Source organism: Flectobacillus rivi (assembly GCF_030056655.1).
Lineage (GTDB): Bacteria > Bacteroidota > Bacteroidia > Cytophagales > Spirosomataceae > Flectobacillus > Flectobacillus rivi.
This window is the reverse complement of the sequence record NZ_JASHIE010000004.1, coordinates 115,344-230,686: the sequence shown is the minus strand read 5'-3', so window position 1 is coordinate 230,686 and position 115,343 is coordinate 115,344. Positions and strand designations below refer to the sequence as shown.

At 37.0% G+C, this 115,343-nt stretch carries 73 protein-coding genes and 1 CRISPR repeat array (2 of these 74 cut by a window edge); of the genes, 47 read left to right on the top strand and 26 right to left on the bottom strand.

Annotated elements, in window-relative coordinates:
* A protein-coding gene (locus QM481_RS07015) for a class I SAM-dependent methyltransferase (protein WP_283381212.1) crosses the window boundary here: on the bottom strand, nt 1-330 show its start. The gene continues 438 nt to the left of window position 1, outside the view; 330 of the gene's 768 nt are visible here — the first part of the coding sequence; its start codon is at nt 328-330; the stop codon falls past the left edge of the window.
* A 285-nt stretch (nt 331-615) separates the two neighbouring features.
* Between QM481_RS07015 and QM481_RS07010 the strand changes: the two genes are divergently transcribed.
* The 3 genes from QM481_RS07010 (at nt 616) to QM481_RS07000 (ending at nt 3,034) form a co-directional block, all read left to right on the top strand.
* Entirely contained in the window at nt 616-1,386 is a 771-nt protein-coding gene (locus tag QM481_RS07010) for a hypothetical protein (protein WP_283381211.1), read from the top strand.
* A gap of 121 nt (nt 1,387-1,507) precedes the next feature.
* Nucleotides 1,508-2,179, top strand: a complete 672-nt coding sequence (locus QM481_RS07005; RefSeq protein ID WP_283381210.1) for a hypothetical protein — start codon at nt 1,508-1,510, stop codon at nt 2,177-2,179.
* Nucleotides 2,180-2,257: 78 nt separating this feature from the next.
* Nucleotides 2,258-3,034, top strand: a complete 777-nt coding sequence (locus QM481_RS07000) for a hypothetical protein (RefSeq protein WP_283381209.1) — start codon at nt 2,258-2,260, stop codon at nt 3,032-3,034.
* A gap of 110 nt (nt 3,035-3,144) precedes the next feature.
* Here QM481_RS07000 and QM481_RS06995 read toward each other — a convergent pair whose 3' ends face one another.
* The gene (locus QM481_RS06995; RefSeq protein ID WP_283381208.1) at nt 3,145-4,125 is read right to left on the bottom strand and encodes a ketoacyl-ACP synthase III; all 981 of its coding nucleotides are present in this window, start codon (nt 4,123-4,125) and stop codon (nt 3,145-3,147) included.
* Between the two features lie 63 nt (nt 4,126-4,188).
* Nucleotides 4,189-4,776, bottom strand: coding sequence for a TetR/AcrR family transcriptional regulator (locus QM481_RS06990; protein ID WP_095162864.1), 588 nt, complete (start codon nt 4,774-4,776; stop codon nt 4,189-4,191).
* A gap of 297 nt (nt 4,777-5,073) precedes the next feature.
* On the opposite strand from QM481_RS06990, the gene QM481_RS06985 reads away from it, so the two are divergent.
* On the top strand, nt 5,074-5,331 hold the full coding sequence (locus tag QM481_RS06985; protein WP_283381207.1) for a hypothetical protein: 258 nt from the start codon (nt 5,074-5,076) through the stop codon (nt 5,329-5,331).
* A gap of 229 nt (nt 5,332-5,560) precedes the next feature.
* Here QM481_RS06985 and QM481_RS06980 read toward each other — a convergent pair whose 3' ends face one another.
* Nucleotides 5,561-7,789: a transferrin receptor-like dimerization domain-containing protein gene (locus QM481_RS06980; RefSeq protein WP_283381206.1), complete on the bottom strand. Its 2,229-nt coding sequence runs from the start codon at nt 7,787-7,789 to the stop codon at nt 5,561-5,563.
* Nucleotides 7,790-8,183: 394 nt separating this feature from the next.
* Here QM481_RS06980 and QM481_RS06975 point away from each other — a divergent pair, with 394 nt between their 5' ends.
* From QM481_RS06975 to QM481_RS06965, 3 genes are all read left to right on the top strand, one after another.
* On the top strand, nt 8,184-8,426 hold the full coding sequence (locus tag QM481_RS06975) for a hypothetical protein (protein ID WP_283381205.1): 243 nt from the start codon (nt 8,184-8,186) through the stop codon (nt 8,424-8,426).
* A gap of 2 nt (nt 8,427-8,428) precedes the next feature.
* Nucleotides 8,429-8,962 carry a hypothetical protein gene (locus tag QM481_RS06970; RefSeq protein ID WP_283381204.1) on the top strand — a complete coding sequence of 178 codons (534 nt, stop codon included), beginning with the start codon at nt 8,429-8,431 and terminating at the stop codon, nt 8,960-8,962.
* Nucleotides 8,963-9,184: 222 nt separating this feature from the next.
* Entirely contained in the window at nt 9,185-9,928 is a 744-nt protein-coding gene (locus QM481_RS06965; RefSeq protein ID WP_283381203.1) for a hypothetical protein, read from the top strand.
* Nucleotides 9,929-9,988: 60 nt separating this feature from the next.
* On the opposite strand, the gene QM481_RS06960 is transcribed toward QM481_RS06965, so the two are convergent.
* The gene (locus QM481_RS06960) at nt 9,989-10,750 is read right to left on the bottom strand and encodes a 3-keto-disaccharide hydrolase (protein WP_283381202.1); all 762 of its coding nucleotides are present in this window, start codon (nt 10,748-10,750) and stop codon (nt 9,989-9,991) included.
* Between the two features lie 177 nt (nt 10,751-10,927).
* Here QM481_RS06960 and QM481_RS06955 point away from each other — a divergent pair, with 177 nt between their 5' ends.
* Both QM481_RS06955 and QM481_RS06950 read left to right on the top strand, forming a co-directional pair.
* Complete coding sequence (locus QM481_RS06955; RefSeq protein ID WP_166552406.1) at nt 10,928-11,458, top strand: hypothetical protein; 531 nt, start codon at nt 10,928-10,930, stop codon at nt 11,456-11,458.
* A gap of 121 nt (nt 11,459-11,579) precedes the next feature.
* On the top strand, nt 11,580-12,056 hold the full coding sequence (locus QM481_RS06950) for a hypothetical protein (protein WP_166552405.1): 477 nt from the start codon (nt 11,580-11,582) through the stop codon (nt 12,054-12,056).
* A gap of 24 nt (nt 12,057-12,080) precedes the next feature.
* Here QM481_RS06950 and QM481_RS06945 read toward each other — a convergent pair whose 3' ends face one another.
* Nucleotides 12,081-12,236 carry a hypothetical protein gene (locus QM481_RS06945; protein ID WP_166552404.1) on the bottom strand — a complete coding sequence of 52 codons (156 nt, stop codon included), beginning with the start codon at nt 12,234-12,236 and terminating at the stop codon, nt 12,081-12,083.
* 308 nt (nt 12,237-12,544) lie between these two features.
* Between QM481_RS06945 and hisS the strand changes: the two genes are divergently transcribed.
* Nucleotides 12,545-13,909: a histidine--tRNA ligase gene (gene hisS, locus QM481_RS06940; RefSeq protein ID WP_283381201.1), complete on the top strand. Its 1,365-nt coding sequence runs from the start codon at nt 12,545-12,547 to the stop codon at nt 13,907-13,909.
* Nucleotides 13,910-13,983: 74 nt separating this feature from the next.
* Here hisS and QM481_RS06935 read toward each other — a convergent pair whose 3' ends face one another.
* Both QM481_RS06935 and QM481_RS06930 read right to left on the bottom strand, forming a co-directional pair.
* Nucleotides 13,984-14,787 carry a glycoside hydrolase family 25 protein gene (locus QM481_RS06935; protein ID WP_283381200.1) on the bottom strand — a complete coding sequence of 268 codons (804 nt, stop codon included), beginning with the start codon at nt 14,785-14,787 and terminating at the stop codon, nt 13,984-13,986.
* Between the two features lie 292 nt (nt 14,788-15,079).
* On the bottom strand, nt 15,080-15,715 hold the full coding sequence (locus QM481_RS06930; protein ID WP_166552402.1) for a peroxiredoxin: 636 nt from the start codon (nt 15,713-15,715) through the stop codon (nt 15,080-15,082).
* A gap of 231 nt (nt 15,716-15,946) precedes the next feature.
* Here QM481_RS06930 and QM481_RS06925 point away from each other — a divergent pair, with 231 nt between their 5' ends.
* Nucleotides 15,947-16,411 carry a DinB family protein gene (locus QM481_RS06925; protein WP_283369125.1) on the top strand — a complete coding sequence of 155 codons (465 nt, stop codon included), beginning with the start codon at nt 15,947-15,949 and terminating at the stop codon, nt 16,409-16,411.
* A 114-nt stretch (nt 16,412-16,525) separates the two neighbouring features.
* Here the strand turns inward: QM481_RS06925 and hslV are convergent, their stop codons facing one another.
* Both hslV and QM481_RS06915 read right to left on the bottom strand, forming a co-directional pair.
* Nucleotides 16,526-17,068 carry an ATP-dependent protease subunit HslV gene (gene hslV, locus QM481_RS06920; protein WP_095162887.1) on the bottom strand — a complete coding sequence of 181 codons (543 nt, stop codon included), beginning with the start codon at nt 17,066-17,068 and terminating at the stop codon, nt 16,526-16,528.
* A 137-nt stretch (nt 17,069-17,205) separates the two neighbouring features.
* The gene (locus QM481_RS06915; protein WP_283381199.1) at nt 17,206-18,882 is read right to left on the bottom strand and encodes a dihydrolipoyl dehydrogenase family protein; all 1,677 of its coding nucleotides are present in this window, start codon (nt 18,880-18,882) and stop codon (nt 17,206-17,208) included.
* A 554-nt stretch (nt 18,883-19,436) separates the two neighbouring features.
* Between QM481_RS06915 and QM481_RS06910 the strand changes: the two genes are divergently transcribed.
* A complete protein-coding gene (locus tag QM481_RS06910) occupies nt 19,437-20,678 on the top strand; it encodes a hypothetical protein (RefSeq protein ID WP_283381198.1) in 1,242 nt (413 codons plus the stop codon).
* Between the two features lie 141 nt (nt 20,679-20,819).
* Here the strand turns inward: QM481_RS06910 and QM481_RS06905 are convergent, their stop codons facing one another.
* Complete coding sequence (locus QM481_RS06905) at nt 20,820-24,122, bottom strand: UvrD-helicase domain-containing protein (protein WP_283381197.1); 3,303 nt, start codon at nt 24,120-24,122, stop codon at nt 20,820-20,822.
* 261 nt (nt 24,123-24,383) lie between these two features.
* Between QM481_RS06905 and QM481_RS06900 the strand changes: the two genes are divergently transcribed.
* The gene (locus QM481_RS06900; protein WP_283381196.1) at nt 24,384-26,264 is read left to right on the top strand and encodes an SPFH domain-containing protein; all 1,881 of its coding nucleotides are present in this window, start codon (nt 24,384-24,386) and stop codon (nt 26,262-26,264) included.
* Between the two features lie 338 nt (nt 26,265-26,602).
* Nucleotides 26,603-27,841: a DUF819 family protein gene (locus tag QM481_RS06895; RefSeq protein WP_283381195.1), complete on the top strand. Its 1,239-nt coding sequence runs from the start codon at nt 26,603-26,605 to the stop codon at nt 27,839-27,841.
* A gap of 485 nt (nt 27,842-28,326) precedes the next feature.
* Here QM481_RS06895 and QM481_RS06890 read toward each other — a convergent pair whose 3' ends face one another.
* Nucleotides 28,327-28,524, bottom strand: coding sequence for an MbtH family NRPS accessory protein (locus tag QM481_RS06890; protein WP_166552395.1), 198 nt, complete (start codon nt 28,522-28,524; stop codon nt 28,327-28,329).
* A gap of 399 nt (nt 28,525-28,923) precedes the next feature.
* Here QM481_RS06890 and pgi point away from each other — a divergent pair, with 399 nt between their 5' ends.
* The 3 genes from pgi (at nt 28,924) to QM481_RS06875 (ending at nt 32,538) form a co-directional block, all read left to right on the top strand.
* A complete protein-coding gene (gene pgi / locus QM481_RS06885; RefSeq protein WP_166552394.1) occupies nt 28,924-30,570 on the top strand; it encodes a glucose-6-phosphate isomerase in 1,647 nt (548 codons plus the stop codon).
* A 295-nt stretch (nt 30,571-30,865) separates the two neighbouring features.
* Complete coding sequence (locus QM481_RS06880) at nt 30,866-31,645, top strand: carboxylesterase family protein (protein ID WP_283381194.1); 780 nt, start codon at nt 30,866-30,868, stop codon at nt 31,643-31,645.
* 62 nt (nt 31,646-31,707) lie between these two features.
* Nucleotides 31,708-32,538, top strand: coding sequence for a phosphatase PAP2 family protein (locus QM481_RS06875; RefSeq protein WP_283381193.1), 831 nt, complete (start codon nt 31,708-31,710; stop codon nt 32,536-32,538).
* Nucleotides 32,539-32,952: 414 nt separating this feature from the next.
* On the opposite strand, the gene QM481_RS06870 is transcribed toward QM481_RS06875, so the two are convergent.
* Nucleotides 32,953-34,287, bottom strand: coding sequence for a rhamnogalacturonan acetylesterase (locus QM481_RS06870; protein WP_283381192.1), 1,335 nt, complete (start codon nt 34,285-34,287; stop codon nt 32,953-32,955).
* A gap of 566 nt (nt 34,288-34,853) precedes the next feature.
* Nucleotides 34,854-36,179, bottom strand: coding sequence for a sugar porter family MFS transporter (locus tag QM481_RS06865; RefSeq protein ID WP_283381191.1), 1,326 nt, complete (start codon nt 36,177-36,179; stop codon nt 34,854-34,856).
* Nucleotides 36,180-36,243: 64 nt separating this feature from the next.
* Between QM481_RS06865 and QM481_RS06860 the strand changes: the two genes are divergently transcribed.
* Nucleotides 36,244-37,140, top strand: coding sequence for an AraC family transcriptional regulator (locus QM481_RS06860; RefSeq protein ID WP_283381190.1), 897 nt, complete (start codon nt 36,244-36,246; stop codon nt 37,138-37,140).
* On the opposite strand, the gene QM481_RS06855 is transcribed toward QM481_RS06860, so the two are convergent.
* Both QM481_RS06855 and QM481_RS06850 read right to left on the bottom strand, forming a co-directional pair.
* Nucleotides 37,135-40,461: a DUF5107 domain-containing protein gene (locus QM481_RS06855; RefSeq protein ID WP_283381189.1), complete on the bottom strand. Its 3,327-nt coding sequence runs from the start codon at nt 40,459-40,461 to the stop codon at nt 37,135-37,137. The genes QM481_RS06860 and QM481_RS06855 overlap by 6 nt on opposite strands.
* 187 nt (nt 40,462-40,648) lie before the next feature.
* Entirely contained in the window at nt 40,649-43,471 is a 2,823-nt protein-coding gene (locus QM481_RS06850) for a glycoside hydrolase family 2 protein (protein ID WP_283381188.1), read from the bottom strand.
* Nucleotides 43,472-43,795: 324 nt separating this feature from the next.
* Here QM481_RS06850 and QM481_RS06845 point away from each other — a divergent pair, with 324 nt between their 5' ends.
* From QM481_RS06845 to QM481_RS06820, 6 genes are all read left to right on the top strand, one after another.
* Entirely contained in the window at nt 43,796-44,383 is a 588-nt protein-coding gene (locus tag QM481_RS06845; protein WP_283381187.1) for a Crp/Fnr family transcriptional regulator, read from the top strand.
* A gap of 129 nt (nt 44,384-44,512) precedes the next feature.
* Nucleotides 44,513-44,959 (top strand): carboxymuconolactone decarboxylase family protein, encoded by a 447-nt coding sequence (locus tag QM481_RS06840; RefSeq protein ID WP_166552390.1) that lies wholly within the window; start codon nt 44,513-44,515, stop codon nt 44,957-44,959.
* A 252-nt stretch (nt 44,960-45,211) separates the two neighbouring features.
* Nucleotides 45,212-45,958 (top strand): hypothetical protein, encoded by a 747-nt coding sequence (locus tag QM481_RS06835; protein WP_283381186.1) that lies wholly within the window; start codon nt 45,212-45,214, stop codon nt 45,956-45,958.
* A gap of 1,062 nt (nt 45,959-47,020) precedes the next feature.
* A complete protein-coding gene (locus tag QM481_RS06830) occupies nt 47,021-47,536 on the top strand; it encodes a hypothetical protein (RefSeq protein WP_283381185.1) in 516 nt (171 codons plus the stop codon).
* A gap of 270 nt (nt 47,537-47,806) precedes the next feature.
* Entirely contained in the window at nt 47,807-49,186 is a 1,380-nt protein-coding gene (locus QM481_RS06825; RefSeq protein ID WP_283327338.1) for an AAA family ATPase, read from the top strand.
* Between the two features lie 3 nt (nt 49,187-49,189).
* Complete coding sequence (locus QM481_RS06820; RefSeq protein ID WP_283381184.1) at nt 49,190-49,843, top strand: RloB family protein; 654 nt, start codon at nt 49,190-49,192, stop codon at nt 49,841-49,843.
* Between the two features lie 72 nt (nt 49,844-49,915).
* On the opposite strand, the gene QM481_RS06815 is transcribed toward QM481_RS06820, so the two are convergent.
* Nucleotides 49,916-50,467 (bottom strand): DNA-3-methyladenine glycosylase I, encoded by a 552-nt coding sequence (locus tag QM481_RS06815; protein WP_283381183.1) that lies wholly within the window; start codon nt 50,465-50,467, stop codon nt 49,916-49,918.
* Between the two features lie 88 nt (nt 50,468-50,555).
* On the opposite strand from QM481_RS06815, the gene QM481_RS06810 reads away from it, so the two are divergent.
* Nucleotides 50,556-51,428 (top strand): helix-turn-helix domain-containing protein, encoded by an 873-nt coding sequence (locus QM481_RS06810; RefSeq protein WP_283381182.1) that lies wholly within the window; start codon nt 50,556-50,558, stop codon nt 51,426-51,428.
* An 87-nt stretch (nt 51,429-51,515) separates the two neighbouring features.
* On the top strand, nt 51,516-52,598 hold the full coding sequence (locus QM481_RS06805) for an alpha/beta hydrolase (RefSeq protein ID WP_283381181.1): 1,083 nt from the start codon (nt 51,516-51,518) through the stop codon (nt 52,596-52,598).
* 221 nt (nt 52,599-52,819) lie between these two features.
* Here the strand turns inward: QM481_RS06805 and QM481_RS06800 are convergent, their stop codons facing one another.
* From QM481_RS06800 to QM481_RS06790, 3 genes are all read right to left on the bottom strand, one after another.
* Nucleotides 52,820-53,839 (bottom strand): aldo/keto reductase, encoded by a 1,020-nt coding sequence (locus tag QM481_RS06800; RefSeq protein WP_166552383.1) that lies wholly within the window; start codon nt 53,837-53,839, stop codon nt 52,820-52,822.
* 118 nt (nt 53,840-53,957) lie between these two features.
* The gene (locus tag QM481_RS06795; protein ID WP_166552382.1) at nt 53,958-54,857 is read right to left on the bottom strand and encodes a helix-turn-helix domain-containing protein; all 900 of its coding nucleotides are present in this window, start codon (nt 54,855-54,857) and stop codon (nt 53,958-53,960) included.
* Nucleotides 54,858-54,912: 55 nt separating this feature from the next.
* On the bottom strand, nt 54,913-55,794 hold the full coding sequence (locus QM481_RS06790) for a LysR family transcriptional regulator (RefSeq protein WP_283381180.1): 882 nt from the start codon (nt 55,792-55,794) through the stop codon (nt 54,913-54,915).
* A gap of 444 nt (nt 55,795-56,238) precedes the next feature.
* On the opposite strand from QM481_RS06790, the gene QM481_RS06785 reads away from it, so the two are divergent.
* From QM481_RS06785 to QM481_RS06715, 15 genes are all read left to right on the top strand, one after another.
* On the top strand, nt 56,239-57,441 hold the full coding sequence (locus QM481_RS06785; RefSeq protein WP_283381179.1) for an MFS transporter: 1,203 nt from the start codon (nt 56,239-56,241) through the stop codon (nt 57,439-57,441).
* Nucleotides 57,442-57,462: 21 nt separating this feature from the next.
* Nucleotides 57,463-58,179 (top strand): MBL fold metallo-hydrolase, encoded by a 717-nt coding sequence (locus tag QM481_RS06780; RefSeq protein ID WP_283381178.1) that lies wholly within the window; start codon nt 57,463-57,465, stop codon nt 58,177-58,179.
* A 177-nt stretch (nt 58,180-58,356) separates the two neighbouring features.
* A complete protein-coding gene (gene cas6 / locus QM481_RS06775) occupies nt 58,357-59,187 on the top strand; it encodes a CRISPR-associated endoribonuclease Cas6 (RefSeq protein WP_283381177.1) in 831 nt (276 codons plus the stop codon).
* A 32-nt stretch (nt 59,188-59,219) separates the two neighbouring features.
* Nucleotides 59,220-60,146, top strand: a complete 927-nt coding sequence (locus tag QM481_RS06770) for a helix-turn-helix transcriptional regulator (RefSeq protein ID WP_283381176.1) — start codon at nt 59,220-59,222, stop codon at nt 60,144-60,146.
* 463 nt (nt 60,147-60,609) lie between these two features.
* Complete coding sequence (gene cas6, locus QM481_RS06765) at nt 60,610-61,275, top strand: CRISPR-associated endoribonuclease Cas6 (RefSeq protein WP_283381175.1); 666 nt, start codon at nt 60,610-60,612, stop codon at nt 61,273-61,275.
* 6 nt (nt 61,276-61,281) lie between these two features.
* Nucleotides 61,282-61,863 (top strand): hypothetical protein, encoded by a 582-nt coding sequence (locus QM481_RS06760; RefSeq protein ID WP_283381174.1) that lies wholly within the window; start codon nt 61,282-61,284, stop codon nt 61,861-61,863.
* 2 nt (nt 61,864-61,865) lie between these two features.
* Nucleotides 61,866-64,034: a CRISPR-associated helicase Cas3' gene (cas3, locus tag QM481_RS06755; protein ID WP_283381173.1), complete on the top strand. Its 2,169-nt coding sequence runs from the start codon at nt 61,866-61,868 to the stop codon at nt 64,032-64,034.
* Nucleotides 64,035-64,036: 2 nt separating this feature from the next.
* A complete protein-coding gene (locus QM481_RS06750; protein ID WP_283381172.1) occupies nt 64,037-65,362 on the top strand; it encodes a hypothetical protein in 1,326 nt (441 codons plus the stop codon).
* 22 nt (nt 65,363-65,384) lie between these two features.
* Nucleotides 65,385-66,443 carry a CRISPR-associated protein Cas7 gene (locus tag QM481_RS06745; protein WP_283381171.1) on the top strand — a complete coding sequence of 353 codons (1,059 nt, stop codon included), beginning with the start codon at nt 65,385-65,387 and terminating at the stop codon, nt 66,441-66,443.
* Nucleotides 66,444-67,106: 663 nt separating this feature from the next.
* Nucleotides 67,107-67,655 (top strand): transposase, encoded by a 549-nt coding sequence (locus QM481_RS06740; protein WP_283381170.1) that lies wholly within the window; start codon nt 67,107-67,109, stop codon nt 67,653-67,655.
* Nucleotides 67,652-68,191: a CRISPR-associated protein Cas4 gene (gene cas4, locus QM481_RS06735; protein WP_283381169.1), complete on the top strand. Its 540-nt coding sequence runs from the start codon at nt 67,652-67,654 to the stop codon at nt 68,189-68,191. Before QM481_RS06740 ends, cas4 begins: the two co-directional genes overlap by 4 nt.
* Before the next feature lie 37 nt (nt 68,192-68,228).
* On the top strand, nt 68,229-69,233 hold the full coding sequence (gene cas1b, locus QM481_RS06730; RefSeq protein WP_283381168.1) for a type I-B CRISPR-associated endonuclease Cas1b: 1,005 nt from the start codon (nt 68,229-68,231) through the stop codon (nt 69,231-69,233).
* 68 nt (nt 69,234-69,301) lie between these two features.
* Entirely contained in the window at nt 69,302-69,565 is a 264-nt protein-coding gene (gene cas2, locus QM481_RS06725) for a CRISPR-associated endonuclease Cas2 (RefSeq protein ID WP_166577561.1), read from the top strand.
* 215 nt (nt 69,566-69,780) lie between these two features.
* Nucleotides 69,781-102,526: direct repeats of the CRISPR family, unit length 30 nt; unit sequence CCTTTAATCGTACCATGCAGGAATTGAAAC.
* Nucleotides 102,527-102,771: 245 nt separating this feature from the next.
* A complete protein-coding gene (locus QM481_RS06720) occupies nt 102,772-102,927 on the top strand; it encodes a hypothetical protein (RefSeq protein ID WP_283381166.1) in 156 nt (51 codons plus the stop codon).
* A gap of 1 nt (nt 102,928) precedes the next feature.
* Entirely contained in the window at nt 102,929-103,222 is a 294-nt protein-coding gene (locus QM481_RS06715) for a hypothetical protein (RefSeq protein ID WP_283381165.1), read from the top strand.
* A 211-nt stretch (nt 103,223-103,433) separates the two neighbouring features.
* On the opposite strand, the gene QM481_RS06710 is transcribed toward QM481_RS06715, so the two are convergent.
* A complete protein-coding gene (locus QM481_RS06710) occupies nt 103,434-104,798 on the bottom strand; it encodes a glycoside hydrolase family 28 protein (RefSeq protein WP_283381164.1) in 1,365 nt (454 codons plus the stop codon).
* A 182-nt stretch (nt 104,799-104,980) separates the two neighbouring features.
* On the opposite strand from QM481_RS06710, the gene QM481_RS06705 reads away from it, so the two are divergent.
* The 3 genes from QM481_RS06705 (at nt 104,981) to QM481_RS06695 (ending at nt 108,218) form a co-directional block, all read left to right on the top strand.
* Nucleotides 104,981-105,799 carry an oxidoreductase gene (locus QM481_RS06705; RefSeq protein ID WP_283381163.1) on the top strand — a complete coding sequence of 273 codons (819 nt, stop codon included), beginning with the start codon at nt 104,981-104,983 and terminating at the stop codon, nt 105,797-105,799.
* 428 nt (nt 105,800-106,227) lie between these two features.
* Entirely contained in the window at nt 106,228-107,241 is a 1,014-nt protein-coding gene (locus QM481_RS06700; protein ID WP_283381162.1) for a zinc-binding alcohol dehydrogenase family protein, read from the top strand.
* Between the two features lie 86 nt (nt 107,242-107,327).
* Nucleotides 107,328-108,218, top strand: coding sequence for a helix-turn-helix domain-containing protein (locus QM481_RS06695; RefSeq protein WP_166551537.1), 891 nt, complete (start codon nt 107,328-107,330; stop codon nt 108,216-108,218).
* Between the two features lie 369 nt (nt 108,219-108,587).
* Here QM481_RS06695 and QM481_RS06690 read toward each other — a convergent pair whose 3' ends face one another.
* The gene (locus QM481_RS06690) at nt 108,588-109,502 is read right to left on the bottom strand and encodes a ClpXP adapter SpxH family protein (protein ID WP_283381161.1); all 915 of its coding nucleotides are present in this window, start codon (nt 109,500-109,502) and stop codon (nt 108,588-108,590) included.
* 362 nt (nt 109,503-109,864) lie between these two features.
* On the opposite strand from QM481_RS06690, the gene QM481_RS06685 reads away from it, so the two are divergent.
* The 3 genes from QM481_RS06685 to QM481_RS06675 all read left to right on the top strand — a co-directional run bounded on the left by QM481_RS06685 (nt 109,865) and on the right by QM481_RS06675 (nt 111,639).
* On the top strand, nt 109,865-110,173 hold the full coding sequence (locus tag QM481_RS06685) for a winged helix-turn-helix transcriptional regulator (RefSeq protein ID WP_166551535.1): 309 nt from the start codon (nt 109,865-109,867) through the stop codon (nt 110,171-110,173).
* A 157-nt stretch (nt 110,174-110,330) separates the two neighbouring features.
* Nucleotides 110,331-110,558 (top strand): hypothetical protein, encoded by a 228-nt coding sequence (locus QM481_RS06680; RefSeq protein ID WP_166551534.1) that lies wholly within the window; start codon nt 110,331-110,333, stop codon nt 110,556-110,558.
* 148 nt (nt 110,559-110,706) lie between these two features.
* Nucleotides 110,707-111,639: an arginase family protein gene (locus QM481_RS06675; protein WP_283381160.1), complete on the top strand. Its 933-nt coding sequence runs from the start codon at nt 110,707-110,709 to the stop codon at nt 111,637-111,639.
* A 63-nt stretch (nt 111,640-111,702) separates the two neighbouring features.
* Here the strand turns inward: QM481_RS06675 and QM481_RS06670 are convergent, their stop codons facing one another.
* The 4 genes from QM481_RS06670 to QM481_RS06655 all read right to left on the bottom strand — a co-directional run.
* Nucleotides 111,703-112,308 (bottom strand): YiiX family permuted papain-like enzyme, encoded by a 606-nt coding sequence (locus QM481_RS06670; RefSeq protein ID WP_283381159.1) that lies wholly within the window; start codon nt 112,306-112,308, stop codon nt 111,703-111,705.
* A 143-nt stretch (nt 112,309-112,451) separates the two neighbouring features.
* A complete protein-coding gene (locus QM481_RS06665) occupies nt 112,452-113,351 on the bottom strand; it encodes a glycosyltransferase family 2 protein (RefSeq protein WP_283381158.1) in 900 nt (299 codons plus the stop codon).
* 140 nt (nt 113,352-113,491) lie between these two features.
* Complete coding sequence (locus QM481_RS06660; protein ID WP_166551531.1) at nt 113,492-114,241, bottom strand: LytR/AlgR family response regulator transcription factor; 750 nt, start codon at nt 114,239-114,241, stop codon at nt 113,492-113,494.
* A gap of 183 nt (nt 114,242-114,424) precedes the next feature.
* Nucleotides 114,425-115,343 carry the 3' portion of a sensor histidine kinase gene (locus tag QM481_RS06655; RefSeq protein ID WP_283381157.1) on the bottom strand. The gene runs 170 nt beyond the window's last position, so only the last 919 of its 1,089 coding nucleotides appear in the window; its start codon lies off the right edge, out of view — the gene reads right to left on this strand; its stop codon occupies nt 114,425-114,427.

Genomic DNA, 115,343 nt, shown 5'->3' with positions numbered 1-115,343 from the left:
GTTTTTCATTTTTTCGAAACGGTGGATAAAACAATACTCAGGCGCCACGTGCAAAACTTTAAGGTCAGATTTGAAGAAATTAGTCTTTTGTTGAAGGTATAAATACATCAAACGGTGACGTTCGAGCGCAAGGCAGTTTGGACAAAGAGCGTTATCACGAGGCTCGAGACGACCATAAGGAACGAATTTCGAAAATGTAGAGCCACAAACTGTACATTCCACCTTATTACCTCGCAAAAAGAACGCATATAGGTTCATGGCAAAGTGACTAACTAATTGCAAATACTTACGAGGAATGTTTCGGAGTGTCCAGCTAATAATTTTTTTCATGGAAATGATGGTCAAATATATTTTTTGCAAAGGTAAAAAATGATTCCGAAATAAAATAGGAGGGATTACTTACTTGACAGAATAGACTCATTAAATAGCTTTGATTAAAAATGCTAGCTTTATGAGTACTTTGTTATACAAAATGTATCTAAATTTATAGAAATGATGTCATTGTGAATCTATAATTTATTTAAAAAGTGTATTTGAATATGTAATTTATTTTGCTAGTTTGTCATTTCATTAAACCCAAATACTTTACTCAAAAGTTTTAAATCCTCTACAATTATGAATATTAACATTAAAGAACAAGAGCTAGCTTCTCTATTTCGAGCTGATATACCTGTCGAAAATCAAAATGAAACTGTTAAGGTGTGGTATTTTACAGGCCGAGATGTGAGAGATATAAATGCAGGTGTAAGTATTTACTTTTACAATGAATCAAGAACAAGTTTTATCATTCCAACTTTTAAGGAATCAAAGCACTATACTTCAGGAATGAAAGAGGTATTAATTCACAAAGCTAATCATGGAGAACCATACAGTGATGTATTGATAACCTTGTTTACAGATGGAAGCTATGAATTCAAATATTGGTATGATGAAGAGCGAATTTATAAGCAAGAATACGAAAGTGCCCTTCGTAGTTCAAAAGATTTTCCACATGCAATGGCAAAGGCATTAGTTTTTTACGACCTTGCAGAGGTTAATTTCAAAAAGAAGTATGAAAGTATAATCATGACATTTGAAATTAAAGAGGGCGAACCTTTTGTGGATTATTATTTTATAAATGAAAAGGGACAACATAAGCCTGTTTATGATTCTAACAAAGTTGCCAAGTATGAAGAAACTATCACAAGAAATACTACCAATGTAAAGACATGGTTAAAAGAGCATTATGAGAGGACAAATTTTGGTATCTTAAAAGATGTCTGGAAACCATGGAATAAAATCGTAGTCAGCGTACCTCCAAGTGGCTATTTGAATGAACTTGAGGATATTCATTATTATCTGGATGATGTAGAGCTAGAAAAGGATTTTTTTCTGAAGGGCTATTAATCTAGTTTATGCACTCGTTGGAATGTTCTCCAGCAAAGGCGAAAATAACTAATCAGTTCTATTAAAATCACCACAAAGAATAATGACAAGGAAATACTTTTTAACGGAATTGAATAAGCTAATGGGTTCTTATTTAGCTGAACATGGCTTTAAAATCAGACAGGATTGTACCATTTGTAAATCGGAAAAAGATTTAGTTTGGACTGTACGACTTACTTTTAATACCTACGATACAATACATTTGAAATCAATAAGTTGTAGAATTAAAGAAGTAAGCCTTGAAAAAGCATCTATTGATGTCTTGTATGGTCACCTCTCAAAAGAACAAATAAACGATAGCCTTAAACAGGCTGTAACTTTGTATGGTCCATTCAAAGTTGTAGGTGTTGATATTTATCATGATGAGCAAATACACTTGTTTGCGATCGCATTTAAAGACTTTTTTGAGAAAGAAATGCTTCCTTTTTTTTACAAATATTCAGAAATACAGTCACTTAATATAAAGTATCAAGAATATGATTTAGAGTACAAAGAAGGTGTTGGTTATATAGGTAGTTTTCATGAGTTTGCAATGAGTAGAAATTTTTTAGGGTTCTTTTTTCAGGATGATTCGGTAAGCAGAAGAGCTTTGACTATGAAGTTCAGTCATGACCCTAAAGTGAATGATTTTATCAAATGGTACCAATCATGTATTGAGTCTGGACAAGTTGGCTTGGAGTCAAGTAAAGATTATTACTTAGAAGTAGTTCAAAAATTAATTAATTGGGAAGTTCCAGAAAAATACCTTAAATAGTACTAATTCCTTAAATATTCTCATTGGCGAGAACATCACTAACGGCGAAAAAATCAAAACATAAACACCTTCATATCTATGAACATCACCGAGCAAGAAAAGCATATTGTATCCCTATTTCGAAAACTTCCATCTGAGGAGAGCCAGACTGAGATTATTAAAGCTTGGTGCCAAACAGGCAGAGATATTACAAACCCTCAAACATATCTAAGTATATATTTTTATGAAGAGTCTTTAAATACTATTATTGACAGAGTGGGTGAGTTAAAGCTACTGGAAGAATCATACACTGCATTAAAAGAGCTACTAATCTACAAATTTAATAATGGTAATATCTACAGCGATATCATAGTTACTTTGTATCCTGATGGGAATTATGAGTATAAATATTGGTATGATGAAGAGCGAGTATATAAGGTTGAGTTTGACTATGCAAAGCTTGGTTCAAAGGGTTTTCCACATGCAATGGCAAAAGCATTAGTCTTTTACCATTTGGAAGATATTAAGTTTAATAGGAAATACAACAGAATTATAATGACTTTTGAAATAAAGGACGGAGAACCCTTTGTTGATTTATATCTCATTAATGGTAGAAAACAAACACTTCCTGTTTATGATTCAGAAAAAATTGAGAAGTATGGAGATATCATTTCGGAGAATACTTCTAATGTTGAAACATGGTTAAAAGAGCACTATGAAAATACTAATCATGGTATGTTAAAAGATGTCTGGAAACCGTGGAATAAAATCGTAGTGAGCGTACCTCCAAGTGGGTATTTGAATGAACTTGAGGATATTCATTATTATCTGGATGAGGTAGAATTGGAAAAAGATTTTTTTCTGGAGGGCTATTAATCTAGTTTATATCCTCGTTGGAATTTTCTCCAACAAAGGCATAAAATCACAAAAGCGGTCGAAAAACTCATTTCGACCGCTTTTGTTTTAACTTGAAAATCAAGAATATATTAAGCTTTCTGAATACGATTAGTCAAATAAATACCTGCTAACGTAAGTCCACTGCCAAAACCTGCTAACATTAATTTGTCATCAAGTTGTACTTTCCCATTTTGGATACCATTGTACCAAGCAATTGGGATAGAGGCTGCTGAGGTATTTCCGTAGTTGACAACGCTCTCCAAGCATTTTTCAATAGGGAAATCCATTTGTGAGCAAGCGGCTTCCAAAATACGAATATTTGCACTGTGAGGAATCATCCAATCGATTTGATCTGTGGTGATACCATTTTTTTCTGCCAATTTGATAATATTAGCAGGGAGGTTCGATACAGCCCACTTGAATACGGTACGTCCATTTTGGTGGATTTTTCCGTTGTAATCTATCTGCTCAAAATTGATGGGAGCTGGTTGATTCGATAAATACAAATCTTTTCCTAAGTCGCCGTTGGTTGTCGAAATAGATTTATGTAGATATTGCGTTTCTGAACTTTCTACTAATACTGCTCCAGCGCCATCACCAAATAACACACAACTGGTACGGTCAGTAAAATCTGAAATTTTTGAAAGCGTTTCGCCACCGATAACCAATACCTTTTGGTAGTCACCTGTTGCGATAAGACCTTTTGCCAAAATCAAACCGTAAGCAAAACCTGCACAACCAGCAGATACGTCCATACAGCCTGCATTTGGAATACCCAAACGGCTCTGCACTTGACTTGCCATACTTGGAAATGCTTGGTCAGGAGTACTAGTGGCTACAATTACAAAGTCAACGTCTGCAAGATTCTTTTGATAATTAGCAGCAAGATTTAGAGCCGCTTTTACGCACAAATCACTGGTATATTCGGTTTCTGAGCTGTAATAGCGGGTATTAATCCCTGTTCTGCTCACTATCCATTCGTCGGTGGTTTCCAAAAATTGTTCGAAATAATGGTTGTCGATTTTCTTTTCAGGAAGATACACCCCGATAGAATCAATAATTGCATTCATATTAACTTGTTTTTGAATTGTTTGAATACACATACCGAATGGTATGTGGTACTACAAATTTTTTTAGAGGCGGATTTGTTCAATAATAGCCGACTCAATATGATTAGCGATATTTACTATGTAATTTTTATTTTGGGTAATCAAAGACATGAATATTCCCCCTTCAATCATAGAGTAAATATTGGTAGCTAAAGTATGTGCATCAGTAGCTTCTTTGATTTCTTTGTGCTTAATGCCATGGGTGATAATAGTGGCAGTATTTTGGATAAGTCTATCACAAATTTTACGAGCCTCCTCAAACAAAATTGGATTGTTGAAACGAGCATCAACTCCCAAATTAAGAAGCGGACAACCTCCTCTTTCAGAAGCTAATTCATAATAGTATTCTTTGAAATAAAAGGTCATGCCATAAAGCTTATTGATTGCGCCTTTACGTTCAATGACTACATTATTAAGGGGTTTGACCAATTTTTTTACATTCAAATGAAAAGCTTGAAATGCTAAATCTTCTTTGTTTCTGAAGTAAAAATATACTGCTCCTTTGGTGAGATTGGTAGCCTTGGTAATCTCAGAAAGCGACGTGCCATTGTAGCCTTTTTTGTTAAAAAGAGGAGCTACTTTTTCGAGTATGTATTCTTGCGTCGTTTCCATGGATTGTAAATATAGGAAAAAAAATAATTCACATACCAATCGGTATGTGAATTATTTTTTTTGGTTAAAGAAAAGTAACATGGTCTAACATAAAACTTTAAAGAGAGAGCTATTAAAGAAGACCTCTCACAAAATTTTACCCACATATAAGATACTAGAGAATCAAGAACCTATTTTTCTGATAAAAAATAATCTTAAATAGGTCTACAAATCACATTTTGTTGCAATAAAAGTGTCTCTTTTTTTGTTCTAGTAAAGTAGTAAAACTTAATCCTCAACAACTTATACATATATTTTATGAAAGATACCGTCTTTGCTAACTGGACCTTATCTAAACTTTTGAGCAAAAAACAATCTCTAAAGTTTTATGTTAACACTTTTTTTGTATTCCAAATTACATTGGTACTTACATCAGTATATCTTATCTCTTCTGTCAACAAACCGGGTTGGATTGCTCCCTTAATTTTGTTGAACGTAGGGGTACAGCTATATCGCAACAAACATAGACTGCAATTGAAAATGGTAGAGGAGGAGATTTATTCAAGAAGAAAGTAATTGTATAATACTTCGTTATTTTCCCCAAAAAAAGGCGGTTGAAAAATTAATTTCAACCGCCTTTTTTGATACTAAATTTCAAAATGATACCTCTCTAGACGCAAAGCATTGCGTCTCTACTAGTCAAATTCATATTAATTACTAAATCACTCAATCCCAATTCACTCAATGAAGAAAGATTCATGTATTTTGGAAAAATGGAGCCTTAGTGATGACTAAATTTTTACCTTTATTCTCCAAGCAAAGCAACTGCTTTGTCTATTTGATCGCAGTATTTATTAAGCACCGATGACACAATCTCAATGCCTTTTTCTGCATCTTTCCATTTTCTTTGCTCGATAGACTCACGTACTGAAGGGATTGTTTTTACACCATATCCCGTAAAAAATCCAGGAGCATAAATTTGGTGTTTGTACCACGGACGATTCGGTAAACCTTCTGGCAGGGTCAAGGTTCTTTCAATCGTATAGAGAAGTTGGTTCAATGCCTCAAGCTTCGCTGGCGCTAATTTATTGCTGTTTTTTACCACAGAAGCGTAAGCATTAGCACTTTTGTTGAGACGATTCAAACTATTTTCGAGCGGCGCAAAATTGATATAAGGAACCTCCTCATAAGTTTTCACAACAATCGGTTCGTTCGGGTCAGCGGCTGCCGCAAAATGTCCTTCTTTTACCAGACGATTATTTTCTTCAGTTTTGCTACGAATATTTTCTAGTAAAGCTTTTACCTCTGTGCCGTAGTTTTGAAGCGTATTTGAAAAGTTTTGGAACTCAAAAGGTAATACATCAGCATTTGCCAAACGCAAAACTGTTCTTCCCATAGTTTTTGCCAACGTTACACCATAAGCAAAGTCTGGGTCTTTGAAACGAGTGTAATGGTCAAAAGAATCATAAATAGAATGGTATTCGCCTCCTTCATCTTCGCCACCATACCCCACATTCATAGCAGATACACCCAAATGTTGTAAAAATGGAGTAAAATCAGAACCAGAACCCAAGGCACCAATACGAATATCTCCACGACTTAAAGCTTCTTTTTTGCTTTCGCCAGAGCCATTGACCAAAATATACGAACGTAAACGGTCATAAACACTGATGTTTTTTTGTGGGTCGATAACATCTCGGCTTACTTGGTTAAAGAATTTTTCTAATGTGTGCGAACCGCCAGCAGACAGAAAACCACGTCCATTACCGTCAGAGTTAAGATATGCTACCGCTTTTTTCTGCAATTCTGTGCGGTTGGCCTCAGCCCATTCGGTTGAGCCTAACAAACCTGGCTCTTCACCGTCCCAAGCACAAAATACTAAGGTTCTTTTTGGTTTCCAGCCTGTTTTTGCCAATTCTCCAATGGCACGAGCTTCTTCCATTACGGCAACCATACCACTCAAAGGATCGGCTGCGCCAAATACCCAAGCATCATGGTGATTACCTCTGAGAATCCACTGATCAGGAAATTCCGAACCTTTCATTACAGCAATAACATTGAACAAAGGTTCTACTTTAAAATCAAATTGGAGCTTTAAATGCACTTTGGCAGCTCCCGGACCTACATGATAGGCAATAGGTAAGCCTCCTCTCCACGATTCTGGTGCTATTCTTCCATCTAATGCTTTGAGTAGGGGCAAGGCATCGCCATAAGAAATAGGCAATACGGGAATTGTCATAATCGTTGTCGCATCTTTTACTTCCAATCTTTTGGCATCTTTGGTATCTCCGTAACCTGGCGTTAGTGGGTCACCTGGCGCAACAGGCAGGTCTAACACCGAGCCACGTTGAGCGCCAGCTTCTGGTCTGAAGGGACCTTTTGGATATACATCGCCCTGACCATAACCATCGTCTTTGGGGTCGGAGTAAATGATACATCCCACAGCGCCTTTTTCGGCAGCTAATTTAGGTTTTAAGCCACGCCAAGAACCGCCATATCGCACAATCACGATTTTTCCCTTAACACTAACCCCTATTTTTTCGAGTACTTCATAGTCATCAGGACGACCAAAGTTTACATAAACTAATTCAGCTGTTACATCACCATCTGCTGAAAAGCAATTGTAAGTCGGCAAATGATCTTTGAGCTGGTTGGAAGTACCATCTTCTTTAAGCATAGGTTCGACCAAACTGGCTTTGAAAATCGTAGGACTTACCAAACTAACTTCACGAACTTTGGGCGTTGGGAAAAGCGTGTACAAGGTATCAATTCGAGCCTCAAATCCCCACGATTTAAACAAATCGCGCATATACACAGCATTCGCACGGTTGTGTGGTGAGCCTACGTAATGAGGTTTTGAGCTCATAAACTTCATCCAAGTACGCAGGTTTTGGGCGTTGAGTTGAGCATCAAATTTGGCTTCTAATTCTTTTTCGGAAGCAGTACCTTTTTCAGAGAATCCGAGGAGGTTTTGAGCCGACGAGGTAAGTTGTCCTAGGCACAAAAATCCTAGGAGTGTAATCAGTTTTTTCATAATAAGTTATGATGAAGAAAAGTGAACATAATCGCCGAATAAATAAATTAGTAGGCAAAACAAAATTAATTTTATCCGCTTTAGGCATTAGACCATAAGCTGTAGATAAAAAATATTTCTTACGAAATTATTAATTCATTTAGACTAAAACCTACAGCTTATTGCTTAAAGCGTATTGATGCAATTTTATTTTGCATTAATACTTTAGTCAAATTCGGTATTAGTAAAGATAAGAAGTTTATCGATTGGAGAAAGGATTAAGTACTTTAAAGTTCGGGACGAAGAGAAATTACTATATAGTTTTACCGATAATCATTTTTTCAATGTACTAGCAACCATATTTTTTATAACTTGAAGGTCACTAAATCACGACTAAACTCAATCACCTCTCTATATGAAAGATGAAACCTATTCAAAATTGACCCTCGAAGAGCTAAAAGCCAAAGAAAAAACGTACAAAGTTGCATTTGGAGTATCGTTGGGCTTACAAATCCTATTAGCAGTTGTAGCGATTTATTTGATGGTTACTCAAAAGCAATTTACCTACCTTGTTATTTTAGGGGGCTTGATACCAAGCTTGATTCTTACCCAAAAAAGCCTCAAAAAAGTTCAAGAAGAAATTAAAAACCGTATTTAATAATGCTGAAAAATTTAGGATTTCAGGAGTACCTATCTATTGGGTATCTTTATTTGCTGATATTAGGCGTCGTTAGCGAGTCTATTTTTTACAAAATGTTGGGTATCAATATCCTTTATTTTGCCTCTTTGTCAGATATTCTAACCGCTCCATTAACCTTACTCATGAGCCATTGGCTGATTCCTGTTACCATTTTAGGAATGGTTTTACTACTGGTGCTAGTGAATAAATTGAGCGAAAAGTTTAACGCAAAACATGACAAAGAGCAAGCGATGAATTTACTTATCCTCTGTACTGGACTTATCTTTTTTGGTTTTTTTATTGGTATCGAACTAGGAAGAGGCACCAAGCAAAAGAGTCTTATTGCCGAAGGTAAAACTAAGCCTAATTACCAAATTACTTTTGATGATGGACAAATCCAGAAAGTGACCATTATAGGGCAAAATTCCACCTATCTGTTTTATGTTCCAGAAAAGGGCAAAAAGCTCATCATTGCACTGATTGATAGTAATGTGAAAAGGATGGAGGTTTTGTAGCGAGAATCTTCTTCAGAACCTGATAAATTGTTATTGGTTAATATGGTCAGCTATTTGTATATCTTCATAGCTCATAGCTATTATAACATTTTTTAACATATAAACACTAAAATAAAGCACTTATCCTGTCGTTGCATAGAATAGCTAGATTTGTATTTTATGAATCTAGCTATTGTTTTTTAGTTTCAACCTAAATTTTAATTGCTCGTGAAGAAAAATTTTATGTTCGTCTCCTGTTTGTTCATTTTCTGTACCTCACCTTTGATTGCCCAAGATACCATCGATAACGATGCTCAACCAATCCAAACTTCGGCAACTGAACTCAAAAGTCATACAGCATACATTCTTGATAACGCTGATTATTCTGAAACAGATAGACTGATAGGTAATCATTCAAACTATAACATTTCTGCTGAAAGAAAGCGAATACAAATGGTTGTAAAAGCAGAGTATAATACGTATGGATACAATACTTACAGAATTGCGGATAATGAGAGGTTGTTTCACAAATCAGCGTTGTCGAACATGTCTTTGGGTGCTGGTTTGATATGGGAACCGAAAGGATTTAATCGAAAGCTAGGGATAGAGGTTGATGCAGCTTTTGCGAGCTACCAAGAACTTGCACAAATGAATGCTGGATTTTTACCTGCAAGAAACGTAACAGCCCTAAGTTTTGCACTTTTACCTCAATATGTATTTTACCAAAATGAGGCAGAAACGGTCGCTTTATTTATACAAGCTGGTCCAACTTATGAAAAAGTAATAAGTGACAGTACTCCTATGAACACATTTGTTCACTATGATGATATAATTGGATACAAAGTGGGTTTAGGAACCAGATTTGGCAGATTATTCACCAGTATAAACTTTTCTCAAAACGATTCAGGAAGAACATCATGGAGTAATTTTATAAAAGCTAGCATCACAAAAGTTGGTCTGTCCTTGGGATATAATTTGAGTAAGTAATAAAAACAAAAAAGCGAGCGTTTCGAAAAACACTCGCTTTTTTGTTGAATCTATAAAATCTTACAATTCTCTAATCCAAACATTTCTGAAGCTTACTGCATTTCCGTGGTCTTGCAATGAGATTGGTCCTTTTGGTCCATGTACAGGATTGGTAGGCTGACCGATATAGTTGGTTACACCCTGAATTTTAGTATGATTTTGTACGATAATACCGTTGTGGATTACTGTAACATAACCAGGCGTTTCGATACCGCCATTAACTGTAAAACGTGGGGCTGTATAGATAATATCGTAAGTATTCCAATCACCTTGTTTCGCGGTTGCATTTACCATTGGAGGTGTTTGCTTGTAAACCGAACCCGCTTGACCATTACGATACGTTCTGTTTTTGTATGAATTTAATACTTGTACTTCGTAAATTCCGTGGAAGAAAACACCGCTATTGCCACGTCCTTGACTTTTTACATTCTCTGGCTCTTCAGGAGAACGCCATTCGATATGTAATTGGCAATCACCAAAATGCTTTTTAGTAGAGATATTTCCAGTACCTTTAACTACTGTAAATACGCCATCTTTCACCTCCCATTTAGCAGCACTACCGTCTTTGATAGACTCCCACTGATCAAGATTTTTGCCATCAAATAGCACGATAGCATCTGAAGGAATAGCTCCTGGGGTTACAACGCGAACTTCTGGGTCCCAATATTCAGTAGCGTCTGGCTTTTCAGGATTTTTTTCTACAAATCGGAAATCCTGTGCTTGAACTTTTAAGCCCAAAAGACAAACTGCGGCACTTAAAATTACCTTCTTCTTGATTTTCATTGGAAAAATTGTTTAAGTTTAAATTTTAATCTACAGTAAAACAATTCGACTGCTTTGAGTGTATCCAAATAAGACGTTTTGTCGTACTGTAATTCGGGAATAGTTATTGATTATAAAAATAGTTTTAAGTTTACCGAAATAAACTGTCTGTAAATTTAACAGCAAACTTGAATAAATATGAAAAATGCCCAAATTAATTGGATTAAATTCTATATCCTATCAGGGTTTATACTTATCTCTCATACTTTTTTTGGACAAAATACAGCTTTTCGCTATCTTGATGTAAATACCTTATGTAAAGACAAACGTGTATTGGCACTCCGAAACGAGCTGCCACAAGGTTGGAGATTTAAGACGAATGGATCAAATTTTTATATCGAACGTGTCGATGATGTATATTTGCCAAAAGAGGCGCTAAAAAGTGTAGAAATGGAGGCTCAGCCTGTTGAAAAATATGTAAACGGGAAAAAAATGCTACTTTTCAAAACCAAAGCATACTTTTTGATGAGTGTTGAGAAAAAATTGCCAACCAAACTCAATACCAAACAAAAGTCTATCATGAAAGCTATTTATGAGTCTGACTATTATACTTTTTTCCTCTGGCAAAAACATGGTTATTCGTATTCAAAAGCCATTTTGCCACAAAGTTTGTACGACGAATTTAGAGAGGTAGAAAAACTGTTGGCCGACTATTGGCTTTCCAGATAAGTTTTATCAGTATTTTGCTGATAAGCGATAACAATCATCGTTATTTTGGCTGCTGGTCTACCGCCAAAAGCCCAAGCTAAACTAACACATCTTTTTAACCCTAATACATTTACAATACGACATGAGACCAAAAATTGCAAAAAAAGCACCAGGAGAAAGATTAGTAAAGCGTATGCCATTGCGTACCAAATGGATTTTGTGCGCCGCTGCTGGTATTTTATTATTTGGATTTGGACTTTCTGTAGTAGCTACCGCTGCATTCAAAAAAGGCATGAATGAAGCCTTTTATATATGGTTCTTGCTAGGCTTGTATGGATTAATCTTGACAAGTTTGGGATTGGTATGCCTTGGGCAGGCTGTTCGTTTTAGATTGTTGATGGATATTAACAAGAAAATGAATAAGCAAGAAAAGGAGCTAGCAAAGCAAATTAAGAAATTGAACCACTTGGGTGAGGTACTTAGAAATAAGGAAGATAAAAAGGTGGAAAAGAAAGAGGATAAAAAGGATGATAGAAAAGGGAAACCCAATCAGAGAAAAGTAAACGAAAAACCAAAGGTAGAAAAACAAGAAAACCCCGCCACTACCGACGAGGTTTAAATCTCTTAGAAGAAATTTCGAAAATTACTTCGCAGCCTTCGCAGCAAATTCAGCTTTGATAGCTTCGATATCAATCAACTTGATTTCTGGCTTCAAACGCAAACGCTTAATTGCTTCGACTTTGTTTGTAGCTATAGCCTTATTTCTTCTGTCTTTTCTTTTTAGTCTTGTAACGGCCATTGTAAACAGATTTTTTGTTTGAGGTGCAAAATTACAGAATTAAACATTCTTATCCAACACAATATTGGATATTCCTTTGAGAAATACCCTGAAATATAGAGATTTTCGGATATTAAAACCCTTTAGGCTTCCAAAAACCTAAAGGGTTTGTTATTTTTGCAGACATTTTAAATAAAGAGTAGGAAATCCATAAATCAAGTTTGAATCTCAAAAATGCTTAAATATGTTGCGATTCAGCGATTTTATATTCGTTTTGCCCTCAAAAGCACCTACTTTTTAAGAGTTAATCAAATTACTAATTCAGAATCATGAGTAGCAAACCATCATTAGCAAGAGGAACTAGAGATTTTGGCCCAGAGAAAATGGTCAAAAGAAATTATATTTTTGACACAATCAAGGCCGTTTTTCAAAGATTTGGCTTCCAACCATTGGAAACTCCATCGATGGAAAATCTCTCGGTTTTGATGGGAAAGTATGGAGATGAAGGTGACCAACTTTTGTTTAAAATCTTGAATTCTGGAAACTTTTCTGAGAAAATCTCACAGACAGATTTGGATGAAGGGTATAAAAAACTAACGACCAAAATTTCAGAAAAAGGCTTGCGCTACGACTTGACTGTACCATTTGCAAGGTATGTAGTGATGAATCGTAACGAATTGCCTCTTCCTTTCAAAAGATACCAAATCCAACCAGTTTGGCGTGCGGATCGTCCTCAAAAAGGGCGTTATCGTGAATTTTATCAATGCGACGCCGACGTAGTAGGCACGGATTCTTTGATTTGTGAAGCCGAAATCGTGATGATGATTCAGGAAGTAATGCAAAGTTTGAATATCAACTTTAACCTCAAAATCAATAATCGTAAAATCCTTTCTGGTTTGTCCGAAGCTATTGGTGCTGCTGGACAAGAAGCTGCTTTAGCTGTAGCGATTGATAAATTAGATAAAATTGGTCAGGAAAAAGTAATGGAAGAGTTGGCGGAAAGAGGTTTCTCAGAGGAGGCTTTGGCTAATTTGACGCCTGTTTTCTCTATCACAGGTTCTAACCAAGAAAAGTTTACGAAGTTGGAGGAATTACTTCAAACTTCGGAAGTTGGTAAAAAAGGTATTGAAGAGCTTCGTGAAATGTGGAATTACATGACAGCCTTTGGCGTGACCGACGAAAATATTGAATTGGACATTACGCTTGCACGTGGTTTGTCGTACTACACTGGCGCTATTTTCGAGGTAAAAGCACTGGATGTTCAAATTGGCTCTATCACAGGAGGTGGTCGTTATGACAACCTAACAGGAACTTTTGGAGTACCAGGTTTGTCGGGAGTGGGTATTTCATTTGGAGTTGATCGTATTTATGATGTTTTGGAAGAATTGAATTTATTCCCTAATAACCAAGCGGTAACGACCAAATTATTATTCTGTCACTTTGGAAAAGAGGAGCAAAACTATACCTTGCCATTGCTTCGTGCTGCTCGTGAAAGAGGTATTAATGCAGAGGTTTTTCCAGACAATGCCAAAATCAAAAAACAATTGGATTACGCAGACCGTAAAAAGATTCCTTTTGTGGTAATTGTTGGTTCCGATGAGTTACAATCAGGTTTGTTGACTCTGAAAGACATGACTTCTGGGGAGCAGTTCAAACTTTCAATTGACGATATTTTTGCAAAAATTAACGAATAACTGATTACATCAATATAAATAAATAACCCCACCGACGAAAGTTAGTGGGGCTTTTTTATGGGTAATTCCCAAAGTTATTTGATGTATAGATTACCTAAATCAGCTTTGCTTCCTAAAAAAACATTAAAATCTACAGTTCCTTTGATACCCTCAACCCAGCCATTTTTGTTATGTTGCCAAAACCAAAGATTAGATCCATATCCCTTGAGTGTCTCGTTAGAATAATCCGCAATCCATAGTGGGTAATCGTCATAATTACCTTTGATAAACTTCTTATAAAAATTAGGATTGGTATAAATAATTGGCTTAGTGCCATAATGGTTTTCGACCATATTGAGCCACACGCCAATTTCTCTAATAATTTGCTCGTCAGATTTCAAGGAGTTTTGTTCGATATCCAAAACAGGAGCAAAGTCTCCTTTCTCGAGTTTTACTGAATTGATAAAGTTTTTTGCTTGCCCTACTGGTTCGCGCCAAGCAATGTAAAAGTGATAGGCACCACGTCGCATACCAAATTTGCGTGCATGCTCCCAGTTACGATCAAACTGACGGTCGGCGTGTGTAATACCTTCGGTAGCTTTCAAAAAGGCAAACTCTATTTTTCTATTATCTTCAAAACGCATCTTTTCGACTTTCTTCCAGTTAATTTCACCATTGTGGTGAGATACATCAATACCATGTACTTCGTATCGTAAAGGCATTGAAATTCCTACTTTCGAGACATTTTCCCAACCATTAGGATTAGGTCTGAAAAGCATCACAATGGCATAGATTCCCCAAATGATTAAGGAAACAATAGATAGGAAAATCGTGAGAAGTATGGCAATTTTTGTATTGCGTGGTAAAGCGAAATATCTTTTCAGTAATAGTTGAATCATATTGCAAAAATATAAAATTCGTAGTAAACTATTTCTGAACTACTTGCGCTTTTGGTAGAAGATTTTGACAGAAAATACAAACATGAGTCTTCTCTGATTTTGGAATAGGGGTTATTCTCTAACTATTTATCAAAAAAGCGTTCGAAAATTGTTTTTCGAACGCTTTTTGTTATGCCAGATGACTCGTTACTGGACACAAAGCATTGCGTCTCTACAGCTTAAAATAATCACTCATTCCCTCAATCTCAATTCACTCGATTAGAATTCGAAGTAAAACATAACATAAGACAACCTATTTGTTAGGCTGTGGTGTTGTACGCAAATATGGTTTAACTACTGTGAATCCTTTAGGGAATTTCTCAGCAGCATCTTCTGTTTTTACCGCAGGCGTAATAATTACATCCTCACCGTCTTTCCAGTCTGCTGGAGTCGCTACTTGATAGTTGGCAGTCAACTGCAAAGAATCAATCACACGAAGCAATTCTTGGAAGTTACGACCAGTAGAAGCTGGGTAAGTAAGCGTCAATTTGATTTTTTTATCTGGACCGATAATAAACACCGAGCGAACTGTAGCTTTTTCAGAAGCATTTGGGTGAATCATATCGTACAAAGTAGCAACGTTACGGCTTTCGTCAGCAATGATAGGAAAATTAACTGACACACCATTTACCTCTTCAATATCTGGAATCCAACGTTGGTGAGAGTCCAAATCATCTACCGAAACAGCAATAACTTTTACGCCTTTTTTCTCAAATTCACCTTTCAAAAGCGCTGTTTTACCTAACTCTGTAGTACAAACAGGAGTAAAATCAGCTGGGTGACTGAACAATAAAGCCCATGAATCGCCAATCCACTCGTGGAAATTGATTGTACCTTGCGTTGTTTCTGCCGTAAAGTCTGGGGCAATGTCTCCTAATCTTAATGACATAATAATATTTGTTTTAGGTTTATACTATGGGTACTCTAATTAGTCTATAAACTTACAAGATTATATTTGTTTTAGTTCCAGTTTTGAAGAAAACTTTATGAATCTTGATAAAAATCAACTTTTTTCGAAAAGATTTAGCCGAATATACAAAGATTAGGTCTATTTTTTATTATTTTAATGATAAATGTCCACTTTGATACCTTTAAATATCATCCAAAAAACACTCTTACTATGAAGTATCATTTTGCTAAATTAATGAATTATGAAGTTTGGGCAAACGAACAAGTTATCCAAGCCTTACAATCACTTGATAGACCAGATACACGCTCACTAGAACTATTATCACATATTTTGGCAGCTCATTTGACATGGTATAATCGTGCTAGAGAAGTTCGAGCGTATATTCCTTTATGGGAAACTAAGGATTTTTCGGAATGTGTAATTATGTTGAGAAATATTACTCAGAGATGGCAAGAACTCATAGATCAGAGTGAAGAATTGACCTTTGGGAGGACTGTATCCTATACTAATAGCAAGGACGAAACACATTTTTCTAGTTTATATGAAATACTTACACATTTGATGCTTCATTCGGGCTATCACCGTGGGCAATTGGTGAGTCATTTGAAGGGCAAAATGCAGGAACTACCTGTCACCGATTTTATTGTTTTTGCCAGAGAAGAAGTAAGAAAGTAAGGTAGCGAATGATGCGCATAAAAAAAGCTCCGTAGCGACGATAGAAAACAAATTTAGTATAATTCTATCGTCGCTACGGAGTTTTTGACTTAGCTCATAATTTCGCATTTATACCTAAACAGCAGGTTTTTCGATAACGAAGTTATGATTAGTATAAATACAAATATCTGCCGCAATGGTTAATCCTTCTCTAACCATTTCTTCAGCTGTTAGATGAGGAGCATGTTTTTTCAATGCCAAAGCTGCTGAAAGGGCATAGTTACTTCCTGAACCAATTGCAGCAATACCATTTTCTGGTTCTAGTACATCTCCTGTACCTGAAATAATCAAAGCCTCCTCTTTATCAGCTACAATCATCATGGCTTCTAATCTGCGCAAATAGCGGTCGGTACGCCAGTCTTTTGCTAATTCAATACTAGCACGCTTCATATTACCTCCAAAAGCATTGAGTTTTTCTTCAAATCTTTCCAAAAGGGTAAATGCATCGGCAGTAGAACCAGCGAAACCTGTCACAATTTTACCATTCAACAGTTTTCGGATTTTACGAACATGGTTTTTGGCTACGGTGCTTCCCATGGTTGCTTGTCCATCTGCTCCGATGGCTACCTCGCCATTGTGCACAATCGCCAAGACGGTGGTTGATCTAATTTTTTCCATCTATTTTCAAGAATAAAATGTTTGTCGGTAAAGAAACGAAAGACGTTAAGTCCTCTATAAAACACAAAAGATGAAAGACGCTTCCCATCTTTTGGATAAGAAGTATCTTTCATCTTTTGATGGTTCAAATACTTGGATTACACCAATAATTTGATTGGGTCTTCAAGTAATTGCTTGAATGTTTGCAAGAATGCAGCACCAGTTGCGCCATCCACAGTACGGTGGTCACAAGTTAATGTTACTTTCATTACGTTAGTAGCATAGAACTGTCCGTTTTTCACACCAACTGTTTCTTTGATACCACCTACAGCCAAGATACAAGATTCTGGTTGGTTGATGATAGAAGTAAACTCATCGATACCGAACATACCTAAGTTACTTACTGTAAATGTATTGCCTTCCCAATCTTTTGGTTGCAATTGTTTATTTTTAGCCTTACCACCCAAATCCTTCGCTTCAGCAGAGATTTGTGATAATGACTTCGTGTTAGCAAAACGAATTACTGGAACCAACAAACCGTCTTCAACTGCTACCGCCATACCAATGTGTACGTGGTGGTTGATACGAATTTTGTCGCCCAACCAGTAAGAGTTTACTTTCGGGTGTTTAGTCAATGCAGCAGCTACAGCTTTGATTACCATGTCATTGAACGAGATTTTCACAGGAGAGAATTCGTTCATTGAAGTACGAGCAGCCATAGCTTTGTCCATATTGATTTCCATCGTTAGATAGAATTCAGGAGCAGAGAATTTAGACTCAGACAAACGACGTGCGATAGTTTTACGCATTTGGTTTACTGAGAACTCTTCATAGCTTTCTTGACCCAAGATAGTTGCAGGTGCTGCCGCTGGTTTAGCCGCTGGAGCAGCCTTAGGAGCAGGTACATAATTGTCGATATCAGTTTTTACGATACGACCGTTTTCTCCTGAACCTTTTACCTCGTTCAAGTTGATACCTTTATCTTTCGCCAAAGCTTTCGCTAAAGGAGAAGCTTTCACACGGCCATCAGCAGAAGTTACAGTTGCTTCAGCTACAGGCGCTGCTGCTGGTGCAGGAGCTGCCGCAGGAGTAGCAGTTGCCACTGGCGCAGGCGCTGGTGTTGCTGCTGGTGCAGGAGCTGCTGGAGCAGAACCCGCTGATAACAATGCTTGATAGTTGGCACCAGGCTCACCAATCACAGCGATAACGTCATCTACTGCAACTGTTTTACCTTCTTCGATACCAATGTACAACAAGGTACAAGGAGAATATTTAGAAATATCAATGAAGTTATCAAGGTCAAACTCCATTGTAGCTTTGTCAGTTTCAACTTCTGCCAAAAGAGCTTCGCCAGGTTTGATTACATCCCCAACTTTACGAAGCCATGTTACAAGTGTACCTTCTGTCATGGTATCACTCATTTTTGGCATACCAATGATTTCTGCTTTGATACCTGACGTATCAACCGCAGGAGCTGCTGGAGCAGCAGGAGCCGCCGCAGGAGCTTCAGCAACAGGTGCAGGAGCTGCCGCAGCAGGAGCACCACTCAAGAGATGCTCGTATGCTTCGCCATTTTCACCGATGATAGCTATGATGCTATCGATAGGTACAGCTTTACCTTTTTCTAAGCCAATGTATAAAAGTCTACAATCTTTAAAATTGCTCAAGTCCATTCTCTCATCCAAATCAAGCTCCATTGTCGCTTTATCTGTTTCGATTTCAGCCAAAAGACCGTCGCCTGGCTTGAGGACGTCGCCAACTTTCTTGAGCCACTCTGCCACAACACCTTCAGTCATGGTGTCGCTCATTTTGGGCATCGTAATAATTTCTGCCATGATTCTTAGTTATAGGAAATTTATGGTCGAAGCAACTTGCGTTGCATCAATCTTTAATTAAAGGGATTGAAAATACCGTTTTAAAGTAATTCACAAATATAAAACAAGCATTAAAGCTAGACAACACATTTGTATTAGTCAATAACCACTAATCAAATCTTTTTTCTGGCGGTACCCTGTTTCATTTCAGACGCCAAAAATAAGAGTAAAGGATTTGTTTCAAAAGTTATCTTTGAAAAATATAATTTTGTCCTCTATTAATCCTGATAGTTTTTACTCAAACTTTCTATAATTAAATTTAGAAAAGTTAATTTTGCAATCCCAACGGGAAGTATCATTGTTAAAAGAAGTTTCCTTTGTTTTTTTACCCTGTTTTTGTAACGATTCTAATCACAATTTGTTTGGATTACTCCGTGATTTCTCTTGCTAGTTACATCAATCATGGTGTTTATCTTATAATACAGACTATCGGTAAAAGTGGTTCCGTAACTTAGCTCAGAATATTCTATCATGGTGTTAGCATTTCTGAGGAAGTATCCACCAACAATCTCTTTATGTACGAAGTTATTTACAACAAAACATATATTTCTTTAAGCCTCTGTTTGATTGCATGGCTGGCATTTAGGTTCAGACCGCAAATCGAATCATTTTTTGACCGTATAGGCAAAACTGTTTCTTTTTCCTTGTTAGCTATTGTATTTAGGATACTTCCGTTTTTGGTCGTATATCTATATTTCAGTTTTGATGCGCAGTCTGATGTGCAAATTTTTTGGCATTCAGCACAAAAGGCAAAAGAATTAGGTATTGTTTACCGTGACTTCCCTTCATTGTACTCGCCACTGTTTGCTTATATTACAGCTATTCCATTGGTATTTTGGGATACAGCAAAAGCTGTAACACTACTGATGATTATTTTCGAGCTGTTGATACTGCTGCTGACGATGCGTACTTACCGCAATGGGCTTTCGAATGGGCAAGTTTTATTCAAAACCTTGATTTATTTGTGTTTTCCTGCGCCTTTTATCTTCTGTGTAATAGGAGGTCAAGAGGATATTTGGATGTGGGGATTTGCTTGTTTGATGGTTTGGGTATGGTTAAAAGGCAAATCAGACTTTGTGTTGGGTGTGATTGTGGCGTTAGGATTAATCGTTACAAAAGCATTTTTTGTGCTTTTTGTACCTCCCATTTTTCTAAAACTGAGTAATCGCTGGAATTTTATTTTGGGAATGGCGGCATTAGGAATCCCTACATTAGCTTTCTTGTATTTGCATGGAGGCACTGCTTTTTTGATGCCAATTCAACTCGCACAAGAGCCAATGTGTCCTAATGTTTGGTCGATAACTTATCCGATATTCGGCGAATTAATCGCCAAATTTAATATTAGAATTTTAAACTGGATTGGACTTTTCGTGATTGTCGGGGTTTCGTCTTGGCAGGCAGTCAAATTCAAAAATCTTGAATTAAAACAATTTGTACCTTTTGTTTGGCTCGGTATTTTTGGCGTAATGATGATATTTCAAATAGGAGCGTACTCAAATTATATTTTTATCTATGCTATGCCAATGCTTTTTGGATTGGTCAATTTTGAAGATAAAAAGTTTTTTGTCTATTCTTTTATCATTCAAACGGCAGCCGTTTTACAACCTTCTCTTTGGTTTAGAATTGGAAAGCCTTTTTATAGCTGGTTATATTTCCTACAAATCAAGTTCGTTATTGAATATGCTTTTCAATTAATCATTTTCTTTGGGGTACTTTATTGGATGAAATCTGCGTACAAAGAGATGAAAAAATTGTAGGGTTCACAACAAACAAAAGCGCCATAAATACCATTTCATCGTGGTATTTATGGCGCTTTTGTTATTAAAACATAGCTTAAGCTAGGCAATCAGCTATGGACATTCGGCTAAAATGTGTCCATTCTGTCATTAGAAACCTACTTAAACTTTTACTATTTCCATCGTTTCGAGATATACTAGATATCCTTCTACTTCGGTATATCCCATGGCTTGATAGATTTTCTGGTAGTCTTTGACTTGGTATTTGTGGCTATTACTTTTTGACCCTGTTTTATAGTCCAGAATTACGATTTTTGAGCCCATTTTGATTACTCTATCTGGGCGTAATGGCGACTGATTGGGTCTTAGAATTTCTCTTTCATTTCTGATAAAGCGTTCTGGCACTTCAAAAAATGGACTGATTTCTGGCAAATCAATAATTTTTTGAATGGTTACTTTTAACTCTTCTTGCTCATTTTCAACTATTAATCCTTCACGCTGTAAATCTGCCAAAGCGCTGTCTATATCCTTCTTAGTTTTTATTTTGGCAAAAGCTGCGTGGACTTTATTTCCGTAATCTTTACTTTTTTCAAAAGTCTCTAAGTCGAATAGCCTTTCCGCTGATTGTTTGAGCTGAATCGTCTGACTACGTTCTGAAGTAACGATTTCTTGAATAATCATCGTAGGAGCAATCTTCTCTTTTTCGGGTTTTAAGACCTTTGGTAACCCTTCGTATAGTACCTTCGTAAAGGGTTCTTCAGGAGGTATTCCTTCGCCATCTACAAAGCGTAGCAATAAGCCACCGACAGTCTTATTGAGGTTTCTACTATCTCTTTTGATCACCATGTATAGCCTATCTTTAGGACGAGTAAGCGCCACGTAGAGCATATTTAGGCTTTCAAGAAAAGTTTCTTCTTTCTCTGCACGATATTCTTCTACTAAATGCGTATTTTCTAACTCCTTGACCATTTTGAGCGGTGCTGTCGTTAATGCTTTGGTAATATTCTCTTCGGCTTGTTCGACGATTAATTCTTCAAAAAGTCCTTCGTCTTCTAATCCAAACCAACGAGAAGAATTAAGTCCTGTGTCAATCGACCAATGACAATAAGGAATAATGACCACAGGAAACTCCAAACCTTTAGATTTATGTACACTCGTTACCGTAACGGCATTTTGCCCCGCTGGAGACATGATCGAAAGGCTTTCTTTTTTGTTTTCCCAATAATTGATAAAGTCAGTTAAGTGAGTACTTTTCATGTGCTGAAACTCAATGACAACATCCAAAAATCGGAAAATAAAGTCAAGTTCTTTGTCATGTTTGAAAAGTTCAAAAGTCTGTAATAACTTTTCGGCAATTTCGTACAAACTCATTTGCTGTAAGGCAGTGGGAACAAGGCTTTTATCAATTAAATCAAAAAACTTCAATATGTCACGACTCTCGATGGTTTCTTTGATAATCTTGTTTTCTTGGGTATTAGGGACTTTGTGTAAAACCACTCGATAGTACAAATACACGGCTTCATATTTGGCAAGGGCATTATCTGGATTTTGTACTACTTTCATAATCGCCATGATTAAATTGACGGCGTCTGAAGCGGCTAAACTCAAAGAATCAGAAGAAATTACATCGATATTTCGTTCCTTCAGTGCATTAGCGATGATCTTAGAATCCTTATTTCTACGACACAAAACGGCTACATCTTTGAGCTTGTAACCAATGGCAAGTACTTCTTCCAGAATTTGCTCAACTTTTTCAATCATCAAGCGGTCTGTTTCTTTTCCTATGATAAAATCAACCTGTACATGACCGCCCTCCAAAGGTTTTGCAGGTACTTTTTGCGCAAAATATTCATCATAAACCCTCGGCAAACTTGGTGCTATTGCCAAATACTCAGGGTCAACTTTGATGGCTTCAAATAAAGCGTTGTTAAAGCTGATGACTTCTGCCGAGCTTCGATAATTGGTATTCAAGTTTTCTGGCTTGATATAGGGGCGAATACTCTCATAGCGTTCTACCAAAAAGGTATCGTCGGCAATAGGTTTGGTCAAATCATCGATTTGCTTTTTGTGCAGGTTGACAATCAAACCCATTTCACCACCCCTGAATCGATAAATAGATTGTTTGGCGTCACCCACAGCCAAGTTGAAGTGCCCGCTGGCAAGGGCGTTTTCTATCAAAGGTAAAAAGTTATGCCATTGTAGGGTAGAAGTATCCTGAAATTCATCTATCAAAATATGATTATATCGTTCGCCCAAACGCTCATAAATAAAAGGAATAGGCTCATTTACGACAATTTCAAGGATTTTACGATTAAATTCTGAAATATGGATTTGTCCCGATTCGTCCTGAATAGCAGCGATTTCTTTTTTCAACTGACTCAACAAAGCGAGCTTTTTGATTTGCTTTAAGATTTCTCGATAAAGCAAAAATCTTGGTTTTAAACGCTTTTGCGCTTCTAATAGAAAGTTGCCTGTATCGGTTAGCGTATCGGCAATACCCATGATAGTGGCAGCGATAGGCTTGGTTGTACTTTTAGCATGCCAAGTATTGTCGGACAAAGCATTCAAAAATCTTGCGCCAGGTTCTTTAAAAATATCAGCACCGTTTGCCAATTGAATAAAATATCCAAACGGACCAGACTTTTTGAATGGAAAATCATCTACCGTCAAATCATTTTCGTTGGCAGTTTCAAGCGCAATAGCCACGATTTCTTTGATATGTTTTTCGACACCTTGATTAAAATCCTTGAGTTGCTGTTCAATTTTTAGAAAATCCAGAGGCTCCAGTGCACCTAATTTTTCAATATGTTCTTGAAATTGGTCATTCAATAAATCTCGACCAAAATTGGCAATCTCATCATTGATACCATTCCATGAGCGCCCATCGGTAGCTTTGTCTAAAGCAAAACTTTTGATGGCCTCTGTAATTTGCTCGTAGGTTTCGGTATTAGTTTTTTGTAATAATTGTTCAACGGCCGCATCCAATAGCACTTCAGAATCAAGGTTTACCTCAAAATTGAACGGAAAACCTAATTCTTCAGTAAAGGCACTTACCACTCGCTGAACAAACGAGTCGATCGTCGAAACTGAGAAGTTCGCGTATTCGTGTATGATATGCTTGAAAGTAGCGGAGGCACGGGCACGTAAGGTAACGTCGTCTATCTCGATACCTTCTTGCTGTAATTCTTCTAAAATCTGATTAAAAAGTCCTTGTTCAGTCGCTTGCTCTTGCGGATCGTTACTTGAAAAAATACGGAGATATTTCAAGATACGCTCTTTCATTTCGCCCGCTGCTTTGTTGGTAAATGTTACTGCCAAGATATGGTTGAAATACCAAGGAGATTTGGAACGAAGCGCTAGTTTGATGTATTCCTTTGCTAAAGTGTAGGTTTTCCCCGAACCCGCCGAGGAAGAATATATTTTAAAATATGTTTCGTGCTGTGATGCACTCAAAAAATCCGTCATAAGTTTTCCTGTTAAAGCTGAGGAGGTACATTTTGGAGATACAAATTTAGAGAAATATTTAGGCTATTTTTCTAAAACGAAAACTGAAAAAATATTCAGATTTTAAAGGTATTTTTAGGATAAAATCAAAAAGCTCCTTTTATCCTAACCGCCTACCATTCTTCACAAAAGCAGTATAACGAGTCTGACTTCCCTCCAAATTTAGCATGTGAACCACTGCTAATCAGCGGTTTGATACTTTCACATAACATATATACTTCAATGTTAGCATCCTATTCTACGTATGTGGTGATTTTTATACCCATACTTTGCCTCATTTTTTACAAATTCATTTTCCGTTTATTGGGTATTATCATTGTTCCAGAAGACCGTATTGGTCTAGTAACCAAGAAGTTTGTCTTATTTGGCGATAAAAAATCTTTGCCCGAAGGCAGGATTTTTGCCACCGAAGGAGAGGCTGGCTTTCAAGCAAAACCATTAGCGCCAGGGATTTATTTTTGGCTTTGGATTTGGCAGTACGATGTCGTATTACAACCCCTTACCGTAGTGCCAACAGGTAAAATTGGTTTGGTTTTGGCACGTGATGGTAAAGAATTAGAAACAGGCAGTATTTTAGCTCGCAAGGTCGAATGCGATGGTTTTCAAGATGCTGAAGCATTTTTGAAAATTGGTGGTCGAAAAGGTCGACAAACTGCCGTAATCACAGCGGGTTCTTACCGCATAAACACGCTTTTATTTGAAATAGAAATTACAGACATCACCGAAATTCAGGAGAATATGGTGGGAATTATCACCACAATGGATGGTGCGTCGATTCCTGTCGGACAAATTTCGGGTAAGCCTATCGATGGGCATAATAACTTTCAAGACGCCGACCAGTTTTTGAATGCTGGAGGTAATAAAGGTTTGCAACAGCAAGTAATCCTAGCGGGTTCGTATAACCTTAATCCGTGGTTTGCCCGCGTAGAAGAAATCCACATGACCGAGATTCCGATAGGACACGTTGGGGTTGTGATTTCGTATGTAGGTGAAGACGGCGTAGATATAAGCGGAACCGAGTTTAAGCATGGCAATATTGTGGAAAAAGGTTTTAAAGGAGTCTGGAACGAACCTCTTGGACCAGGTAAATATCCTTTAAATACCTATGTGCAAAAAATTGAATTGGTGCCAACGACCAACTTGGTATTAAACTGGGCGAGTGCTCGTTCTGAATCCCATCAGTTGGATAAAAACCTTTCGACGATTACAGTGCGTTCTAAAGATGGTTTCCCGTTTAATTTGGATGTTTCGCAAATCATTCATATTCCTAATTATGAAGCACCTAAAGTAATTGCTCGTTTTGGTAATATGAACAACTTGGTTAGTCAGGTGCTAGAACCAACGATTGGTAACTATTTCAGAAATTCGGCACAGGATTCAGATGTAATTTCGTTCTTGGGCTCTCGTGCCGAACGCCAAGACACCGCACGAAAGTATATTGCCGAAGTACTCAATCAATACAATGTAAATGCTGTAGATACGCTGATAGGGGATATCGTTCCGCCAGAATCTTTGATGAAAACATTGACCGATCGTAAGTTAGCTGAAGAACAAAAAGTAACTTATGATACCCAAAAAATGGCGCAAGAAACCCGTCAGGCATTAGAGAAAGAAACAGCGATTGCGGATATTCAGAAAGATATTGTAAAAGCCGACCAAGGTGTAGTAATTGCCGAAAGGGTTGCAGATGCTGCTGTGAAAAAGGCACAAGGGGAAGCTCAAAGTTTGAAACTACAAGCTGGCGCAGAGGCTGAAAGAGTAAAACTTCAAGCTAGTGCCGAGTCGGAGAGAGTTAAATTGTTGGCAACTGCTGAAGCTGAAAAAATTAGCAAAACTGGTAGTGCTGAGGCTGAGAAAATTCTGGCTATTGGTAAAGCCGAAGCAGAGTCGTATCAGTTGCAAGTATCAGCTATGGGTGGCGATAATTTCACACAATTAAAAATCACTGAAAGTATCGGTAAAGAAAAAATTAAAGTTATGCCTGATATTTTGATAACAGGTGGAAACAACGAACAAGGTGGTCCTTTAAGTGGACTTTTAGGGTTGAAATTGATGGAAGAGATGACTAAAAAACAAAAGAATGAAGAAAATCCTGCTGAATAATTTTCAGAAATAAAAACTATGAAACTAAAAACACCGACTGGCAATTTTGCGGTCGGTGTTTCATACACACAACATAAGTGGTATTTTGTTGTCTCTAATTGATATAGCATTACATTTGAATGCTAAACCAAATTTATTCTGCTTTCAGATTGATTACAATACTAATTATTAGGTATATTTCAAAAAACTAGCATGAAACGTTTGTTTGATACATTTTCCTTTTTTTTAATTGGAAAAAATAAAGAAGGAAGCTGCTGAAAGAAATCTGGATACTTGTCTGTTTCGCAATAATCTCCTAATTTGCTCTTTAACAGAATACCTACTTACCTCCATTTTCTATGCAGACACTCATTACAAACGATGCCATTGTTTTTGGTTTACTTATTGGAATTATTGCTTTTACCTTTTATACCTCAAGTATTAAGTCTCCTTTTTGGCAAAAGTTTTATCAAATTATTCCCAGTATTTTGGTTTGCTATTTTGTGCCAGGCTTACTCAATTCGTTTCATATTATCTCTGGAGAAGAATCTAAATTATATGCTGTAGCTTCGAAATTTCTGTTGCCAGCCTGTTTAGTCTATTTTACCATAAGTATCGATTTTCAAGCACTTAAAAAACTAGGTACTAAAGCTTTGATTGTGTTTTTGGCGGGTTCCTTGGGCGTGATGGTTGGTGGTCCTGTTTCAATTTGGATAGTCAAAACGATATGGCCAGAAGTACTAGCAGGAGACGTATGGCGAGGATTAGCCACCATTGCAGGTAGCTGGATAGGAGGAAGTGCCAATCAGACAGCATTGAAGGAAGTTTTTCAACCTAGTCCAGAGGTCTTTTCTCAGGCAATTGCCGTTGATGTGATTACTGCTGAATTGTGGCTAGCAGTATTGCTATTTGGGGTAGCTCGTAGTACCAAATTAGACAAATGGCTTGGCGCAGATACGTCAGCAGTGGAGGAAGTAAAGCAAAAAATGGAGGCAGAGGCAGCCAATCAACAACAAAGTTTGAGCGTGAAAGACTTGATGATGGTTTTGTTTGTGGGCTTTGGAACTACAGCAGTTGCACATGCCTGTGCTGACATGATTGTACCCTTTATCGAAACGCATTATCCTGATTTAAAGAAATTTAGTCTAACTTCATCATCGTTTTGGGTGATTTCTTTGGTTACGCTGTTTGGACTGGGATTATCACAAACTAAAGCTCGTCAGATAGAACGTATGGGAGCCTCACAATTTGGGTCGCTTTTTTTGTATATCCTCATTGCCACTATCGGTATGCAGATGAACGTTATTTCGGCGTTAGACAAACCTCAGCTATTTCTGATTGGAATTATCTGGATGTTTTTTCATGCAAGCTTTACTTTATTGGCGGCTTATCTGGTCAAAGCTCCCTTCTTTTTCACGGCTGTGGGTTCTCAGGCTAACGTAGGTGGTGCAGCTTCGGCGTCGGTAGTAGCGGCGGCTTTTCATCCTTCTTTGGCTTCGGTAGGTGTTTTGCTGGCAATATTAGGTTATGCCTTGGGCACGTATTGTGGTTACTTGACAGGTTTGATGATGCAATGGGTGAATAATTTAGTGATTTAGTGATTTTTGAATGGTGAATTAGTGAATTGTGAATTAGAAGTGTTCGAAGGATTTTATTTTGTTCACAAGTATTTTTATCGTTAGCATTTTTGTAGTAGTGGCAACCCTTGTGGTTGCCATGTTGAGTTGGGCAATCGGAAAAGTTGCCAACTGCAATTTTATTTAAAAAACAAAATTTAAACCTTCGTACTGTACTAATAGTGCGTTAATAATTGATTGTCTTGGACTTAAGTTTAAGTTTTGTTGATAAAATTGTGTGATGAAGCGTGCTTATTCGTAGACTATAGAGACCTATTGCCGTCCGCCTATAGCCGACTGCTGAAAGCCTAATAATATCTAAAAGAAAAGGGTTCTAGCCGAAGCTGGAACCCTTTGTTATTTGGAAAAAATCGTAAAAAATCTTGAAATGTTGAGGAGTGAAACATGGATTCGTAAAAAGCTTTTGAAAATACTCTCTCTTATACGACCACAAACCACTCTTTACTCTAGTAGGTACAATTACCTCTGTTCCTCAAATAAGAAACGATCGAATTCCTCATTACCTCGTCGATATATTCTAGGCACAAATCCTTTGTACCCATACGACCTGTTGTTTTCCAACCTGCTGGAACATCGTTTTCCGCAGGAATGATGGTATGAATATGACCATCACAAATCACCTGATAGATTGTTTCTTGTTTCATTGCAGCACTTATTTACGTAAAGTGATTAGAATGCGAATTATAAATATAACAAAAAAATCAAGAAAAAATTACATAAGTAGCAAAAAAACTATTAAATAATTATCAATAAATGGTTAAAATATATTTTGTAGATAGGTATTGAAGTGAAGAGCTTTGATTTTTGTATATAATTGAGAAAATTATTCCATAAACATTTGACAGTCAATGCTAACAGAAGAGGTGTAATATGTATGTATCATTCCAGAATTTTGACGATTTGACCATGGTTTTGGACAATTCTGTTCTTATTTTACACCTAATAAAAATTACCAAAGCTAAAAAGCTATTTTTTTCGGTATCTTATAACTGGTTTTCGTACTTTTGTCCAACAATTCCTTTTTATAAATTTAAAGACTAATCATGCTTAAATCTGTCCCGTTCAACCAAACTGTCGCCTTTCAACATTTAACAAAATTAAAAGCTGAAGTCGAACAAACACCTCTTAAAGAACTTTTCACAGCCGATTCAGAGCGTTTCGAGAAATACTCAATCCGTTTTGAAGACATTTTAGTTGATTATTCTAAAAACCTTATCAACGAAAAAACAAAAGCAGCTTTGATTGCTTTGGCGAACGAATGTGAATTGGATGATGCCATCGAACGTATGTTCACAGGCGATTTGATTAACAAAACAGAAAACCGTGCTGTATTGCACGTAGCGCTACGCAATCGCTCAAATACGCCTATCGCAGTTGGTGGCGAAGATGTGATGCCAGCGGTAAATGCTGTTTTGGATAAAATGAAAGACTTTTCTGAAAAAGTTATTTCAGGTGCTTGGAAAGGTTATTCAGATCAAGCTATTACCGACGTTGTAAATATCGGTATCGGTGGTTCGGATTTAGGCCCTGTAATGGTAACAGAGGCGTTGAAACCATACAAAAATCACCTTAATTTACACTTTGTATCTAACGTAGATGGTACTCATATTGCCGAAGTTTTGAAGAAAGTTAATCCAGAAACTACCTTGTTTTTGATTGCTTCTAAAACTTTCACAACGCAAGAAACCATGGCCAATGCACACTCAGCACGTGATTGGTTTGTAGCAAATGGTGGTTCGCTAGAGGCTGTTGCCAAGCATTTCGTAGCCATTTCAACTAATGAAAAAGAAGTAGTTAAATTCGGTATCGACTCTGCCAATATGTTTGGGTTCTGGGACTGGGTTGGTGGTCGCTACTCTTTGTGGTCGGCTATTGGTTTATCGATTGTCCTTTCTATTGGTTTCGAAAACTTTATTGAATTGTTAGAAGGTGCTCACGCCATGGATAAGCACTTCAGAACTACAGATTTCAACGAAAATATCCCCGTGATTTTGGCATTAGTAGGTATTTGGTATAATAATTTCTTCGATGCTGATTCTCATGCTTTGTTGCCTTATGACCAATATATGCACCGTTTTGCGGCCTATTTCCAACAAGGAGATATGGAGTCAAATGGTAAATATGTAGGTCGTGACGGAAAAGCCGTAGACTACCAAACAGGTCCAATTATCTGGGGCGAGCCAGGAACAAACGGTCAGCACGCCTTCTATCAATTGATTCACCAAGGTACAAAATTGATTCCTTGTGATTTCTTGGCGCCTGCACAATCTCAAAATGTGATTGGCAATCACCATCAATTATTGTTGTCGAACTTCTTTGCTCAAACTGAAGCATTGATGAACGGCAAAACGTATGAAGAAGTAGTAGCAGAATTTGAGAAAGCAGGTAAATCTGCTGAGGAAATTGCTGAACTAGCACCATTCAAAGTTTTCCAAGGAAACAGACCAACTAACTCTATCTTGTTCAAAAAATTGACTCCACGCACTTTGGGTAGCTTGGTAGCAATGTACGAGCACAAAATCTTTGTACAAGGAGTTATTTGGAATATCTTCAGCTACGACCAATGGGGTGTAGAATTAGGTAAGCAGTTGGCGAACAAGATTTTGCCAGAATTAGCTTCTGAAGATAGCATTACCTCGCACGACTCTTCAACTAATGGTTTGATTAACGCATACAAAGCTTGGAGATAGTGATTGAGCGAGTTGTGATTTAGTGATTGATTTTTATGAGTAGAGACGCAATGTTTGCGTCTAAAGATATATCAACTGGAATTATAGCTTCAAAAAGGGCGGTCGAAATTTGTTTTTGACCGCCTTTTTTGATTGATTATTGTTAAAACTAAATTTTAGTAATTGAAGAGTGATAGTCCAAGATAAATTCTCGAATAGGTTATTTGTAACTTGCAAATGCTAGGGCACAGCATAGTGTCTATTCGTTTTGTTCTATTAACAGATAACTTCCTTTCACTCAAACCCCAAAACAATTATGAAATATCTTCTCAACTTATTTTTATTATTATTATCAATAAAGGGTTTTTCTCAAGCTGAAACTTTTGAGAAAAGAACCTTTACTGATAAAGAAGGGCATATATTGCCATACAGAATTTTATTTCCAGAGAATTACGATGCCTCAAAAAAATATCCTATCGTATTAGTTCTACATGGTGCAGGCGAGCGTGGCAACGATAATGAAAAGCAGTTGACACATGGTTCTAAATTATTTTTGAGTCCAGAAAATCGCCAGAAATTTCCTGCTATTGTTATTTTTCCACAATGTCCTACTGATAGTTATTGGGCTTCTGTTAAAATTGATAGAAGTAAGTCTCCATTAGATATTGATTTTACTTATAACGAACAACCTAACTGGCCTTTAGTTGCCGCAGTTGATTTGGTAAAACAAATCAGTAAAACTGAAAAAGTAGACAAAAATCGTATCTATATCATGGGTTTGTCGATGGGAGGCATGGGGACATTTGAGGCCATTGCTCGCAATCCAAAATTATTTGCCGCAGCCGTGCCAATTTGTGGAGGAGCCAATCTGACTTGGGCCAAAAAATATGCTCAAACTGTTCCTGTATGGATTTTTCATGGCGATGCTGATGGTGTTGTAAAAGTTGGCTATTCAAGAGATATGTATGCGGCTTTGCGTGCTTTGGAAGCCAAAGAAGTGAAATATACCGAATACCCTAATGTTAATCATAATAGTTGGGATAACGCTTTTGCTGAACCAAATCTATTATCTTGGTTGTTTGAGCATAAGAAATAATTAGCTTGTCTGAAATGCTCAATACGACAAGGCTTATGTTGTATGATTTTAATTCACTTATTATGAGAATAATTTTTTCGATTCTATTCCTTGTATCGTTAGTTGCACCATCCTTTGGACAAAATGACACACTGGTGCATCAAAAAATCTATTTTGTAAAACCCAAAATTGAATTAACCACAGGCATTGGGTTGACAGTGGCTTCTTTTTTCGGTTTTCGACAATTAGATAAGGTAGCGCATTTATCAAAAGAGGATATTCTAAAACTAAATCCCAACGATTTGAATAGTTTTGATAGACCTATTGCGTTTAAGAATCCTGCCAATTTTGCCTCTGCCGAGAAGAATTCTGACTTGTTCTTGAATCTTTCGCTGGTAAGTCCAGCACTATTGATGCTTGATAAAAATATTCGAAAAGATTGGGTTGATTTACTGAGTATGTACATGATGAGCCATGCGGTAGATAATGCTCTGTATTTCGGTGCGGCGTATTCTATTCGTCGACCACGTCCCTTGACTTATAATCCCAATTTGACTGCGGAGGAAAAAATGGGAGATGGAAGAAGTAACTCGTTTTTTAGTGGACACGTTTCATTTAGCTCAACAGCGACTTTTTTCTTAGCAAAAGTTTATACTGATTATCATCAAATAAAAGGTTTGAAAAGAGTAGGACTGTTCACACTTGCTGCCATTCCGCCAGCCTTGGTGGGCTATTACCGAACAGAAGCGGGTAAGCATTTTAAATCAGATGTGATTACAGGTTTTGTATCAGGGGCTATTTGCGGTATTCTCGTTCCTGAATTTCATAAACGATTACAACAAAAGAAAAACTTGACTTTTCAACCTATCTATTCTCCTCAATTTGGTGGCGTTGCTGCTACGTTGGCGTTTTAGTGGTGAGTTGTGAACGGTGAAATAGGTTGCCTTATCTTCAATAAATTTTCAACATTATTCAATTCTCTTGAAGAGAAAATTGTAAGGAAAACTACAGGCATTTACCTTAGCTCCGTAGGAGCGACAGTTTGGTAGTAGGGTATATTCTTTAACCAAGAAAAAGAGCGCCGTAGGTGCGAAAGACTTCACGATAGTTGGTGTTCTTTCGCACCTACGGCGCTCTAAAGGGACTTTTATTTCTATATATTCTACCAAACTGTCGCTCCTACGGAGCTTTTCCCTGCAATAACAATACTATTCAATTGCCAACCTAATAAGGCTTTGTATTCAAGGTCATAACACATATTTGCCAAACCTTTTTACGCTAAATTTCAAAGGCGACCTATTTTAGGCAAGGACAACTCATCACTTCATTCAGTTTCCATCAGGTTTGATTACTGAGACCAAAGGACTTACTGGAAAATTCCATGTGTTCAAATCATCAGGTTGAGCTGGATTATAGGCTTTAACGTCTTTGTTGAGATACTTTTCTATCCCTAAATGATTGGATTTGATTCCTTCTACGATACATTTTGCCAACTGGTATGCCCCATAATTGCTGAAGTGCGTATCGTCATGAATCGCTTTTTCTTGATTCGGAAAACTATTAGCCTCATAATGGACAAAAGCCTTTTTTGAATTTTCTACGCCGAGTGTTTCCCAAAGCGTTTTACTCATATTATTCAAATCAATTAAGGCTACATTTTCGTCTTTGGCTACCTGACGCATAGCTTCAGGGAAGTCTTCAAGCGTATTAATGATTTTACCATTTTCATCAAATCTACGGCGATGCATCGAGGTAACTAGTACAGGAGTAGCCCCTTTTTCACGCGTTTTTTTGATGAAACTACTCAAATACTCTTTGTAGGTGGTTTGAGATTTGAGTCCAGAGCCTGTTTTTTGATCATTGTGTGCAAATTCAATAAAGAAATAATCTCCCTTTTTGATTTGACTCATGACTTTTTCAAAACGTTTTTCAGAAGTAAAACTTTTAATGGTTTCGCCAGATTCGGCATGGTTGGCAAATACGACTTTTCCTGCTTGGAAAAAACTTGGAATCATTTGCCCCCAAGCGGCAAAAGGTTCAATGGCTTGGTCTACAACGGTGGAGTTCCCTGCCAAAAATACAGTTGGAATTTTACTCGAGGCAGGCGTAATTTCTACGGCACACACTTTGGGGGATTTTCCCGTAAATTCGAGCGTCAGTTGGTGATCCCAGTGCAGATATTCCTTTTCTCGAGGTTTGAGTTTTACGCTAGAAGAATCAGAAATTTCGGGATAGCGAACATTTACAGTAAAATTTTTAGTGACAAATTTTCCCTTCTCGGTCTCTACTTTTTCTAGCATCAATCGACGACATTCGGCTTTGACACTTGTGGAAGAAGTCTCTTCGGCATCGCCCAAGATTACTTTGACATCATAATTTCCCTCAGGAATATCAACCGTAAAGAAAAAGGAAGTATTACTGGTGCAGAAATCGGAAGTAAGTGCATCTTTAGAAGCTCGATTTTCGGATGAGATTTTAGCGTTGGGCATAAACCCAAAACCTTTAGCCTTGGAATAATAGTCGCTTGGACTTACAGCTTGATAACCTTTGGCAACAGCACCTGTGCCAAAATCAAACTTAAATGAATTTTTTACTTGTGAAAAAGCAGTCAAGTTTACTGCTGTTAACAGGCAGAGTGATAAAACGGATTTTTGTGAAAACATTTGTTTTGTTGTTAGTTAATTGTCTCGGAATAAACACTTTGTTTTCAACAGTTGATTGCAATAATATCGATTTTATAGGGGGATTTTTTGTAAAAAACTTAATACATTTTACATATAGATAAAGCAAGAACTAGCAATAATTTACTGATTTTTTCAAATCAAGTGCTGATTTCATTACTCCTTCAGGACAACAGTTAGCCCAAATTTAATGAGTGAACGTTTTTGAATATACATTTTACCCATAGAAACGCAATGCGTTGCGTCTAAAGATGTGTCATGAAAAGAGGCGATTGAAAATTGATTTTCAACTGCCTTATTAATCGCTAATAAATACCTTTCTTCTGAGTGAAATATGACTTGATATTCCCAAAGAATTACAATAAACTCAAAATTGAACGATCATGAATATGCCAAATTAAGGCTGTACGAAGGATTTTGAACTATTGCAGATATTTCAGAGAAAAAGTGAAATACCTTATAAATAAAAAAGTAGGTTACACTTCCGAAATCCAACATCCGATATCCGAAATAAATGATTCTTACAACCCTTCGTACACTACTAATCCCTAGTGTCCTGTGAAAACTTCCTCCATTTGTTCGAGCGTTTTGCCTTTGGTTTCTTTTACTTGAGTTTTGACAAAAACAAAACCTATCGTACATATTAGCGCGTACAAAGCAAAAGGGCCGTAAGTGCCTAGTTTTTCTGCCAAAATAGGGAAGGTGAATACCAAAACAAAATAAGCAGCCCACAAACATAAGATTGAAAAAGAAGTGGCATTTCCTCGAATTGTATTGGGGAATATTTCAGAAATTAATACCCATGTTACAGGAGCAAGCGTTGTAGCGTAAATACTGATAGAAAGCAGAACTACAATGGATAGATACAGCGCTGGAGCTTGTGTTTTTAGCAAAATCGCAATCAAAATATAGGCGATTGCTAATCCCAACGAACCAACTTGCATCAATGGTTTGCGACCAATTTTATCTACTAAAAACATGGCGAGTATCGTAAAAATGACATTGACAACACCAATAGAAACCGTCTCAAAAAGCTGTCTATTGAGATCTGCACCCACCGATTCAAAAATAGTAGAGGTGTAATTGAATACCACATTGATACCACACAACTGCTGAAATACGGCTAATCCAATGCCCACAAATAGAAGTGGAAGATATTGTGGGGTAAAAATCGAAACTTGTGCGGTTGTTTTTTTGACACTCGATTCAACCTGATTGAGCGTATTAAGCGCAAAATCTTCTCCACCAATTTTATGCAAAATAGCTAAACCTTCAGTCTTTTTTCCTTGTAAAATCAACCAACGTGGACTTTCGGGCAACCAAAATAAACCCGCCAGAAAAGCCAAAGCAGGAACTGCTCCCAAGCCAAACATCCAACGCCAAGCATTTGCGCCTGTATCGGCTATGGCATAATTGACAAGGTTGGTGATGAGAATCCCAAATACAATGGTAAGTTGATTTATGGATACATTGCGACCTCGAATTTCGGCTGGTGAAACTTCCGCGATATACATTGGACTGAGCATCGACGCCATACCTACGCCCACACCCGCTATCAAGCGCATAACAAGAAAAAGAGTTAGGCTAGAAGAAAAGGCCATTCCTAAAGATGATAAAGCAAATGTGATGGCGGCAATCATCAAGGAAGGACGACGACCAAATTTTTCAGCGATTTTTCCTGCCAAATAGCAGCCAATCATACAGCCAATCGCTAAAGTGCCTGTCAGAAAGCCTTCCCACCAAGCATTGAGCTCGAAAATAGTTTTGAGAAAGGGTAATGCACCAGCAATCACCGCGAAGTCAAAGCCAAAGAGATAGCCACCCAACGCCGAAATTGCTGAAATGAGTAGAGTATAGTTGGAATTATGTTTCATAATCAAATAGATTTGTAAAAGCCTTTAGGGTTTTGAAAAAATAGATTAAGCACTTCAAATAGATATGCTCAAAAAAAGCGAAGGGTTTATTGGACAAAGGTCCTTTGTATTACCCGATTACCTCATAGTGTCTAACCAACAACATCCTTTATCCAAAGGATTGTATATTACTGATATTGGATATTATCCCAGAGCATCGTTTCACAATCGTGAGCGTGCCAGCGGTTGTGAGCAATATATTTTGATTTATTGTGTCGATGGTGAAGGCTGGTATTCTGTCAACGATGTTCGTACGGCGATAAAACCGCACCAGTTTTTTGTAATTCCTGCCCAAACTCCTCATCAATATGGCGCTGATGTTTCAAATCCTTGGAGTATTTATTGGATACATTTTACAGGTCAAAATGCCAAAGAATACCTTCAATATCTTTTTCCTAATCAGAGTGTTTGGGTGCAGGATATTCCTGAAAACAAAGAACGAAATGCTTTATTTAACGATATTTTGGCTCATATCGAAATGTCATATCATCAAGAACATGTGGTATATGCCAACCTTGCATTGGGACAGTATTTGAATTCCTTCAAAATCACCCATTTTACTACTGTTGCCACTTCTGCTGAGCAAGACGATCCTATTTCAAATGTGATTCATTACATGAAAGAGCATTTGTCTGAAATCAAAACACTGGAAGATTTTGCTCAAATAGCAGGTATGTCAGCCTCGCATTTTTCGGCAGTATTTCGTCAAAAATTACAAAGTACGCCTGTTCACTTTTTTACCTTTTTGAAAATGCAACGAGCCTGTTATCTTTTGGAGTTTACCACCTTAAGAGTCAAGGAAGTTGCCTTTCAAATGGGTTACCACGACCCTTATCATTTCTCAAGGGTATTTACCAACATCATGGGAAAATCGCCCCGTGATTTTCGAAATGATAAGGTACAGGGAGTTGATTATTTATAAAACCAACATTTTCTGATGTATCAATGCACCTTGGTGATTGATGTTTTTGGCTAATACTGCATCAAAGAATTGTTTGGCTTCTTGGTTTTTACCCAAACCTAAACAGCCCAAGCCTTGCAAATATTGACAATGAATGTTATTTCTTTCGTCCAAATCAACATCAAAAACCAACAAGTCGGGAAGAGATACCGCAAAATAATCGATTTTTATAGCGTCATATTGGTGCTTTTCGCCAAATTGAATCAATCGCTCAAAAATCTCTTGCGCCTTCTGAACTTTGCCTAATTTCTGCCAAGCTAAACCTTGATAGAAAATTTTATCAGGTTGTGGGTCATTATAAAAAATCGCTTGTACGGGCTCTGAAATGCCTGAGGAGGCTTTTTGAAAATAACTTAGTGCCAATTCATTATTGCCTAAAGCTTCATAGATAAGCCCTTTCCAATAATGAATATCGTTTTCTTGTGTTCCTAGCAACTTGCCTTCTCCTAAATTGACAGGATATGTTTCGGCTTGCTCTAATAAAGCTAAGGCTTGAGAAAAGTTCTTTTGTGCAAAAGCTATTTTGGCAAGTTCGATATGCGTAAAAAGATATTGTCCAACTACTTTTCCTTCGCCACCTTCCCAAGGGTGGAAGTTGCGCGTTGACAGTAAGACTTTAGCCTTCTCAAACTGCTTTGTTTGATTATGCAAAGCAATATACTCTAAATATAAATCATCCCTTTGAAGCGAAATGTCTTGACGTTCTTGCAAAAATGCCAAGCGAGTTGCTGGGGCGACGTTGAGTTTTTTGTACAATTGGTCTAATTCCATCAAAACCCTAGCATCCGTTGGGTCAAGAAAATAGGCTTTTTCTAAAGCTTTTAACGCCTTTTCTGGTTCATTTTGCTTATTGTGATATGCCAAGGACAAGTTACGATAGGAGGTAGGAAATTCAGGTTTTAAGCTGGTCGATTTTTCCCATGCACTAATTGCTTCAGGATACTGTCGGTGGGCATACCAAAAATTTCCTAAGAAATAAAATACATTGCCGTCATTTGTACTTTCTTGAGATACCCAAAGCAAAGTGTTTAGTTCAAATAACCTATTAGGAAAAACTTTATCTGGCGATGCTAGTTGCGCTTGTTGCAAATACCCTGCTTTTTGAGCCGATAAATGTAGCTTATCTGCCAAAAATGCTAAGGTGTATAAGGCTATGGGATAAGTTTTGGATTTGTCTTTTTCCGATAAATACAATTCTAGTAAATAGGTTTCCAACAACTGATATGCTTCCGAATATAGCCCTGCTTGGATATAATCGTTGGCATATTCGAGATAGTTGTGGACATACCCACGCATCAATTTTTTGAACTTGCTCAAGCTTTCAAGACCTTCTGGCTGGTCTTTTTGAAGCAGATATTTCTCAAAATAGCAAAGCATGTTAAACTGATCAAATGCTAAACTATCTGAAATCAGTTGTAAGGCTTCCTCTTTTTTGCCCAAAATTCTCAATAAGGAAACCTTCAATTGTCGAGCGCTATGCCCTTTCCAATTACGATATAAAGAGTCTGTGGCTTGATTTAGTGCTTCTTCATAATTATGCTGAATACACGCAATTCGTGCCAATTCTAAGAAAGAAGCATCTTGCCATGCTGCCGACCAAGAGGCTTTGAAAAAAGCGGTATAGGCAGGCGTTAATTCGTTGAGTTGCTTGAGACAAAGTCCCAAATTATAGTAAGGCTCGCTATCGTAAGGGTTTGGATTGCGAGCAGTAAGCGTTTGAATGGCTTTTTCAAAACAAGGTTTTGCCTTGGCAAATTGCCCTTTTTTGTAGTACCATAACCCCATAGCATTGTTGCAACGAAAATCTTGTGGATCACGACGAAGTGCCTCTTCATAATAATCCATCGCCGAGTAGGTGGCATGACGATACTGCTCAATATGTTGTGCCGTTAAGAACAACTGCTCGATATGCTCAATTGCTGAAGGTGCTTGCGCAGCAATGGCTGGTTCTGGCAATTCGGGAGTTTGATAAACGTCTGGGGTGTAACTCACTAACATTTTTCCTTCTTGAGAAATCACCTCAAGGGTATAGGCTTCGGGTGTATCGATTGTCCAATCAATGGATTGGATGAATGGTTTTTCAGGAGATAAATCTGTTTTAGCTTCAAAAATTATCTGGTTATTTTTACGAAAAATAATACTGACCGCATGATATGGGGCAGTGTCATAAGCCATTATTTGTACTTCGGAGGCAGTCCAAAGTAAGTTTACAGCCGCTTCTTTCGTAGCATTTTTGACCATGCCGATTTCACTATAAGGCATGAAATATTGTGTAAATCGACGTTCTTCATTAGGCATTATCCATGAAAAATCAGGCTGATTGTCAGTAAAGACCCCCGTCATGAGTTCGATATAGGGTCCATCTTCGTCGGTAAGGTTTCTATCCCAAGCATAACCAAATTCACCATTTCCCCATGTCCACTGTTTTTTGCCGGGGGATATATGGTGATTAGCTACGTGTAAAAGACCTCCCTTGGTATCATTTTCGTACCCGCCCATAAAGTCATATTTGGACTGAATTGCCATGTAGGAGGTAGGTACTGGAATATTTTTATAACCTGATATATCTGTTCCTGGCGAATAGTCAATTTTGTAATATGTCCCTGTGGCAATAGGGAAGGAGGATACATCTCTTTTGCCATGGTCAAAAACGGCATATACATCGGGCGGAAATACCGATTGATAATGGTCATTGACTTTTACGGCTGGGTTGGCCCACCACAAAAAAGTCTGTGGTAAGGCGGTACGATTGTACAAAACGCCTTTGATTTCGAGATAGGCTTTGTCAGGATATAGTGTAAAACCTGCCATGCCTTTGGTCGAAAACATTCTTTCCACTTCACTTACCCAAACGGTTTTTGAGCCATCGGGATTGGATTCTATCGTAAAATCAACGGGTTCGAAAGTGCTTGGGCGGTGATGTTGTGGCCAGTTGAATTCGATTCCTCCCGAAATCCACGGACCTGTGAGTCCTACCAAAGCGGGTTTGATGACTTGATTGTAATAGATAAAATGTCGTTGTTTTACTTTGTCGAAAGCCATTTGGATTCTGCCACCGAGTTCAGGCAAAATCATGATTTTGAGGTATTGATTTTCTAGAAAAACAGCTTGATAGGTTTGGTCATGCTTTGTATCTTCGATTTTCTCGATTACGGCATGAGGATACACCACACCACTTGAGCCTTGGTAGACTCTTTTTTCGAGAAACATAGGATTTTTTTCTGATTCACCGACGCCATAGGTGGGAATGATGATGGCTTCTTCCCAAACTTTTACTTCCATTTTGATATAGTGTTGTATAAAAAGGTGGGTTCAAAGGTAAATCCTTGAACCACTGGATTTACCTTTGAACTGTTGTGTTTTAAGTAATAAGAAAGGTTAGAGTAATAGTATATCTGAGGTGTGATATGGTTATAACAATGCTTTCATAAAACCCATATACTATTAACTAATAACGTCTTCCTACTTATTAGAAAAGCGCTTGTATTGCTTTTATCTCTAGGTTTTGTGTTGGGTTAAAGTCTTTGCTATTGAGGTATTTGAGCAAACTATATTTGAATTGTCGTGCAGACGGTCGATTTTCTAAATCTTTCACTAAATCTATACTACACACCATGAGCTTGCCTTTTCCAACTTTTGCTTCAAAAGCTAGCGACAGACGACGATTTTCAAACCATGTATCGATAGGCTGGATTGTAGCTTTGAGCGTTTTCGGAAAATCATTGAGTAACATCACTTGGCTATGAGATAGCATGTCTTGCCATTGGTAATTGCTAAATTTTTCGGTTGGAAAATCTTTGAAAATAGGATGCTGTGTGTTGTTCAATAACCCCATTGTATGCGGCGCTTGTCCACTTGTCCATGCAGTATTCCAGAAGATACTCGAAAAGCCAATAGCTACTTCAGCGCCTTTGCCTTTTTTGATTTTACCATGGGTCAAAAGCAATACATTTCTGCCTTTTTCCAATGCATTCATTACTTCAGGACTTAGTTCTTCTGCGATAAGGGCATTGCCTTGTGCCGATTTCAAATCTACTTGCGATGGATATACCCAAAACTCCCACGAATTATGAATAGTAGTGCCCGCTATAGTTGTCCAAAGAATGAACTTTTGTGCTTTTTTGATGTTTTTGAGCGAAACAGAAATATTGCCAATCGTTTGATTATTAGAAATTTGTATTTCTGGTTTTACAAACGAACCTTTTTGGTAAATCTTCCCCGATTCGTCTTGAATACGCCACTGAATCGTTTGATTCAGAAGCTTTTCTGCACCAAAATGCGCTATTTCTAAAGCAGCTTCAAAGTTTTCTTGATTTGTTAAAATAAGCTTTGGAATACGTGCCAACAGCACCGTTGAGTTACAAAACTTACGATATTCCTCTCCAGAAGTATAACCTTTAGATTCCCAAAAAGCATCGAGCGCACCCACAAGTGCTGTGCCTTGTCCCGAGAAATCGTGTAGTCCTAAAAGTTGAAACCCTCCAAAATTAGGTGTTCTCAATGCCGCTTCTATGTCAGCTTTGTAACATAAAGTTTGCAATCGTCCAGAAGCGTATAAGAAGTCCTTCGCTTGGTCGCCCAACCCATTTTCTTCTAAGGTTTCTTTAAAAATCTCAAAATTGGTTGCTCTTAATACCCCTTTGTATTTGGCGATTTCGTCGAGGTTGGGATAGGCGCACCACTGTCCAATTTCATGACTGATATAAGGCTTGTCTATTTTACCAATGATTCCCGACCAGTCGTAAGTGGTCGATGGAGCTTTGGCATTGATGATACTATTAACGCCCTCGCCCCAACGCTGTATGCGAGCATCTGAATGAATATGAAAATCACTTTCTGGAATCATGGGCCAACCAGCACCAGACGTATAGAGGTGACGGGTATCGAGAGCTTGGAAGTGTTTGACAAAACGAGCAAAAAACTCATTTTGCTTACTACCAGCAGGCTCGTTGCCATAAGACATCATGATAAATGAAGGGTGATTGCCATAAGTTTGTACCACTCGCTCAGATTCTTGGAAAATAAACTGGTCTATTAACCCGTCGGTACCTACAGCACTCCCTTGATTCGCCCAAAGTGGTCCTTCTACATAAAGATATATCCCCAAACTATCTGCCACTTGAAACGCTATTTCTGGTGGGCACCACGAGTGAAAACGCAAATGGTTAAGACCGTAATTTTTGATGGTTGTACCTATTTTTTCCCAATAAGAACGCTCCATAGAAGGATATCCTGTGAGAGGAAAACCCGCACAATCGACGTCGCCACGGAGGAAAATAGGGCGGTCGTTCAGATGAATCCTTTTGTTTTTAACACTGATTTCTCGCATACCAAACTGAAGCTTGTGCGCGTCAAGTGTTTGATTTTCTTTGGTTAAATTTACTACTAGCGTATAGAGATTAGGAGTAAACTCATTCCAGAATTTAGGATTGTCAATTTTGATGGTTTTCGTAATCCATTGAGCATGAGAAGTGACTGCAATGTTTTCTGAAAACGATTGATTATCAGCATTTTTTAAACTGATGTTGAAAGCTAATTTACCAGAAAAATCTTCTTTGGACTTTTTCTCCACTAACACTTTTACCTCAACTTCAGAAGTATTGATATGAGGATAAACTTTGACATCGGCAATGTGCACAGGTTCTTGCGCTTGCAGACTAATGTCGCCAATCACACCGTTCCAGTTGGTTTGAGTGTGGTCAGTAATACTCGAAGAATTGGGACCGATATAGAGTCGAACACTATTATCAACCCTGATGGAAATACTATTGCCTTTTGCTTTTAGGTAATCCGTAATGTCGTAATCGTGTGGAGCTACTAGACTATTTTGAGTACCGCAAAAATTGCCATTGACAAAAACAGAACTTTCCCAATGACAACGTTCAAGATGGAGAATAATACGTTTTTTTGACCAATTTTGAGGCTTATCAAATGAACGTTTGTACCATGCCACGCCTACAAAGCTTTTTTTAGGCTTAAGCCAAAAGGGAATTTTGAGGTCTCCCGAACGATACTTGGCATATTTGGGTGAAAAAAAATAAGAACTATCAATCACATCGCCGACCCAAGGCGTTTGAAGAGTAATATCATTTCCTAAATTGTTTTCGGCTAATGAACCAGGGAGATTTGCTTTTTCTGAAAACGCAGAAAACCACCAATGCTCCTTTAAGCCTACATTTTCAGGGTCAAGCTTTACTTGCCATTGTCCTGATAAATTGAGACTGTTTTGTGAAAAAATAGAAAAAGTATTTAACAATAAAAGTGCAATGAGGTAATGTTTAATTTTATCCATCTTTATGAGCTGAAAAAGGGTGAGTTGACGTAGCATCAACATTTAAAATCCATAAATCAATATACAATAGTGGTTAGGTTTGTGGATGCGAAGCCTTAAGCTATTTCTCTGTTGAAATAGTTTAAAAACTTATACAAAATTCACTATTTATACTTTGAGGCAAAATGGATAGAATCTCGAAAAAGATGGATAAAATTATGGTTTTGTTTCTAGGTTTCTGACTCTCTTTTCTAATTTGATTATGAATATCCGACAGACGAAATTATGTTTGCTGAACCAAATGAAAAATACAAAAATAACAAGCCAATTTAAACCCTCCAAACCATGTTTCAGCACCCGTTAATTGCACATATATCCGAACAAATCAATTTGACAAATACCGAAATAGCTTGTATTTTGAGTTATTTTCAAAAACAAGAATATCAAAAAAAAGAACATTTGTTACAAGAGGGTAATATCTGCAAGAACTTATTTTTTGTGTCGAAAGGCTGTTTGAGATTGTATTTTATGAATGAAAGAGGACAGGAGCAAACCATTCAATTCGCCATCGAAACGTGGTGGATGACCGACCTGATGGCATTCGAAAAATCTGGAGAATCGGGTTTTAGCATACAAGCACTCGAAAAAGTGGAGGTGATGGTAATTACTCATGAAAGTTTGGAAAAACTCTTGTGTGAAGTACCCAAATTGGAACGGTATTTTAGAAAAGTCTATCAGCGGGCGTATTCGGCGTCCTTGCTTCGGGTCAAATTCCTTTATACGATGTCGAAAGATGTTTTTTATGAACATTTTGCCTCACATTACCCCGAATTTGTTCAGCGGATTCCGCAGAAAGTATTGGCATCATTTCTGGGTTTTTCACCCGAGTATTTGAGTGAACTTCGTAAGAAAAAAACCTTAGAAAAAAAGTAACATTTGATCGTTCTTAAACTGGTTTAAGTTTTTTCTGTAGTCAAAAAGTGAACTTTGTCATGTAGTCCAGCGACGAAAATAATAATAAAATTCGATGGATATTTTTAAACGACAAATTGACATCATACCATGACAACTAGAGTAAAAATTCACGCATCACAGCCAGCGGCTTGGAAAGCCATGTACGGATTAGAACAATATTTGGCAACTACCTCAGTAAGTAAAACTCACAAAGAGTTTATCAAGTTGCGTGCCTCACAAATCAACCATTGTGCTTTTTGTATCGATATGCATAGCAAAGACGCCCTAAAAAATGGTGAAACAACGCAGCGCCTTCTATTACTAGATGCTTGGCGAGAAACGGACCTATTTACAGAGGAGGAAAAAGTAGTATTAGCCATAACAGAAGAAATTACGCTCATCAGTGAAAAAGGTTTGACAGAAGAAACTTACCAAAATGCACTGAAATACTTCAGTGAAGATTACATCGCCCAAGTCATTATGATTGTAGTGGCAATCAATGCATGGAATCGTATTTCGGTAAGCACACACATTACCGTAGGAGAGAAGTTTTAGCTTAACCAGAAACGCGAATAGTGCCACAAACCCTGATGGAAATGGATATTTCTGTCAGGGTTTTATTAGTATATTGACGTTGGGTAAGAAAGTTGGATGAGGGGAATATTGCTGCGTTAAATTGTAGTATATTTAGAGGTATTATTAATAGTAAATGACGTTAAAAACTGAAAATTCAACAATCTAGCATGTTCTATTGGTTATATGTCATTGATAAACTAATGAGTACCTCTATTACAAACTACAAAAATTATGGAAAGAAATTTTGCCAAAGATTTTATTGAGATTGCAAGTGAATTCAAAAGGGCTAAACCCTCAAAAGATAGTATCATAAAAATGTATGATTTGCTTTATGATCTAGAGTCCGCAACAAGAACTAAAAACGATGACATAACACTTGCTAATGTATATAGCATGTTGGGTTGTCATCTTTCAGCCTATAAAGTTTTGAAATCGGTGGCTGATTTAAGTGATAAAAAAGTGGTCGCCAAATTGTATGTAATGGAGGAAAAATCTCAATCTCACGGGAATAGATATATCATAAAAGATTTTAGAAAAAAACAGCAAGAAAAAATACTGTCGAAACTATTACCTACAGATTTTGTAGCTTCAGAAACAGAGGAGAATCACTACCATATAACAAGCAAGGAGATTTATATTTTTGATAAAATTATTGAAAAGGATACTACAAGTATTTCGCTTTGCGGAGGGAGTCAGTTTGATACTTATGCAGAAAAAATAATTGACTTTATCTTTTGGCTAGGAACCTGTAAAAAAGAGCTTATAAAATTTTATAATAAAAATATGAGCGATTTTTCAGGTGATGAAGCAAATGGAGAGTGGTATCACACTTTAGACATATATAACGTTAATATCGGTGTGGCAGAAAATGGAAAGCTTGGAGCAGAGATTTCGGTTGGAGATATTTTTGTATCAGATCATACTTTAGAAATAGAAATTGTTGAAAGAAAAGTAATAAATATGAATTATGATGGATAGGAAATATAATCCATCTTTCACACCAATTGATTTTCAACATGAACAAAAGATTACCTTATTTTAATGATATTTTGTATGTAGTCATCATCATATCATTTAGCGTGTTCGTAATTTTTATTGGCTATAAATTAGTACCGAGTGAATACAAAATATATTCATTCGGTATTTTAGCCCTTTTTTTAGGATTACTGTTTGAAAGTTTAAGAATATCTGATAGCTGGGTAAGGGTTGGCTACATTTTTATTGCAGCTTTTATCTGCAGTATTATTATGTTGCTACCTCCTTTCTATAATATTCGACAACATCTATCTTCTTTTCCTTATATATTTTGGATCGTCTTTTCTTTTATATCTGCTATTTTCCATGATGAGAAAGCAACGCTTAAGCTAACAGAAGGAGTAACGTTGCTATACTCAATTTCTATAATCTATTGGGTTATCGATTATGGATTTATGAGAATTGAAAACTGGCTGGTAAAATCTCTACTTATCCTTGGGTTATTGTTATCATTATTTTCCATATTCAATGCTCTGACACCTTTCATACTTTCTAGAACTACGAGGTTGGTATTGAGTCTTTGGAGTTCTATTATCGTATTGTTGATGAGTATTGATGTGATATATCGAGTGTACCAAAATCATAATATTACATCTATTCAATCTCTTGAAGATGGAGCGTATTTCGTACTTCAGTATTTTTTTCTAGGCGTTTCGAGCATATACATTGTGCAAAATGCACTTATGTTATTGTTTTTTTTACCTAGTAGAGGTTCATTTTTTAATTCAAGATACTTTAGTGAACTCCAAGAGTTTAAAAATAATCACATCATGAGATACTCTAACCACCAAACTGACTTTAAACATTCGTGCGTTATTATTGTACTCACGGTAGGGCTTTACTGGTTAAATTATCGATTTGATTTCCTCCCAAGACATATTATTATTTGGATTGTATTTATGTTGTCACCCTTGGTTACGAAGTTGACAAGCCGCTGATTAGACGAGAAAATTTCTTCAAATTATAGAATTGGCAAAGCGCTCTTAAACCCTAAAAAACAAAGATATGTTCTCACTTCTTCACCAAACTAACCAAATTAAGATATCAGACGATTCTGGATTTTTAGCAATTGTAAATTCAGAATCATATCAATCTTTTGTTGACGAAGACTGGCAACTTACTCAGCTAATAGAACATTTTGTCAATGAGATGAATAACAAAAGTTTAGTTATTTGGTCTACAGGCTTACCAAGTATTTGGGTTGTTTCTTTTGTTGATAGACCTATCCACAAAAATCCTTTTCGTGAATTTACCACTACGATTACAGTCACTGAGGGAAAGCTATTTTTAACTAATTTTGAAGATTTATCCATGTCTGCTCAATTCGAGGAGGTAAAAATTCCTGCTCCACATCATGCTGACTTGGCAATAACGCTTGAAAATGGATTATATAATTTAACAGTTCGACAGTTGTTTGATCCTCAAGACTATACTTTTGACGCTGACGGAGAAGTAAGCTTTGAAATTGTTGTGCAGAAAACGTTAAAAGAAACAGAAAAAAAAGAAGGGATATTTTGGTAGACTTTGTAGAGTAATTGCTTGAAAATTTACTTCTCTAACTTTCTCTAAACCCATTTAGAGGAGGTTTTTTTTTGCTCAAATCTTAGCTTAAGTAGATGTTTTTGAAGCTTAAGTTTAACGTTATTAAAATCTTAGCTTGATAAAAGTAGCTTATGCTAATATGTACGCCCATATTTTTTTCAGAATGCCTTTATACCTATTGTTAAAACCTATTAAAAATGCACTACTTGTGAAAAAATCACTAAATTTGTACAGATAAAACTAAAATGTATGTTAATTAAGTTTTCTGTAGAGAATTTTTCGTCATTTAATGGTAGGCAGAATTTCTCATTATTACCAGGCAAAGGAACGCTAAAGGGAGAACATAAGACAAAAAAAATTAAAGGAATCTCTGTCCTTAAAACTTCTGTGTTATTTGGTGCCAATGCTTCTGGAAAATCAAACCTTATCAAAGCAATCGAATTTGGGAAAAGATTAGTATTACGAGGAACAAATCCTGAATCTATTATTGACTATCAAAAATTCAGATTAGATAAAAATTGTACTAATAAAGATTCTAGAATCGAATATGTTATCCAACATAATGGCAAAAATTATGCTTATGGATTTGTTTTTGATTCCACTGCCATAAAGGAAGAATGGCTATTTGAGGTGAGCTTGAAGAGCGAAGTGAAAATATTTGAAAGAAACATCAATAATAGCCAAATATATGATTTGGATAATATTGTGAAAAACATCAAATCTGACGAAGAAAAGCAATTTTTGAAATTTATAGCAAAAGGAACACCGAATAATCAGTTGTTTTTAAATGAAATCAGAACTCGAAAAGTCAAAGAAAATGTTTCAAAAATTGAAGATATACTGAATGTGATAGATTGGTTTCAAAACTCTTTAAAAGTTATTTTTCCTGATGACAAATACAATGAGGGTTTGAAGTTTGAATTGAATCAAGATGAAGAGTTACTAACAACATTTGAGCAGTTTTTAAAATATTTTGATACTGGTATAAATGGTGTATGCCTTGAAAAAGTTGATTTTGATAGCGTTGATGTACCTAAATCAATTTTAAGTAAAATAAAAGAAGATCTATTAAGTAAGAAGTCAGAAAATGTAAGAGCTTCAATTCTGTCAAATAGAAATACCACCTATTTTCTTTCTATTAAAGATACAGATTTAGTTGTAGAGAAATTTATGACTAAGCATTCTGTTAAAGGACAGGACGAATTAGAAAAGTTTGATACAAGTGATGAGTCTGACGGAACCAATAGAATAATGGATTTTATACCACTTTTAATGGACTTGTTAAAAGGAGATAATGTATTTATTATTGACGAAATGGAAAGGAGTCTGCACCCTAATCTGATGTACGATTTAATCGATTTGTTTATTTCAAAAGCTACAAATATTAATAGCCAACTTATTTTGGCTAGTCACGAATCATCTGTATTAACTCAAAAATTGTTACGAAAAGACGAAGTTTGGTTTGTGGTAAAAGATAATTTTGGAGCCAGTAAACTTCATTCTCTCGAAGATTACAATGTACGATTCGACAAAGAAATTAGAAAAGATTATTTATTAGGAAGATTTAAGGCAGTACCTCGCATAGGCAATAGAAATAAGCTTACAATTTTAAATCATCATTTATTGTAAATTATGCCAAGAGAAAGAGAGGATTTATTTAGAGAAAGCAATTCTTTAGAAAAAGAAAAAATAATAGTTTTAGCCTTTGAAGGTAACGATACTGAAGAAATCTATTTTGAGGAATTTAAGAACTCAGAGATTTTCAATGATGCCTTGATATTTTTACACCTCCTAAAACGACCTAAAAAAGACACCAATAGTGCTCCAAATCACGTCTTTAGAAAACTGAAAAAGGAAGCAAAAGATGAGTATAATTTTAAGGATACCGATGAGCTTTGGATGATAATTGATACAGATAGATGGAAAAACATTCCAGATATAATTTCAGAATGTAAAAAGCAGTCAAATATGTTTGTCGCTGTGAGTAATCCTTGCTTTGAGTTTTGGTTACTTTTACACATTAAAGATATCGCAGAATACAGTGAAGAAGAGCTTGATTTAATGCTGAAAAATGGGAAAGTAAGTAACAAGAAAAATTACGTAGATGCTAAAATAGTGGAAATTTTAGGTGCGTATAATAAAAGTAATCCTAAGCCAGAGTTATTTCTTCCAACCATTGATTTTGCTATCGAACAAGCAAAGCAATTAGATGAAAAAGATGAAGAATATCCTAAAAATTTAGGCTCTCACGTTTATAAAGTTGCCATGAAGCTAAAAAAAACATGAGTCGCTATTTCGTATCCCAGTTGCCCCTCCTCTAAACCCATTTAAAGGAGGGAAACCAGAATAAATTCACCATTAAACCTCCGCCCATTTAGGGTTTTGGACAAGTACTTTTTGTTGTGTCGGACAATCGTCGTCGTGTGAGCCTTTGAGATAGCCAATGCTCATCAAAAATTCGCCTACGATTTCGCCTCCTGTAAATTTGAAAGTCTTCTTGAAAAGTTTTACCCATTCTTCCTTGGTTTTAGGATGGTGTGCTTCTAGCCATTTTTCGAAAGAGCCATATTCCTTTTGCAAAACCTGAATTTTTTTGGCGTTTTCTATCGCTGCATTGATTTTTAAGCGATTGCGAATAATGCCAGCATCTGATAAAAGCCTTTCTCTATCCTCCTCAGTATAAGATGCTACTTTGTCGATATCGTAATGGCTGTAGGCTTCCTTGAAGGCCTCTTCTTTTCTAAGAATCGTTTCCCAGCTCAAACCCGCTTGATTGATTTCTAAAATCAATCTTCCAAATAGTGCATTATCGTCGTGAATCGGGAAGCCGTAGTGATGGTCATGATAGTTGGCATGTAAGGCCTTGCGGTCGGCAGCTTGCATATTTTGAATAGCTTTGCAATAAGACATAGGTCGGGTTATAGATTTGTTAAACTCAATCAACGTAAGTAATTTCGAAATAGTTCTTTCAAAAAAGGAATCCTTAACTCTCGCTAACATGACTCAGCAAACGCCTTCTATTTTCGAATCACATTATAAAAAATTAGGTTTACTACCACTTTCAACGGATACTTTGGCATCAGCTAATAGTGATATGTACAAACCATTTATTAAGGTCTTGTACTTGCCCAAAGGATACCAATTGAAAGTAGATTTTCAAGAATACCAAACAGTAGAACCGAGTTTGTTTTTTGTGAACTCCAATCAGTTTTTACAGATAGACCAAGTGGGGGAGCAGTTAGGATATATAATGTATTACAACCGTGATTTTTATTGTATTCAAATTCATGATGCCGAGGTGGCTTGCGATGGTTTATTGTTTAACAATTTGCAAAATATGCCGATGGTGGAACTTCCAACAAGCGAACAGGGATGGGCAAATCAGCTTTGGGCACAAATAGAGGAAGAGCTGACCATGAACGAATCAGGGCAGGAAGAAATGTTACGAGTATATTTGAAACAGTTAATCATTCGTGCGACTCGCATCTGGAAAAAGCAAGAACTACACCAAGTGCAAGATGGAACTAATAGTGACATGGAGTTTTATCGAGATTTTAGTCGATTGGTAGAAATCCATTATAAAGAAAAACATAGCGTTGCTGACTACGCGGACTTATTGGGGTTTGCCCCCAAAACCTTGACACATAAATTTAAAAGACTGCATTTGTCGCAGCCTAATGAAGTAATCAAAGACCGTATTATTTTGGAGGCAAAACGCCTTCTGACCTACACACAAATGAGCGCTAAAGAAATTGGGTATCACTTGGGGTATGACGACCCTGCCTATTTTAATCGCCTTTTTGCTCAAAAAGTTGGTGATACGACGACTAATTTTAGAAATAAATACCTTCAAGGGAAAAAAGTACAATAGTTGTATGCTTTTGTGCCTTTATCTGGGTGGTTCGTTGGAGTAATTTTGTACTATCAATTTGAAACAACAACTAAACAAATCAAAAACATGAAAGCTCAAGCACTAACTATTTCGTATAGCAACACATCATATTTGACTTTCCTTAAGTCATTTTTAGTACTCTTTTTAGCCTTAGTAGCGCATATCACATTTGGTCAATTACGCCCTTATGCTGGTCAGGACGACCCACAAGTTTTTACCGAAATAAGACCATTTTTGAAAGCACTCAACACAAGTAATGGTAAACCGCTCGAACAACTCAGTCCAGCCGATGCACGTCAAGTTTTGGTCGGAGCTCAAAAATCGGTTCAGGTAGATTATTCTGGAATTCAAGAGAGCGAAAAAGTGATCTCTCAAAATGGTTATAAAGTAAAAGTACATATCACCAAGCCTATAGGTGTAAAACCAAACGCACCTGTTTTTATCTTCGTGCACGGAGGAGGTTGGGTGTTAGGAGACTATCCAACACATAGAAGATTAGTCCGTGACCTAGTGGTAAATAGTGGCGCCGTGGCTGTTTTTCCTGATTATACACCATCACCAGAAGCAAAGTATCCAGTAGCAATCAATGAAATTTATGCTGCTTCACAATGGGTAGCCGAACATGGTAAAGAGATAGGTGTAAATGGTAAAAACTTAGCAGTAGTAGGTAATAGCGTAGGAGGGAACATGTCAGCGGTAGTTGCGCTTATGGCAAAAAATAACCACGGACCAGCGATAAAACTTCAAGTACTTTTGTGGCCCGTTACCGACGCCAACTTCGAGACTGGTTCATATAACGAATTTGCAGAAGGTCGCTTTTTGACTAAAAATATGATGAAATGGTTTTGGGACAACTATTTACCAGAGGTGGAAAAACGTAAAGAAGTCTATGCTTCACCTTTGCAAGCTACGGTAGAGCAATTAAAAGGTTTGCCAGAGGCATTGGTACAAACAGCAGAAAATGATGTGTTACGTGACGAAGGTGAGGCTTATGCGAGAAAGCTCAATGAAGCAGGTGTTAAAGTTACTTTGGCAAGATATAACGGATTGATTCATGACTACGGTATGTTGAACCCTATTTCAGGGGTTACGGCCTCTAAAGTTGCCGTCTTGCAAGCAGCGTTATCAATCAAAGAAGCGTTGAAATAACTAAAAAAGAGACATTCTCTAGATTGAGTGATTTGTGATTGAGAGAATGAGTGATTATTTTTAAATGTATTAGCATCCAAAAAGGCGTTCGAAAAACTCATTTCGAACGCCTTTTTGGATGCTATATTCCCTTTGACACATTCTTAGACGCAATCATTGCGTCTCTACAAGTTAAATTCACGAAGAATAATCACTCAACCACTAAATCACAATTCACTCAATTATTTTCTATAATCTCCTTGACGTTTTACCATCCAGCCTGGGTATTGCATGGGAAGTGGACTCACTGCATCAATTTTCTGCAAATCCTCAGCCGAAAGCTGTATTTGTGTCGAAGCAATATTGTCTTGTAACTGAGTAATTGTTTTAGCTCCGATAATCGTACTGGTAACACCTGGTTGATGGCGAACCCATGCCAAAGCTACTTGTGCCACGGTAGTTTGATGAGCTGTTGCAATTTCCTGCATAACATCTACCAAATCATAAGCTTTTTCTTTATCGATTGGAGGAAAATCAAAATTCTCTCTTCTCGAACCTGCTACAACTTGCTGACGGGTATATTTGCCACTTAAGAAGCCCCCAGCCAATGGACTCCAAGGGAAAATTGCTAATTTGTGATGCTGTGCCATTGGAACTAGTTCATGCTCAATATCACGAGAAACAGCCGAGTAATAGTACTGTAAACCAATGAAATGATGCCAGTTGTGGCTTTTGGCAATTTCTTGCGCCGTAGCCACCATCCATGCTGGCCAGTTACAAATGGCAATGTAGCGGGCTTTTCCTGCATTTACTACATCATTTAAGCTATGTACAATTTGCTCAACTGAAGTACGAGGGTCAACGCCGTGAACATACAAAATGTCTACATAATCCATTTGAAGGCGTTTCAAACTTGCGTCTACCGAGTTAAAAATATGATAGCGTGACAAGCCTGCACTGTTAGGTGATTCGTCCATTCGTCCTAAAACCTTGGTTGCAATCACCACCTGATCACGACGGATACCGAGGTCAATAAGTGACTGTCCGAGTAGTTGTTCAGACTGACCAAATGAATAAATGTTGGCCGTATCGATAAAGTTAATTCCTGCATCAATCGCTGCTTTGATTAATTGGTTTACTTCCTCCTGTTGAAGTTGACCAATATTTCCCCATATACCAGCGTCTTGTCCGCCAAAAGTCATAGTTCCGAGGCATAATTCTGATACCAAAAGACCAGTTTCGCCTACATAATTGTATTTCATAGGTTTTGTTTTATTAGTTTTTGAAAAAGTTTTTACTAAAAATCGGATGCAAATTTCTTACAAAACTCTTGTGTACAGTTATCCCAAACGAAACAGAAACTATAAAAAATCAAACAATTTATATTTCTCGGAATAACTTTGGGGTGGTTTGCAACGAACGACGGAAAAAGGAAGTAAAATGCGAAGGGTCATCAAACCCAACGGCGTATCCTATCTCAGCAATATTCCAATCAGTATGTTTGAGGAGGGTTTGCGACTCTTGCAACACCCTTTCTTGAATCAACTGAGAGGTAGTTTTACCTGTAACTGTTTTCAAGGCACGATTGAGATGATTGATATGGATGGAAAGATGCCCAGCAAAATCGGCAGGAATGCGTAGTTTCATTCTTTGTAAAGGCGATTCAATCGGAAATTGTCTTTCTAGTAATTCCACAAATAAAGAGGTAATGCGGTTATTGGCCGAATGTGGATGTTTTTGGATATTATCATTTGGCGACAAACGCATGGCTTTATGAATAACCTGTTGTACTAATGCTCTCAAAAAATCGTATTTGAAGGCATAATCGACATTTATTTCAGCTGACATCTGTTCAAAAATAAGTCGAAATTCCTCAATTTGCTCCTCATCGAGATTATAGATGGGAAAACTGCCAGGCTTAAAAATAGGATATTCTTTGATATTAGGAATTTGATTCAAAAAAGCTTCTGTGAACACACAAAAATATCCTCGCTGTGATTCCCCGATTCGCTCGATTTTGTAAGGAATCATAGGATTAGCAAATGAGATTCCCGCAGACTTTACTTCAATCGATTTGTCAGCGTAGTGATAAATATTGTTGCCAATAATCAACGAAATTTTGTAATAGTCCTTACGACTATAAGGCACAGATTTTGTCGGTTTACCAATATAATCCTCCATCTTGAATACATTGAAATGCCCTACGTCTTTACGGAGGTTTTCGGGTAAACAATCTGCGCTATTCAGATAAAAATCTTCTAAAGTATGAACCTTTTCCATGAAGTAAAGTTATAAAAAATCAAACGAACCTGTAAAAGACAACAAGAAAACTACCTTACAAGTTAATTTCCTCATGCAGAATTCGATAAAATTCTTTGACAGCCTTTTTCTGATAAACTTCTTTCGTTGAAATAATCATAGCCGTTCGGTCCATATTTTCACCCAACAGCGGAATCGTTGCCAATCCGTCTTTCTGACTAACCGAAGTTTTTGCCAAAATCGTATGCCAATTTCCTGTTTTGACCAATTCCAATAAAGTTGGAATATCATTGATTTCAATCGCAATATTGGGCGACAGGGCATGGCGCTCAAATAAATCATGAACAAATTTGCTGGTCATATATCCTTTGGCAGGAAGAACCAATGGATATTGAGTAATCTGTTCCAAAGTTATCATCTCTTTTTGCGCTAATGCTGAATTTGGAGCTGTCACAACTGTCATAGGCGAGCAAAATAGATTTTGATAATCAAAATGTTTTTCAACAGCTATATCCCCAAAAAAACTTAAGGCAAAATCAAGCTCCAAATGATTTAATTTATCAATCAATTCTTCGGAAGTGCCAAATACGACTTTTATCTTAATTTGTGGGTATTGCGTTGCAAAACGAATCAGCGCTGGAGTCAATACATAACGCAGTCCATAAGTAACCCCTATCGTAATTTTTCCAGTTTGAAAATTGTGCAAGTCCCTCAGCATCAGCAATCCATCTTGTGCCTTATTGATACTTTGAAAAGCAAAATCTGCAAATAATGCACCCGCTTCGGTTAGAGTAACACGTTTGCCAATACGATTGAATAACGGTATATCAAGCTCATCCTCTAGTTGCTTAATCTGCTGAGAAAGAGTGCTCTGACTAATATTGAGTTGCTCTGCGGCCTCTGTAAAATTGAGTAATTCTTTAGCCCTGAGAAAATATTTTAATTGACGAAGTTCCATGGGGATTGAGTGAATTAGTGAATTGTGAATTAGTGAATTTTGAATTACAACTGTACGAAGGATTCTAAAACTGTTTATTTCGGATATCGGATGTTGGATTTCGGAAATGTAATCATTTACATTTCTTAAAAAATAAAGATAACTAACCTAATTTCCGAAATCCGCAATCCCAAATCTGAAATAGTTTGGAATCCTTCGTACAGCCGTAATTGTGAATTGTTTTAGGGTATTCCCTATTTTGGATTTATTATAAATCCGAAATCAAATATCCAAAATCCGAAATTGAGGAGGTTTTTCTAAATCGAAAATACCGATTGATGTGATAGAAAAAAAGCGTTTTACGAATTTAAAACTTCTCTACAACTTTGTAGTGTAATCATGAAGCATTTCTAGAGTGTGGATGATATTGAGAAGAATGTTGCATAACGTAAAACATCCCAATTCATGAATATCGAATATAAGGCGGTTTCATTACCGAAAAATTTTATCCTAGGGTTTACCCAAATATTACTTTGGGGTGGCTCATTTTTCTTGTTGGCTATTTTGGCTAAACCAATTATTGCAGAAACAGGATGGTCGCACCAATTGGTGTATGGCGCCTTGTCTTTGGCGATGTTGGTATCAGGAATGTTGGCATCGAAAGTAGGAAAAATGATTGAGACAATCGCTAAAAATTACAATTTATTATATGCAGGATTTGTGATGGGAGCGGGGCTTATCATCATAGGTTTATCTCATCATTTTTTGCTATTTTTATTAGGCTGGTGTGTGGTTGGCGTAGCTATGGCGATGGGTTTGTATGATGCACTTTTTGCTACTTTAGGTAAAAAATATGGTAAAATAGCCCGTAAATCTATTGTACAAGTTACCCTAATTTCAGGGTTTACTACAACGGTTGTTTGGCCTTTACTTTCGTTTTTATTAAATCATTATGGTTGGCGCAATGCTTGTTTTGTGTATGCAGGAATTCTTATCGTTTGGGTTTTTCCAGTTCATAAATTTTTGATTCCAGAAAAAGTACAAATGATAGAGGAGGAAAATACCTCAACGAATATTCAACAAGAACTCCCAACAGGCTTGGAAAATACCAGCGTGTTTACGATACTTTTAGTAAATTTCACCATTGGATCTATCTTGATGACTGGGATTTCTGTACATTTAGTAGAAATCTTAAATGACAATGGACTTCCCTTGACTATGGCGATTAGTGTTGGTGCTATGTTAGGTCCCAGTCAAGTAGGAATACGATTTTTGGATGCCATTTTACCTAAAAAAACACCTTTAAATTCAGCTTTGGTATCGTCAGTAACCATTTTTGTAGGACTGGTGTTATTTTTAATGAGTCAGCAAATAGCCTTTTTAGCTGTCATTTGTTTTGGTTTGGGCAATGGAATGCGTTCAATTTTGCGAGGCACATTACCTTTGTGGATATTTGGTGCCGACTCGTATGCAACGATCATGGGCAGATTGGCGGGTTTACCAATGGTCGCACAAGCGCTGACACCTCTATTGAGTGGCTATATGATTGCTCATTTTAGTGTCAAAAAATTTGTGAGTTTATTGGTAGTTTTGGCATTTGTCAATATCATTACCATGGTTATTTTAAGAAATAAAATATTGAATAAGAGCCGTGTACTGAGTGTATAGGCTCATACTCCACTTGAGAATATGAAAATTATCCCCTTACAAGAAGGCAACTATTTTGTTGATAAAAATCGAGCGTTTATCCCATTGACTTCTGCCATAAACGAGCAAGGTTTAAAACTTGCAGTGCAACCATTTCTAGTAATTACCAATACGGATTATATCCTTATCGAAACTGGTTCGGGGCACGAAGAATTAGGACGTCCAATTATCCTTGATTTGTTAGCCAAAGACGGAATTCGTCCCGAACAAATAACTAAGGTATTTCTGACGCATTTTCATAAAGATCATATTGATGGTTTGGGAGTTATCAAGGATGGGAAATACCAAATAAATTTTCCCAATGCCCAAGTTTATGGACAACAGAGAGAATATGAATATGCACTTTTGCAAACGCAAAGTACCTCCTATAATCTCTCAAAACTGACTCCGTTGCAACATCTAACCAATATGGTTTGGATGCATGAAGATAGCGGAATACTCACACCTGAAATCTCCTATCAAGTAGTAGGAGGGCACTCATCATATTTACAAGTATTTTGGATTAGAGACGGTGCTGAAACCTATTTCTTCGGCTCAGATAATCTTCCACAGGAAAGTTACTGGCAACATAGCATTGCCTACAAATCGGATTATGACGGTAAAAAAGCCAGAGATCTAAGAACTCAATGGAAACATCAAGCCCAAGAAGAAAATTGGAAAATCTTACTTTATCATGATATGGAAAAAACGATGATATAGATTGTTTTCCGATTTTATGACATTTTGCTCAGGTGTAAAATAGGATTTCGAATTCCTATGCAGGTCATAATTTCACATAACTAAGATTTCTTGTTTTCATTTTTATTAAACAAGAAATCTTTCTACATTTATACCATCTTTAGAACCCATTATTAAACTAAACTTTTACGCCAAAAAATGAGATTCAGGCTACATCTTAAACCGACCGAAGATAGACAAAAGCTACTTTTTAATTATCAGTATCCGTTACAAGCTTGGTTATATAAAATCTTGTATCAGGCGGACCAGTCGTATGCTTCCTTTTTGCATAATCAAGGTTATGCAGTACCCAATAGCCATAAAAGTTTTAAGCACTTTACATTTTCCTCATTACAACTCGGAAAGACCAAACCTATCAAATCTGGCGACACGTATATACAACTCAGTTCGGACAGTATTTCGTTAGTTGTATCGTTCTATATCGACAAAGCTGCCGAAGGATTTATCGTAGGATTATTTCAGAATCAGGAGGTAAGTTTATTCAATCGCGACTACCGCGCCAACTTTATCGTAACCAACGTCGAAGCATTGCCTAATCCATTCGATACGTTTACGGGTAATCAAGTCGTAACGATGTCTTTCAGAACCATTTCACCTATGGTGGTAGCGAGAAAAGAAGAAGGATTAGACCAATATTTAAGTCCAACAGACGAACGTTACAGCGAGTTTTTTGCCATCAACTTGGTTGACCGATACCGCACCATAGAAGGTACCGACAGTCTGCAAGTAGATAGCACCATTGCCCAAAGTTTAGTGAAGTTCAAGCTTATATCAGACCCTACGAAAGTGAAGAAACGAGGTTTCTTCGTAAAAGAAGGAAAGCTTAAGGATGAAACCAAAGTTATTGGTTATCATAACTTTACCTTCGAAATAACCGCCCCGGCCAGACTTTTGGAAATAGGATTTTTGGGAGGACTAGGAAAATACTGTGCCGTTGGATGTGGTTGCGTGGAGGTTTGGGAGAGGTAGTTAATAGTACAACACTATTTTTGACAATAACTATGAATAAGTTTAATGATAATAGTCCAAAATATCGCTTATTGGCGATTCTCAAGCTGTTGATTGAGAGTCCGAATCAATATACCAAAGTCATGTTGGAAACGAAGTTCAACATTGGTAAAGATGCAATTACTAGCGACTTTGAAGAGTTAAAAGACGCAGGATTCGATGTTCAATATGATAAAAAATATCGATATGCTATTGTTCCGAACAAGCCCATGGAACATCTGGAAGATATGTTATTTTTCACAGAGGCAGAGAAGGAAATCTTGTTAGATGCTCTTGCTAATAATGCCAAAGCTTCGGAGAAAAGAACCAAGCGTATGCAAGAAAAACTCAATACGATATATGATGTCTCGAAATTGGGAAGTAGCTTATTTTCAAGGACTTTTCTCTCAAAAGCCAACTTGTTAGAGCAAGCCAAGCAAGAAAAAAAGATTGTCAAACTCATTAACTATCGCTCAACCAATAGCAGTGAAGTAACCGACCGCTTGGTAGAACCGTTTCAGGTAAGCGTAAAAGAAGATATTCTTCACGCTTTTGAAGTAGAGAAGAAGGCAATTCGCCATTTCCGTATTTCCAGAATAGAGCGAGTAGAATTGCAGGGTATGGCTTGGCAACACGAAAGCCAACATTATGTAACTGCCACTGATCCGTTTCGAATTGTAAATGATCATAAAGTACGGGTACATATCCGTCTGAAAGTGGGCGGTTATAACGAATTGATAGAACGTTTTCCATTAACTCAAGCCTATTTACAACCCTCAGCCGACGAGTTGGGCGTTTATGATTTTGAATGCAATGTCAACGAAAAATTCTTTGGACTAACCAATTTTATTTTGGGCTATCACGAGCATATTGTAGAAATCATCGAACCCGAAAGCCTCATAGAACATATCCGAAGGCATATTGGGAAAATAAATTTTTAGAAAATTGATGGGTGTGGGGAATAATGAGGTAGGTCGGGATGTAGGTTTGGGAAAAGAAAATAACATTGCAATATATTAAAATAAATAAGGTTTTTACCCATTGGATACGATTGATAGCTTTGATTTACGAGCCAATGCTTTACTTGTATATTTCAATTCCCTCAAGGTAAAAACCGATACGAAATTAGTTTCAGAAGATGACAATTGAAAATAAAATAGACAATGATATGATTTAGGGAAAATAATTTTAATGTTTTACTTGTATAGGAGTTTTTATTTTTATTACATTTGTTGTGTAATGAAAACATACTCAATATGAGCAACATTGACATTCTAATCAATCGCCCGAAAACAATTTGTACAAATTGTGGGCTTTGTTTTTGGACTGACCTGCAAGGAAATTGCGGTATATGTCTTGGAAAGCATTTTTCGAAAATTGAAAACACATAAAGAGATATACTATATGAGATTGCACATTAATCTTTCAAAAAATACAACTATCGTTCCTTTTAATTATCAGGAACAGCAGGTCAGTAAATTACATTATTGGCTTGGCAAAAATGAGATACACGACAAGTTATCTCTATACTCCTTTTCATGGCTAAAAAATGGTCGCCAAGAAGGAAGCAGAGGTTTGAATTTTAGGACTGGAAGTCAGTTTTTTATTAGTTGTTATGATAGTTCACTCATAAAGCAGCTAATAAAAAGCATTCAGCAAGACAATGACTTTGGTTGGGGAATGAAAATCAAGGCTTTAACTCTTGAAAAAGAACCTGAATTAGAATACCAGCACCGCTTTTTGGTTGGAAGTCCTGTTTTTATCAAGCGTTCACAAGTTGAAGAGAAAGGGTCGAAATTCTTCTATTACAATGATAAAGAAGCAAACCAATTTTTGACCGAGAGCTTACAGCATAAACTGAACGATGCAGGATTGTCGTATGAAGATGTTTCTGTTCAGTTTGATGAATCTTATCAAAATCCAATTACTAAAGGAGTTACTTACAAAGGTATATTCAACAAAGGTTCGATTTGTCCCGTAATTATCAAAGGAGCACCTGAACAACTGGCATTTGCTTGGAATGTCGGAGTAGGAAATTCAACGGGTATAGGCTTTGGCTCATTAATCTAAGATACAATGGAAAAATATTACGTAGTGAAATACAGCGGACAATTCGGTTTTATAAAGCCGTGGACTGCGGTAAGAGATAGTGAAACATTTTCGCAGCAGTTTCTTACTCCCTCAATCGTGGAAGGGATTGAGAAGAAGCTTTTTCCTGAGTTGTTGGGGGAAGAGAATAATGGTAAAATACTAAAAATAAAAAGATACCGCTTGAATTATCAAGGATTAGATATACAACAAGAAAGAACTTGGTCAAAAGGCGGAATTAATATTTACAAAGATAAAGGACAGTATAAAACTAATTTAGGTATTTTGAATAGGGGCGTTATGCTTAATCCTAATTTGTATTTAGCTTTTGAAAATGAAGAAGATGCTTCTAAAGCATTTACACAAACCATTTGTCTTTGTAGAAATGAAGATTTGGTATTTCCTATTGAATTATTAGAAATGAACATCTTAGAATTTGACAATATTGATGGTTTTGAACTCATTTTTACTGACATTGAAAATGGCTTCAAAGTTGGACACAATCGTTTTGATAATGCTTCAGAGATGTTTGGCGAATTAAAGGTATTTGGAAGCCCTATAAGAAACTAAAAATGTTACCTCTTGATCAAATATTAGCAAAAAGTGTAAACTACGGTAGTTTGACACTTTTAGAACATACACAGCAGGTAACGCAAGCAATAGAGTTATTTGCTCAAAAATATGCTTTTGATTTTGATGTTCAAATTGCAAGGAAAGGAGCAATTATTCATGATTTAGGTAAAGCACATCCACATTTTCAAAGAAAAATAAAGAAAGTTAATGGCGAAAGTTTGGAAGAAAGTAGAGAGTGGGATTTTATTCATCGCCATGAGATTTCTTCATTAGCGTTTCTACCGTGTTTTCCACAAAATGAATGGGATTCTTTGATTGATTTAGTTGTGGGTCATCATAAGTCTATTCTAAATGACCCATCGGAAAGAGGAATATTAGATTTGATGGAAAGTCAAGGCGATGAGATGATTGAAAATCATCTTAAAGACTGGGAGAATTGGCATACGTATGGAATACAAATCTTACAGATTTTCAATTTGCCCACAACCGAAATCTCAAAAATAAATGCCGAAAAAGCGATTTTGTATGCCGTTAAATATTGTAAAAAGAAAGGTTTTGGCTTTTCTCCTGCACGTGGTTTGTTAAAATCAGCAGACCATTTTGCCTCTGCTTTTACACACGCAACCGAACAGAAACTAAAACCTTTGTTTGAAGTTCCGAATTTGAGTTTTTATGATGATGAAAAGAGGAAAAATGAAATTTACCCACTTTCCCAAGTATCAACAGATGATAATCGTAAACATACTTTAGTAGTTGCTTCAACAGGTGCAGGTAAGACAGATTTTCTTTTAAGGAGATGCAAAGGTCGTGTTTTTTATACATTACCTTTTCAAGCAAGTATAAATGCTATGTGGGAACGGATTTGTAAAACTGTTCCAAATGAAGATATTCGTTTACTGCATGCTACTTCTAAAATTGTTACTAAAGGTAAAATTGATGAGCAAATATTACAACCTTTAGCAGGTTCGGCAATTAAAGTGCTTACACCGCATCAATTAGCTGCCATTATATTTGGCACATCAGGTTTTGAAACAATGATTTTAGATTTAGAGGGTACTGATATAATCTTAGATGAAATACATACATACTCAGATTATTCGAGAAGTATGGTTTTAGAAATTGTAAAGACTCTGCTAAGACTTAATTGTCGAATTCATATTGGTACTGCTACAATGCCAAGTGTCTTATACAATGAACTCAAAAAAATATTAGGTGGAGAAAACCATGTTTATGAAGTAAAACTATCTGATGAAATTTTAGATACATTTAATAGGCATCAAGTTTCAAAAATTGAAGCTGAGGAAATTATTCTCGATATTTTGAAAAAAGCTTTTGAACAAAAAGAAAAAGTATTGATGGTATATAATACTATTAATAAGGCGCAAAATGCTTACTTGTTTTTAAAAGAAATGTTTCCTGAAATTCCTGTAATGCTGATTCACAGTAGATTTAAAAGAGGAGACAGAGTTGTATTAGAAACTCGACTAAAGACCGAATTTAACGGGGATGAAAGCGAAAAATTTGGTAATGGCTTGATGCCATGTTTGGTTATATCTACTCAAGTTGTAGAGGTGAGTCTTGATATAAGCTTTGATAGAATGATAACACAAGCTGCACCTTTAGATGGACTTATTCAAAGGTTTGGTCGTGTCAACAGGAAACGTAATAAAGATACTATTGGAAAGTATAAGCCTGTACATGTTATAAAACCTCAAGGAAATGTTTTGCCTTACAAAATGGATATACTTCGAGCAAGCTATGAGCAGTTACCAGACAATTTTGAAGTGCTTGAGGAGAGAACTTTACAAGAAAAAATAGATAACGTTTTCCCTTCATTGGAAACAAAGGATATTGATATTTATCTCATTTACAACGATGGAGCATATTCAATAAAGGAACTAACAAATTGTAAGAAAGCAGTAATAGTAGAAGCGTTAGAAATAGAAAGTGCAACCTGTATTCTTGAATGCGATAGAGCTAAGTATTTAACTGCTACTTGGGAAGAACGTATCATGTTGGAAATACCAGTCAACTATAAAACTATTACAAAGCAAAAACAAGAGTATGAACAGTTGCAAGTAGGGGCATTTCCTTTTGTAGTTCCTCAATCAGAAGAAGATTATAAATTACTTGGGTTACAATTAGTTGAACACGATAACTTTATTTAAATATGTACACAAGCTATATAGGAAAAAAATTTCTCCTACTATACAAAGAAAAAGAAAAAAAGCCTCAAGATTATTCCGCAAAACAGTTTTTTGACGAAGTGTTTTTTCCATTGTTCTTTGACAGTGAAAAACACTTGATGCACGTTGGAAATTCACCATTTTTTCAAAAACCAACTGAGGATGCAATTAAGTTAAATGGAAGTAAATCGAAAGCTCAGTTATTTAATCTTAGAAAAAAAATTGAAAGTGGTATTCCAAGCGGTTCAATTTATGTAGGTTATGGAGCTGAGGAAATTCAGGCAACATCTTCAGGGCAACTTTCAAGTATTAATATTGAAATTAATGAAGAGGAAATATACACTTCATGGATTGGACAAGGTTTAGGAATTGGAGTAAGTGGTGGTTTTGTAATGTTGTTACAAGAAGATGAAATACTCTTATCTCTATTTGAAGGTTGGAAATATTATAGACAATACTTAGTACAAACACCAAAAGTCAAGGATAAGCAAATTGAAACTTGGAATGGTCAATGGCTTTGCCATTTCTTGAGCGATGATTTTAATATCAATAGACCTTTTGATGGATTTTCTATTGAAACAACTGAGGTTCAGGGAAATATAGCCATTCCGACAAAGGCTTGGTCGATGGTAATATTTGCATTGACAAAGCAATTTCATGGAAAAATTACAGCTTATGCTTATAACTTATCGCAAACTAATACCACATTAGGCTTTATTAATATTTATTTGCCCGAAATAGAATATCTATATGAACTTAAAGATAAGTTATTTATTGAAAGAGCAGAAGTGATTTTAAATCGGAAGCAAATAAGTGAGTTGGAAACATTTTTCAATTTCAGGAGTGCTTGTAAAATTGGAACAATCGGTTTAAAAGCATTAGAACCAAGAGGATTACGAGAGTTTATGCCTAAAGGTTCTGTTGATTTCGCTCAAGGGAAAGAATTTAAGTTTTCAAACGAAAATTCATATCAACTATTTCAATTATACCAAATTTGGATCACGGCAATGCTAAACAAAACAGAATTACTAAACTTAGCTTCAAATGTAGCTAAAACTCTGATTGATTTAGAATCAAATCAATCAGATAGAGAAAAAACAAAAAATACTCAGCTCCGAACTTCAAAAGAAGTAATGGAAGCTAAAACGACAAAAGACTTCATAGACGGATTAGTAGAAATTATTAGTAAAGAGAATGCTGACACTTTCAAGAATGTTGTAGAGCAAGTTTTGAAAATGCCTTCGGATAACTTCCCTTTATTTAATACTTTAATCAGATTCGAATATTCATATCAAAAATCAAAGAATTAAAACTTTTTAACATAATATAAACATGAAACCATTTATTTATTTAAGAGGATTACGTCATGCAGAACATACAGTATTTGCAGTAAACGAAGGGCAAAAGTTTTATATTGACCCACAATTTGGAAGGAGAATGGCTTATTCAAGTGGTCAGCAGGTAAAAAGGTCTGTAATTGAGGCTTTAGAGCTACCTTTTGCAGCAATGACTTTCAATTGGGAGATAGATAAAAAAGAGAATAAAGCGAGTCAAAAAGAGCCTCATTCTCCTTGTGATCCAACTTTTGCGGACCAACTGCTTGGAGGTTATATGAAAGCTGAGAGTGGAAGTTTTACTGTTAAAAGACGTAGCCCATTATCTATTTCAGCAATGCGTCCACTTCATCCTTTACTTGGAGGAATTGAATATCCAACTGAAAATTTAACATTTGATAGAACTTCACATCCTGAACATCACAAGGTAGAAGTTTATTGGTTAGAAAATAAAAAAAGAGGCACTAAGCTATCAGACGAAGAACTTGAAAGCTGGCTTACAACAAACCATAGGTCATTACCTAATAGAGCATTTATTCAAGACCAAACACGAGCTACTGGACTGTTTAGTTACGACATTGCAATTGATTTGCGAACACTATTTTGCGTGTCAACCAATAAATTAGAACCAGAGCTTTTTCCTGAAATTGAAGCTAAACTAAGAGAAGAAGGTTGGGTTGAAGGGAAAAATATTTTTGGAAAATGCTTAATATGCCCCAAAAGTAAAAGAGATGAAATTATACCTAAATTAGCTAATGCTTTGATTAATTGGAGAATTACATCTAATCAATCTCGTACTTTTAGTTTAATGGAAACAGTAGCATTAGCCGTCAGTGACAATGCTAATCAAATTGCCTATGCAATTAGGGGCGAATTAAGAGATGACAGAGAAAAGCCAACGGCTGTTCCTAAAATTGATGAAACGACAAAAGCATCAATTTTTGTTACTCCAATTGCATCAAGCTATATAGCAGGCTCAATTGGAAGTGCTGACGCCCTTGAAAAAGCAGAAGCCCATCTTATCCAACTTCTCTCTGATTTTGATTACGAAAATTAATAATGAGCGGAATGAAACGTAGAGACGTTGCATGCAACGTCTTCATGCCAAATGAGAATTATGGATGTAAGTTATATCTCTAGGTATCGACATTCTTTAGACGTTACCTGTAACGTCTCTACGTTAGATTTTTCGAGGTTTTCGTATAGATAGATTATTACTTGGTGGTGACGTTTTTGAATTATAGAAGAGGACGTTTTCATATCTCAAGGTATCCGACATTCTTTAGACGTTACCTGTAACGTCTCTACGTTAGATTTTGCGTAATTTTCGTATAGATAGGTTATTAATTGGTGGTGACGTTTTTGAATTATTGCAGAGGACGTTTTCATATCTCAAGGTATCGACATTCTTTAGACGTTACCTGTAACGTCTCTACGTTAGATTTTGCGTAATTTTCGTATAGATAGGTTATTAATTGGTGGTGACGTTTTTGAATTATGGCAGAGGACGTTTTCATATTTCTAGGTATCGAGATTCTTTAGACGTTGCATGTAACATCTCTACGTTATATTTTGCGTAATTTTCGTATAGATAGGTTATTAATTGGTGGTGACGTTTTGGAATTATAGCAGAGGACGTTTTCATATCTCAAGGTATCGACATTCTTTAGACGTTACCTGTAACGTCTCTACGAGTTTTACATTTATAAATTTGGAAAATATGGCGTTATTCAAAAACAAATATCGGATAGAATCTACACGGCTAACTTCTTGGGATTACAATGGAGAAGGAATGTATTTTGTTACTATTTGTACAAAAAATCGGGAGCATTTCTTTGGAGAATGTAAGGATAAAAAAATGAAATTATCTAGTATAGGAGCCTTGGTACAAGGATTTTGGTATCAAATTCCTAAGCATTTTCCTCATATAACTTTAGGTGAATTTATAGTAATGCCTAATCATATTCATGGGATAATTGATATTGGTACACTGAGAGAACCTAAGGAAACGGCTGTCAATAATGTTAAAAAACAGACCAAGTATTATCAATCTATTTCTCCTAAAGCAAGTGGTATTCCGGTAGTTATTCGTTCTTTCAAATCAGTATGCACCAAGCATATTAATGAAGTATTTCCTTCTTTGGGTTTTGCATGGCAAGAACGCTATTGGGAGCATATTATTAAGGGTACTGATAGTTTTCAAAAAATCTCTAACTATATTTATTCCAACCCTGAAAGTTGGGAAGATGACAAATTCTTTCTACCATGAACATCAACGCTACGCTTATCAATTACTTTCATCTTTGTCATCGAAAACTTTGGCTTCATGCCAACGGTATTACGATGGAGCATACCTCTGATGTGGTTTATGAAGGTAAACTTATTGGAGAAGAGAGCTACCCGCAGCGTGCTGAGAAAAATCAAGAATTAGAGATTTTAGCAGAGTTGGATGGTGGCATTCGAGCTTCGGCAAAGATAGATTTTTTTGATGCTCAAAAGGGCATTGTTCATGAGACCAAGAAGTCGGATGCGAAGGAAAGAGCTCATGTGGCTCAGGTGAAATTTTATCTCTTTTTATTGAGAAAAAATGGTATTCCAGCACATTATGGCATTATTGAATACCCAAAACTACGAACAACCGAACGGGTTGAATTACCTGATGATGAAATGTCAGAGATTGAAAATTGGATAAAAGATGTTTCCGAGATTATTCACCGAGAAGTCTGTCCACCCAAATTATCTATATCCAAATGCCGTTCATGTAGCTATTTTGATTTTTGTTGGTCTGGTGAAATAGAAGAGTAACATCGTTTGAACACCATAATATAAACCTTTTGACAACATGAAAAAATCCTATTACCTATTTAACCCTGGGCGTATGAGTCGTAAGGATAATACGCTGTACTTTACACCTGTAGATGAGCATGGGAATGAAGGTCAAGTTCGCCCAATACCTGTTGAATCGGTAGATAATTTATACTGTTTTGGAAGTTTGGATGCCAATAGCGCTTTGTTTAATTTTATGGGTAAAAACCATATATCGGTACATTTTTTTGACTATTATGAGCACTACACTGGCTCGTTTATGTCTAAAGATTACCTGTTGGCAGGCAAAATGCAAGTAGAGCAAACCAAGCACTATATTTCGGATAAAAAACGAATGGTTATTGCCCAGACCTTGATTAATGGAGCGGCGTTTAATATGAGTCGTAACTTGAAATATTACCAGAGTAGAGGTAAAGATGTTACCAGTTCGTTGGAACGTATAGAAAATTACGTTTCTTTGATTGAAAGGGCCAAAAAGGTCGATGAATTAATGGGGATAGAAGGCAATATTCGTCAGGCATATTATGATGCTTTTGATACGATAATCAATGATTTTGAGATGGGAAATCGCAGTAAAAAACCTCCCAAAAACGAAGTAAATGCCTTGATTTCATTTGGCAATATGATGTGTTATACGATGTGTTTGGATCAAATTTATCATACTCAATTGAACCCTACGATTAGTTTTTTGCATGAGCCGGGTGTGCGACGATATTCATTGGCCTTGGATATTTCGGAGATATTTAAGCCATTGTTGGTAGATAGGACAATTTTTAGTGTTTTGAACAAAAAGCAAATACAAGCAAACGATTTTCGGCAGGATACCAACAGATGTGTATTGAAAGACAGCGCTAAGAAGGTATTTGTACAAGCATTTGACGAACGATTAAAAGAGACATTCAAACATCGAACATTAGGACGCAACGTTAGTTACAAGCACCTAGTAAAATTGGAGTGTTATAAACTCAGCAAGCATATTTTGGGAATAGAGACTTACAAACCTTTTAAAATGATGTGGTAAAGCCAATTAGTGAGTTGTGAATGAGTAATTTAGTGAATAAAGCTGATGGAATTAAAACTTTGATTGATATGTATGTAATTTTGGTGTATGATATGGGAGAAAAGCGAGTAAGCAAAATGATGAAACATTGCCGAAAGTATTTAAACTGGATTCAAAATTCGGTATTTGAGGGGGAAATTACGGAGGTAAAGTTGAAGGAGTTAGAGATAGGTGCACGAAAAATCATGAATGAAAATGAAGATAGTTTGATTATCTTTAAGAGCAGGAATGAGCGTTGGCTTGACAAGCAAGTGATAGGAGTAGAGCGTATGAGTACGGATAATTTTTTATGACGTATAATGATATACGCAAGTCGTCGAGTCTTATAAAGTTCATTGAAATACTGAAATTTTATCAATCAAAGAGATAGGTTTTTGAGTTAAGTTTCTGATAATCAATAGTCGTCGATGTACGGGGTAAATCTTATCATTACACATCGACGATTTTTTTCTAGTTTTTTCGAGGGAAAAAGTGTTATTTTATCAAATCAAGGCCACTTTTCCAACGGCCTTTAATCGTACCATGCAGGAATTGAAACACTACCAATTTAACATTCCAACCTTTTGATACTTTCACCTTTAATCGTACCATGCAGGAATTGAAACTTTTCAGTACAGAAAAACCCAAAACAGCCTTAGAGATTCCTTTAATCGTACCATGCAGGAATTGAAACTTAATTAGCTTACTTTAATTTTTAAAAGAATTTGACCACCTTTAATCGTACCATGCAGGAATTGAAACATTTGAGTAAATCGTCTATGATAGACTACTTTGCCCCTTTAATCGTACCATGCAGGAATTGAAACTTTTGTTGGTTGCCACTCTGGGCGGTGGCGTGCCGCCTTTAATCGTACCATGCAGGAATTGAAACAACTCAGGTAATGGGTTTGGGCAAAGATTCAAAATCCCTTTAATCGTACCATGCAGGAATTGAAACTTCAGTACCGTTAATTCGGGGGTTATTGCTCCTTTCACCTTTAATCGTACCATGCAGGAATTGAAACTTTCTGGAAGGTTGTCAATCTTCTTCTTAAAGTAATTCCTTTAATCGTACCATGCAGGAATTGAAACCACCGATAAGCCTGTATTAATACTAACACCTTTGGCCTTTAATCGTACCATGCAGGAATTGAAACTCAAAGAAAAATTTGCTATTAATTGAGAATTGTATCCTTTAATCGTACCATGCAGGAATTGAAACTCGAATACATTCTGCCTAATATTCTGGTACTCTGCCCTTTAATCGTACCATGCAGGAATTGAAACACTTGCAAGAACAACTTTTGCAATACAATATCATTCCCTTTAATCGTACCATGCAGGAATTGAAACAAATTAATCACTCTCACAATTATTTTTGGTCTATTATCCTTTAATCGTACCATGCAGGAATTGAAACTTCAGTACCGTTAATTCGGGGGTTATTGCTCCTTCCTTTAATCGTACCATGCAGGAATTGAAACTGCAAAGCAAGACGTATCCCGCAGGGAATAACCAAATTCCTTTAATCGTACCATGCAGGAATTGAAACTTGTGATAATAAGGATAATTACTGTAATCATAGTTTCTCCTTTAATCGTACCATGCAGGAATTGAAACTGTAAGCATCTAGCACTTCTTTAGGGTCTTTGGTGCCTTTAATCGTACCATGCAGGAATTGAAACGCTCAAAGCAGCTCGGAGCCGCTCGAAAAATTTGAGCCTTTAATCGTACCATGCAGGAATTGAAACTACTCAAGTACTTCCAGTTCGGCAAGTTCATCTTTCCCTTTAATCGTACCATGCAGGAATTGAAACGAAGATGTGGCATCGATGGAGGTCGAAAAGGCAGACCTTTAATCGTACCATGCAGGAATTGAAACTTACTTGGAAGTTTTGAAGAAAAAATGCCCTAATTTTCCTTTAATCGTACCATGCAGGAATTGAAACAGAGTTCATCGAGCGCATCGAGATTAGGTTCATCAGGACCTTTAATCGTACCATGCAGGAATTGAAACAGGTTTGCAGAATAATATTTTTATAAGCAAAAACTACATCCTTTAATCGTACCATGCAGGAATTGAAACAAGTAACAGCCCCAACCGCCAAAAGCCCCTCGATAGGCCTTTAATCGTACCATGCAGGAATTGAAACTAGTACCATACAAAGGGTTAATAGCCTTTTTGCTCCCTTTAATCGTACCATGCAGGAATTGAAACAGCCAACCCTTGGATGGGGCTCGAATATGGCAGCATCTGCGGCCTTTAATCGTACCATGCAGGAATTGAAACGCGGTACAGCTTGAGGCAGGTTGAGCCGTAAGTGTTACCTTTAATCGTACCATGCAGGAATTGAAACTTTTTCTCTACTTGCATTGTCTCCTTTGGCATGAGTCCTTTAATCGTACCATGCAGGAATTGAAACAGCGAAGGTCGCCCCTTAGCTTGCCGTTGTAAGTACGGCCTTTAATCGTACCATGCAGGAATTGAAACTGAATAATTTTCATCGCAGCAATTCTTCTATTTCCTTCCTTTAATCGTACCATGCAGGAATTGAAACTCCTTAAATACCACTTGGTTACCTGCCGTAATTGGCACCTTTAATCGTACCATGCAGGAATTGAAACTTTCTGAGCGGTGGTTGATGGTTATTTTAATACATCCCCTTTAATCGTACCATGCAGGAATTGAAACTGATTCATACCCTAAGTGTTGGAGATAACCTCGAACCTTTAATCGTACCATGCAGGAATTGAAACAACGCTCCCACTATTTCGGGCTTTTTTGTTTTATGCCTTTAATCGTACCATGCAGGAATTGAAACCAAGACAAAAATATTTTTCTGAATGATATTCTTGAACCTTTAATCGTACCATGCAGGAATTGAAACTATCCTAATTGATGGGTTATTAAACACACAACCCTCCTTTAATCGTACCATGCAGGAATTGAAACGAAAACAACGCCGTTTGACCTATTTGCTCCAACGAGGCCTTTAATCGTACCATGCAGGAATTGAAACTGAATATTAATTTTTGTTTTTGCATTTTCCTTTTCGTCCTTTAATCGTACCATGCAGGAATTGAAACTTGGTATAGGCAACAGTAGCGGTGCGTACAAACTTATCCTTTAATCGTACCATGCAGGAATTGAAACTTTTTGTCAAGTTCTGGCTCACCGTCGGCATCAAGCTCCTTTAATCGTACCATGCAGGAATTGAAACAATGTTTGTGGAACTGGTAACGGTTCGTTAAAAATATCCTTTAATCGTACCATGCAGGAATTGAAACTTTTTATCTGTTAATGAAATCAACTCTTTCTCATCTCCCTTTAATCGTACCATGCAGGAATTGAAACTTCTTCCTGCGTAAATCTAGTTTCATTACCGTAGCTACCTTTAATCGTACCATGCAGGAATTGAAACGTAAGAAGCATTCATATCAACGTCTTCTTTTTTATCCTTTAATCGTACCATGCAGGAATTGAAACTTTCTAATATTTGGCAAGTCTTTTTGGTACTGCTTCCACCTTTAATCGTACCATGCAGGAATTGAAACTAATCAAACTTTTCAAATCACTACCTTGAATCCCTTCCTTTAATCGTACCATGCAGGAATTGAAACCTTAAGAAATTTGTGCCATCTGATTTCAAAGATGCCCTTTAATCGTACCATGCAGGAATTGAAACGCTTCTGCACGGGTACCACGTCCAACCTCCTGGAGACCTTTAATCGTACCATGCAGGAATTGAAACTCGAGAATCTTTGCTACATCATGCCAGACGGAGCAGATTCCTTTAATCGTACCATGCAGGAATTGAAACGCTTAATGATAATAATTTTCTGATTTGGCGGGGTACCTTTAATCGTACCATGCAGGAATTGAAACTTAGTAGAACTAGGCACTTTATACAAAATGGCATCTCCTTTAATCGTACCATGCAGGAATTGAAACTTACTAAAAACGATTTACGTCTTATCACTATGGGTCACCTTTAATCGTACCATGCAGGAATTGAAACGTGCCGTATCATCCTGCCATCCGTCCGTACTATCTACCTTTAATCGTACCATGCAGGAATTGAAACTCAGTAAATATTCCTACATTCGTAACTACTAAAATCCTTTAATCGTACCATGCAGGAATTGAAACTATCCTAATTGATGGGTTATTAAACACACAACCCTTACCTTTAATCGTACCATGCAGGAATTGAAACTAATAATGGTACTAACTCGTACCCATTAACTCTTGCCTTTAATCGTACCATGCAGGAATTGAAACTCTTTATCTTCATTGAAAGAGTCGCTTAATCGCTTGCCTTTAATCGTACCATGCAGGAATTGAAACCGGTCTATTCTCATAACGTCGAACCATTTTCGCATGACCTTTAATCGTACCATGCAGGAATTGAAACCTTTGAATGCCTTCGATTAGTAAAGTTTCCTTGGTTCCTTTAATCGTACCATGCAGGAATTGAAACTCGACTTAGCAAGTTCCTGTATTTCAAAGTTCAATAGCCCTTTAATCGTACCATGCAGGAATTGAAACTCGAAAAAGGCAAGCACAAACCAGCGCCTTGCGACCTTTAATCGTACCATGCAGGAATTGAAACCGAAGTGAAGCATTTTTTGCAAGCTCCAGCATCATTCCTTTAATCGTACCATGCAGGAATTGAAACATGTTAGTCCAATATAATCTTTCTCTATTCTGTGCTGCCTTTAATCGTACCATGCAGGAATTGAAACCAGCATCAACTGTTTTGGCTGATACTTTCAAATCATCCCTTTAATCGTACCATGCAGGAATTGAAACCACTAGGACAGTACAACCAATACGGAAACCCAAACACCTTTAATCGTACCATGCAGGAATTGAAACCGTTTATTTTGTCGGTGCTGCACAAGACCAAGTTACCCTTTAATCGTACCATGCAGGAATTGAAACACTTTACCACTAAGGTTTTGCAGTTGGGTTTCTAACTCCTTTAATCGTACCATGCAGGAATTGAAACTCTTTTAGTTCTGTTTGACATTAGAGGCGTAACAATGCCTTTAATCGTACCATGCAGGAATTGAAACTAGTGGCCAACACTGCTATTGAAAACTTTCAAAACCTTTAATCGTACCATGCAGGAATTGAAACGAAATATCCGTCGAGACTATGATTTTACTTTCGAACCTTTAATCGTACCATGCAGGAATTGAAACTCATCAAAAACGCTGGTGTGCCTCAAGGCTCCAGACATCCTTTAATCGTACCATGCAGGAATTGAAACAATCCTGTGCATTAGGAGGTACACCATTTATCTTACCTTTAATCGTACCATGCAGGAATTGAAACTTGCAAGAGTATTTGCGGAAGTGGTAGCAGTGCTTACCCCTTTAATCGTACCATGCAGGAATTGAAACTTGACTCATCAAGTGAATCAATAGCATTTTGTAAATCCTTTAATCGTACCATGCAGGAATTGAAACATGATATAGTAGAAATATCTCAAAATGCATCTCAACCCTTTAATCGTACCATGCAGGAATTGAAACTCGATAATTTGCCCCTGTTCGGCTTGTTGTTCTCCCTTTAATCGTACCATGCAGGAATTGAAACGCTTAACGATTGGATTTGTGCCCTGGACACGGGGTACCCTTTAATCGTACCATGCAGGAATTGAAACTATATTATAGTGAATCTTGTATATCCATAGATCCTTCCTTTAATCGTACCATGCAGGAATTGAAACAGGTGCAATTGTCCATAGCCACGCTGGAAACATCACCTTTAATCGTACCATGCAGGAATTGAAACCCGACAGTCAAATTATCAGGCAATTGAGTGATGCCAGCCTTTAATCGTACCATGCAGGAATTGAAACAAGCATTTGCAAGCTCTGTAGAAAAAACGCTTGAGACCTTTAATCGTACCATGCAGGAATTGAAACGTTGATTGAGTGGTTAAGAGTCAATAACATAGATGCCTTTAATCGTACCATGCAGGAATTGAAACGTAATAGGACATATTGGCTCTAGCAATAATAACTTTTCCTTTAATCGTACCATGCAGGAATTGAAACTTAGTCTCATCAAATCCAAATTCTTCAGGCGTTGGCTCCTTTAATCGTACCATGCAGGAATTGAAACCTTTGTCCAGATTTGTTAAACGCGTCGCATAATGCCCTTTAATCGTACCATGCAGGAATTGAAACATCACTCAAAAAATTGCACTAGATAAGCTTTTAAATCCTTTAATCGTACCATGCAGGAATTGAAACTTTCTAAAAGTATGCTGTATCTCATTCTCAACTTTTACCTTTAATCGTACCATGCAGGAATTGAAACCACATCAAATCACACCTATGCACGACAAATTCAAAACCTTTAATCGTACCATGCAGGAATTGAAACTTCTACGGGGTCTGTGATTACTTCATCCCAAAACTCCTCCTTTAATCGTACCATGCAGGAATTGAAACTTAGATATAACAATCAAAACTTGGAAGCTCTTAAAGCCTTTAATCGTACCATGCAGGAATTGAAACTGCACAAATCACTTTTTCGCAGGATAATTCTAAGTCCTTTAATCGTACCATGCAGGAATTGAAACCTGGTACTTTTTACCATAGCGTTAAGGTATCTGTACCTTTAATCGTACCATGCAGGAATTGAAACGCTCTACAAGCCCCGAACAAACTGCCACGCTCTCGACCTTTAATCGTACCATGCAGGAATTGAAACGAGGCACACGCCAAAGCCACCGCCGACGCACAGGCACACCTTTAATCGTACCATGCAGGAATTGAAACAGTTTGTCCAGCTAAGAATAAAAGCAATCTTTCTGTATCCTTTAATCGTACCATGCAGGAATTGAAACCAATTTGATGCAATACTACCTTGTTTTTCATAAAATCCTTTAATCGTACCATGCAGGAATTGAAACATATTCTTGATTTTCTTCTTCGGTTAATTGGTCGACCTTTAATCGTACCATGCAGGAATTGAAACGCATCGTAGACAAATCAATCTTAGATTCTGTCTCAGCCTTTAATCGTACCATGCAGGAATTGAAACTTATTAGGTATTCCTATATTGTTAATCCTGTTCCCGTCCTTTAATCGTACCATGCAGGAATTGAAACTCGTACATTTGTTCCTGATTTAACTCAACCATTAAATCCTTTAATCGTACCATGCAGGAATTGAAACTATCATTTACATTTTTTAACATAATCACGATGCCACCTTTAATCGTACCATGCAGGAATTGAAACGTACTTTGACACATGGTTTTTAATTTGAAAGTCAATCCTTTAATCGTACCATGCAGGAATTGAAACTTGGGTAATGTGACAACAAAAATATATCTTTGCATTCCTTTAATCGTACCATGCAGGAATTGAAACTGTAGAACAATCCCTTTTTGATGCTGTACCTCTAGCCTTTAATCGTACCATGCAGGAATTGAAACTAACCCAGACTCCTTTATTATCATCCTCTTCACCTTTCCTTTAATCGTACCATGCAGGAATTGAAACCGAGCTGGTTTTAATTCCTGTGCTATCCAACTCATCCTTTAATCGTACCATGCAGGAATTGAAACAATCCTATGCTTGCCAATGGAGCATGGTATTTGATTCCTTTAATCGTACCATGCAGGAATTGAAACAGGGCAATATCACAATCGAAGATTTAGAGGATTTACCTTTAATCGTACCATGCAGGAATTGAAACACGGTTGTATGCGTAGTTTTTTTGATGGCTTCCTGCGCCTTTAATCGTACCATGCAGGAATTGAAACACGGTTGTATGCGTAGTTTTTTTGATGGCTTCCTGCGCCTTTAATCGTACCATGCAGGAATTGAAACCTTCGTTGGCGTTTATACGAGACCGTTCACCTATGTTTCCTTTAATCGTACCATGCAGGAATTGAAACGAAATTTTGTGATGATATTAAAAAAGTACGGCGTGTTCCTTTAATCGTACCATGCAGGAATTGAAACGAGGTTACAGTTACAGCAACAAAAGACGAAAACTTGGCCTTTAATCGTACCATGCAGGAATTGAAACATTGTTGATAAATCGGGGCTAAATGTACCGCCTGCTACCTTTAATCGTACCATGCAGGAATTGAAACACGGCTTGGTACAAAACAACAGGCGGAATCATAGGCCTTTAATCGTACCATGCAGGAATTGAAACTGTCTCGAAAACTTATACACTCCGTAGGCAATTAGCCCCCTTTAATCGTACCATGCAGGAATTGAAACCGGTGGGGCTGATTTCAAGAAGTTGTTCATGCTACCTTTAATCGTACCATGCAGGAATTGAAACCTATGACAATGATGGAGGCGGAACAAAGGCGGGCATAACCTTTAATCGTACCATGCAGGAATTGAAACTTTTAGGAAAAGACTTTTTGGCGTTGCCTACTCCCGCCTTTAATCGTACCATGCAGGAATTGAAACCTAAGTCTGGAACGGGTAATACTTCACCGTCGAGTCCTTTAATCGTACCATGCAGGAATTGAAACTCTACTGCCACTTTTAAACTTGGAGTTTGTGGCTCTGTACCTTTAATCGTACCATGCAGGAATTGAAACGTCCCTAAAGCCAGTACTTTTGTCTATTGTAGAAGCCTTTAATCGTACCATGCAGGAATTGAAACTCAAACAAAGTATGTTCGAGGCCCTATCTCAAATCGCAGCCTTTAATCGTACCATGCAGGAATTGAAACTAATAACCGATCGCATTTTGGATGCAATAACATCTGTACCTTTAATCGTACCATGCAGGAATTGAAACAACGGTAATAACTTCTACACCACCTAAAAACAATAACCTTTAATCGTACCATGCAGGAATTGAAACACACCGCTTTGAAGTGCATCTTGCTTTTCGATTAGCTTCCTTTAATCGTACCATGCAGGAATTGAAACTCGTCATTGAGGGTTTTGATAGCAGACCCTATACCCCTTTAATCGTACCATGCAGGAATTGAAACTTCTCAAGTTGAAGCTCCAATGCAACATGGCGGTTGCCTTTAATCGTACCATGCAGGAATTGAAACGCAACATGGCTAGGTACATCAAACCGTATTATCGACCTTTAATCGTACCATGCAGGAATTGAAACATGAGCAACTATCAGCGAACGCTGGACAAATCAGCACCCCCTTTAATCGTACCATGCAGGAATTGAAACCATCCTTAAGCATTGCGTTCCATTCTTGAATTGAGTAACCCTTTAATCGTACCATGCAGGAATTGAAACGATATTGACTATTCAAAATCATTGATTGGTCGGGCGTCCTTTAATCGTACCATGCAGGAATTGAAACCGGTAATAATCGCACCTGTTTGGCGTTGTTCTGCTTCCTTTAATCGTACCATGCAGGAATTGAAACTGGCTGTTAATGCTATTAAGCTGAACGCCACGAATAAACCTTTAATCGTACCATGCAGGAATTGAAACAAAATGCAGTGGATTGCGCCATGATAGTGCACGGTTTCCTTTAATCGTACCATGCAGGAATTGAAACAAAGGCAAAAGAGAATGGTATTATCCCTACGAATCCCTTTAATCGTACCATGCAGGAATTGAAACAAAGGCAAAAGAGAATGGTATTATCCCTACGAATCCCTTTAATCGTACCATGCAGGAATTGAAACTTTGGAGAAGGAAGGATATTTAGTAGATATGGTGTTCCTTTAATCGTACCATGCAGGAATTGAAACAGGGACGTACAGGTGTGTTGGGCAAACCTGAAAGACCTCCTTTAATCGTACCATGCAGGAATTGAAACATACCGAAACCGCCACAGCAGCCGAAAACTCAGCCGCTACCTTTAATCGTACCATGCAGGAATTGAAACTTTTTAAGCAAGCCAATTGATAACGACATTACCAAGCCTTTAATCGTACCATGCAGGAATTGAAACCTTCGACGGCACTAAGTAGAGTTGTTTGTTTATCTCTCCTTTAATCGTACCATGCAGGAATTGAAACGAAACAAATGTCAATCCTGTAAAGGTAAAATTGCCACCTTTAATCGTACCATGCAGGAATTGAAACGTGGCTGGAATTGCTTTGCCAGCAGCATTATTGACAGCCTTTAATCGTACCATGCAGGAATTGAAACAAAAAGAAGTTAATGCAATTCGTTTGAGCCATAACCTTTAATCGTACCATGCAGGAATTGAAACAACTTGAAAAGCAAATCCGTGAAGCCAGAAGCGATGCCCTTTAATCGTACCATGCAGGAATTGAAACAAGTTTTGGTTTGATACTAACTACGGTGATAGGTTCGCCTTTAATCGTACCATGCAGGAATTGAAACCAGGCAATGGCAGCTATTGAAATAATGGCAATACTTCCTTTAATCGTACCATGCAGGAATTGAAACAACAAAAATTCTGCATCCCTAGAACTTGCACCATTCCTTTAATCGTACCATGCAGGAATTGAAACCACAAAACCGTCTGCCTTTTCGGTCTTCGTACCATGTCCCTTTAATCGTACCATGCAGGAATTGAAACAAATAGCCCTGTTGTAAGGGCTATTTGGTAGTGAAACCTTTAATCGTACCATGCAGGAATTGAAACTTGAATTATGAAAACGCTAGTACAATCACCAGTGCACTCCTTTAATCGTACCATGCAGGAATTGAAACAAGCCAGAATATAATGGTATTGTGAATGAATACACCCCTTTAATCGTACCATGCAGGAATTGAAACAGAATATTTGGGTGCAAAAGGTCTTAGACCGTGACCCACCTTTAATCGTACCATGCAGGAATTGAAACGTGAAAGTGTACTGAAATGCGAGTTTTTATTTGATCCTTTAATCGTACCATGCAGGAATTGAAACTTTAGAAAGAAAGAAATAAGCATTTTTTATAATTTATTCCTTTAATCGTACCATGCAGGAATTGAAACAAGAAGTTGCCGAGCAAAAGGCGCACTTGGTAAATCCTTTAATCGTACCATGCAGGAATTGAAACTTTGGACGCCTCCTAAAACGGTTTTAAGTTGTTCAACCTTTAATCGTACCATGCAGGAATTGAAACTTAACCCTAAACGCCGCCGATTTGGCACGTTTTAAGTCCTTTAATCGTACCATGCAGGAATTGAAACCTAAAAAATAATTTTCTGGAAATTTCCTAAAAAGAACCTTTAATCGTACCATGCAGGAATTGAAACTTATCTAAACCTTTATCGTTATAGATCGGCACTTTGTCCTTTAATCGTACCATGCAGGAATTGAAACAAAGCAGGTAATTGAAGGTTCACAAATCGAATTTATTCCTTTAATCGTACCATGCAGGAATTGAAACAAATCCCGCCCGTGGTGTGCCGCTTACGTGTATTGGGTCCTTTAATCGTACCATGCAGGAATTGAAACCTAAACCCTCCCGATAGCCCTAGTAATGCGTCGGGCCTTTAATCGTACCATGCAGGAATTGAAACCTAAACCCTCCCGATAGCCCTAGTAATGCGTCGGGCCTTTAATCGTACCATGCAGGAATTGAAACATTTTGTACTGAGAATTAGCCCGTACTATTTCGTCCTTTAATCGTACCATGCAGGAATTGAAACGTAAAAGAAAAAGCCGTACTACTAGGTACAAGGCTTAAGCCTTTAATCGTACCATGCAGGAATTGAAACTTTATGGCCCGAAATGCTTAGAGCAATTCGAGAGCTTCCTTTAATCGTACCATGCAGGAATTGAAACAATAAACTTTTTAGACGTGTTAGGGATAAAAACGGGCCTTTAATCGTACCATGCAGGAATTGAAACTTTCTATTTTAGTTTAGCTTTTCCCCTCATGATATTCCTTTAATCGTACCATGCAGGAATTGAAACGAATGTAACGCCGTATAGCTGGAACGACACCCCGACGACCTTTAATCGTACCATGCAGGAATTGAAACGCCTATTCGAAAGTAAACTTTCTTAAGGCTGAAACCTTTAATCGTACCATGCAGGAATTGAAACAGCTAAACTTTCATCTAGGCTATATTGAACTCTCTTCATCCTTTAATCGTACCATGCAGGAATTGAAACTTTACAAAAGGTTTTAGCCCTTTTGCAACCTGATAACCTTTAATCGTACCATGCAGGAATTGAAACTTGGGAATTACTATCGTTGTCTTGGAAGTCAATTTCGACCTTTAATCGTACCATGCAGGAATTGAAACTCGAAAACGGCTCTGATTGTAGAAAACAACTCAGGCGCCTTTAATCGTACCATGCAGGAATTGAAACACATATAAAAACGCCATTATAGACGAGGAGGATTTCTACCTTTAATCGTACCATGCAGGAATTGAAACAAAATGGAATATCCCGACTACTCAGGTATTAGTTGACCTTTAATCGTACCATGCAGGAATTGAAACATGGTCAAGGCGACCAAGTGACTAGAGATAAGTTGGCAGCCTTTAATCGTACCATGCAGGAATTGAAACAATAATGTAAAAAAAATACCTGCAATACGTAGGTACCTTTAATCGTACCATGCAGGAATTGAAACTGCAGGAGGATTTTCCTGATGGAGTAGAAGCTCTTGTACCTTTAATCGTACCATGCAGGAATTGAAACGTTGTAGACACCAGAAAAGAAAATATTAAGACCTCCCCTTTAATCGTACCATGCAGGAATTGAAACTAATATCTTTTATCCCTTTTCTAACCTTTCAATCCAACCTTTAATCGTACCATGCAGGAATTGAAACAACTTTACGATTAAAGAATTTATTGATTATCTGTTTCCTTTAATCGTACCATGCAGGAATTGAAACAAGCCATCATGGTACAACAGCCCGACGGTACTTATAGCCTTTAATCGTACCATGCAGGAATTGAAACTTATGATTAGGATTACAAAAGACCGAAAAATTAAAACCTTTAATCGTACCATGCAGGAATTGAAACGGTATAATTTCACTGTAAGTCATACGATCAAAAAAGCCTTTAATCGTACCATGCAGGAATTGAAACTTTGAGCTTTTTGAAGTTGTAGTATCGAAACAATTCCTTTAATCGTACCATGCAGGAATTGAAACATCTTAGACCACCTGATTATTACAAGTGAAGATTATCCTTTAATCGTACCATGCAGGAATTGAAACTACACCACGGCTATTAGATACGCCTCCATTCGCCTCACCTTTAATCGTACCATGCAGGAATTGAAACTTGTCTCCATTAGCGCAGGGATGTTGTTGTAAAACACCTTTAATCGTACCATGCAGGAATTGAAACATTCCAGCCTACGAGAAAGGTACTAAGAATGCTAGCCCTTTAATCGTACCATGCAGGAATTGAAACCTGTCTGATATTCTTAGGTCAGCATCAATATTATTCCTTTAATCGTACCATGCAGGAATTGAAACTAGCGTAAATATACAAAAAAAGCCCCTAAATATTTAGCCTTTAATCGTACCATGCAGGAATTGAAACGAAGTAATAAACTTTGATTCTATTTGCTTCGTGGCTCCTTTAATCGTACCATGCAGGAATTGAAACAAGGCTTGCAAGGACTGAAATAAATATGGCTTACCGACACCTTTAATCGTACCATGCAGGAATTGAAACAGTACAGAAATGCTTGAAAATATGGCTAAAACGCTATTCCTTTAATCGTACCATGCAGGAATTGAAACTTACAAAAAGAAGCTCAATTTTCACGGCTTTTGTAGTTCCTTTAATCGTACCATGCAGGAATTGAAACATTGCTGTTTGCGATGGAGATAGCGGAAACATTAACCTTTAATCGTACCATGCAGGAATTGAAACACTGATTTTGTTGATAATACTGAATTTGATACAGTGTCCTTTAATCGTACCATGCAGGAATTGAAACGCAAAAGACATGATTTTATCTGCTCGTGAGGATATTGCCTTTAATCGTACCATGCAGGAATTGAAACCATTCATCTACCAGAATCTTGGATTTGCTAAACTGCCCTTTAATCGTACCATGCAGGAATTGAAACTCGGCTGTTCTTTCGCTGAAGAATGGTATAAAGAACCTTTAATCGTACCATGCAGGAATTGAAACTTATGGGACTAACAACAAAACACTGTGTAGAAGATCCTTTAATCGTACCATGCAGGAATTGAAACAAACTTATCTGCATTATTATCTTCCAAGAAGATTTCTCCTTTAATCGTACCATGCAGGAATTGAAACATGTGGATAACCCCGATATGATAGACGAGATTTTGCCCTTTAATCGTACCATGCAGGAATTGAAAGTTGTACTTCCGTCGTTGGCTGTGTAAGCTCTTGCGCCTTTAATCGTACCATGTAGGAATTGAAAGTTTTCTTTGTGGAATTTCATGAAATTTGTTCTTACTTCCCTTTAATCGTACCATGTAGGAATTGAAAGAATGCAAAGACCAGAATTGCCTACTATTCAAGAAAACCTTTAATCGTACCATGTAGGAATTGAAAGGCTTTTATGAACGCTATACATACCTCTATCAGCCCACCCCTTTAATCGTACCATGTAGGAATTGAAAGAGGATTTAATTAGTGGTTTAGCTGAGATTTCCAAAGCCTTTAATCGTACCATGTAGGAATTGAAAGGAGAATTATAGGTTCGAGTCCTTTACCGTCCACACACCTTTAATCGTACCATGTAGGAATTGAAAGATAGTTCACTAAGTAGTATAGATACAAAAATTCCTGCCCTTTAATCGTACCATGTAGGAATTGAAAGGCATCCACATCACGAGTTTTTGTAATATGCCCACACCCTTTAATCGTACCATGTAGGAATTGAAAGTTTGGTATTTTGAACAAATGTGTACCGCAGATTGTAATCCTTTAATCGTACCATGTAGGAATTGAAAGTAACAAGGTTCAACCCTGTAACCTGTTGCAACGCGCCTTTAATCGTACCATGTAGGAATTGAAAGGAGCATCAGGTTATAGTTTCAATCACTGGTTAGCAACCCTTTAATCGTACCATGTAGGAATTGAAAGTTGTTGGAGTTGGATTAATTGGATTAGTTATGAATCCCTTTAATCGTACCATGTAGGAATTGAAAGTCATATCCAAGGCCTACACCTTGCGACTTATTAATCCTTTAATCGTACCATGTAGGAATTGAAAGTTCAATAGGAAGAAAGAATCTATGTTTTACCTTTTTGCCCTTTAATCGTACCATGTAGGAATTGAAAGAGCGTTGTAATGTTGCATGATGAATGCCACTCGCCCCTTTAATCGTACCATGTAGGAATTGAAAGCTTTCCTAGGCATTTTCATTTTCACGTCGTCTTATACCTTTAATCGTACCATGTAGGAATTGAAAGCTCACTACATTGCCTGATACCACCCCAAAATCACTCGCCCTTTAATCGTACCATGTAGGAATTGAAAGTTCGTGAAGGTCGTTTATATCTATGTACTGCATGGTGCCTTTAATCGTACCATGTAGGAATTGAAAGTTGTACTTCCGTCGTTGGCTGTGTAAGCTCTTGCGCTCCTTTAATCGTACCATGTAGGAATTGAAAGTCCAGCACCAGCAACAAGCATCATTTGACCGCTATTCCTTTAATCGTACCATGTAGGAATTGAAAGTACGATTTGTATGTAAAAGCAATCTCCTCAACAAAGGCCTTTAATCGTACCATGTAGGAATTGAAAGAGACTTGGGGAATACTACAGATGCACCAGCAAGCACCTTTAATCGTACCATGTAGGAATTGAAAGGTGAAAACACTAATATCACCAGTAACGCCAACATAAACCCTTTAATCGTACCATGTAGGAATTGAAAGATGGCTACAGGTAATTATGATTGTGAGCCTAATTTCCTTTAATCGTACCATGTAGGAATTGAAAGATAACGATTACCCTCCCGGCAAGTCTAATTCATACACCCCTTTAATCGTACCATGTAGGAATTGAAAGATCGAATGAGAGGCTAGGAGCAAAATTCTGCCCCTGCCTTTAATCGTACCATGTAGGAATTGAAAGTCGGTAAGTTCCATATCTCTTTTTAATTGATCAATCCCCTTTAATCGTACCATGTAGGAATTGAAAGACTACAAATAGGTTACGCCAAGTATGCTGATGATGCTACCTTTAATCGTACCATGTAGGAATTGAAAGTTGCATAAAGTCAGGGTCAGACCATTTTAATTTTGCCCCCTTTAATCGTACCATGTAGGAATTGAAAGATTGATGAAAAGGAGATTGAAAACCTTCAAATTTCACCCTTTAATCGTACCATGTAGGAATTGAAAGTTCAATACTCCTAGATAGTCGGCGCTTGTTATTGCCCCCCTTTAATCGTACCATGTAGGAATTGAAAGCCATTAGGGTCTGATTCTTTATGAGTATTTAGTTTAATCCTTTAATCGTACCATGTAGGAATTGAAAGTTATTGGCCGTTCGCCGTTTCTTAGAATATTTCTGCAACCCTTTAATCGTACCATGTAGGAATTGAAAGATATAAATACCTCTTGAAGTTCCTCCAAACCCTGTCCTTTAATCGTACCATGTAGGAATTGAAAGTTTTCTAAAAGTGCCAACAAGACGGCCTTTGACTTCCTTTAATCGTACCATGTAGGAATTGAAAGGAAGTAAATAAACTCCCAAATCAAATAGGCCAATTGCCCTTTAATCGTACCATGTAGGAATTGAAAGATTATGAAGGGTTTTCTGGTGGGTATTGTGATTATCCCTTTAATCGTACCATGTAGGAATTGAAAGATATGACTGAGAATAATCATTTGAATATTTACAACCCTTTAATCGTACCATGTAGGAATTGAAAGAGTATTACCTTTTGATTGTATTTCAAAGTTCCTTGTCCCTTTAATCGTACCATGTAGGAATTGAAAGACTTCCTTGAGCTTAGAGATACAAGCATGAACTTTGACCCTTTAATCGTACCATGTAGGAATTGAAAGGTGCAGACTGACCAACTAGCGTCATTAGTTCGAGCCCTTTAATCGTACCATGTAGGAATTGAAAGTTTGCTCGGATTGCTCCTTTGTAGGCTTGAAGGATTCCTTTAATCGTACCATGTAGGAATTGAAAGAACTAAATTTGAAGCTGTCGTACCCGTAGCATTTACACCCTTTAATCGTACCATGTAGGAATTGAAAGCCTGCAAACCCACCAGCGCCAGCAAATCCACCAGCGACCCTTTAATCGTACCATGTAGGAATTGAAAGAGGTTTCAATTTGACCCTACAACAAAAAAGCAATTACCTTTAATCGTACCATGTAGGAATTGAAAGTCAAATACCGTCCGATGTTCAATGGTACAGACAAACCTTTAATCGTACCATGTAGGAATTGAAAGATGAGACTGCTAACTGGTATGATGGTTCAGGAGCTCCCTTTAATCGTACCATGTAGGAATTGAAAGGTTTTGGGAATGGATATGTAAATTTTGATTTACAACCTTTAATCGTACCATGTAGGAATTGAAAGCTATCATAGGAAACCTCAGTTTTCCACCTCTGAAATCCTTTAATCGTACCATGTAGGAATTGAAAGATTCTATGTATCTGTTTTTCATCCGATGATTCGTAACCCTTTAATCGTACCATGTAGGAATTGAAAGACTGTATCCTGCACCAAGTCCTACAGATTGTAGATACCCTTTAATCGTACCATGTAGGAATTGAAAGGACGTTGCAACTGCAATGGTTCAACTAGGGCTAACCCCTTTAATCGTACCATGTAGGAATTGAAAGTGCTTTTTAAATGTCAAGTTCACCTTGTACGGCGCTACCTTTAATCGTACCATGTAGGAATTGAAAGCTCTTAACGAATAACCGTAATGGATTGCGAGGTACAGCCCTTTAATCGTACCATGTAGGAATTGAAAGTCTGGTACAATTCCGTGTTTGACTAAAGCAGGTAATGCCCTTTAATCGTACCATGTAGGAATTGAAAGTACAAACGTGAACTGATTTACCTGCACTTCGAAATCCCTTTAATCGTACCATGTAGGAATTGAAAGTCTGTTGGGAAAAAGAAGTTTATGGATTGTAGCAAACCCTTTAATCGTACCATGTAGGAATTGAAAGAAAAAAGAAATTGATATTACCCGTAAGCGTAACATTCCTTTAATCGTACCATGTAGGAATTGAAAGTTTTCAGTACTAGCAGTAACTTGTAACTACTCCAACCCTTTAATCGTACCATGTAGGAATTGAAAGGCTCACGCGGGCGCATCAGGTATTCAATTTCTCTAACCTTTAATCGTACCATGTAGGAATTGAAAGAGCTTGAGCAATCGAAGCTACAAACAGCTAACCGTTTCCCTTTAATCGTACCATGTAGGAATTGAAAGAAGAGCTTGCTACTAACAAAAGCTATATCGACCTAGCCTTTAATCGTACCATGTAGGAATTGAAAGTCTATGCCAAAATTGCTATTATCCTGAGCAGGGATACCTTTAATCGTACCATGTAGGAATTGAAAGAGAGCTAAGATACCGAGAAGAAAAAGAGCTGGAGGCCCTTTAATCGTACCATGTAGGAATTGAAAGAGAGTACAAAGATAAAACCCGTATGGAGGTGTTTTTACCTTTAATCGTACCATGTAGGAATTGAAAGCTATTTGATCTAAGTATTGCAGGCTACTATTGCGCTCCCTTTAATCGTACCATGTAGGAATTGAAAGTTTGTTGTAGTCGGTATAATCAAGCCCGTTTTCTCTCCTTTAATCGTACCATGTAGGAATTGAAAGTAGTTTTTCTTGCTTATATCGTAATAGCTCCTTGCCACCTTTAATCGTACCATGTAGGAATTGAAAGAATTGAAATCTTTGAAGGATAATGGCGGTCTAACATCCTTTAATCGTACCATGTAGGAATTGAAAGACGTTTAAGAAGTCTACAAACAATTTGTAACATGGTCCTTTAATCGTACCATGTAGGAATTGAAAGCACAAAATGTCATTAGAGTTGAGATAAATGGCGTAGTCCTTTAATCGTACCATGTAGGAATTGAAAGAGTTTGAATGTGATAGTAGGAACCAATGAGACTGCCCTTTAATCGTACCATGTAGGAATTGAAAGAGGAGATACAACCGTATTGACTGCATCGGGCTGTATCCTTTAATCGTACCATGTAGGAATTGAAAGTAAAGTACTTCACTGATACCCCAAAGGCTTCTCTTTCCTTTAATCGTACCATGTAGGAATTGAAAGTGAAATAATAAAATACAAGAACGGGAATTATTTTTTACCCTTTAATCGTACCATGTAGGAATTGAAAGAGTTTGACAGCAAGTAATAAGACTTGTTCTGCAGACTTCCTTTAATCGTACCATGTAGGAATTGAAAGATAGCTTTGCAGCGGATGTGTATTATTTCCATACACCTTTAATCGTACCATGTAGGAATTGAAAGTTGTTTATCCAGTACCAACTTCAGGATTATTACACATCCTTTAATCGTACCATGTAGGAATTGAAAGGTAGTACCAGATGGCAATTTGAATGACATTATTGCTTCCTTTAATCGTACCATGTAGGAATTGAAAGATCGAACAACCTTTTATGAATCCACGATTTACCTTTCCTTTAATCGTACCATGTAGGAATTGAAAGATGAAAAAATTTGTAAAAGTATTTGTGCTGAATAATCCCTTTAATCGTACCATGTAGGAATTGAAAGTCATCACCATTAGGTGTTTTAAGGTCTTTTGATACCCTTTAATCGTACCATGTAGGAATTGAAAGGTTGCTAAAGTCGATAAGGACCCGCCACTAATATTTCCTTTAATCGTACCATGTAGGAATTGAAAGCGAGGGTTTTGCCCAAAGCCTAAGGACATGAATTTTCCTTTAATCGTACCATGTAGGAATTGAAAGCTTACTAGCCGTATAATTCCGAAACATACATACTGCCACCTTTAATCGTACCATGTAGGAATTGAAAGACAACTTTATTCATTTGTTCATGACAATAAAAAATGTTCCCTTTAATCGTACCATGTAGGAATTGAAAGAGTAACCCAAAAGACTGTATCTACATGGGTGAATACCTCCTTTAATCGTACCATGTAGGAATTGAAAGTCGATACCAAAATTGCTATTATCCTGAGCAGGGATACCCTTTAATCGTACCATGTAGGAATTGAAAGATATAATACTTCCAGCTCGTTGAGGTTTGTCTAATCCTTTAATCGTACCATGTAGGAATTGAAAGTTTCATAACTATCTGTTATAATCAAATAGGTATCTTCCCTTTAATCGTACCATGTAGGAATTGAAAGAAGCAAGTGAGCAGACAAGTGTACAGGCAGATAAACCTTTAATCGTACCATGTAGGAATTGAAAGTAGTAGAGCTAACCATAAAGCGTATGCAAGAGTGGAACCCTTTAATCGTACCATGTAGGAATTGAAAGATTGTAATAGTAGACGAAGCTGGAGACTTGGAGTACCCTTTAATCGTACCATGTAGGAATTGAAAGTTGTTTTGGTGTTGTATTCTAAAATCCAAGTGCCATCCTTTAATCGTACCATGTAGGAATTGAAAGAAAAAATGAGATTTTTCTTAAGAGATTTATAAAGGTACCTTTAATCGTACCATGTAGGAATTGAAAGTTTTCTGCCGTAGCGTCTGACGAAATTACTATTTTACCCTTTAATCGTACCATGTAGGAATTGAAAGAGCATAAGTCAGAGCAGCAGCCACAGCCACAATACCACCTTTAATCGTACCATGTAGGAATTGAAAGAGTGTAATATTAGCAGGGATGTCTTTCTTATTTTCAACCTTTAATCGTACCATGTAGGAATTGAAAGTAAGGATTATAATTCATTTAATAAGACTTAAGCCTCCCTTTAATCGTACCATGTAGGAATTGAAAGCAAGCACCTCCACTGCTTTCACTACTAACAACCCAACCCTTTAATCGTACCATGTAGGAATTGAAAGTTCTTGATTGAAACCATCGAAGCTGATACCCGCTTCCTTTAATCGTACCATGTAGGAATTGAAAGTGCTTTTGTCTATTGTAGAAGCTCAACACGGCAAACCCTTTAATCGTACCATGTAGGAATTGAAACAATGATGTTAGTTGCTGGGGCTGGATGGGGTGGCGCTCCCCTTTAATCGTACCATGTAGGAATTGAAACATGTTTATATCAATATACTCCGAGGACTCCAAGGTCCCTTTAATCGTACCATGTAGGAATTGAAACCTCACTACAAACTTTTCACTGCTATAAGCAATTAAACCTTTAATCGTACCATGTAGGAATTGAAACTTGGAAATGTATTCTTTTAGCGCATTAATTCCGCTTACCTTTAATCGTACCATGTAGGAATTGAAACCATTACTACGACTTTAAAGAAGGCGTAGAAGATGGCCCTTTAATCGTACCATGTAGGAATTGAAACAAACCACCTGCAAATGAGGAAGAGTAAAAAGCGTCCTCCTTTAATCGTACCATGTAGGAATTGAAACTTGTAAGGAGTCTTAAATCGTTTAGACTCATTTTTCCTTTAATCGTACCATGTAGGAATTGAAATAAATACCATGACAACATTATTCGTAGCATTCAGCCACACCTTTAATCGTACCATGTAGGAATTGAAATATGAAGATAGGATCAAGAATTGAGACTATTGAATGTGCCCTTTAATCGTACCATGTAGGAATTGAAATTTACATTATCATAGTGAGAAAGGATATTTTGAAGCCCCTTTAATCGTACCATGTAGGAATTGAAATGTCGGGGGCGTAGATGAAGCAGGAAAGCAAAAGACTCCTTTAATCGTACCATGTAGGAATTGAAATCGAGTCCGCTTTGGCGTAAATCCCCGAAATTTACAGCCTTTAATCGTACCATGTAGGAATTGAAATTGATGTTTTTGGAGTTTTTACTATTAAATGTTAGACCCTTTAATCGTACCATGTAGGAATTGAAATTTCTTTAGATTTTGGCAACAAGCGAATATAATCTTTCCTTTAATCGTACCATGTAGGAATTGAAATGAGACCGAGCCAGTAGAGTAAGAGATATTACCGCCAACCTTTAATCGTACCATGTAGGAATTGAAATGCTTTTTAGCCTATGTCCTTTGGGCTGGGTTTTATATCCTTTAATCGTACCATGTAGGAATTGAAATTATTAATACAGTAGGAGACTTGTACGGTATTAGCGAACCTTTAATCGTACCATGTAGGAATTGAAATTCTGGAAAAAATGAAATTTATTTTCTTCGGGACCACCCTTTAATCGTACCATGTAGGAATTGAAATTTCGTATTTCCCAACCTCCATTTTGATATTGAGCGACCTTTAATCGTACCATGTAGGAATTGAAATTTGTATTCCTTTCTAAGAAACTCTATTTCCTTAGAACCTTTAATCGTACCATGTAGGAATTGAAATCAGGAGACAGAGGAGGAATTTTTGACTGGGGAGGCCCCCTTTAATCGTACCATGTAGGAATTGAAATATATCAAGACGATTTGTTGCAGACCCTTCGCAAAACCCTTTAATCGTACCATGTAGGAATTGAAATTTACCTTCTCCAGTTGCAAACATTGAAAATCTTGCAACCTTTAATCGTACCATGTAGGAATTGAAATGGTATAGCAAAAGCAATAGCAAATCAACTCATATAAACCCTTTAATCGTACCATGTAGGAATTGAAATCATAAATACGCTAGGGATGGTTTCTTTTCAGTAAACCTTTAATCGTACCATGTAGGAATTGAAATGCAATAATTATATACTTGCCAGTTCTGGAGGATACACCTTTAATCGTACCATGTAGGAATTGAAATTGTTAGAGGAGAGTTAGGAGGCATTTCGTTTGACTTCCCTTTAATCGTACCATGTAGGAATTGAAATGAAATGTATCAAAAAGCATTATCCCAAAATGTATAAACCCTTTAATCGTACCATGTAGGAATTGAAATAGCGAAATCATAATGATTTCGTTTTGCTGGAATGATCCTTTAATCGTACCATGTAGGAATTGAAATACAATATGCAACGAGTGGTTTTCTGAGTCAGTAACATACCCTTTAATCGTACCATGTAGGAATTGAAATGTGGAGCAAGTAATAGACGCAGAAATGAATCTAAAAGCCTTTAATCGTACCATGTAGGAATTGAAATTACCTAAAAAGGTTAATCACTGCTCACATGAGCATTCCCTTTAATCGTACCATGTAGGAATTGAAATCCAAGGGAACTAATTCGTATCTGTGAAGGTGCAGTCTCCTTTAATCGTACCATGTAGGAATTGAAATAAATTTGTCATTAGAAGGTCTCTTTTACCGTTTGGCCCTTTAATCGTACCATGTAGGAATTGAAATGCAACGGAGGCAATAGTGGAGGAAAACAAAGAGGCTCCCTTTAATCGTACCATGTAGGAATTGAAATGAAGGAACAGAGCAAAAGCCTACTGAATCTGACAACGCCTTTAATCGTACCATGTAGGAATTGAAATTAGCTTCAAAAGGCTTTAGTTCAGCCCTAGAAAGCGCCCTTTAATCGTACCATGTAGGAATTGAAATATCATTGCGACTTACAACTTGAATGTGTCCGGGGTACCCTTTAATCGTACCATGTAGGAATTGAAATGTGCAAACTGACGAAAGACCAAGTTCTTATTGTATTGCCCTTTAATCGTACCATGTAGGAATTGAAATGTTCAGTAGGCGTGTACTTTTTCTCAGGATTATTGACCTTTAATCGTACCATGTAGGAATTGAAATAGTGAAGCAGGTAACTGAGTAGAAGTTGTTGCAAGTCCCTTTAATCGTACCATGTAGGAATTGAAATCTTACTGAACATAAGAACCAATTATCATTTAGGGCAACCTTTAATCGTACCATGTAGGAATTGAAATGTTAGCATCGTTGACCCAAATGCTTGACAATGTTCAACCTTTAATCGTACCATGTAGGAATTGAAATATTTTCATAGGCCTATTAAATGACACATACCCAAAAACCTTTAATCGTACCATGTAGGAATTGAAATAAGCAAGTTCTATGTCAGTCTTAAATTGGTTTGTATACCTTTAATCGTACCATGTAGGAATTGAAATTCAGATACTTTCACCTTTTGAAGTATGTAAGCACCCCCTTTAATCGTACCATGTAGGAATTGAAATCTTACTGCACCCGCTGAATATGTGATTGAGCCCCCCCTTTAATCGTACCATGTAGGAATTGAAATTTCATTATTTTCAAAGAAATTCTACTATGGATTTCATCCCTTTAATCGTACCATGTAGGAATTGAAATATGACTTGATTAATTTTGAGTATATTCAGGAAGTACACCTTTAATCGTACCATGTAGGAATTGAAATTTGGTCAATACTTACTGACCCCCCTGCTCCTCCACTACCTTTAATCGTACCATGTAGGAATTGAAATTTGACTGAATATTGCTATAGTCTGTTCTAGCTACTCCTTTAATCGTACCATGTAGGAATTGAAATTACTCAAAAGTCATAGGCAATTGAGACCCAAAATTTGCCTTTAATCGTACCATGTAGGAATTGAAATTATTTTATTTTAACTCAAAACAATGATTTATTAAGTGCCTTTAATCGTACCATGTAGGAATTGAAATTTACCTTTGTATCCGTTTTGAACAACTGTACTCTGACCTTTAATCGTACCATGTAGGAATTGAAATTGATTATTTTTTATATTTGAACAAATTTAAACAAACCTTTAATCGTACCATGTAGGAATTGAAATTGGCTTTTCCCTATTTTTTGCAAACTATACAGGATTCAACCTTTAATCGTACCATGTAGGAATTGAAATAGAGAATTGCAAATTATGCTTCGCTCGAAAATTCAAAAGCCTTTAATCGTACCATGTAGGAATTGAAATGGAGCATTAACGATTGTTGATGCAGCCTTCGAGACCTTTAATCGTACCATGTAGGAATTGAAATGTTATTAGAGAATATTTTCTCAAACAGTACGATTTAAACCTTTAATCGTACCATGTAGGAATTGAAATTTGCTATAATCGTAGGGCTACCGTGATAATCGTTAGTACCTTTAATCGTACCATGTAGGAATTGAAATATTTCAAATCAGAGGTTAATTTCAAAAAGTCCATTTGTCCTTTAATCGTACCATGTAGGAATTGAAATATTTAATAAGGCTTTAGAGGATGCCAGAACACAAGCAGCCTTTAATCGTACCATGTAGGAATTGAAATGTAGCAAATCACCTGGTTCTATTTTGTCATCAAAACCCTTTAATCGTACCATGTAGGAATTGAAATGAGGCGCAACAAAGATTCAACCTTAACATCATTCTCGTCCTTTAATCGTACCATGTAGGAATTGAAATGAGGAAAAAACAGATAGAAAAAGAGTGGCTAGCTCTCCTTTAATCGTACCATGTAGGAATTGAAATGATGCTTCTTTGTGTATTTGTAGTGCTACATTAGCTCCCTTTAATCGTACCATGTAGGAATTGAAATTTGCACAGCAAGCAAGAGTAAAACAAGAGGAAATATCCTTTAATCGTACCATGTAGGAATTGAAATTTTACGATATTATCTTCAGCATTTTTCATACAGAACCTTTAATCGTACCATGTAGGAATTGAAATAAAATATTCAGCCTTACATTATACTTCTTATTGTCCCTTTAATCGTACCATGTAGGAATTGAAATACGATTTGCGAAGTGCTGCCATCTTCGTACTCGACCTTTAATCGTACCATGTAGGAATTGAAATAACCAGATGAATGAACCGTTATTTTTTTCAATAATAACCTTTAATCGTACCATGTAGGAATTGAAATGCTTCCAACTGTTGTCCTGGGAGAATGAACGTCTTGAGCCTTTAATCGTACCATGTAGGAATTGAAATATGAAAGAAAAAGATGACATCACATCATTGCTTGCATCCTTTAATCGTACCATGTAGGAATTGAAATGCCTTACAGTTCCCTAGAAAGGTGTCGTTTGCTGTACCTTTAATCGTACCATGTAGGAATTGAAATAGGCGTATTCCAACGAGTCTTTCTTTTTCTCGGATTCCTTTAATCGTACCATGTAGGAATTGAAATGTGGCAGCCGAAATTGCGAGAAAGGTAAAAGAAGAGTCCTTTAATCGTACCATGTAGGAATTGAAATGACAAATCCGTAAGCCAGCCCCTCATTCTAAAGAACACACCTTTAATCGTACCATGTAGGAATTGAAATACAATATTAACGTGCTTAATAAGCAGAACAAATCGACCTTTAATCGTACCATGTAGGAATTGAAATATGAAGAACTACAACATTCGTAGAGGTGACCTTAAAATCCTTTAATCGTACCATGTAGGAATTGAAATTTGAAAATTCGATTAACGAATCCAATAGCTAGAAGACCTTTAATCGTACCATGTAGGAATTGAAATTCACAACGTCCAAGTTTTGCACTTGACTTTGTGAATGCCTTTAATCGTACCATGTAGGAATTGAAATAGCTCAAGGAGTTTACTAGCAATATTGACCTCAACGACCCCTTTAATCGTACCATGTAGGAATTGAAATTTGCTGAAGGTATATTTGAACTTACTCCAACGTCCTCCTTTAATCGTACCATGTAGGAATTGAAATAGTAATGTCGGAATTGACATTCAATCTCTCACTAAGCCTTTAATCGTACCATGTAGGAATTGAAATTGTGGAAATGAAGCTTTGAGTTTACCCCTGCATACTTCCTTTAATCGTACCATGTAGGAATTGAAATGCTTTTCCAGAAAACGAAATTATCCTAGAGCTCTCGCCTTTAATCGTACCATGTAGGAATTGAAATGTAGAGAGTTTAACCCTGAGCAAGTTCGCCGAAACAGCCTTTAATCGTACCATGTAGGAATTGAAATTAGGGAAATATTACGCAATTCTGACTTGGCTTTTTCCTTTAATCGTACCATGTAGGAATTGAAATTATAACTAAGGTTTGTATGTCAGTTGTTGAGTTGTCCTTTAATCGTACCATGTAGGAATTGAAATTGGACGAAGATTTTATCAATACAGTCTTGTTGCCAACCACCTTTAATCGTACCATGTAGGAATTGAAATAGCCTATTGCAAAACTCTTGCAATGTCTCTTCACCTCTTCCTTTAATCGTACCATGTAGGAATTGAAATTTGTTGGAATGCCCTGCACAAAATCTGTCAAAGGCTCCTTTAATCGTACCATGTAGGAATTGAAATATTTTTAAGAGTAGGTAGAGGTATGTCCATAATCTGACCTTTAATCGTACCATGTAGGAATTGAAATTACGAAAGGCTTATCCAGCGAACACCTTCCATGACCGACCTTTAATCGTACCATGTAGGAATTGAAATGTTGCTAACCAGTGATTGAAACTATAACCTGATGCCCTTTAATCGTACCATGTAGGAATTGAAATAATGCTAAAGGGCAAAAAGGTTAGACATAGATTATCCTTTAATCGTACCATGTAGGAATTGAAATGACTTTATGGATTCTACCTGTGCCAATGAGGTAAAACCTTTAATCGTACCATGTAGGAATTGAAATGTGCAGCCAAATTGATAAGAAGACTAGCGAAGATAATTCCTTTAATCGTACCATGTAGGAATTGAAATTGTGAACATTTAATCTTCCATGTTCTTCAATGATTGACCTTTAATCGTACCATGTAGGAATTGAAATAATATAAAACAGATGCTTTTGATGTATCTATTGGCACCTTTAATCGTACCATGTAGGAATTGAAATCCAGTAACTAAAGGAACTGTTAGCCTAAAGATTAAACCCCTTTAATCGTACCATGTAGGAATTGAAATTTGTTTAGCCAAACAAATAATTCTAATCCATTACGCCTTTAATCGTACCATGTAGGAATTGAAATTTATTTGGGGTCAAATGGCCAAAGCCACACCTGTCACCTTTAATCGTACCATGTAGGAATTGAAATTTACTACTACTAATACAGTTGCGACAAACGTAAATACCCTTTAATCGTACCATGTAGGAATTGAAATGAGCTTTCTGAGCCTGATATTGTCTTGGTGGTAGTAGTCCTTTAATCGTACCATGTAGGAATTGAAATAAACGTGGAATAAATCGAGTGCATTGAACCACGTGACGCCCTTTAATCGTACCATGTAGGAATTGAAATTTACTACTACTAATACAGTTGCGACAAACGTAAATACCCTTTAATCGTACCATGTAGGAATTGAAATTTTTTACAGGCTTAGGCTCTATCAAATCTATGTCAAACCTTTAATCGTACCATGTAGGAATTGAAATAGTATCAAGCACAGCTACAATTTGACCCCAAAAAATCCTTTAATCGTACCATGTAGGAATTGAAATTTTGAATTTTGTTTGCCAAAAATATTTAGCCCCCATGTCCTTTAATCGTACCATGTAGGAATTGAAATCTGTAAAGGCATTCGAGAAAATGGTCAATCTTGGTCTCCTTTAATCGTACCATGTAGGAATTGAAATTGAAATTTCCTGAAATTGTGAATAATATTTGTATCCTTTAATCGTACCATGTAGGAATTGAAATGACATTCGCAAAAGGATGTCTGAATTATTCAAATGACCTTTAATCGTACCATGTAGGAATTGAAATCTGGCAGAGTTCCAGTAGAACGTGTTTGCTGTTAAGCCTTTAATCGTACCATGTAGGAATTGAAATGGCACTTCCAAGACTACATTGGGTGTAATTATGGCTGTCCTTTAATCGTACCATGTAGGAATTGAAATGTTGCAAAATATCCAACAACAAATCGAAAAAAATACTACCTTTAATCGTACCATGTAGGAATTGAAATGCGCCTCCTATTAACATAATTCGCTTTTTATCCATGACCTTTAATCGTACCATGTAGGAATTGAAATTAGAATTATCCTTCTTTATATTTATTTGAGCCTCTTCCACCTTTAATCGTACCATGTAGGAATTGAAATAACCTCCTCTAAAACAAAACCAGATGCCTCAATCGCCCTTTAATCGTACCATGTAGGAATTGAAATTAAATCCTTTTCAACCCGACGTCCTACAACAATATCCTTTAATCGTACCATGTAGGAATTGAAATAATGCTAATTTTGTTTTTGCAGATGTATTATAGTACCTTTAATCGTACCATGTAGGAATTGAAATTAAATTGACGTTGTGGCATAAAAATTCTAGTTTCTCCTTTAATCGTACCATGTAGGAATTGAAATAATATAGCTCTTTCAATTTCATTTTCCTTTCCTTCCTTTAATCGTACCATGTAGGAATTGAAACCGTACTACATCTTCTTCCGTTTTGGCATCTTTTAGCCTTTAATCGTACCATGTAGGAATTGAAACAGCTAAAATTGAACAGGCTTTGCTTACTGCCCAGCCCTTTAATCGTACCATGTAGGAATTGAAACTTGGTTAATACTGATTCCACGCTTGCAACTCGGTACTGCCTTTAATCGTACCATGTAGGAATTGAAACCTAGCGAATATGTACAGAAATTTAATACCTTTTTACCTTTAATCGTACCATGTAGGAATTGAAACTGGAACGACATAAAGGAATCTAAACCCTTTTTGGGCCTTTAATCGTACCATGTAGGAATTGAAACCCAATCTTTCTACTAGGGTTTTGACTTCTCCTTCAAGCCTTTAATCGTACCATGTAGGAATTGAAACATCAGGAGCATAAAGAATAGTTCCTTTTTGACTAAGTACCTTTAATCGTACCATGTAGGAATTGAAACTTTCGAAGGGTCACAATAGTCTTTTTCTGTTCTTTTCCTTTAATCGTACCATGTAGGAATTGAAACAACATTATCAATCCTGTTTCGAGAGTAGTCACCACCTTTAATCGTACCATGTAGGAATTGAAACGAGACATTTCTTTTAAGAGAACACATAGATGTATTCTCACCTTTAATCGTACCATGTAGGAATTGAAACAGAATTGCTTTTGCTCTGCTGGTGACATTTTTTCGACCTTTAATCGTACCATGTAGGAATTGAAACGCGTTTGTGGGAAGGGATAACCACTTTTACTTCCCCTTTAATCGTACCATGTAGGAATTGAAACTAACTCAAGATCAATGAAACTTTCATCACTCACACCTTTAATCGTACCATGTAGGAATTGAAACAGGAATCTCAACGACGGCATAAGTTATGCCCTTTATTTCCTTTAATCGTACCATGTAGGAATTGAAACTGATTAATCACTTTGAGCGTACTACAGGTATTATCCCTTTAATCGTACCATGTAGGAATTGAAACAGCGTCATAGATGACTCTGTCAGCACTAACTTTTAAGCCTTTAATCGTACCATGCAGGAATTGAAACAGAGTATTCCGACAAGAACTCAAAAACCAGCTACTCCTTTAATCGTACCATGCAGGAATTGAAACGATAGATGTTCCCCGCATTCTGTCTACTTGCCGACCTTTAATCGTACCATGCAGGAATTGAAACAGCTCCTCCCTGATGATGTTGTAAAGCTTTCTTCGCTCCTTTAATCGTACCATGCAGGAATTGAAACAGAGTATTCCGACAAGAACTCAAAAACCAGCTACTCCCTTTAATCGTACCATGCAGGAATTGAAACATGCGTTCTGGGTAAATATCCTCAAAGGTTTTAACACCTTTAATCGTACCATGCAGGAATTGAAACGTTTTTAATAGCTCTATTTTTTCCTCGGCTGTAACTTCCTTTAATCGTACCATGCAGGAATTGAAACGTTATTTGCTTTGTTAGTTGGGAATTGAACTGAAGACCTTTAATCGTACCATGCAGGAATTGAAACATTAAACCAATTTCGAGATAATTCATAGCCTGTCATCCTTTAATCGTACCATGCAGGAATTGAAACGTTTAAAATATAAGCAAGCGCTTGGAGAGCTATCAAAACCTTTAATCGTACCATGCAGGAATTGAAACTCGTGACTCCCAATCAGATGGGAAATAGATAAGGTTCCTTTAATCGTACCATGCAGGAATTGAAACAACCAAAAAGCCCCTGAAAATGGGGCTTAAAACTAAACCTTTAATCGTACCATGCAGGAATTGAAACAAGCTTGCCTTTTTCCGTTATCCTTACATATTCCTCCTTTAATCGTACCATGCAGGAATTGAAACTCACAACCTTATGGCAAATCAATTGTGGGGAATTGTCCCTTTAATCGTACCATGCAGGAATTGAAACTGTATTCAAGTTGATGATGAAGGCAATAGGACTGCCTTTAATCGTACCATGCAGGAATTGAAACTGAATCAACCATATTGACCTAATATTTCTTTTAGGTCCTTTAATCGTACCATGCAGGAATTGAAACGGTGTTTCCCTGGTTTATTTTAAAAACTTTTTCATTACCTTTAATCGTACCATGCAGGAATTGAAACACTGAGCAAGGCTTTCAAAATCATTCACAATGCTATCCTTTAATCGTACCATGCAGGAATTGAAACTATACTGAAGCTCTGACAATTGATCTTGTAGGCGCTTCCTTTAATCGTACCATGCAGGAATTGAAACAGGAAAAGGAGTATCAGCAAAATGCAATAGCGTTTCCTTTAATCGTACCATGCAGGAATTGAAACAGCATTTGAAATTTTGCTGGAATGTTGTGTTCAGAGCACCCTTTAATCGTACCATGCAGGAATTGAAACAGAATCCGAGTAATGACGACCTTCGTTACATTCTCTGCCTTTAATCGTACCATGCAGGAATTGAAACTCGAAAGACTGGATACGCCCGGTCTTGATGAATCTCCCCTTTAATCGTACCATGCAGGAATTGAAACTTACGGTCTGCATGCCAAATAAACCGTCCTGTCTTACCCTTTAATCGTACCATGCAGGAATTGAAACGTCAAAACTCTTGTCTTTTACGGTAGGCATATACACCTTTAATCGTACCATGCAGGAATTGAAACTTGTAATTTTCCCATCTCCTGTAGCACTGACAAAGCCTTTAATCGTACCATGCAGGAATTGAAACCCAAAAAAAGCTTCGGTATAAACCGAATGCTCTGGCCTTTAATCGTACCATGCAGGAATTGAAACTTTCCTACCATAATAGATAATTGACCTCTAATAATTCCTTTAATCGTACCATGCAGGAATTGAAACCCAAGCACGTGCGCTTTCATAAAGTAGAGCAAAAACCTTTAATCGTACCATGCAGGAATTGAAACAATTCTGGAGCTGTTTGTTTGGCAGTATCGGTTAGATACCTTTAATCGTACCATGCAGGAATTGAAACTTTTGCCCAAAACAGGTGAAATGAGAGAGCCTAAAATTCCTTTAATCGTACCATGCAGGAATTGAAACTAATCAGGTGAAAATAATAATTCACTTGTGGCTGAATCCTTTAATCGTACCATGCAGGAATTGAAACTAATTTACGCTCGAATCTGCAAATAGTGTAACCTCCCTTTAATCGTACCATGCAGGAATTGAAACCCGCCTAGGATATAGTTAATAGTCCTAATCTTTTTCCTCCCTTTAATCGTACCATGCAGGAATTGAAACGTATCAAAAGGGCATATAGCACTATTTTCAAAAATACCTTTAATCGTACCATGCAGGAATTGAAACAAAGGCGATGGCTCAACTTGCTCAGCAAATGGCTGACCTTTAATCGTACCATGCAGGAATTGAAACCCATTATGATTCGTTGAGTCTCCTAATAAAAGAAACCTTTAATCGTACCATGCAGGAATTGAAACACTTCATCTTTCGGAGCTTCTTATACAACTATTGTCACCTTTAATCGTACCATGCAGGAATTGAAACTAATCTACATCATAGCTACTTATAGACATTTTATCATCCTTTAATCGTACCATGCAGGAATTGAAACACAAAAACAAGCGTTAAACACCGACCAGATTGGCACTCCTTTAATCGTACCATGCAGGAATTGAAACTTACTCTCTACAAATCATTTTTGTAATTAATCATACCTTTAATCGTACCATGCAGGAATTGAAACAAGACCAAGCAATCTTTAAAAAAGAGATTGATAAACCTTTAATCGTACCATGCAGGAATTGAAACAGCCAAGAACAATTACTATTTAAAGAGCAAGTAGAACCTTTAATCGTACCATGTAGGAATTGAAACTTTTAGAACCATACCTTTTTTCAATTTCTTTTTGTACCTTTAATCGTACCATACAGGAATTGAAACACCAATTTTGATTCCGATTTTTTCCATATATTCCCTTTCATCGTAGCATGTAGGAATTTAACTATGAGCAACTTGATTCAGCAAGTACGACTATTGACCGTGTAATCGTACCACGTAGGAATTGAAATAAATTATTTGAATCAATTCTTGTTACAAATTCGGGTCTTTTAATCGTGTCATATAGGAATTGGAATAACATTCGTACGTTCATTTTGTGGATGCTCCACGAAGTCTTTAATCGTACTATTATAAATAGAAATATTAAATGACTTTGAATTCTTTCAGAGTTATTTAGCGAAAAAGTACATAATATGTTTGTTTGCTAACCGAACATTTAGCCTATTTGTATAATAAACAAATAGACAAACAGAATATGAAAGAACAGATTATTAAAGCACTTGAGGAGTCAAAAGAAAGTCTTTATAAGAGGCTAGAAGAGGAAATAAAAAAACTCTCTGATGACGAAATCAATAACTATCTAGACTCAATTCTGAAAATCAATCAAATGATTGAAGAACTCAAACTATAAAATGGCGAAAGCCCAATTAAAGATAATGATAGAAATCTCTGGCGTTAAAACTGATGATGTTCTTAATCAAGCTAAAGAGCTAATTGAGAATGCAAAGAATTTTCTAATTTTAGAGGGAAAAATCATCGAATTAAGTGACTGGCTTACAATAAAAAACTATTGTAAAAAGTACGCTATAGCGGATGAGTCTGTTGTCACAAATTGGATTCGGCGAGGAATTATACCAGAAGATGATATTCGTGTATTTCCAGAGTTTAATAGTATTAGATTGGTAAGAGATAAAAAATATAAATAGATATTATCATAGTCTATATTTTAAGTGCAAAAGACCACCCTGTCTTTATCTGTAAAATTTTGTTCCATCTGAAGACTCAGAGTCAATGTCGCAAATTTTAGAAGAATTAGTTTAAATACTTTTATTTACGGGTTGTTTCAATCGCTTCAATATACCTAAGAAAATCCCCGCAGACTTGGTTTCCTCCGGTCATTTGCGGGGATTTGATGCTTTATTCGGATTTGAAATTTGTTACATTTTCATGAATAGATGGCTGGTCGATAACTTTGGTGGCTTTTACCGATTTGAGTCGGACATTCTCGATTGGTAATTCTTTTTGTCCTAGGATTCTCGAAATAAATTTCACCTCTGTTGCTTGTACGTTATCCAGAAATACATTTTTGATAGGAGTAAGCCTTTTTTCAAAAGTCTGTACTAGATTCCTCCACTGATATAATACGTCGGTTTCAATACCTAAAATACCTTGATCAATTTTTCCTGACTTTACGTTTTCAACATAAATATGATCAACATAACCGCCCATTCTTTCATTGGTTTTGATAAATAACAAATGAAAGAGCTTCGCACCGTCTACCACCTCGCAGTTTTGTATCCAAACATTCTCAATGCCTCCCGATAACTCACTTCCTATGGCTACAAGTTGATGTCCATTTTTGACTAAACAATTTCTAATAATGATATTCTTTGAGGGTGTTTTTAATCTCCATCCTTCTGGATTTCGTCCAGATTTGATTGCTATGGCGTCATCGCCTTGATCAAATACACAGTTTTCTATCAATACATTTTGACTCATTTCGGGGTCTACGCCATCGTTGTTGTGTCCATGGGCATATACATTTACTTTACGAATACTTACGTTTTTGCATAGGTATGGATGTATTGTCCAAAAAGGGCTATTCTGAATCGAAATGCCTTCGAGTAACACATTCTCGCAACGATTAAATTGAATAAATTGTGGTCGTAAATGTGCGGTGTCGTTTACCATTTGGCGCTGAATAACAGGGGTATAGCTGATTCCTTGTAGATACAAACGCTTGATGCTTTCCATGTGTGGCTTTGGTCTTGCAAACCAAATTTTCCATATATCCATTTGTGCTTTTACTTCCCCTTCTCCTGTAATTGCTACGTTTTTGCACTGATAGGCATAAATTAGGGGCGAATAGTTATAACATTCCATGCCTTCCCAAGTGCTGTGTACTGCTGGTAAATAGTCTGTTGGATTACCCGAAAATAAAAGTGTTGCCCCTTTTTCAAGATGTAAATTGACATTGCTCTTCAAATGAATTTTACCTGTTAACCACTCTCCAGCAGGTACTACAACCGTGCCTCCTCCTAATTTATTTGCTTTTGTGATGGCTTTTGAAATAGCTAGAGTTGTTTTTTCTTGATTTCCTTTTTCTGCACCAAAATCGATAATTGATAATTTGGGAGATTTACTAAAATTTGGAGCCGTTACCTTAACTGTGCCAAAGGGAGCTTTAATGGTTGTAGTTGTAAAGGTAATTGGATTGTCTTTTTTGAAACTACAAAAAAGGAATATCATCAAGAATACAATCGTGTTTTTTAGAAATGTCATATCATTGGGATTTATTTTGGACGAAAATAATATCTCCTGAGTAGGCAAGCGTCCTGTTGCATAGTGTTCTACCGCTGATTCAGGATGCTACGTAAAAATGTATCATATCTTCGGAATTCTGTATAAGCCTTAGCACAACTTCACCTTGTAATTTTGTCCTATCAAACTAAACAATTATTCTCATGTCAAAAGTAATTCTTATTACAGGCGCTTCTCGTGGATTCGGGAAAATTTGGGCAAAGGCTCTTTTAGAACAAGGTCATAAAATAGTAGCTACAGCACGCAATACACAGGATTTGAATGACTTGGTAGAGTCTTTCGGTTCGCAAATTTTACCTTTGCCTTTAGATGTCACCAATCGTGAACAGGTATTGGATACAGTTGCAAAAGCAAACGAACATTTTGGTCGTATCGACGTCCTTATCAACAATGCGGGATATGGTCTTTTTGGGGCTGTCGAAGAAACGACTGAAGCTGAAGCTCGCCAACAAATGGAGGTGAATTTCTTTGGACTATTATGGGTTACTCAGGCGGTATTGCCTTATATGCGTGCCCAACAGTCGGGACATATTATTCAGGTTTCGAGTGTTTTAGGTTTATTCACTTTGCCAACGCTTGGTTTGTATAATGCATCAAAATTTGCGGTTGAAGGCTTAAGCGAAACGTTAGCTACAGAAGTAAAAGCGTTTGGAATTCATGTTACTTTGATTGAGCCTAATGGCTTTTCAACGGATTGGGCAGGAGCATCTGCCGCACAAACACAGGAAATCCCAGCTTATGACGCCTTAAAAACGGCTTTCAGAAATGGCAGTACTCCCGATAGTTATGGCAAGCCCGAAGCGACTGTTGAGCCTGTACTCAATTTGATTGCTTCGCCTGAACCTCCTTTAAGATTGATTTTAGGAAAAGTGGGCTATCCAATTGTAAAATCTGTGTACGAGCAGCGACTTGCTTCTTGGGAAGAAAATAAAGAAATTAGTGCCAAAGCTCATGGACATTAAGTATTAGTGCTGAATGATGAGTTGTGAATTTTAAATGAAAATTTTCAATATTTTACATTCAAAATTGACTAAATATTATTTTGCACGATTATTTAAGAATGAAGCTATTTAAACTTTCGTAAAATTGCTTGCGTAAGCAATGAATTTATACTGTTTGAGCGCAGCGAGTTTATAAATTCTTGATTTTTTTGTTACTTTTTGTATTAAGACAAAAAGTAAGACGAAGAATTAATCAATAAAACATGTTTTTTGAAAAGTTTAAACAGCTTCAATATCAAGTTTTAAACTTTGTTGAATAAACCCTCAAGCAGGCAACTTTAACCGTTTGCTTGAGGGTAGCTTGAAGTATAAACCGCATATTTGTAATTTTACCAGCGTTGCAATTTTCAGAACGATTCTTATCTTATTTTTTATAAAAATCATCAAAAATGAAAGCCATCGGATTCAAAACCTCATTGCCTATATCGTCTCAAGAAAGTTTTATCGAGTTTGAAACTCCAACACCTAATCTGTCAGGACGAGACTTGTTGGTGAAAATTCAAGCGGTATCTGTCAATCCTGTAGATACAAAAATCCGTCAAAATACAGCAAAAGATACTGTTTTAGAGAATCCCAAAATTATCGGTTGGGATGCTGTTGGTATCGTCGAAGCTGTAGGAGAGGAGGTATCTTTATTCAAAGTAGGAGACGAGGTTTTTTATGCAGGAGATATCACTCGTGCTGGGAGTAATGCTGAATATCAGTTAGTTGACGAAAGAATTGTTGGTAAGAAACCTACCTCTCTTTCGATTGAAGCTTCGGCTGCTATGCCATTGACTGCCCTCACGGCTTGGGAAACGTTGTTTGACCGTATGCGTTTAAGCTCAGAAAAAGATAAGGGTAAAACTCTTTTGATTATTGGTGGTGCTGGAGGAGTTGGTTCTATTGCGATTCAGCTTGCTAAAAAATTATTAGGTCTAACCGTAATTGCTACGGCATCGCGACCTGAAACAATAGCATGGTGTAAAAAAATGGGTGCCGATGTGGTTGTAAATCACAAAGATTTGGTCAATGAGGTGCGTCAAGCAGGTTTTCATTTTGTTGATTTTATTTATGATGCGGTCGATGTCAATGGATATTGGGATGCCGTTGTCGAACTCATCAAACCTCAAGGACATATCAATTCCATTACAGGAAGTGGTACGCCCATTTTGATCAATAAACTCAAAACGAAAAGCGTGACTTTTTCTTGGGAGTTTATGTACACTCGCTCATCTTTCCAGACCGAAGATATGATCGAACAATATCATATTTTGAATAGAGTTTCCGCTTTGCTAGAGGAAGGAACCTTGATTTCGACTCATCAGAACACGCTTACAGGACTAAGCGCTGAAACCTTCAAAAAGGCACACGCCCAATTAGAGTCGGGAACTACTATCGGGAAATTGGTCGTTAAATATTAGTGTGACATACTTTAATCCACTATTTCAAGACTTAGTCTCATTATCAATATCTTACAAGATGTATTTCTTGGTAAAGTCAAAACATTATGGAACATTACAAAACTATCACCGAGTTGCATGAGCGTAGTGGTTATCCGCTTCCTGAGCATCCTATGATAAGCTTGCTGACTTGCCAGGAGCTTTCGACATGCTCATGGGGCAACAGTAAGTTTACGGCTGATTTTTATATGATAGCGCTCAAAAAAATCAAATCGGGGACTTTTTTGTATGGCAAAACCAAATATGACCACGATAATGGGTCTATGTCATTTGTGAAGCCACGACAGGTTTTGGAAATCAATAATGTTGAACTTTCCGAAAAAGCCTTTGTGATTTATGTTCATGAAGATTATTTGCTGGGGCATCCTATGCACGATGAAATCAAAAAATATGGCTATTTCGATTATGAAATCAACGAGGCTTTACACCTTTCGCCAAGTGAGGAGTTGATTATGTGGGAATTGTATGAAAAAATTGGCGTTGAATATCGAAATAACCAAGACGAGTTTAGCAAGGATATTATCTTAGCTCATCTTGATTCGATTCTTAAATATGCACAGCGTTTTTACAAAAGGCAATTTATCAATCGTACTCAATTGTCAGGAGGAACAGTTTCGAGGTTTCAGAAAATATTAAGAATGTACTTCGAAAGTGGTAAAGTACAACAATTTGGCTTACCATCTGTCCATGCCATTGCTAGTGAACTTCATACTTCTGCTCGTTATTTGAGTGATTTATTAAAGCAAGAAACAGGAAAAACGGCACTAGAACATATCCATATTTTCTTGATTGATGAAGCCAAAAACCTTTTGCTAGGTACTGACAAAACCGTTGCCGAAACAGCCTATCAGCTAGGTTTTGAAAACCCTCCTTATTTTTCCAGATTATTCAAAAAAGAGGTAGGACTTACTCCAGTAGAGTTTCGCTTGAAAGGATAGAGGGGTTAATGAAAGTTCTGTAGATACGACAGTGCTCTGACGTGTATGTTTTCTGTTGTTTTTACGGAACTAGAAGCTGTCTGACCTTTTTACAGGTGAATAAATTCACCCGCTAATGGGAATCGTTGGTCAATAACTAGTCATATGGCTAACTTTAACCTAAAGCGGTGATAATCTATTTATTCAAATATATAAATTTTTCCAAAGTTGATTTTTGCTTTAGCTCCGTAGGAGCGACAGTTCGGTAGTCTTAAATCAATTTTCTGAGCTATTAAAGGAGCGCCGTAGGTGCGACAGAGAGTAGACTTCAAGATAGTCTGTCTGTCGTACTTACGGCGCTTTTACTGCTTTTACATTCTGCCTTAATACTTATTTCACTTTCCAGATACTTCCATTTTTGGTAGTATGCTGCTTGAGTTTCCCTTCTTGCGTTAACTGCTTTAGTAACGATTCACTTTCTTGACGAGATTTGCCGCTCAATTCAGTAAACTCCCTAGCTGTCAGCGTTGGGTATTTGGCAAATAAGCCTTCCCAAGAAGTATCGTAACTATCCTTAAAAGCTGCTGGTGCCAAACTTCTAAGCGTTGTTTCGAATAAAGCATAAGGTCTAAAACCGTAAATGACTTGCGTATTATTGAGGCTATTATTGACATACAGGGTAGGAAAACCTCTTACACCCATTTTTCTTGCCAACATCAAATCCTCTTTGAAAAGCTCTGTTGCTTTTCCTGCATAATCTTGCTGAATTTTGTCTGCATCCAAACCTACTTCAATCGCTGCTGCCTTAATTTGATTCCAGTCTGCAATGTTTTTCTTTTCCAGGAAAACCATTTCACGCATTCTTCTCATAAACTTTTGCGCTTTGGCTTCATCTTGTAACTGAGCTGCTTTGAATGCAATAGACGGAGGATACGAAGAAGCAAGAGGATTTTCCAACCAAACATCACCATCTATTGGCATATCGTAGTAAGCACTTACCTCGTCCCAGTGATGCGCCACATCAGAAGGCTTACTGATACCACCGCTGTTATAACTCCAATCGGGCAAAAGCCCTCCCATTCGATATTCAATTTCGACATACTTACCATATTCAAGCTTTAGCTTACGCAGTTGGGGCTCGATACCCCAGCAAGATGAACAAATTGGGTCAGTGAAATAGATAATCTTAATTAACTTTTTTTGCTGGAATTGATAGTCAAAATCACTAGTTGTAGACGAAGTATCAATCTCACAAACTCCTGTTTCGGGATCGCACAAGAGTGGATTCGATTTAGAATCTTTCATAGAATTTTTCTTTTGTGCTTGGCTAGTATATCCACCAAGGCTGTTTAACAAGGCAATAATTATTAAGTTTTTAAAGAGAGAGTTCATTTAATAATAGGGTAAAATTGTACTACAAAAAGAAATTGGTTTTTAGCTTAGGATATTGCTTTTAGTATTAAATACACGAAATTTTTGAAGTTTGGTCGTTATTATTTTTGCAAAAAAACTCGTTATGACTCATTACAACATTCTACTTATTAGAACAATAAACTACACCCAACACTAGTTACCATTTTGTTTATTAACAAATATCATATACTCCTACGAGTAATTATCAGTAAATTTGGGCACCAATTTTTTTATAAACAAGAGGTCAAAAAAACATGACTACCAAAAACCAAGCCGAAAACACTTGTCCTGCCGAAGGATTATTAAAGACATTGTCAGGAAAATGGAAGCCTCAAATTTTCCGTTTTGCGGTCAATGGTCCTATTCGTTTCAATACATTATTGAGAGAAATAGAAGGTGCCAACAAGCAATCGTTAGCAACTGCCCTCAAAGAATTAGAATCTGAAGGTATCCTACACAAAGTTATCATCAGCGAAAAGCCACTCCATATCGAATACAATCTTTCCGAAAGAGGACAATCCCTCGTACCCATCTTCCAGCAACTCGAAGGAATCGTAAAATAGCCTTGCCTACTATTTGCAGATAAATATTTTTAGTTTTTGAATAAAAAAAGTATTCAAATTGTTTGATTGTCGTAAAAAACCATTACTTTTGTCATAAATAACCTCGCAAAATAATTTATTTGTCTATATTTTTACGTAAAAAATAAAAAACGTGATTATGTCGACTGCTCTAAACCAAGTAGAAATATTTCGGACAGAGGTTAGTTGTCCGAAGACCGCCGCCAAATTGCTTCAGCTTTTGCATGAAGTATTTCCGAATGATAAGTTCAATTTCGATTTAGAGGATTGTGATAGGATTTTGAGAGTTGATAGTCCTCATCTAGAAATAGAAGCCATACCCAAGCATTTACATTCTTGGGGCTATTTCTGTGAATGGATTGAATAGTGATTATTTGACTAACAATAATTTGATTTCGCCGATAACAGTCTCAGTGCTGTGTTAAGGTTTTACTTAAGGTCGGTTTGCTACTATTGTTCTGTTCAAAGCTCAACAGATTTGATTACTTTGTTCCATATAAAACGATATAAGGCTTATGAAACCCCTTATTATCATTGAATCACCCTCTAATTTGGGTTTGAAAGAGTCTGCCCAAGGAAAAGAGCCAGGTGTAAGTAGACTGCCTCAGCATTTGAAAAAGCATGGTTTGTACGATAAACTGAACCCTGCTCAGATAATCCATTTGGCAGCTCCTCCATATAGCTCGCAGCTTGATGAAGCTTCGGGTGTGCTCAATGCCTACAAGATAGTTGAGTATGCCAAAGCACAAGCGCAGGAACTTAAAAGAGTCTTGGCAACAGATTCATTTCCTGTTGTAATTGGAGGTGATTGTAGTATTTTGATAGGCAATGCCTTGGCATTGAAAGAATTAGGTAATTATGGTTTGATGTATCTGGATGGTCATACAGATTTTGTGTTGCCCTCTATGTCCCAAACTGGCGGTGCTGCTGGGATGGACTTGGCCATTGTGACGGGACATGGTCATCATAAGCTAACCAATATTCATCAGCTAGAGCCCTATTTTGAAGAAGAAAATGTTTGGTGTATAGGTAATAGGTATTGGGACCCCGAATACGTGGGTCTCATACAATCTTCGCAGATTGAATATGTGCCGTTGTCACACCTCCGTGAGATGGGAATAGATACCCTACTATCTCTATTTTTTATGCATATAGAAGCAAAAAAATGGGATGGTTTCTGGATTCATCTCGATGTCGATGTATTAGATCATAAAGTAATGCCAGCTGTAGATAGTCCCCAACAGGGAGGAATGTCATACGATGAGCTTCGAGAACTTTTGATACCCTTGATGGCGCATCCGAAGGTAGCAGGCATACAACTGACCATATTAGACCCAACCCTTGACCCTTATGGCATATATGCCCAAAGACTGATTGATAATCTTGTAAAAATCTTAAGTCCCATTTTCAGAGAGGTAAAAGACCACGATGAAATAATGAGATTTTGACCTTAGTTTAACCTCTAAACTTCTCTACTATACTATTAGTTAACTTGGACCCTACACCTATTTTTAATTTCGTTCTACCTCAATAAGCTGTGAATCTTCAAAAATGCTCGCTGGAGAAATAACTTTTTCGCTCAAAAGGATTCGATCTCCATACCTTTCTTTCAATTTTTTTCTGACAACTTTATGATCTATGTCAAAATCCCTTAATCTTTGAAGTTTTCCAATTTCGATATTGGCGCCTCGCTTATATATTTTCCAAACAAGTTCGGAGCAGTAAATACGCTGATCGTCCCATCCAAAGTAAATATCATACTTTTTACCTCGAAGTTTTTCACCCTCTTTTTGCATTGAGACTAATACTTTTGGCGTAAGAATGCTTTGTGCATTTTTGAGTCTTTTAATCACATAGTGTTGGTTCTTTCCTCTTGCAATCCATTCTTTGAGAGGAGTAAGCTTGACAGGTTGTACCACTTCAAATACAAAATACTCTTTGCCTTTTTGATAAATAATACCACAATGCGAATACTGTGATTGGGTAGCTAGCTGAATAGCTTTGCTTTGAGCCGAAAGAGAAATTTGAAAAATAATATCCCCATTTTTATAGGCTTTTGTAGAGGAATGACAGCTTTCCAATACAAAAAATAGGGCGCAGCATAAGATTGATTTCATAGTAGATGGAGGTTAAATAAATACAAAAAGCCGAGGAACTTACATTACTCGGCTTTGTTATATAACGTAACATAGGTAAAAGTCTTTTGTTGACAGCAAAAGACTTTTGATATTCTATTCTTATAATGAACCTTTACATACCATTAAGCATGCAAACTTGCAGAAACACGCTTGAATAAGTTCTTAACCTTTGCGGCAGCATTATCGACTGGTTCGGTGAGCATGCCGTGAAATTCTTCTCCTTTATGTAAAAAATGCGTCATAACATATCCCGATGTCATTCCCCATTTTTGGATAAAAGTAAAATACCCTTTGTTTTTCTTTACTCGTCCTGTCGAGCGACCAGAGAAATGATATACTTTACTTTCGCCAACGCCCTTGAATAATCGAATGCCCATTTTCCAGAGCTTCATCGAAAAATCAGGATCAGAATACATACCAGGATGAAACTCAACGCTGTATCCGCCAACTGCATTCCAAATGTCACGGTGTACAATATTGGGAGGCCAAGTAGCACCAGTCCAATCAGGCTTTTTGAAAGTTTGGTACTCTTTTAAAAGTTTTGCTTCATTAAACGACTTTAAATCTGTCCCATAATCATGATGAATCACACAATTGTTATTGGTATTGTAAGGCTCAATCATGGTTGCCGACAAGAAAAAATAGGGGTGTCCGATGGCTTTGATTTCTTCCGAAATCGCTTTATCCCAGTCTGGACACACATACATATCGTCGTTCATGTATAATATATAATCGGTGGTTGCCTGTTGGGCAGCATAGTTCAGAGCGTAACAAATACCTATATTATTTGCACTGTAAGTATAGTCAATGTCTGATTGTTCACGAACCCAGTCCAACGTTCCGTCCTTGCCTTCATTGACGTGAACGATGATTTGGTGATTGAACAGCGAGTTTTTTCTGATACTTTCAATACAAAGCTTTAAATAAGGTAAGTTGTTCCAAGAAGGAACTAAAATAGAGAACTGCTTCTTGGTGTCCACTTCGGGGTGGTTTCTTTCTTGTAAGGTATTGATAAAGCTCATGACAATTAGGAGTTGGGCGGTAAAACTTTGATTACTCAAAAACTTAGACACAAAACCTACCTAGAACGTTGTCTGAATATCTTCACTTTGTGACGAATTATCTGGATTTATCGACCAACTCATTAAAAATGAGTATCAAACTATCGAAGTTGTCCCTGATAAATTTCTTCAAATGCGGGTAAAAACCTACTTCCTACTGGAACTTCCACACGACCAATCTCTATTTTAGATTTTTGGAAAGCTGTAATTTTTTGTAAAGAAACAATGTATGAATTGTGTACTCTACAAAAAAATTGAGCAGGAAGCTTTCCTTCCATAGCCTTCAAGTTTGAACGAGTAAGGATAGGTTTGTTGTCATTTACCGTAAAGATTTTTACATAGTCTTTAAGTCCTTCTACGAATAAAATATCTTGGTAAAATAGCTTAATCTTCTTATAATCAGCATTAATTACGACATAGTCTACTTCAGGAGCAGTAGTTTCGGCGACTTCTTTGTGACGTAACGTGTATAGTTCATACGCTTTGTTGGTGGCTCGCAAAAATCTGTCAAACGGAATTGGTTTGAGCAAATAATCAATCACATTAAGGTCATATCCTTCCATGGCATATTGCTGATATGCCGTGGTAAAAATGACCATGGGAGGCTGAATCAAGCTTCGTAAAAATTGCGTACCCGTTAGTGTAGGCATTTGAATATCTAAAAATACCAAATCTATTTGCCCCGAATTAATCAATTCCCAAGCCTCAAATGGACTAGAGAAAGTATTCACAAGCTCCAAATAAGGGACTTTTTGAATATCGTCGGCAATCATTTCTAATGCAAATGGCTCGTCATCTACTGCGATACATTTCAGTTTAGTGGGATAGTCAGATTGAGTTGATGGCTTCATAAAATTCATAAAGGTTGATGGATTTTGAGCGATTACAAATAAGAATAAAGGGATTCGTATATTAGATTACAAATAGGAGAGAGTGCCGAAGATAACCTTATCTTGGTAGGTAGTCGTGTTTAATTATTGGTTAAAAAGCAAACTAAATCGCTTCGTTTTGGGAATCACTCGGGTTGAGGATAATTATAACTGTATATATACTTCAACGATGAAAAGACCGTTTTCTGTTATTTTTAACTCATGTTTTTCAGGATAATGTAAAGCCAAGCGTTTTTTTACATTCTGCAAACCTATACCCGTCTTGTCTTCTTCCTTAAAATTATGGTCAAAATTGCGGTTTTCGGTAATAAATCTTAGAGTGTCATTTTCTACAGAAAGTTTAATCAAAATATGTGATTCTTCTATACTGTGCAGTCCGTATTTGAAAGCATTTTCGACCAACGGTATAAATAGCAGTGGTTCTATAGAATACAAATGTATAGGTCCTTCGTACGAAAACTCGGCTGAGTTTTTACCCGAGATACGCATTTTCTGTAATTCAATATAATTTTGGAGATAGTCTAGCTCCTGAGTTAGAGGCACTTTGTCACTCTCAGACTGATACAACATGTATCTTAAAAGTTGTGAAAGTTTTACAATAGCATCTTCTGTATTTTCAGATTTTTTGCGCGCCAACCAACGAATATTATTAAGCGTATTAAACAAAAAATGTGGACTCACCTGAAGTTTTAAGACTGCTAATTCGGCAGCAACTTTTTCTAATAAAATTTGCTGTTGTAAGTCGTGGTTTCGCAAACGTTCTTGCCATAATGCCAACGAAGTACTGAAAATAATCGAGAAAAAATAGGTCAAGGTGGCATTCATCAATTGCGGAAATGGCAAGAACATCCTCGGTGGACGAGGCATATTATTAGGCCTGTTTTTCCATTCCGATGGCGGAGGCATCTTGGGCATACCCATATCAAAGCCGTGCATTTTGAGAAAATAATGCGACCATATCCAATGCAAAGCCAATATGATTACAAATCCCAGAATGATATAAAGAGAGAATATATCGCCCCTTTTTTTCATCAAAAACTTTGGAACAAGTACCAGTAAATTG

Excerpts from the sequence above, each read along its gene's own strand:
- QM481_RS07010 (WP_283381211.1), top strand. The coding sequence starts at position 616 with ATGAATATTAACATTAAAGAACAAGAGCTAGCTTCTCTATTTCGAGCT.
- QM481_RS07005 (WP_283381210.1), top strand. The coding sequence starts at position 1,508 with ATGGGTTCTTATTTAGCTGAACATGGCTTTAAAATCAGACAGGATTGT.
- QM481_RS07000 (WP_283381209.1), top strand. The coding sequence starts at position 2,258 with ATGAACATCACCGAGCAAGAAAAGCATATTGTATCCCTATTTCGAAAA.
- QM481_RS06995 (WP_283381208.1), bottom strand. The coding sequence starts at position 4,125 with ATGAATGCAATTATTGATTCTATCGGGGTGTATCTTCCTGAAAAGAAA.
- QM481_RS06990 (WP_095162864.1), bottom strand. The coding sequence starts at position 4,776 with ATGGAAACGACGCAAGAATACATACTCGAAAAAGTAGCTCCTCTTTTT.
- QM481_RS06985 (WP_283381207.1), top strand. The coding sequence starts at position 5,074 with ATGAAAGATACCGTCTTTGCTAACTGGACCTTATCTAAACTTTTGAGC.
- QM481_RS06980 (WP_283381206.1), bottom strand. The coding sequence starts at position 7,789 with ATGAAAAAACTGATTACACTCCTAGGATTTTTGTGCCTAGGACAACTT.
- QM481_RS06975 (WP_283381205.1), top strand. The coding sequence starts at position 8,184 with ATGAAAGATGAAACCTATTCAAAATTGACCCTCGAAGAGCTAAAAGCC.
- QM481_RS06970 (WP_283381204.1), top strand. The coding sequence starts at position 8,429 with ATGCTGAAAAATTTAGGATTTCAGGAGTACCTATCTATTGGGTATCTT.
- QM481_RS06965 (WP_283381203.1), top strand. The coding sequence starts at position 9,185 with ATGTTCGTCTCCTGTTTGTTCATTTTCTGTACCTCACCTTTGATTGCC.
- QM481_RS06960 (WP_283381202.1), bottom strand. The coding sequence starts at position 10,750 with ATGAAAATCAAGAAGAAGGTAATTTTAAGTGCCGCAGTTTGTCTTTTG.
- QM481_RS06955 (WP_166552406.1), top strand. The coding sequence starts at position 10,928 with ATGAAAAATGCCCAAATTAATTGGATTAAATTCTATATCCTATCAGGG.
- QM481_RS06950 (WP_166552405.1), top strand. The coding sequence starts at position 11,580 with ATGAGACCAAAAATTGCAAAAAAAGCACCAGGAGAAAGATTAGTAAAG.
- QM481_RS06945 (WP_166552404.1), bottom strand. The coding sequence starts at position 12,236 with ATGGCCGTTACAAGACTAAAAAGAAAAGACAGAAGAAATAAGGCTATA.
- hisS (WP_283381201.1), top strand. The coding sequence starts at position 12,545 with ATGAGTAGCAAACCATCATTAGCAAGAGGAACTAGAGATTTTGGCCCA.
- QM481_RS06935 (WP_283381200.1), bottom strand. The coding sequence starts at position 14,787 with ATGATTCAACTATTACTGAAAAGATATTTCGCTTTACCACGCAATACA.
- QM481_RS06930 (WP_166552402.1), bottom strand. The coding sequence starts at position 15,715 with ATGTCATTAAGATTAGGAGACATTGCCCCAGACTTTACGGCAGAAACA.
- QM481_RS06925 (WP_283369125.1), top strand. The coding sequence starts at position 15,947 with ATGAAGTATCATTTTGCTAAATTAATGAATTATGAAGTTTGGGCAAAC.
- hslV (WP_095162887.1), bottom strand. The coding sequence starts at position 17,068 with ATGGAAAAAATTAGATCAACCACCGTCTTGGCGATTGTGCACAATGGC.
- QM481_RS06915 (WP_283381199.1), bottom strand. The coding sequence starts at position 18,882 with ATGGCAGAAATTATTACGATGCCCAAAATGAGCGACACCATGACTGAA.
- QM481_RS06910 (WP_283381198.1), top strand. The coding sequence starts at position 19,437 with ATGTACGAAGTTATTTACAACAAAACATATATTTCTTTAAGCCTCTGT.
- QM481_RS06905 (WP_283381197.1), bottom strand. The coding sequence starts at position 24,122 with ATGACGGATTTTTTGAGTGCATCACAGCACGAAACATATTTTAAAATA.
- QM481_RS06900 (WP_283381196.1), top strand. The coding sequence starts at position 24,384 with ATGTTAGCATCCTATTCTACGTATGTGGTGATTTTTATACCCATACTT.
- QM481_RS06895 (WP_283381195.1), top strand. The coding sequence starts at position 26,603 with ATGCAGACACTCATTACAAACGATGCCATTGTTTTTGGTTTACTTATT.
- QM481_RS06890 (WP_166552395.1), bottom strand. The coding sequence starts at position 28,524 with ATGAAACAAGAAACAATCTATCAGGTGATTTGTGATGGTCATATTCAT.
- pgi (WP_166552394.1), top strand. The coding sequence starts at position 28,924 with ATGCTTAAATCTGTCCCGTTCAACCAAACTGTCGCCTTTCAACATTTA.
- QM481_RS06880 (WP_283381194.1), top strand. The coding sequence starts at position 30,866 with ATGAAATATCTTCTCAACTTATTTTTATTATTATTATCAATAAAGGGT.
- QM481_RS06875 (WP_283381193.1), top strand. The coding sequence starts at position 31,708 with ATGAGAATAATTTTTTCGATTCTATTCCTTGTATCGTTAGTTGCACCA.
- QM481_RS06870 (WP_283381192.1), bottom strand. The coding sequence starts at position 34,287 with ATGTTTTCACAAAAATCCGTTTTATCACTCTGCCTGTTAACAGCAGTA.
- QM481_RS06865 (WP_283381191.1), bottom strand. The coding sequence starts at position 36,179 with ATGAAACATAATTCCAACTATACTCTACTCATTTCAGCAATTTCGGCG.
- QM481_RS06860 (WP_283381190.1), top strand. The coding sequence starts at position 36,244 with ATGCTCAAAAAAAGCGAAGGGTTTATTGGACAAAGGTCCTTTGTATTA.
- QM481_RS06855 (WP_283381189.1), bottom strand. The coding sequence starts at position 40,461 with ATGGAAGTAAAAGTTTGGGAAGAAGCCATCATCATTCCCACCTATGGC.
- QM481_RS06850 (WP_283381188.1), bottom strand. The coding sequence starts at position 43,471 with ATGGATAAAATTAAACATTACCTCATTGCACTTTTATTGTTAAATACT.
- QM481_RS06845 (WP_283381187.1), top strand. The coding sequence starts at position 43,796 with ATGTTTCAGCACCCGTTAATTGCACATATATCCGAACAAATCAATTTG.
- QM481_RS06840 (WP_166552390.1), top strand. The coding sequence starts at position 44,513 with ATGACAACTAGAGTAAAAATTCACGCATCACAGCCAGCGGCTTGGAAA.
- QM481_RS06835 (WP_283381186.1), top strand. The coding sequence starts at position 45,212 with ATGGAAAGAAATTTTGCCAAAGATTTTATTGAGATTGCAAGTGAATTC.
- QM481_RS06830 (WP_283381185.1), top strand. The coding sequence starts at position 47,021 with ATGTTCTCACTTCTTCACCAAACTAACCAAATTAAGATATCAGACGAT.
- QM481_RS06825 (WP_283327338.1), top strand. The coding sequence starts at position 47,807 with ATGTTAATTAAGTTTTCTGTAGAGAATTTTTCGTCATTTAATGGTAGG.
- QM481_RS06820 (WP_283381184.1), top strand. The coding sequence starts at position 49,190 with ATGCCAAGAGAAAGAGAGGATTTATTTAGAGAAAGCAATTCTTTAGAA.
- QM481_RS06815 (WP_283381183.1), bottom strand. The coding sequence starts at position 50,467 with ATGTCTTATTGCAAAGCTATTCAAAATATGCAAGCTGCCGACCGCAAG.
- QM481_RS06810 (WP_283381182.1), top strand. The coding sequence starts at position 50,556 with ATGACTCAGCAAACGCCTTCTATTTTCGAATCACATTATAAAAAATTA.
- QM481_RS06805 (WP_283381181.1), top strand. The coding sequence starts at position 51,516 with ATGAAAGCTCAAGCACTAACTATTTCGTATAGCAACACATCATATTTG.
- QM481_RS06800 (WP_166552383.1), bottom strand. The coding sequence starts at position 53,839 with ATGAAATACAATTATGTAGGCGAAACTGGTCTTTTGGTATCAGAATTA.
- QM481_RS06795 (WP_166552382.1), bottom strand. The coding sequence starts at position 54,857 with ATGGAAAAGGTTCATACTTTAGAAGATTTTTATCTGAATAGCGCAGAT.
- QM481_RS06790 (WP_283381180.1), bottom strand. The coding sequence starts at position 55,794 with ATGGAACTTCGTCAATTAAAATATTTTCTCAGGGCTAAAGAATTACTC.
- QM481_RS06785 (WP_283381179.1), top strand. The coding sequence starts at position 56,239 with ATGAATATCGAATATAAGGCGGTTTCATTACCGAAAAATTTTATCCTA.
- QM481_RS06780 (WP_283381178.1), top strand. The coding sequence starts at position 57,463 with ATGAAAATTATCCCCTTACAAGAAGGCAACTATTTTGTTGATAAAAAT.
- cas6 (WP_283381177.1), top strand. The coding sequence starts at position 58,357 with ATGAGATTCAGGCTACATCTTAAACCGACCGAAGATAGACAAAAGCTA.
- QM481_RS06770 (WP_283381176.1), top strand. The coding sequence starts at position 59,220 with ATGAATAAGTTTAATGATAATAGTCCAAAATATCGCTTATTGGCGATT.
- cas6 (WP_283381175.1), top strand. The coding sequence starts at position 60,610 with ATGAGATTGCACATTAATCTTTCAAAAAATACAACTATCGTTCCTTTT.
- QM481_RS06760 (WP_283381174.1), top strand. The coding sequence starts at position 61,282 with ATGGAAAAATATTACGTAGTGAAATACAGCGGACAATTCGGTTTTATA.
- cas3 (WP_283381173.1), top strand. The coding sequence starts at position 61,866 with ATGTTACCTCTTGATCAAATATTAGCAAAAAGTGTAAACTACGGTAGT.
- QM481_RS06750 (WP_283381172.1), top strand. The coding sequence starts at position 64,037 with ATGTACACAAGCTATATAGGAAAAAAATTTCTCCTACTATACAAAGAA.
- QM481_RS06745 (WP_283381171.1), top strand. The coding sequence starts at position 65,385 with ATGAAACCATTTATTTATTTAAGAGGATTACGTCATGCAGAACATACA.
- QM481_RS06740 (WP_283381170.1), top strand. The coding sequence starts at position 67,107 with ATGGCGTTATTCAAAAACAAATATCGGATAGAATCTACACGGCTAACT.
- cas4 (WP_283381169.1), top strand. The coding sequence starts at position 67,652 with ATGAACATCAACGCTACGCTTATCAATTACTTTCATCTTTGTCATCGA.
- cas1b (WP_283381168.1), top strand. The coding sequence starts at position 68,229 with ATGAAAAAATCCTATTACCTATTTAACCCTGGGCGTATGAGTCGTAAG.
- cas2 (WP_166577561.1), top strand. The coding sequence starts at position 69,302 with ATGTATGTAATTTTGGTGTATGATATGGGAGAAAAGCGAGTAAGCAAA.
- QM481_RS06720 (WP_283381166.1), top strand. The coding sequence starts at position 102,772 with ATGAAAGAACAGATTATTAAAGCACTTGAGGAGTCAAAAGAAAGTCTT.
- QM481_RS06715 (WP_283381165.1), top strand. The coding sequence starts at position 102,929 with ATGGCGAAAGCCCAATTAAAGATAATGATAGAAATCTCTGGCGTTAAA.
- QM481_RS06710 (WP_283381164.1), bottom strand. The coding sequence starts at position 104,798 with ATGACATTTCTAAAAAACACGATTGTATTCTTGATGATATTCCTTTTT.
- QM481_RS06705 (WP_283381163.1), top strand. The coding sequence starts at position 104,981 with ATGTCAAAAGTAATTCTTATTACAGGCGCTTCTCGTGGATTCGGGAAA.
- QM481_RS06700 (WP_283381162.1), top strand. The coding sequence starts at position 106,228 with ATGAAAGCCATCGGATTCAAAACCTCATTGCCTATATCGTCTCAAGAA.
- QM481_RS06695 (WP_166551537.1), top strand. The coding sequence starts at position 107,328 with ATGGAACATTACAAAACTATCACCGAGTTGCATGAGCGTAGTGGTTAT.
- QM481_RS06690 (WP_283381161.1), bottom strand. The coding sequence starts at position 109,502 with ATGAAAGATTCTAAATCGAATCCACTCTTGTGCGATCCCGAAACAGGA.
- QM481_RS06685 (WP_166551535.1), top strand. The coding sequence starts at position 109,865 with ATGACTACCAAAAACCAAGCCGAAAACACTTGTCCTGCCGAAGGATTA.
- QM481_RS06680 (WP_166551534.1), top strand. The coding sequence starts at position 110,331 with ATGTCGACTGCTCTAAACCAAGTAGAAATATTTCGGACAGAGGTTAGT.
- QM481_RS06675 (WP_283381160.1), top strand. The coding sequence starts at position 110,707 with ATGAAACCCCTTATTATCATTGAATCACCCTCTAATTTGGGTTTGAAA.
- QM481_RS06670 (WP_283381159.1), bottom strand. The coding sequence starts at position 112,308 with ATGAAATCAATCTTATGCTGCGCCCTATTTTTTGTATTGGAAAGCTGT.
- QM481_RS06665 (WP_283381158.1), bottom strand. The coding sequence starts at position 113,351 with ATGAGCTTTATCAATACCTTACAAGAAAGAAACCACCCCGAAGTGGAC.
- QM481_RS06660 (WP_166551531.1), bottom strand. The coding sequence starts at position 114,241 with ATGAAGCCATCAACTCAATCTGACTATCCCACTAAACTGAAATGTATC.